This is a genomic window from Aquiflexum sp. TKW24L, from assembly GCF_023502205.1.
Taxonomy (GTDB): Bacteria; Bacteroidota; Bacteroidia; order Cytophagales; family Cyclobacteriaceae; genus Cognataquiflexum.
Genome location: NZ_JAMFLG010000007.1, coordinates 1 through 115,343 on the forward strand (window position 1 = coordinate 1; position 115,343 = coordinate 115,343).

Sequence of the window (115,343 nt, forward strand, 5' to 3'; positions counted from 1 at the left end):
TCTTCGTAATCCGGCATTATTAATTCATCATTCTTAATTCTGAATTTCCCCAAGTCTTCCTTCTTGGTACTTGGTACTTTGTACTTTGTACTTTTGTACTTTAATCAAGGAAATTGAACTTCAAACCAAAGCATGTCGTTAAATTTGGAAATATGATTAACCAAAATATGAAAAAGTTATTTGGCGCTTTGCTGATCACCCTATTCAGCTTCCAAATCGCAACTGCACAGGACAAAATCACTTGGCTGACATTTGAGGAAGCTGCTGCCAAAACTGCTGAAAACCCTAAGATGATTTTTGTGGATGTCTACACTGATTGGTGTGGATGGTGCAAAAAAATGGATAAGGACACCTTTACCAACCCTAAAGTCATCGGATTTATCAATGAGAATTTCTATGCCGTCAAAATGAATGCAGAGGACAGCAAACGAAAATTCAACTTCAAGGGCAAGGAATATACCGAAGCCACTATGGCTCGGGCGATGCGGGTAAGTTCCTACCCCAACTTTGTGATCATGGATGCCTTGATGGAAAATATCGCTCAATTTCCCGGCTACCGAGAACCGGCTCCCTTCCTTTCCGGAATGGATGATCTCCTCAATAAATTCGGGAAGTAACCATGTCCTTTTCCCTTCACGAAAAAAATGATACCATCGTTGCCCTTGCTACCCCGCAGGGTGTCGGTGCGATTGCGGTCATCCGGCTTTCAGGCAAAGAAGCCATCACCATAACCAATTCTGTTTTTAAAGGGAAAGACCTGGAAAAGCAGGCTTCCCACACCATCCATTTCGGAACCATCCGGGATGGGGAGAAGATCATAGATGAGGTTTTGGTTTCTATTTTTGTGGCCCCAAAATCCTTTACCAAGGAAAATGTCGTGGAAATCTCCACCCATGGTTCTTCATACATTGTCAATCAGGTCATCAAGCTATTGATCCGTCATGGAGCAAGGCCCGCAAAGCCTGGGGAATTTACTCAGCGTGCGTTTTTGAATGGGCAGTTTGACCTTGCTCAAGCAGAAGCTGTTGCAGATTTGATCCATTCAGATTCTGAGACCTCCCACCAAGCAGCCATCAGTCAGATGCGCGGTGGCTTTAGCAGTGAGATCCAAAAACTCCGCAATGAGCTGATCCATTTTGCTTCGATGATCGAGTTGGAGCTTGATTTTGGGGAGGAGGATGTGGAGTTTGCAAATAGGAATGACTTGAAGGTCTTGGTTGAAAAATTACTGCGTGCTGTCGAGCTACTGATTGCGAGTTTTGATTTGGGCAATGTGATCAAAAACGGAGTTCCCACGGTCATCGCCGGAAAACCCAATGCCGGAAAATCAACTTTGCTCAATGCGCTTTTGAATGAAGAAAAAGCTATTGTCTCTGAAATCGCGGGTACAACACGGGATTTTATCGAGGATGAAATCAATATCGGCGGGGTGATCTTCCGGTTTATCGATACGGCAGGGTTAAGAGAAACCACCGATATCATAGAAGCGATCGGAGTCAGCAGGACGCAGGAGAAAATGAAAACCGCTTCCCTGATTCTATACCTTTTTGACCTGACGGATACCGACATGGTTGAGATCAATCGGGATATCAACAAGTTGGAAAATCAGGGTGTTCCTTTTGTCAAGGTTGCCAATAAAATAGACAAAGCCTCTCCGGAGTTTGTCGGCGAACTGAAGGCAAAGTATCCTGATACCATTTTTATTTCTGCGGGTCAAAAGGAAAACCTCGAAGTGTTGAAAAGTAGGGTTTTGGAATTGGTCAATCTAGATAAGTTCAGGACAGGCAATACCATTGTCACCAATATCCGGCATTACGATTCCTTGGTTAAAACACGGCAGTCGTTATTGGATGTATTGGAAGGTTTGGACAGGCAGATCACCAATGATTTTTTGGCGATGGATATCCGTAGGTCACTCCACTACCTTGGAGAAATCACTGGAGAGATTACAACAGATGACCTTTTGGCCAACATTTTTTCAAAGTTCTGTATCGGTAAATAAGTTTGGTGTTGTCATGTTGTGCTGCGCGCCTGCCTGCCGTAGGAAGGTTGTCGGGTTGGGGAACAGTCATTCTGAACCGCAGCTTGTGGAGGTGGAGACTCTCTTTTTTTGTTGAAGTGGTTTTAATTGTTGTTGCTGCGAACTACATACCTTTTGAGGCACCATGCATCTGATTCGAGATATTCGTTAATATAATAGTCCCGAGGACGCATTATTTGCGGTCTCAGCACGTAAATTTTCCGCTTTTTATACAGATAATATTATAGGGGAAATAGTAAGGGTTCCGGCATCTTCCCCTACCCCTCCGGTATAGTCCCGCCCACCTTGTCTTATACTTCCCCTATCCATACTCCGTGTCCTAGCTAACCATACTCCGTGTCCTAGCTAACCATACTCCGTGTCTTAGCTACAGATACGCCGCCTCTGGGTTACCCTTGAGCTACTTCCCATCTACCCCAATCCTTAGATTCCCCTACTCCCATCCCATACCTATCCCCCTATCAGTCCTAATGTTCCCTTACCTCAAAGTAGAGTCAGTCCTGTAGTATCCTTAACCATTGACCAATCCTTGACCAATCCATAACCAAAGAAAGGCCATTCCTTCTTCAATACTTTTGTCACCCATGGGGTATAGGGAAGTCATAAAATTCCTTGGATATGCAGATACATTCAATCCCTTCAGGATTGGTGTAGCCTTAATAGATCGTTTTCTTTTCCCCGCATTGCAATGCGGGGTAACTAGATATTTGATCCCGTCGGGATCTTTCCTCAGTGCCTTATTTTGTCAAATCTATAATTCCCTTTGCAACCATTGGGATACCTTCCCGTTCTTTGCGGTTAAAAAATATCACCTCTCACAGAGCCTCTGAGAAAAAGGAGGTTTGGGGAGATACCAACATGTGCGGAGGAGTCATCTGCGTCAATCTGCGATATATGCGGGAGAAAATGAAGCCTCCTGTTCTGTGTGCTCAGTGGTAAATTAAAATACCCCCTACCCCATTTCCGTATTTAAGATTCTCCTCCTTAGAAGATACGTGACCTAAATACCAAACTTCCAAATTCTTTTCCATGGGTTACGGTGCAGAAAGATTTCAGAAAGTATGAAATTATGTATAGCACCTTACCCAGGGACAATGTTATTCAGCCCACTTCGGGGCTGTGTATCGTGATTGGAGAAATTCTCTAACCTTCTATTTTTTATCAATAATTCATTACACAATACCACTGAATGTCAGTATCTTAGTTGGCGATGTACCAAAGGGATAAGTAGGATTTACCCAAGATTCTTAAGCCAAGTTCCATTCGGTCACATTCCTCTTACTTTTCATTCAATTTTTAACCCAAAAACAACATACTATGGACCCTTTCCAAAAGAGAATTCAGAATCTTCAAAAAACCCTCCGTACACCAGAAACAGGGGTTTTTGATTTGGTAACCACCAATTCATTTTTGAAAAGCCTTGGCATTCAATTGCCCGTAACTGCGGACTTTACCGAAAGGAAGAAAGCTGTACAAAGGTTTTTGGGATTTAAAGGAAATGATGTTGACGGTATTATGGGCACCAATACCATATCTAGGTTGGAGATGCTTTACAGCCAAACCCTACCTCCGATCCCTTCGGGTGCAAGCTTGATTGCCTCCAAAAGGTCATTGGATGTCATCGTGGAGTTTGAGGTTTCCTCAAAAGCTATTTATGAAAGGAGATACAGGAACCCAATATTACCGGGTGAATACAGTGGCATCACCATCGGTATCGGATACGATTTGGGCTATGTAAATACTGCCACATTTACCCATGATTGGAAAGACTTTCTCAGCAGTTCTGATTTTAATACCCTTTTGGGCGTGGTAGGCAAAACAAAAGTCAATGCCAAAAACGCACTTACCGAAGCTGTAAAAAGGGTGAGCATTGATTGGGATTCTGCTATTGAGGTATTTTGCACCAAGTCCATGCCGATTTGGGCAAAGAAATCCCGAAGGATCTATCCCGGCTTAGAAAAACTTCCGCCTGATGTCCAAGGAGCTATTGTCTCCTTGGTGTACAACAGGGGTGACAGTTTGGCTTTGAATGACAGGAGGTTAGAGATGCGGAATCTTGTCCAACACATTGCTTCAGGCAAATTGCCCGCCATTGCCGCAGAGATCAGAAATATGAAAAGACTGTGGTCCGTGCAGCAAAGCGCCGGTCTTCATAGAAGGCGGGACAGTGAGGCTGCATTGGTAGAAAATGCCACGTTTGTCATCAAGCCGGAGGATTGTATTTTTATTTAGGATGATAGTCTACAAAGTCCACAGACGACAGTCGACAGTCGACATAGTCGATAGTACAAAGTCGATAGACCATAGACGATGGAAAAAAGACCACAGAAAGTGCACAAAATACAGATAAGACTGGCCTGCAGGAACCACATTTCCTATGCCAAGGACCATAGCCTATAAACTATGGACGACTTACCATCGACCATGGACTATAATCTATCTACAACCTAACATTGATCCTGCCTGAGATTATTCTATTCTTTTAATCGCAAGGCGAATCCAGAGGAAGTATTGACCTTAAAAAATCAATATCCCAAATAAGTCAGGTGGCTGTTCCTCGAGAAAATAAACCACTCAGCAAATAAAGCCTTCTTTGCCGAACCACCACTCCTTAAGTTTGTTCCTGTATAAGAAGTTTTTCGGGTAGTTACATCTACCTGAATTTTAAAAAGTTACAATCCAATCAATTCAATGAAGTACATATTTTCAGTTTTAATTTTTGGTTTATTCTCCATTCAGGGTTTTTCGCAGTCATTTAATATAAAAGGTGTGGTGGTTGTTCAGGGCAAACAAGAGGCTTTGCCTTTTGTGAATGTGCTTTTATTGTCCCCAAATGATTCTTCCCAAGTTACAGGTGCTGTTTCTGATATTGATGGCAATTTTGATCTGACCGGTATCAGACAGGGTGATTATATCCTCAAGGTACAATATATAGGATTTACAGATTATTTCAGGACCATAGAATTGACCAATAATGTCGACCTGGGAGTTATTGCAATCAGCGAAGTAGCTACTGACCTTAAAGAATTTGTGATTGAGGCTCGGAGGTCTACAGGCACCCAAAAAGGTGATACCACGATGTTCAATGCAGATGCTTTCAAAACGATGAAGGATGCAAGTGCACAGACATTGTTGGAAAAACTTCCCGGAGTGAGTTCAGAAGATGGTATTTTACAAGCTCAGGGAGAAGCCATTGCGCAGATCCTCGTTGATGGCAAGCCGTTTTTTGGAACAGATGTCAAAACTGCTCTTCAGAATATCCCTGCCGAAATGATTCAAAGCATTGAGGTGTTTGACCAAAAAAGTGAAAAATCACAGCTCAGTGGATTTGACGATGGTGAAAGGCTCAAAACCATCAATATCATTACCAAAGAAAGCAAGAGGAAGGGCGAATTTGGAAAAACTACCGCCGGCTATGGAACAGACGAGAGGTATTTGGTGGGTGCCAGTATCAATGCATTTGATGGAGAAAGAAGGTTGACCTTTACAGGGTTATCCAATAATGTCAATGTCCTTGATTACTCCAGCGATCCCAACGCACAGGACAATGCCAATCCACAGGAAGGAATCATCACTACCAATATTCTTGGATTGAATTATACCGATCTATGGATGGACAAAATCAAAGTTACCGGTAGTTATGTTTTTACCAAAAGAAGAAATGTAGGCGTAGTGGATATTTTCAGGGATTTTGTGACTACAGATGATACGGATAAGTTCTACAGTGAAAGGAGTACCGATGTCCGAATCAACAACCGGCACCAAGCTAACCTTAGATTGGATTACAACATAGACGAGAAAAATAGAATCCTTTACATTCCTCGATTTTCTGCAAGGTTTGAAACGGAAAATTCAGGTTTTAACGGACAAACTGACGATGGTCTGAATCTGATCAATTCGGTAAGAAACTTAAAAACAGGATCTTATCAGGATTTTGACCTTTACAACAGATTACTCTACAGCCATAAATTTGACAAACCGGGACGTACTGTCACCTTTAGAACCAATTTCTCGAAAGGATGGAATGAAGATGAGTCCGACCGAAAGGCAGAAAACACATTCTATGATCAAAATGGAAGCAGGGAAGAGGTCATTGACCAACGCACCACAAGGGAGCGAACCGGTGATTTTTGGCAAAGTCGTGTTTCCTATACCGAGCCCTTGGGAAAGCGAGGTCAGATGGAAGTGGAATACCAGATCGGCAATAGGCTCAATGACTCCGACAAGCTTACCTTCAATGTAGAAAACGGTGATTTTGATAACGGTTTACTTTCTTTGGATACAGCATTAAGTAATACTTTTCAAAGCAGATACCTGACCCAAGAACTGGAATTTGGTTACCAGTTTACTTCCGAAAAGTATAAAATACAGACTGAATTAGAATACCAGGATGCCAGACTCCAAAACGACCAGTTTTTTCCAAATCCTGATGTATTGAACAAAACTTTCAAAAACTTCACTCCTACAGTGAGGATGGAATACAAGTTTTCGACCAATACCAATTTACAGGTTGATTACGATACTTATACCAACGAACCTCAGATTTCACAACTTCAGGCTGTGATTGACAATACAAACCCACTTCAGTTGCGGTCAGGTAATCCCGATTTGGATCAATCCTATACCAATCAGATCCGGTTAAGATTTAGAAGTAACAATCCTGATACAGATAAAAACTGGAATATATTTGCCCAATCCAGGTTTGTAGACAATTTCATTTCCAACAGTACCCTGATTGCAAGCGAACCTACTGAGATCCAAGATGGAATTATATTAGAAACCGGTTCACAATTGAACAAACCGGTAAATCTTGATGGGTATAAGGATTTCAGGTCATGGTTTAGCTATGGGTTGCCGATAGGATTCATCAAATCAAACTTCAATATTAACGCTGGACTTGGCTTTACCCAAAGACCTGGACAGGTCAATGACCAAATCGGATTCAACAATTCCAGGAGGTTGAACACGGGTTTTTCGCTAAGCAGCAATATCAGTGACCAAATAGATTTCAATATCTGGTCAAGGTCTTCTTTTAACGAAGTCAACAACAGCCTCAATTCTAGCCTTGACAGTAAATTCTTCCAGCAGAGGTTCCGTGTCAATCTAAATTGGATCATTTGGGAAGGAATCATTTACCGATTGGATCTCAATCATCAGATCAATTCAGGTTTGTCAGAGGGATTTGATACCAATTTTTCCTTGGTCAATATGAGTGTGGGCAAAAAAATATTCAATAACCAGCGGGGTGAGATCAGCTTGATGGTTTATGACTTGTTTGGTGAAAATGCCAATGTCAGAAGGAATATCACAGAGACTTTTGTGGAAGATGTCCAGTCCAATGTACTTCAGACTTATGTGATGCTGAGTTTTACCTACAATCTCAGAAGGTTCAGCAAAGGCATGAGTGAGCAGGATTATACCGAAAGGTATCAGAATGGGGATAGTTCGAATTGATAATTTAAGTTGCTTTATCCCTGTTTTGTGATGTTGGCTTTTGTTCCTTTTGATGCAACATATATCCCGTACCTAAAGGCACGGAAATAACTAAATGCAAAATTTCCCTACCCATATCTTGTCCCTAAAGGGACATTAACTTCAACAGTATTTACCAGTATTTCATCTTATTCATTTTTCCTTCTTGAAAGGAACTCTCATACTCCTTATGGATAACTGCTTCAAACAAAATTTTCCCTACCATATCTTGTGCCTAAAGGGACATTAACTTCAACAGTATTTACCAGTATTTCATTTTCTTCATTCAACCTTTTTGAAAGGAACTGATAATCCTAATGCGTAACTGCTTCAAATTGAAGAATATTTACTTTTTTGACCTTATACCATTAATCTCCCATAAAAACCAGTTTGGAAAAAATTAGCAGAAAATTTATTCAAAATCGCAAAATTATAAACCAACTATTTACAATTGGATACTATTTTCGAATTGTATAGGTAGGTTATAACTCAAACCTGTTTTTTTCCTTTTATCCTTACCATATTCCAACTGCTATAATCATCGGGATTTTTTTACCCAAATGGAAGCCATGTTATTTTATTTAGACATATTTTTAATCAATCGATACCACAGAATATCCTGATTATTTCCATAGGCCAATGGAAATATGATGATTTGTTTTGCTATTTACCCCTATAACCTACTTTAAAGTAACCTTATCACCCAATTTTATTTGGGATGGTACAGGCATGTTATTTTCCATTTCTAATTTATTAAAGCTTATGAAAGAAACATTTACCAAAAACCGTATCCCAATTTTATCCTGGCGATACTTGATGATTTTCACCCTGATTTGCTTTTTCGGTATTCAAGGCAATGTTTTTGCCCAGCAAAAACTCGTCAAAGGGACAGTACTGGATGCGGCAGGTATGCCTATCCCCGGTGCAAATATTGTGATAAAAGGCACTACAAAAGGGTCAGTGTCTGATCTGGACGGGATCTTTACGATCCAAATGGAGGCAACCGAGAACATTCTCGTTATCTCTTACATCGGTTATGAAAAAACCGAAGTGAATGTATCCAATCAAAGTGAAATCACTGTAAGGCTAACAGAGAGTTTTCAACTCTCGGAGGTCGTAATCACTGCGGCAGGTATCGAAAGAAATACCAATACCTTGGGTTATTCGGTATCTTCCTTAGATAACGAGAAAATTAGCCAGAGGAATGAGCCTGATCCTGTGAGGGCATTGACAGGCAAAATAGCCGGAGTCAACATCCAAGGAGCAGGTGGTGTAGCCGGTGGTGCCACCAACATCACCATCCGAGGCAATTCCTCACTTGGCAATAACAACCAACCGCTTTTTGTTGTAGATGGTGTACCTTTTGACAATTCTTCTTTTGAATCAGCCGGAACCAACCAAACACAAAGCAGCCAATCTACATCCAGCAGGGCGTTTGATATTGATCCCAACAACATCGAAAGCCTCACGGTATTGAAAGGTGCTGCGGCCTCTGCACTTTATGGGTCTAGGGCAGCCAATGGCGCAATCATTATCACTACCAAAACAGGCTCCCGAAAAGGACGGAAAGGAATGGAGATTACCTACAACAGCTCCTATTCCAATGAAAGGCTCTCAGGTATCCCTGACTTTCAAGATAAATACGGTCAGGGAACCAATGGTGATTACAGGGCGGGTGTCTTCGGTTCATACGGCTCTCCATATTCCAGCCGCGCGACTATTCCCCACCCTTTGGCATTGACTACCAATCCTGCCTCTCAATTTCCTCAGTTTTACGAGGCTAATGGAATCACTCCTGTAGAAGTACCTTATAGGTCTTACATGAAAGAAAATGTTGAAAATTTCTTTAGGAGAGGAAATCTCTTTGAAAACTCCATCATGGTCAGTGGTGGCGGTGAAAAAACAAGTTTGATTGCAGGTTTTACGCGGACGAGCAATGATGGTGTAGTTCCCGGTAACAGTATCACTAGAACTTCCTTCAATGTCGGTGGAAACGCCAAACTTGACAATGGCTTCTTTGTAAGGGGAACATTGAATTATGTCAAAACCAATCAGACAAGTCCTCCGATTGGTGGGTCAGGATCTATTATGGGCAATTTGCTATTTATGCCGACGAGCTTTGACCTGACCGGCTATCCTTTTGAAAATCCCGTAACCGGGGCCAATGTGTATTATAGGGCATTGGACAATCCTTATTGGTCTGTTAAGAACAGTCCTGCCACAAGTGAAGTGGATAGAACTTTTGGAAGTTTTGTATTGGGCAAAGAAATCACCCCTTGGCTGACTGTCCAGAATACTTTTGGGTTCAACAGCTTTACGGACAACAGACTCAGTGTTTTGGGAAAAGGATCAAGTGTCTATGCCAACGGTACCATCAACACAGACAATATCTACCGGGAAGAATTGGACAACGTTCTTTTGGCTACCATCAATACCAAAATCAATGATGATCTGAAAGTCAGGGTAATTCTTGGAAACAATATCAACCAAAGATTGACTAGAAGAGCAGCTTTCTCAGGAGATGGGATTATTGTGGCAGGATTGAATGACATCAGAAATACTACCACGATCACACTTGGTAATATTCCAAACAACCAGACTTTGATCAAGCAAAGGTTTTACGCCTTTTTTGGTGATGTGACTTTTGATTATAAAAATTATGCTTCGCTCAATTTTGTGGGAAGAAATGATGTATCCTCTACCCTACCTGCCGAAAACAGAAGTTACCTGTATGGTGGTGTCAATGGGTCACTCGTATTTACCGAAGCATTGAAAATGAATAGCTCGGTTCTGAATTTTGGAACAATCAGGGCAGGTTATACCAAAGTCGGTAATGAAGCTTCTCCTTACCAGACTGTAAATGTATTCAACGCCAATGCTTCTTTCGGAGGAATTGACTCTCCATTTAGCAATGCTACCAACTCAGGCATCAGTACACAAACCATTTCCAACAGCTTTGCAAATAGTTCTTTAAAGCCGGAGTTCATCACAGAATTTGAAGTGGGAACAGAATTAAGGTTTTTCCAAAACCTGTTCACTTTAGATTTGACTTATTATGCCAAAGAAAGTACCTCCCAGATCTTTGTAGTAAATGCTGCCCCTTCTTCAGGGTTCCTAACCAGAATTATTAACCTTGGTGAAACCTCCAACAGGGGTATTGAAATAGGATTGACAGCCAATCCATTTGTGTCAGACAGGGGATTTAACTGGTCCATCAATGCCAACTTTACTAGAAACAGAAATAAAGTGGAGAACCTTGGTGGTTTTGCGCAGCTGACTTATGGAGGAAATGTCCATATAGAAGGCTTGCCTTACGGGATGATTTTCGGGACTAGATTTGCAAGAGATGATGAAGGAAGCATCCTTGTCAATCCTCAGACGGCAAAGCCGATCCTTGCAACGACAAGTGGTCCTATAGGAGATCCAAATCCAGATTTCTTTGCGGGTCTAAACAATACCTTCTCTTATCGGGGAATCACACTTGATGTGCTATTTGATATGAAAGCGGGTGGAGATATTCTCTCTACTACCATTGGTGAGACCTATGCAAGAGGTGTTTTGAGAGATACAGAAGACAGGGATTCCTTCAGAATTGGAAGCGGATACTTGGGAAATATCAATACCAGAACCCCACTATTGGATGAGGATGGAAATAAAATCCCTAATAATACTGCTTTAAATTACAATGATTATTTCTTCTCAAGTGGATTTGGTCCAAGTGGACCTTCCGCAGGATATGTCCAGGAAGCGGCAATCTTTGATGCTACTGTGGTGAGGTTGAGGGAAATTTCCTTAGGGTATATGTTCCCAAGAGAATTGTTGTCAAAAACCCCTTTTGGAAGTGCATTTATCTCCATGAGTGGAAGGAACCTTTGGTACAAAGCTCCAAATACACCTGCGGCTATGAGGTATGACCCTGAAGTAAGTACTGCAGGAGCCAATAACCTTGGTTATGACCAATTGGGAGTGCCACCCACCAAAAGGTATGGTGTGAACTTAAGATTCACTTTCTAAACCATTCAAAGAAAAACATCATGAAAAATATAAAATTAAAATTCCTTTCATTGCTGACAGTGACAGCCATGTTTTTGGGGGCTTGTGCGGATTTTGTGGATATCAACAATGATCCCAACAACCCTACCACCCCACAGCTTGCTTTATTACTACCAGCTACCCAACTCTCCATTGTGGGTAATTTCAACACCATCAACAGAGGTGCTTCCAATGTCATCCAGCACAGGGCTGCGGGAAATCTTAACAGGTGGGACCAGACTGGCGGCACCTTTCAAGCCTCATGGCTTGGCTATTACACACAGGCCATTCCTGATCTTGAAGCGATGATCAATGTAGGTACCGAACAGGGAAGCTGGGGATATGTAGCCATAGCCAAACTTCAGAAGGCTTTCCTATTTGGTCTGATGGTGGATGTTTGGGGAGATGTCCCTTATTTTGAAGCCGGAAAAGTATCCGATCCTAAGTTTGACAACGGGGAAGTCATATACGATGATTTACTTCGCTTGATAGATGAAGCATTGTTAGATATGGACAAAGGATTTACTGTACTTTCATCAGCAGATATTTTTTACCAAGGCTCAAAAGTCAAATGGACAAGGTTTGCCAATTCACTAAAATTTAAACTGCTCCTTCAAACCAGAAAATCCGATCCAACCAGGTCCATACAGGGAATCAATGCTTTACTTCAGACCAAAAATTTTATTGAAAGCAATGTCGATGACTTCTCTTTCCTTTTTGGAACCAACACCGCACCAAATGCAAGACATCCATGGTATACTACTGCATATTCCCCGGGCAGAGATGGCTATGTCAGTATGGTGGTGCATGACAGGTTGAAGGCTCAAGATGATCCAAGGCTTAGATATTACATATTCAGAATTAATGAAAGAGCAGGATTGGCCAATTCTCAAGTTGGAGAAGGCTATTATGGAAGGTATCCAGGAGATGGTGCGGCTTCACCTGCAGATCAAAATACGAGGGCAATCGTTGGAATCTATCCATCAGGAGGCGTCTATGACAATGGAAGAATCCCTTCATTGGGAAATACAACAGGATTTTTGAATAATGTGGGAGCGACTACGGGTAGCACTGCAAACTCATTTAGGTTGGTATTATTTGCAAATGGTGACGGAACTGGTGCCGGAAGGCAACCATTGCTGACCAACACCATGATGAGATTTTACAGAGCAGAGGCGGCTTTGACCTTGAATACCGGGGAAGATCCGGCTCTCCTATTGTCAACTGCTGTGGCAGCAAATATGCAGTCCATCAATTCACTTTCGCCGGCTTTCCCTATTCCGGCAGCTACAATCACTGGTTTTACGGATCGTTTGGTAACCCAGTTCAATGCTGCTACTCAAGAAGGAAAACTTGAAATCCTGATGATGCAAAAATGGATCGCTATGTATGGCAATGGTATAGAATCTTACAATGATTACCGAAGGACAGGTTTACCAGCTTTGGAGGATTTGATTGCTCCTTTGGATGTATTTCCTGAGCGGTTCTATTTTGCAGAAACCGAACTGACTTCCAATGAAACGGTAATCGAAAACAGAGACCAATTACAAAGAAACCAACAGATCGTCCCAGTATTTTGGAAGAAATAATTCTACCCAATTCACACTCATTAAATATCAATTATATGAAAAATAAAATATTCATAGCCTTTATAGTTTTTGTCTCATTTTCCTGCAAAACAGTGGATTATGAGTGGGAGAACTTTAAATATGCTGCTACACCAAAGGTAATTCTGAATTCGAGTGCTTCAGCTTTGCCAACCTTCGAAAGTGCAAGAGTTTCTTTCTTTAACCTTGCAGATCCAACCTTTGCCACCTCCCAAAAATTTGAATGGACACTGGATTATTACGATGCTGCAGGAAGGGCCGAAGTACAGGAAATAGAGGTTTACCTAAGTTTCAACAGACGGGAAGGTAATCCTCCTGTCTATCCGATTATTTTATCCTTAGCAAAGGTACATCCCAACGAAAGGCAGTTTCCTCTTCCAAGTACCGTGAGGGCTGCAGACAGATTGTATGAAAAGGTAACAAGCTTTCCAAAAACATATAGCCTGACTACTTCTGAGTTGGCGGCATTTACAGGAACCACGATTTCGACCATTGCAGCCAATGACTATTTCTTATTCAAATTCATCTTGGTCATGAAAGACGGAACCAGAATCGTCCAATACAATGACAATTCATGTGATGAATCCAGAGGGGAATTGTGTGCCTGCCGAGTTGGCGTAAGATTTAAAAACATACCATAATGATGATCAAACAAAAAATAACCAAAACCATCCAAGGGGGATTTTTCCTCCTTGGACTATTTATGTTGTGCATGGGCAGTTCCTTTGCACAAAAAATTCCTAGCCCTAAAGAACATTTCGGATTTGGAATGGGTGACGATTACCATATCAGTAATTACACTGCAACTGAGGCTTATTTCAAAAAAGTCGCCGAAGCCTCCGACAAAGCCAAACTTGTTTCGATCGGTAAAACAGAAGAAGGAAGAGATCAGTGGATGTTGATCGTCACTTCTCCTGCGAACCATGCTAACCTGGATAAATTCAAGGACATTTCTGTCAAATTGGCCAGGGCAGAGGGCATTACTGAAGCAGACGCAAGAAAACTTTCTGAAGAAGGAAAAGCCATTGTATGGATTGATGGTGGACTTCATTCTACAGAAACAGTGGGGATTCATCAGCTGACCGAAACCATCTACCAGGTTTTGACCAAAGAGGATTCAGAGACAAAAAGGATCCTTGACAATGTGGTCATATTATTTGTCCATGCCAATCCTGATGGACACGAGAAAATCGGTAACTGGTATATGAGAGAGTCAGAACCTGAGAAAAGAAGTCTTTCCAACCTTCCTGTCCTCTACCAAAAGTATATCGGCCATGACAACAACAGGGATTTCTATATCCAAAATATGAAGGAATCCATCAACCTTGGTCACCAACTATTCATAGAATGGATCCCCCAGGTGATGTACAACCACCATCAGAGAGGTCCGGCAGGCTCAGTTTTAGCTGGTCCGCCATACAGAGATCCTTTCAATTATGTATTTGACCCGATGATGGTGACAGGAATCGATGCAGTCGGTGCGGCGATGTACAACAGGCTGAATGCTGAAAACAAGCCGGGATTTACCAGAATGAATGGTTCATCCTTTTCCACTTGGTACAATGGCGGTCTGAGGACCACCACACATTACCACAACATGATCGGTATCCTCACTGAGATCATCGGAGGACCAAATCCTGAAGAAGTTCCTTTGGTGCCGGACAGGTTATTGCCAAATAGCAATACCCCATTTCCTGTCACGCCTCAGAAAGCATGGCATTTCCAACAATCCATTGACTATTCCGTATCGATGAACTTTGCTGTATTGGATTATGCTTCCAGGAACAGTGATCACTTATTGTACAATATATATTCTATGGGCAAAGGCTCCATCGAAAGAGGTAGCAAAGACTATTGGACTCCTTTCCCAAGAAAGATTGATGCCATCAAAACTGCCTATGAAAAAGTAAAGGACAAATATCCTACCCCGTCCAATCCATTTTCGGCTAGGGGTGGCGCCATTCCTTCCATATTCTATGACAGTCTGTATCAGGCCAAAGCTGAAAGAGACCCAAGAGGTTTTATCATCAGTGCTGACCAAAAAGATCCTGCCACTACAGTCAAATTTATCAATGCCTTGGTGAAAACCGGGATTAGGATCGAAAAAGCCACTTCGCAGTTTACCGTGGAGGGCAAGACCTATCCAAAGGGTTCTTATGTAGTGAAAACCGATCAGGCATTCCGACCCCATGTGATCGATATGTTTGAGCCGCAGGATTATCCAAATGACTTCCAATATCCGGGAGGTCCTCCGATCAGACCTTATGATGCAGCTGGTTGGACATTGGCTTACCAGATGGGAATTCAGTTTGACCGGGTTCTAGATGGGTTTTCAGGACCGTTTGAAACTTTGGCATATGGCAAACTCGAGGCTTTACCTTCAGTCATAGTACCTACTTCAAAAACGGGATTTTACTTAAGCAGCAAGCAAAATGATTCCTTTACGGTTGTCAATGAACTGTTGAAATCGGGAGTAAAAGTTTCTAGGATCAACAGCGAAGTCGAAGGATTGCCTGCGGGATCATTTTATATTCCGCAAAACGGACTCAAAGTATTGACTTCTAAGGCAACGGAATATGGCGTAAAAGTTTTTCCTGCCAAAGCCGTCCCAAGCAATACCACTCCTATCAAGCCTTCACGCATTGCTTTGTTTGATACTTATGGTGGATCGATGCCAAGCGGTTGGGTGAGATGGATGCTGGAGCAATACAATTTTGAGTTTCAGGTAATATTTGCCAAAGAAATCGATTCGGGTAACCTCAACAAAAAATATGATGCCATACTCTTTATCAGTGGAGGAATCCCTGCTGTTGGTAGAGGTGGCGAAAGTGGAGGTTGGGGTTCTCCTCCAGATGAGAAGACTACTCCTGAAGCCTACAAACACATGCTTGGAAGTATAACGGCTGACAAATCAATCCCCCAAATCAAATCTTTTCTTGAAAACGGTGGTAAAGTGATCGCCGTCGGAAGTGCTTCGGCATTGGCTTATCATCTGAAATTACCTGTGAAAAATGCATTGGTGGAAGTTGTCAGAGATGGTGCTGAAAGACCTTTGCCGGGTGAAAAATATTACGTCCCCGGCAGTGTCCTAGTCACAAGGGTAGATACATCATTACCTGCCAATTGGGGTTTGGAAAACCACGTAGATGTGTTGTTCAACAACAGTCCGGTATTTAAACTTAAGCCTGAAGCAAAATTAGATGGGTTCCAGGTTTTGGGATGGTTTGATTCCAACAAGCCTTTGAAGAGCGGTTGGGCTTGGGGACAATCTTATCTCGAAGATGGCATCACTTCTTTCTCAGCTCCGGTTGGAAAAGGAACTTTGTATGTCTATGGACCTGAGATTACTTACAGGGCGCAGTCACATGGTACATTCAAAATGTTGTTCAATAATCTTTACCAATAAAACAGCAGAACGCCTCAAATTTGATTTCAAAAAAAGAGCTTCCCAAAATCGGGAAGCTCTTTTTAATATTGGTTTTGCAGATAATCAGATAGTCAAATTTCCTAATTCCTTTTTTGCAGGAATACAAACACCCCCTTTTTGTTGGAAACAATGATGTCCTTTAAGCCATCTCCACTGATGTCTTCTGTCAAAACATGCACACCCACACCTGAATTGTCGTCTACTTGGTGGGGAATCCAAGTTGGATTGGAACCCGGTACAAATTCATACCAATACAAATAGGGAGTTTCAAACTCCCCGGGATCGGAACCCATGTGGGCAAAATATCTTTTGCCGGTCACAAAGTCAGGCAGTCCGTTGGAATTCATGTCTGTGAATGCTACTCCGTGGGTTTGGGTGTAGGTATCATCGATGAGGTTTGTGGTCCAAGTTGGTTTGCCGTCTTTGTCTCTCCCCTGCTCGTGCCACCAAATCCCCAAAGCATGCGCCGAGGAGGACAGCACATCTGTCAGCCCGTCCCCATTGAAGTCATAGGCATACATTTGGGCAGAAGCCTCTCCCAAATTCGATGGATGGAACTTCCAATCCGGAGTCCGCGGATCGGTGGGTGCTTCCCACCAACCTTCCCGGATAATCACATCTTTTCTGCCATCTCCATTGATATCTCCGAAGCCCAGTCCATGAGAGTAAGGCTCCGAACCACGTTTTTCATTTTGGCTGATGGTATATTCTGTCCATTCAATTCTTCCATTGGAACTCGATGGTTTGAGCCAGATCATCTGTCCTGTGGCGGAATTTCCACCTAAGATCTCCAGTTCTCCATCTCCATCTATGTCATAAAATCCTGCTGATTCATTTCCTAAGGTGGGATGAATAACATGCCTTTTCCAATGTCCGCTTTCGTTTTTGGGGTTTTCAAACCAAAATACTTCCTTTCCGGGAAAACCGATCCTGACAAAGTCCACCCATCCGTCCTTATTGACATCCATGCCGTGGCAAATGAAGGCATTGCTATAGCCTTTGTCATATTCAAATTTCTGTGGTTGGGTGATCTCATGTTTTTTCCAATCCGGCGCTTCAAACCAATAGCTGCCTGCCATGACATCCATAAATCCATCTTTGTTGACATCCCCTACTCCTACTCCTTCAGCAAGAAATTCAGAAGTCAAAACCTGTTTTTCAAATGAAATCTGACTTCCTTTTACAGGTGAAATGGTCTGTCCAATTAAAGGAAGGGACAATGAAAAAGAGCATATCGATGCCAAAAAACCGATTGAAACATATTGGAATATTGGTGTTCTGGATATTCGATTTTGGAAAGAAACAGGGTTTATATGGTGGGTTTTCATAGCTTTTTATTTAGTGTTCAATAGATAAACAAGAAGGGAATTGAATTCTTCTTTAGAAAGCGCAGTATTGAAATTGTCCGGCATGAGCGTGTATTTGGAAGGGGTCATTTCTTTGATTTCTGGTTTTGAAACCGAAAACTCCTTCCCTGTTTGGTCCGCCAAAACCACTGTCTGCCCTTCTTCCCTTCTATACAACCCCGAGACAGTTTGACCATTGTTCAGGGAAATATTGTAGGTTCTGAAATTCTCTGTAATGTTTCTATTAGGATCCAGGATTTTGGTTGCCAAAGCAGTTTGACCCCAATTGCCGACACCGTCCAATTGCGGCCCGATAAGACCGCCCTTATTGTCAATTTGATGGCAACTGCTGCAGTTTTTCTCAAAAATGGTAGCACCTGAGACAAGGTGATTAGGATCGGGTACGAATTCAGCCAACCTTTCGGCAATCAGCTTCAGTCGTTCTTCGGAGATCGGAACCAAGTTGGCGGTGAGTTCATGAAACTCTTTCAGTTGTTGTGGGGTAATGTTAGCGAGCAAATTCTCTTCCACTGTCCTTTGCTTCAACAATCTGGCAGGCGCATGGCCTTTTTTGATTGAAGTCATCAGTTTGGATTTTCCATCTGGATTTTTCACCAATTCCACACTGATGGTTTCCTGAAGTTCAGCAGGTGCATTTTTGAGTCCATCTCCTAGCAATTGCCTGGCAGAAGGGTTGTCCCACAATGCCAAGGCCGATGCCATTTTTCTCCTCATACTGATTTCTTCCTCAGTGTCATTCATTCTTTCAGACACCAAAATAGAGTTTGACTTAGGGTCAATCCTCATCAAAGCCGGCGCGCCAGCAGAACGGATATCTTCATCCAAGGCCTTTTTGGTCAGTAACCCTTTCAAATGTATGGAAACTGATGCCATCTCATATTTCCCTGCTGTTTCTGAAGCAAAAACCAATTGGGCTTTTTCTGTGTCTGTGTAGGCTTCCTTGGCTGGAATGGATTTTAGCATACTTTCCGCCAAGGTCTTGTACCAATATTGGTAGGAAGCAGGAACTGTCATTGTCCGTTGGTTCATTCCTTGGAGAGTTGCATTGGCCAACAAATGCGCTTCTGAGGGTTCATCCCCTGCTTTTTGTTTGACCCATTGCAGCAGTTTTTCCATTTTGGAGGGGTGAATGTTTTTCGCAATCGCTTCTGTAAAACCTATGGCGTTTTTATTCGACTCTTTGAATTTGCCAAGGTGGGCCAAAAGGAAATCACCGGTCTCCGGGACATTCAGGTCGGAAATTACAAGGGCTACCACTTTGGCCTGTTGGTCCTGCCAATTTTCTTTCAAGGCCATTTGGAGAATTTCCTTTTCCTGAAAATGATTAGAAAGTGACATCAGCATCGTATATGCCAAATGAGAATCGTAAATAGGAATCTTTGAATGGAGTTCAACAAGCTTTTTATAGGCTTTTGGATTCGGATGTCTGCTCAATAATTCCGCCGCTGCTCTTTGAACATGCGGATCGGTATCGGACAAATCTTCTATGGCTTTGGCATATTGCCTCTCAGAAAGTTGATCGTAATTCGAGAGGATTTTGTAGGCATGTACTTTAACCCTTCTATCAGGATGTTGGAGAGTGTTTTGAAGGGCATTTTCGGGTAAAGCATCAAGTCTATACAAAGCCCATAATCCTTGAATCAATTGTTCAGGCTCGGTATTTTTGCCCGCAACCATTGTTTTGAGAGAAGGAATAGCATCTTTTCCGATTCTGTCCACCAATTCATCTGTCGCCAACATCCGAAGTTGCAGGATGCTGTTTCCCATGGCTTGAATCAGTTCACCCTGACTAGCTTTTGACCAATCGGTTACCTTTCTGCTATTGCCCTTGTAGGTTATTTTCCAGATCCTGCCACTGACCCGGTCCCTTCCGGGATGGTCGAGGGGAACTTCATAATGACCGATAATCCTGTTATAAAAATCAGCGATATACATGGCCCCGTCAGGACCGATTTTGATGTCTACGGGTCTAAACCATGGGTCTTTGCTGACCAAAAAAGCTTCTTGGGCGATTGCTTTTGGTGTGCTGCCGTTAAATTCCATCGTATTTCGGCTGACCCTACAGGTCACGACATCACCGGAATAGAAACTGTTGCGGTATTCATCTGGAAACTGGTCATCTGTATAATAGACCAATCCTGACAAGGCGGTAGATTTGAGTCCATAGTCCATCATCGTCGGAGCAAATCCCATGTTGGGTTCTTTTTTTCCCCATTGGGTATAATTGCCTCCCCATATCAACTGGTAGATGGGCAAAGTATGGCAGTCAGCCGAATAGTGGTAGCCCATCTCATCGTAATCCGAGCCAAATGGATTGATCCTTCCATCGGTGGTTTTTTCGACCCGGCTTCCATCCGGTCTGAACCTGAAAGTATTGCCTGACACCATTTTGATAGAATCCCTGTCTTTGCCTGCCACTACCGAAATATTGGAAAATCCATGGGAAGCATGGATCCAACCATCAAAGCCCCGAAAAAGGTTATTGACCATCCCGTGGGTATCTTTGTGCTCAAAAGGGCCAAGCAAAACTTCTCTTTTATCAGCCTTGCCATCATTATCCGTGTCCAACATTTTGTAGACATTGGGAATGGAATAGGCGATTGCGCCGTTTTTGATCGGGATTATTCCGATCGGAATGTTGAGGTCATTGGCAAAGTCCTGGATTTTGTCTGCTTTGCCGTCTCCATCGGTATCCTCGAGAATAGTGATTCTGTCATTACCTTCCCCCTGACCTGCAGCAATGGGATATTCGGAAGATTGGGTAACCCAAAGTCTTCCCTTCTCATCAAAAGCCATATTGATGGGCTTGGTGATATCAGGTTCTGAGGCAAAAAGCGTCACCTCAAATCCTTCAGGTAGGACAAAATCCAAGCGTTCTTCCTCGGGAGTTTGGAACTTGGAAGTTCTTATATGCTCTGCATAAATATCCACGGCTGCTGATGTTGACTCGGATTGCTCCGGGGATGGCTGCCTGCAACTTGGAAACAAAGCAAAAAATAACAATAGGAAAATGATGGATCTATGGAAATACTTCATCGAATAGGTCAGATTGGGTTGGCGGATCAAATCCTATTAAACTTAATTTTAATCCATCAAAGAAGCAATAATTGAAATGGAATGTTGATAGATGGCATTTGAAAGAATGTGGAATGTGGAATGGGCTAAAGCCCCATTCCTATTGAATTGCCTCCTGCTTTAGCTGGAGGACAAAAATGAATTCAACATTCATATTGGCTTTAGCCAAAATTTAATCCATTCAGGATTTTCCTTAGAATTCGAATTTTTTGGCTAAAGCCTCTATCAATATTATCTATCCTTATTTAATGAATGGGCTAAAGCCACATTCCTATTCAAATGGTTATCCCAAATTGGATTCCCATTTGAATTGCCTCCGGTTTTAGCTGGAGGCCTAAAATGAATGCAACATTCATATTGGCTTTAGCCAATATTTCTTCCAATCATGGTTTTGGGTTGAATTCAAATATTTTGGCTAAAGCCTCTATCAATATTATCTATCCTAATTTAATGAATGGGCTAAAGCCACATTCCTATTCAATTCCTGTTGAATTGCCTCCTGCTTTAGCTGGAGGCTTAAAATGAATGCAACATTCATATTGGCTTTAGCCAAAATTTCATCCATTCCGGATTTTCCTTAGAATTCAAATTTTTTGGCTAAAGCCTCTATCAATATTATCTATCCTAATTTAATGAATGGGCTAAAGCCACATTCCTATTCAAATGGTTATCCCAAATTGGATTCCCATTTGAATTGCCTCCTGCTTTAGCTGGAGGCTTAAAATGAATGCAACATTCATATTGGCTTTAGCCAAAATTTCTTCCAATCATGGTTTTGGTTTGAATTCAAATATTTTGGCTAAAGCCTCTATCAATATTATCTATCCTAATTTAATGAATGGGCTAAAGCCACATTCCTATTCAAATGGTTATCCCAAATTGGATTCCCATTTGAATTGCCTCCGGTTTTAGCTGGAGGCTTAAAATGAATGCGATATTCACATTGGCTTTAGCCAAAATTTCATCCATTCCGGATTTTCTTAGAATTCAGATTTTCCTAATTGTTTTCAAGAAGATTTCTATGATACTCCATGGCAAGATCCAAGTACTTTTTACCCTTTGTCAGTTCTTGCGCTTTCTTTTCAGATATGGGTTCTGTCATGCTGTTCAATAAAAAAACCTTAGCCCTGACATTTGCTCTCAAGCATTTATAATAAAGGAAAATCGCTTCATCCTCATCTTTTTGAAAACTGGCCAAAATTATTTTTTTGTAAGCATCCAAAAATAAATTCGAGAGATCATTCCTTCCAAAAAACTCCAAATCCATACACATAAAGGCAATTTCGTAGAGGACATCAATCTGCCTGAATGCATCTTGAAATTCAATGCAGTCGAAAATAACAGGAGTTTTATACAAAAAAATATTTCCACAGTGTAGGTCACCATGAACATCTTTGGTTAAACCTTCTTTAATTCTTTCCTCAAATCTGATTGCATGTCTACTTAAAAAATCATCACTGAAAGAAATCAACTTTAAAATAGTATCCGAAAAAGCAGGTCCGAATTCTTTCAAAACAACTTTTTGAACCGAGTTCAGATCACTGAACAATTCCTTGGCTTTTTCTAGATTAAAAGCACCCTTTATGACTTCCGCATGTTGATGAAAGTGGGCGACTTGATTGGCCAGAAGGATAATGCGATCAGGATCGACGTCATGATGCTTTAGGAGCGTATCCAATCTTTTTGCACTTTCCATTCGTTTCATGCAAACCGCATAATCCATGATCTTTCCCGCTCCTTCTCCTATTTTCCAAACTCCTTGATCATATGTAATCGGCAGAATAGAAAGGTAAATGGACGAAAATCTTCTGTTTAATTCCAGTTCCTTTTGACAACATTCTTTTCTCAACTCAAGGGTAGAATAATCCAAAAAAGACAACCTAATCTCTTTTTTAATTTTAAAAGCATGATTTTCAGTCAGAATTACCCAAGAGATGTTTGTCTCTTCCAATTCCCCCTTGATCGGTTTGTCCTCAAATATTCCTTCGCTCATCAATTGCCTTACATCGTGCCTTTTCATGGGGTTGAATTGATGAATTTTAAAGCATTTTCCAAACTCTCTTCGAGGAAACCATCTTTGGACTGGATCAAAAGATGGTCTTCCCGGATGGGTTCAAACTCAGATTTAATCCTTTGATACACCTCCATGTCCGCTTCGCTGTCTTCTCTAGGTTTGGAGAGCCGTTTGGCAATCAACTCTTCATCGGCCTTGATATGAATGATCGACAGCTTCCATGACAATGACTTGGCCAAAAAAATAACTAAGTCCCGGACCTGTTGGAGAAAAAAAGTCCCATCTAAAACCACACTTTTGCCGAATTTATGAGTATTTTTTGCCCGCTTAAACATTTCTTCATACACTGTCAGCTTGTTATCGAGCTCATAATGCCCCATCAAACCCAATTCCTTTCGAATCTCATCACTTCCAAGATAGACGGCATCAATTTCTTTGGCTAATCTCTTGGCAAAATAACTTTTACCTGAACCCGGAAGTCCCATTACAATGATCAGTACTGACGTGGATTTCGAAACCTTTTCCATAAAGAAACATTCTTACTTATTGCAAAAAATACACATATCTTCCATTACGCGATTTATCCTGTGTCTTTCTTTTATTCATTAGTTCAATTTAATCCAAACAGACTGCTAATCATAGCCGATATTGAATTGATTTTTCAAAAATTATTATGAAGAAATTGAATGGTATTAGTAAAGAAAAATCTTTCTATAATTTCTTCAGCTTTAATCTCCCTATTTTCTTTAATTGATAAACTATTCTTTTTTAAAAAGCCATGAGCGAGTTTTTCCAATTCCTTAGACAATGGTTCTAGACCCTCAGCAGTCAATACACCAGGAAAAGGATAAATACTTCCGTCAAAATCAGTGCCCAAGCAAGTATTTCCCCAGGCAAACAACCCGTTTTTATCACAAACTTCCGCAAAATGCTGCAATTGGTTCCAAATCAGTAATGCTGACTTCTGTAAATCCTCATTAGGGTTTTTGAATTTGAAAAAACCCTTAAGTTTTTTGATATCTGCATGGATGTTTAGATCCATTTGAAAAGCAAAAAGCCCATCTCTCTCCACCAACTTGACTATTTCCTCATCATAAAAATTTAAATCACTTTCATTAAAAACATTTAAAAAAGGCGAGTCTGCTACATTTTCTCGAATTGATTTACCTATCAATGCCCCATGGCTAATTATCAAAGGGATGCATTCATTGTGGTATTCTTCATCCAATAACTGATAATAATCCATCCGGGTATTCAAACTCATATGCTTGAGATCAATTAAAATACGTCTTCCATTCTTTCTTGATAACAATTGCCTCACAACTTCCCTACCCAAATGAGTCAATCCGATACCAAGGTTTTTTTCTTGGTTTACCAGTTTTCCCAATCTTTGAAGGCTTCGGGCATGCCCACACAGGTCATTGTTGAAATTATGTGCCAAACCAATAAAAAGAGGAGGAAAATCCCAACTTTTCAAATCCCTGATATTGGCAAAGACCTCATCCCTATCCTGTTTAATTCCGTATTCTTCCAAACCCGTATTAAAAACATGGGCACCTTCAATACTGAAGATAACCCCAATTTCGTTTCCAGATTTTAAATTGATTGCCAGATCATTTTTATTATTTAGAGGTCTCCAAGTTCGAAGAACACTATCCACCAGATTTTCTTTTTTGGAATTAAGAAAAAATTGATACTCTTTTTTGAGGTCCTCAAAATAACTTGAATGTTTTTGGATATGTCTTATCCTTTTATATCCGATTTCAATTCCCCAATTTGCCAATTGGGCTGCCATAGCAGGCCATACATAGGGATTATGAAAAAAACCTTTTTCAAAAGGATAAAGAGAAACAAAAGCAACTTTTCCATTTGCCTTGCTCATTGTACTAAAATCTGTTTGAGAAAACTTAGTAATTCCGGTATTTTCATAAATTTTTTTTGAAAAAAAATCAGGCTTTTTGGTATACCAAACATCGGATTTTGGGTTTATAGTATTTGTAAAGGATTGTCCAAAAGTTTTGAGATTGGGATGGCAATGAAGATCAGTGTATTTAAAATCTGTCATAGAATTTGTGCTTACATATTCTCTTCCCAAATAGGAGTTTCTACCCTATTGCTTTTTATAAGTCGATAATGGTCTCTAAGAGATTTCCATATTGATATAGATTTATAACCTAGACCTTGTTCCAGGCAAAATTTCTCAATTTCAGCGGTCACTTCTTGGGCATAGAGATAACTTACATTAGGGAACAAGTGATGTGCAATGTGAAAATTAAAATTTGCCATTGCATACCTTGTAAACCAATTTTGCTCTAATAGATCATTGGTGGTTAGAAGCTGATGTTTTAGCCAACTGTTTGGCAAAGTATGTTTTATTCCTACCATAGGAAATTGATTATTGATATTGACATGAGGGGGCAACAAAACAAACAGTGCAAAAATCCCGGCGACTAAAAACATCATCAAGCCTGCTAAAATAACCTGAAAAATAGAAAAAGGAGTGTAATAAATAGGAATCACAAAGACATATCCAACAAATAGAATTTTGAAAGAGAGAAGTTTAATATATTCTCGGAAAGGTATTGGACCAAATTTCCCTTTTCCTGTGAATTGGATGAAATAATCTCTGAAATCCCGGACCAAAAACCAATTGAGAAGAAAAAAAGGGTACAAGAAAATAATAAAATGCTGGTATTTTGTAAGCCATTTTCCTTTTTCGTCGGGGTGTACCTTCAAAAATTTACTCTTTTCAATGTCGCTGTCCCAACCTGCCACATTGGGGAAATTATGATGGAATATGATATGCCTTTTTTGCCACATGTAGCTGTTTGCACCCATCATGTCAAAAATCATCATATACCAATGATTAAAGGATTTTTTTGGAAAAAGGTTTTCATGACAAACCTCATGAATAAGATTCAAAAAAATAATAACCAACATAAAGCCCATACAGGAATAACCAAATAAGAAAGTGACATAATTGGAACTTGTCATTGAAAAAAAATAAATACATAAATAAATCAACGGCAAAAGAACCGCCTTTAAAATCAATTCCTTTTCCCTTTTTTCAATTTGATTTAGTTTCGAATAAACCCTTTTTCTTAAGGCTGCAGTAAGATTACTATCCTTAAGGTTGGATTCAAATCTGGGAAATTTTTCTTGAGATTTAGACATATAATCCATCTTTCCATCATTTTGGTTAAGAAATAATTACCTTTAATTCATGCTTCCCCTACGGAAGTTCTCTCTCATAATGCACACTATTTTAATTCTTTAATCAAATGGATAATTTTCTCAGTGATATACTAATATTTCATTAACATTTAGTTGGTTTCATTTTATGAACCTCCATCCTTTATTAATATTTATCTTGTGTCCAAAACAGAAGTTTCAAAATTGCCAGACTTACTTTTTCCCATTCGATCCAGGCTTTTCCATTTTTCGGAACTGGGAGGTCCAAAAAGAAAATGGATTTTCGAATGGAAATTTGAAATCTGTGGCAATTGTCTGAAAATATCGATATACTCATGTAAGAGGATTTTTGCCGGATTGTGGGTGGAAATATTGTGAGTAATGCCATAAATCGGTTTCTCACTTTCCCTTTCGTAAGTACCAAAAAGGTGGTCGAAGAGGATTAAAATTCCACCCATATTTTTATCCAAATATTTAGGATTACTGCCATGATGAACTCTGTGGTTAGAGGGTGTATTGAAAATCAAATCAAGAATACCAAGTTTTCCAATCCGCTCGGTATGGACAAGGATATTCCAGATAGTAGAGATGGATTCGTTAAGTAAAATCATCCAGGGAGGAATTCCAAACAGACATAAAGGTGCCCAAAAAAGAAACCTATAAAAAGTATGGATAAAATTGACCCGGAATCCTACTGAAATATTATAATGCAAGGAAGAATGATGCGTAACATGTGCTGCCCAAAATATTCTTGATTTATGTCCCAATAAATGAAAAAGGTACATTATGAAATCGCAAGCAAAAAATCCCACAATCCATACCCATATGGTAATATCTGGCTTGAAAAATGCAAATCCATATACGATGCTGTATAACCCAAAGGCAACTCCTTTCATGAAAAGCCCTACGGACAGAATACACATTCCAACTGCAAAATTAGCCAGCATATCCTTTACTTCATTTTGAAAATGCTCTTGTTTCCAAGTGAGGTACAACTCACATATGAAAATCAAAATCATCAATGGTGCGCCGATTGCGTCAATGCTCAACATAAAAACCTTTCAAATTTTATGTAAAACTAATTTTCTATGAAAATACAAAAAAGAAATTAATTTGGAAACAACTATAATTTAAATATTTAACTTAGGTATGAGTGTTATTATGAACTTTATCTTAAATCAAGGTATCGTATGTCAGTCATTTTTTGCCTTTTTCTCTGCTTTCCGCAATTCCTTCTCCTGATTTTTGTAATACTTTCTAAATAAGAAGCTCCCCTTTAGCGCCTCCATATTTTCATTGAAATTATAAGTGCTTTGTTCGATATTGATCATGCTTTTCATAAGGGTTTCGCGCATCAGGTTGTCACTGATAATCAGACCTGCAGTACCTTGTCCCGATTGGATGCTTTCCAACATTTTTCTCGTTTCCGCCATCATCGAAGCTGCATCAGCACTTGTTTTGAGGATATTTTCAATGGATTCATTCAAGTTATCTGCCATGATAGAGTCTTTAAAAACCTGTTGTACAATCCCTTTCCCCTGCTCCAAATCCATCATGAATTCTTTTCCGGCCTTTGCCAAAGCCGAAGCGTTGGATCCGGCTATCCTGAATTCTCGGATTGTGTTTTTGATATCACTGGGCAATTGATCGTCCGAAAGCAAAGCCCAAAGGCTCTCGCTTTTGTTTAATTTCTCTGAAACTTCTGCAAGGTTGATCATCGTTATTTCCAGAAAATCACCTGTGGAGCTTAGTTTTTTCAACATTCCTTCTGTGTCTATAGCCTTTTGGGAATAGAGAATGTCACCTTCCTCAACCGGGTCTGCATTGCCTTCTTGGGGAAGAATATGGAGGATTTTATTTCCCATCAATCCATCTGTATTGATCGAGGTCATGGCATTTTTCCTAATGAAAGGCTGCATTTTCTTTTGGATATAGAGCGTGATATTGATAGAAGAATCATTGTCCATTTCAATAGTTTTGACTGTGCCGACGTCAATTCCCTGAAAACGCACGTTATTTCCCGGAACGAGGCCATTTACGTTTTCGACGACTGAAATGATCGTGATAGATGAACCGAAAATATTTTGGTTTTTTCCGATCATGTATAAAGTATAGACAAGGAAAAGGATCCCTGCCAGGACCATCAATCCTAATTTCGAGTTCTCAATTTTTTTCTTCTCTTTCATAATCAGTCGAAAAATTCCCTGATTTTGGGATCTTTAGATAAACAAAGATTGTCATAGGTATCATCCGCATAGCACTTGCCATCGATGAGCATGATCACTCTATTTGAAGTAATCCGGATACATTTCATATCATGGGAAATGATCACTGAAGTAGCATGATATTTCTTTTGCACCTCCACCATCAGTTCACTGATTTCTCTTGCCGTAATCGGATCCAAACCTGTAGTCGGTTCGTCATAGAGGATGACACTTGGTTTGAGAATCAATGCACGCGCTAACGCAATCCGCTTTCGCATCCCGCCCGAAAGCTCAGAAGGCATCATATTGACTGTATGTAAAAGACCAACATCTTCCAAAGCCTCGTTTACTGCGCTTTCTGCCCCTGTTGCCCTTTCTTCTTTGGTCCAATGAATCCTAAGTGGGAATTCAAGGTTTTCCCTTACGGTCATAGAATCATACAATGCGTTGCTTTGAAAAAGAAACCCGACTTTAGACCGTAACTTGTCCAGCTCATCCTGATCAAGTCCATGGATAATCTGATCGAGAACAACGATTTCACCCGAATCGGGCTGCAGCAGATTAATGATGCATTTGATCAAAACGGATTTTCCCGAACCTGATTTTCCTAGGATTACCAGATTTTCACCGGGGATCACATCCATTGAAAAATCCCGTAACACATGGTTTTCACCAAATGATTTATTGATATTTTTCACTTCAATGATCGGTTTCAAATCCGCTTCCATTTAAGTCAAACCTAATATATCCGTAATCTGCACAGCAATTAAATCAATTACAAAAACCAACAAAGAGGCCACTATCACCGCAGTCGTAGCTGATCTTCCAACCCCTTCAGTTCCTTTGGTGGAATTATAGCCTTTGTATGTCCCAATGATCCCTATTGCAAAACCAAAGAAGAATGTTTTGATCAAAGAAGGCAGCATATCGCTGAATTCCAAGACTCCAAATACCTGAAACCAATACAAATGCCAGCTGACCTGACCACGGATGTTTACACCCAAATAACCTCCATATAGCGAAACTGCATTGGCAAGACTTGAAAGCACCGGAACCATCAGGGTAGCTGCCATCACCCGGGTCACTACCAGGTATTTGAAAGGATTGGTACCAGAGACTTCCATGGCATCTATCTGCTCAGTCACACGCATAGACCCGAGTTCGGCCCCCATACCTGAACCAATTTTTCCAGCACAAATCAAAGCTGTTATTACCGGAGCAATCTCCCTTATCAAAGAAACAGACACCATGGAAGGCAGATAGGATTCCGCACCAAACTCTACCAAAGTCGGCCTTGATTGAATCGTAAGCACCAAGCCCATGATAAATGCCGTGACCCCGACCAAAGTCAAGGTCTTGTATCCAATCCAATAGCATTGGTTGATAAACTCATGGTATTCTTGCTTTGGTTTGGTAACTTCCCTGAAAAATCTGGCTGTAAAGCGGGAAATATCCCCCACTTCATTCAAAAATTGACTCTTGTCGATATTTGGAAGTTTTAACCTCATGTTTAATGTCCTATTCCAAAGATGCTAATAAGCATTCCAAAAATTAAGATTGATAATCAAATAATTACATGATGTTTGTCATGTTTTAATTTGAAATTTGTGATTACCCATATTTTCAATAAACTTGACTATAATTTAAAATCGGCCTTAGGATCGAAGTTGCCCCAAATGAAGTATTCCAAATAGATTTTTTGAATTAACTATCCACTTGCCGACTAGGACGATTTGATTCCCGGTAGACCGGAAAAGAACCCACTTTTACTAAGATTGATCGGATTCTGATTTTGATTGAACATATCACTATCACAATCCCAAAGTTTTTTTGGAAAATCAATCCTCCTATCTACCTTGGATTAAGGGTTTTAACAATAAATTTGGATTTTTTTACTTATTCTTATATCATTTCTTCATTTGAAAGGGCAAGTGGATTTTTTAACTTGCAGCCCGCTAAAACACACAGAATTTGAAAATACTCGTCATTGATATCGGAGGAACAAACATCAAGGTAAAGGCAGATAATGATCAGGAAAGACGGAAAATTCCATCTGGTGCTGATTTGACTCCACAGGCAATGGTCACCCAGGTTCTGGAAACTGCAAAGGATTGGGAATATGAAGCCATCTCTATCGGTTACCCTGGGGTGATTAAAAAAGGAAAAATCAAAACCGAACCCAAAAATCTTGGGCAAGGATGGACAACTTTTGACTACGAAAAAGCTTTTGGAAAACCCGTGAAAATCTTAAACGATGCTGCCATGCAGGCTTTGGGATCATATCAGGGTGGGGTATTGTTGTTTTTGGGATTAGGGACAGGTATGGGCTCGGCCATTGTAGCAGAAGGAAGTGTTGTACCCATGGAAATGGCACACCTTTCCTATAGAAAAGGAACTTTTGAAGATTATGTGGGATTGAGGGGCTTGGAAAGAATGGGACCGGAAAAGTGGCAAAGGCATGTTCAGGTTGTTGTTAAAAGGTTTCAAGCCGCATTTTTACCCGATGACATTGTGATAGGTGGTGGAAATTCGAAATTGTTGAGCGAACTTCCTTCAGGTTGCAGATTAGGAAATAACCACCTCGCATTTGATGGCGGATTCAGGATGTGGGATGACCATTATCATTGATTGGTTATTTGGTTAATGGGTTAATTGGTTATTTTTTAAGCAGTATAATTAGCTGACAAGTTAATGGTTTATTTTTTTCGTTTTGAGTAGTGGACCGTTGACTGTGGTCTGTTGATATTAACGAATTACTTCTTCACCGGACGCACCTTGTTTTCTTCTGTGCTATTGTGAATGGTGGAAGGGGAATCTGTTTTCTCAGCTATCTTCGATTCTACTCGTTCAGCCTCAACCACTGCCGGTCGGGATGGAAAGAAAAAGTGATGTGGGCGGGTGAAGAAACGTCGCATGATGATTCCAAAAAGCTTGCTGCTGTGGCTGAATGTAACTTTTCTTGATTTCATCACTACAAAAATGGCAAGGGAAAAACTCACCAAGAAATTCATCAATCCTATGCAAATGATTCCGCCAATAGTAATCAAGATTTGATAAGTACTTAATTGGTCACCTATAGAAGCATAAGCGAGACCGAAATTTCCTGATGCAAATGTGATGTGCTGGATATCTAAAGGCAGACCGAAAATGATCCCGATAGTTCCCATAGATCCAAGAAATATTCCTAGGAAAAAGTTACCTGCTAGACTCCCAAGATTATTTTCAATATAGGTACCAAACCGCAGGGCGATTTTCGAGCCGAAAATCTTGTTCAAATTTGGGTTGTTTTTGATCCGCTGGGGGATTTTATTGTAGATGTTTTTATTGTCATAATAACCCGAAATCATCCCTGAAAGAAATAGAAATACCCCTGCAATACCTGCATGCAAGAGGGCGAAACTGCTGATGGGATTGATTCCTTCGAGGAGGTACATTGCTTTATCACTTTCCGCAACATGACTGCCGGTAAGGTAATGGTATCCATAAGCAATGAGGAAAGCTACAGGAAAAGCAATCATAACGTTCCCCACAAATGCGATGAACTGTGACCGGGATATTTTGACGATCAGCTCGACGAGGTTATCGAGAGAAACTGCCTTCGGTTTATCTGATTCATCCAATGCAGCCGCCAATTTTGACGCTGTCATGGCCGGTTGCTTTGTGGCGAGAACAGAATGAGTAACGTGAATTCCGATAAATCCCAAGGAATAATTCATGCTGTACAAAAAGGCTTCTCCAAAAAGGGGAAGTCTCAAGTAATAGACCATGACTTTGATAATAGAAAGAAATCCAACTATGAGTCCTCCTCCCATGGAAGAAAATAACATTTTCCACCATTCTTTGGAGGTATTGGTGATGTAATGGTCGGCTGTTTTACCGGCATGTTCGGTAATCTGAAACGCCAATAAATTCACATTGTCCTCGATATGATCTGATAAGCTATTTTTACGATTGACTGCTCTTACCAATACTTGTAGCAATTCAATCTCTCCTTGAAAAGGAGTTTGGGAATCTGACTTGGTGACTAATTTGAGTAAAGACCTTAGTCTTCCTATATTTTGGTTGAGTCTATGGAGCAAATAGGTAAAATGGAGGTCTGTACCAAATTTGCTTTTGTTTTTTCGGATGAGAAGTGTGTAATCTTCACATTGGCTAAGCATGACCAGGATATGCTTGTAATCCGGATTTTGGTCTGTCCTATCAAAGTTTGGTTTCTCTTTGTAATGGTCTAGGTATTCGAATAGGGTTTTGTTTTGGATCAAAAAGGGTGAATCAAAATCCTCTAATTCAGGAAGTTTTGAAAGGATCTCCGGTTCCAGACCCAGTGCCGCAACCCTTTGGGAAATGACAATAATACTGTTGAGCGTTTGGGTCAGCATCCTATCTTCCATGCCCAATTCCTCGATTTCCCTTAAACCAAATAGCTGAAAAAGGGCCTCCCAGTATTCATTGGGGATTTCCTTGACCCACCAGAAATCCCATTTTCTGTGAAAGACGGTACCAAAAATTGCGATGGTGTCATTGTCATTCAGGTATTTTGGCAGCATCATGGAATTGATCCGATAAAAAGATTCCTGAAAAAAACCTCGTGTGGTTAATATTCCTGATTCGGTAAAAAGATGGACATACTGTTTTCCTTCAAAAATTCTTGATAGATAACTTTTAAGGAGATGAAGTTCGTCCGGGTTGTTTTTTAGCAACAGCAGCAGGTTATCAAAATTTACTTTTGCCTGGCTGAGGTTTTTTTTGGAGGGTCTGACATAATCAACAAAAACCACCAACAAATCAGGTGTCATCTCCTCATGCTGCTGTTTGATATAAAAAAGAATTTCAGAAATCGGTTTAATTTTCAAAAGTTAATAGTCTTAGGTCTTATTTATAACCCGGTATTTTGGAAAGCGTTCATTACCTGCGAAATTTGTAATTCATTTTACAGCCTGACTGTAGCCAAGGATTTTGTAATTGACTCACGGTTAAGTTTTAACGCCTCGTCATTCTCTAGGTCATTCAAGGCTTGGTTAAATGGCTCCGTGCGGACAGGTCCTGCATAGCCGATATCGATGATGCCTTGAAGGAAATCTTTTGTATTGATCACACCGGTAGCCATGGGCAATTCCCGTTTTCCATCTAGTTGGGTTTCTCTGGTAAATCCAAGTCGGGCATCGTTGAGGTCGACCACCACCACATCTTCGGGCTTCAAGGTTCGGATGTCTTCTAAAGTGTCATTGGCACAATACCAATGAAAAGTATCCAAAACAAACCCCACATTGCTTTCCCCGATTTCCCCGATCAATTCCTTCCCTTCCTTCATACTACCGATAAAGGGATAACGTCCCGATGTCATCATAGTTCGCATCCCAAGGTATTCCAAGCCAAACCGGATACCATGGTCCTTCATCACTTTGGCACACTCACCTAATCGGTAGGCATGCTGTTTCATATTTTCATTATAGGTCAATTGATCATGGGTTGAAATGATCCAGGTATTCATCAAGGTAGCACCTTGTTTTTCCATGGTTTGGCAAAATTTTCTCAAACCTTTGAAGTCTTCATTGAATTTGGTTTTGTCCCTGCGGTATTCGACGGGGATGTTAGTCGAATCATAGCTGATATTATTGGCCTTCATTTTAGCCAAAATATCGTTCAGCTGTCCATCGGAATAAGAATCCATCACTTCCTGGGTAAAAGGGCTGATGGCCTCATACTTATATTTGAGCGCATAATCCAAGGTCTGAGCAAAGTTGGCCTTCACACCGATGGTTCCGGGATTGAGCGCAATTTTGAATTTTCTTTCCTGCTTCTGCCCGGCAATGACACTTGGAATAGATCCTGCTAAAATGGCAGCTGATGCCAAGGCACTTGACTGTATAAATTTTCTCCTTACCATGATGCAGTTAATTTGGAACAAGATAGGCGATTAGTCGAAAGTTCAAAAGAAGAAAATGACCACAGGATTCTGTCAGTTACCGAAAACAGGGTATTTGTTTCTATCAATATTTCATTTTATTAGATTGTTGGCTGAGAATTTCCCGAGCTTTTATTAAAATTGATTTTTACCAAATAACCCAATTACCTATGACCAGAACCCTGATTATCTCACTGTCATTCATTTGTTTCTGTCTTTCATCTTTTGCCCAGGAAAGCAAAGTTTTTGATGAACTGACGATGAGCAGCAAAATCTTAAATATGGAGAGGAAATATGCAGTGTACCTTCCTCCTGGGTATGAATCCTCCCAACGCTCCTATCCAGTGCTCTACCTTCTTCATGGCGGTGGTGATGATCAGACCGGATGGGTTCAGTTCGGAGAAGTGCAGCACATAGCTGACAAAGCCATTCTGGAAGGAAAAGCTACGGCAATGATCATCGTCATGCCAGATGCAAATACAGCAAGACGGGGATATTTCAATGATGTCAATAATGAGTGGAGGTATGAGGATTTCTTTTTTGAGGAACTGATGCCTGAAGTGGAAAAGAAATATCGGATCAAATCCGAGAAAAGGTACCGGGCGATTGCCGGACTTTCTATGGGTGGAGGAGGAACGTTCTTCTACGCCATGCACAGACCGGAGCTTTTTTCCTCAGCTTGTCCTCTCAGCGCGGCTGTCAGAAACAATACTTTCGAGGAATTCAAAAAAGGCCTTGAAACCAACAAAGTGGTTGTAAAAAACGAATCTACTTTGCAGCCATATTTTGACAGACACAGTGCATTACAACAGATTGAACTCAATGATGTAGAAAAGATGAAATCCGTCAAGTGGTATTTTGACTGCGGGGATGATGATTTTCTCTATGAAGGAAATAGTCTCGTTCACATTGCGATGAAGAAAAAAGAAATTCCACATGAATTTAGGATCAGAGACGGGGCGCATAATTGGACCTATTGGAGAACTTCTCTGCCCGATGTGTTGGCATTTGTCTCGGACACTTTTCATCAAAAGTGACAGCAATGGATGAAGGATCGAAGGTATGTTTTAAAAGTAAGAAATTAGAGGTGGAAGGTGATAGGTAAAAAGGAGGTCTAAGATGAAAGGAAAGTTGTTAGGTGAAATATAATTATTGTCCGAATCGGTGTTCAATTTTGATACATAATATTATTAGTAAATACGCTTAATTGGCCATAAAGTAAGATTTCCCCATTTGGTATGGGTATTGTCAGATAAAAGGAAAAATTGTAAAATATGATAAGCTTTCTTCTTTGGTGCATTCTATTCATCTTGTGTTGGCCGATTGCCATTATCGCATTGATACTCTACCCTATTGTTTGGCTTCTCCTTTTGCCTTTTAGATTATTGGGGTTTGCCATCGATCTTTCTTTCTCTTTTGTCAAAAACTTATTCATGCTCCCCTTTACTTTGGTTGGAAAAAGATAATCCATTTAAAATGCTTTCAACAGTAGAGAATCCTAACAAAATCAGCTTTTTGGATCAATTTAAATTGGACTGATTTTTTACCTAAATTTGACATGGAATAAAAAAGATTCTTTAGAACAGCTAAATTCAATTTTCTCCTATTTTTCAATTTACTTTGTACCCATGAATTCAACGACCAAATCCGCATTATTGGCTAAGGCCCAAGAAATGCTAAGAGATCAGATAAAAGACATCCAACGTCAGCTTACCGAATTGCAGGAATCTTCCGAAGTAGAAGAAAAAAGCTCTGCGGGAGACAAATTTGAAACCCATCAGGAAATGTTGCATCAGACAAGAGATATTTTGGAAAAAAGACTTGCATCTTCAAGGGTGATGTTGGCCCAATTGAACGCTGTACCTGTCAAAGAAATGTCCAAGGTAGATGAAGGTGCATTATTACAAGTTCCGATGGGGAAAATATGGGTTTCTATCCCAATGGGAAAAGTTGTCCTTGATGGGGTCGATTACCAGTTGGTTTCAAGAGATTCACCTTTGATTTCAGCCTTGTGGGATTTGAAAAAAGGACAAAGTGCAGACTTTCGTGGCAAACAGATCGAAGTCAAGGACCTTGTTTAGAATACGCTTATACTATTTTCAATTACAAAATATTAAGTTTAAACCGCCGTTCTGAAAATTGGATGGCGGTTTTATTTTTATTTTTTCTTTTTTTATTTAAAGAATATATCAGTTGATGTGTAATTTCAAGATTAAATTTTCACGTAAATTTTTTCTATAGTCTGAACAGAATAATCGATTTCGGGTGCCTAACGTCGAATTTACTTTTTATTGTCAATTCTTTGTTTTTATAATAATATTCTATTTATTACTCTAAATCACCCGATTTAAAGTATTTCTTTTATGTATATATAAAATACATAGAATTTTATATCAAAAAACGAAATACGTTTTCTTTGAGTCATTCTTCAAAATCCAGCGAATAAAATTCGTGGAATAATTGGCAAAATGCTCAACAAGTTCTCATTCGAGACACTTTGAAATCCAAAATTGGGGCTGATTGATTAAAAAATTAAAAAACAGCGCAAGTCCTTAATGGAAGATCCATTTAAAGTTGAACGTAAATGAGAAAACTTTACTCTAAATCATATTTGTGGTTGGTGCTTTTTCTGACAGCAATCTTTCAGATCAACGAAAGCGTCGCAGCACCGATTATCAAGGACGTGTTTATTTTTTCCGAGTGTGAAAAAAAAGCAGAAATTCGAGTCAGAAACGGTGTAGCTCCATATACTTATGTATGGAGTTTTGGTGGTGAAGTTATTCAGACCAATGCAGGACTGACTGAAAGTCAGTTTAGTACCATTGAGCAGGCGAAGGCAGGTGATTACACACTTTTTGTAACTGATAACGTCGGAAATACATACACTGAAATCATCAATTTCAAAGGAAGTACAAATTTCATACTTAATATAATTTACGAGGAGAACCAGGCTTGTGAAGGCGAAACATTTGGTATTGTATATGGTACGATCGAAAACGGAATCCCTCCTTTCACAATCAATTTTTTTGATGAATCCAATTCCCTTGTCCGTACCAATGTTATCGCGGGGAGAAACATTGACCTCAGCGGTGTGCCTGCAGGAAAATACCTAGTGGAAGTAATTGATGCCACAGGTTGTAAGGAATTGACCGAAATTGAAATTGAGGAAATCGAACCTTTAGTAATCACTCCGGGAGCGGGTGTTGGTACTTTTCCGGAAACGTGTATTGCCAATGGTGGTATCACTTATAACGCAACCAATTATTCAGGTACTGTTCAGTTCAGAATCAGAAGGTCAAACGGCACCTATGTAACGGGTTGGTTGCCTGCTACGGGTGGACAGATAAATTACAACCAATTAACGCAAGGAGATTATGTCCTTGAAATCATCGACCAATACAGGTTGGAAGATTGTCCCGAGGAATTGGTTTTCAATATTGGAAACGAAATCCTTTTGGAAGCTATTCCTTCCTCAGAAGGCGTTACTTGTTTTGGTGGAACGGACGGAACCATCAAAATAGACATTAACCGACTTTTTATGGGATTTGCATTTCCCCCTGCAAATGTGATTGTAGAAATCAGAAGACCTGACGGAACAGTTGCTGTCACCGGCCAAAGTATTGCCATCGGTGCCACCAATGGAACAAGGACATTTACAGGGTTTGGAGCGGGCGTACATACCATCATCGTCAAACATGGTGGAGTAAATTATCCGGAGTGTACTTTGACTTATACAGTGAATGTCCCAGCACCTCCAACACCATTGACAGCTTCTGTGACCACTAAAACACTGACTTGCTTTGGCCAAAACAATGGCTCTGCCACTGTCAATCGGTCAGGTGGATGGGGAGGTTATAAATACTTATGGAGTGGAGGACAGACCACAAGGACCGTAAACAATCTTGCTCCTGGAAATTATACTGTTCGGGTATCTGATACTGAAGGTTGTTTTATTGACCTGAATGTTACAATCACAGGACCACCTGCACCTGTCACAGGACAGATTGAACTATTGAATGGATTGGCATGCGCCGGCGCAAACAATGGATCTGCACGCGTATACAATATGGCAGGAGGTTGGGGCGGCTTCACTTATTTATGGAGCAATGGTGAAACCACAGCTACAGCCTTCAATTTACCGGCTGGAACCAATACTGTCAAAGTCAGGGATTCCAAAGGTTGCGAAGTAGAATACAGCATCGTGGTGCCTGTTCCTGCTGCGCCGGTCGTCACTTATACTCCTGTGAATCCTATTTGTTTTGGAGGAAATGACGGTAGCATCCGGGTACAGATTGCTGACAACGTCACATCTTTTACAGTTACAGCCAATGGGGAAAATAAAAGCGGCAATGATGTAACCTTCAACAACCTGCCTGCCGGTCAATATGAAGTGGTGGTCTCCTACGGAGTCAATTGTAAGATTACCGAATTTGTAGATGTGGTAAATCCACCGGCGATCAACATCAACGAAAATAACCTGGTTATCAAAAACCTCCTTTGCTCCGGAGATGGGAATGGATCCATCACAGGTCTTTCAACAAGTGGCGGTACTGGAACTTTGACTTACCAATGGCAAAAAGCGGTCTTAGGCACCTTCACAGATTTACCCGGTCAGACTTCCCTTAACATTATCAACCTTGATGGCGGTATTTACAAAATAATTGTGACCGACCAAAACGGATGTACTGTTTCCAAGGAATATACTATCATTGAACCCCTTCCACTTCAGGTAAGTCCGCCTGTGGTTGTGGATGTGGCTTGTTTTGGTGAATTGTCAGGATCCGTGAGTTTCACGATTTCCGGAGGAACAGCGCCTTATTCTTATTCACTCAACGGCGGAGGCTTTACGACTACTTCGGTTGGGGCAGTCACCATCGGTGGCTTGGGAGCCTCAATCAATAATTTTGTTGCGATCAGGGACGCAAATGGATGTGTGGTTCCAAACCTGAATTTTGATGTTTTATCGCTTCCGGAGATCACCATCAGTAATGTGGTCATTTCTCCTGAAACTTGCTTTGGTCAAAATAACGGTGGTATTTCAATTGACATTGCCGGAGGTACAGGCAATCTTGGCGTCAACTGGTTTGTAGCGGGAAATTTTTCAACCATCATCTCTACCAACCAAAATTTAACCAATGTTGCCCCCGGCCAATACACTGTCAAAGTATTTGATCTAGGAAATAACACCTGTTTTGTCCAAAGGACTTTTACCATCCCTCCTACGCCAGAACTCGAACTTAATTTGGATGGTGTGTTGAGCATCCTATGTTTTGGTGAAAATACTGGTGGGGTCAATATCTTAGTAACCGGAGGAACAGGTGCATATACCTATGACTGGACCGGACCGGGAGGTTTTACTGCTTCTACTCAAAATATCAGTTCCATTCCGGCAGGTCTTTATAATGTGACTGTAACGGATGCCAATGGTTGTTTCAAAGTATTAACTGATATTTTGGTAAACCAACCTCCAAGCGGTATTGTGATCAACCTGCTCAATGTCGTGGAACCAAAATGCCATGATTCCACAGATGGAAGAATCGAAGTTCAGATCGGAGGCGGGAATCCTGCCTATACCATCAATTGGCTAAGAGAAACTTCACCAGGTTTGTTCACACCTATCGCCGGTACTACCCAGACTTTGTCCAATATCGGTGAGGGTACATATAAAGTGGTTGTAACTGATGCCAATTCATGTTCAAGGGAACTGGTAGTGGATGTAAATGCTCCAAATCCTTTGATGGTATCTTTGGTGAGCAAAGATGAAGTGTCATGTTTTGGAAGGAATGATGGTAGGATAACAATCAATGTAACAGGCGGTACAGGAGTTTATTTCTTTGCTTGGGACCATGGGTTTATAAACCAAAATCCAAACAACCTAGCTGCAGGATTATATTCTGTCACTGTAAGAGATGCCAATGGCTGTGAATTCAGACTTGAAGATATTGAAATCACCCAACCAGATCCATTAGAAATAAACCTAGTAGATATTAGTGCTCCTTCATGTGCTTACAATGACGCCTCCATTGAAGTGGCTTTTGTGGGATGGATTCCAGGCGTGAGTTACAGCAGGTGGATTGAATTGAACACCAATACGCAAATTGCGGAAAACACCCCAACTGTATCAGGTTTGACTCCAGGATTCTACAGGGTAGAATATAGTCTTGCCGGAGCATGTATGGTTTCTCAGACGTACAGTGTTCCTGGTCCAAAAAATCCATTGCAACTATCTACGAATCCTCAGGATGCAAGCTGTCCGGGAGAATCCGGGATTTTGTTCCTGTCGGCCTTCGGCGGTGTACCCTCATATACCTACTCGATTCTCTATACCGGTACTTGGCAAGTCATCACTAATGCTATTTTATCAGGTCTTCCTATTGGTACATACGATGTCAAAGTTACAGATGCGGCTGGTTGTGAAGTTGCCTCTACCATCACCATCGATGAACCAAATCCGCCTGTTTTTGATGCGGAAGTTGAAAAAAATGTAAGCTGCTATGGAGGTAATGATGGCGTCATCAGGTTTGAGATTTCCGGAAATACTATCGGCATCACTGTTCAGTGGTATAGGAGAACTCTTATCGGAGGTAAAATTCCAATTACAGAAGCAAGCTTGGGAGCTTTGATCGTAGGTACTTACTTTATGGAAATCACCTATGCAGGTGGTTGTATGATAGAATCTGATGATTACGTCATTACCCAACCTGATGAAATCCTAATCTCTGAAACGATAGTCCAACCTATTTGTAATGGTGAATTCGGGACCTTTAGCATCACCTTTACAGGCGGTTCTCCGGGGAAAAATCTGCTTCTTACCTCCCTCAACGGCTATTCAAAAACATTTAACAACGAGGATTCAGGCACATTTGATTTTGTAAACCTTCCTGCTGGTGATTACACTTGGACCCTTGTTGATTCAGGCTGTACTGACAATCTGGGTACTTTTACCATTATTGCTCCAGTCAAACCTGATTTCACTATCAATTTCCAAGATGCTTCCTGCTTCGGAATCAATGACGGAATCATTGAAATCTTGAGTCCAATAGTACAAGGAGGAAGGACATTTACAGTATTTATCAATGGAGTCAGTCAAGGTGTTCAGACCTCATTCTTCGGCCTTGCTCCGGGTAACTACCTGATCAAAATAGTCGATAACCTTGGCTGTGAGTCTGATCCAAAATTGGTGGTAATCAGCCAGCCAGACAGACCATTAGAAATCATCAATTTAGTAAAAACAGAGGCCAGTTGCTTTGGATCAAATACCGGGGCTATAAATTTTGAAATCTCAGGCGGTCGACCATTATACAGAGCTACTCTCACCCCTGTCATAGGTGCCATACAGACTTTGAATAGCCTTACAGAAAATACGGTCTATTCATTCATGGGTCTCGCAGCCGGAAATTATACATTAGAGGTTTGGGATTACAACAATGTCTGTCAGACAAGTACTTTATTCACCATCACCCAGCCAGGAACATTCACTGTAAGCTCAAATGCAGGTTCCATTTTATGTTTCGGTGGGACGACCTTTATTGAATTGACCCCGGTCGGAGGTACCGAGCCTTATACCTATGTGTGGGAAAAATTCAATACAGGTACAAGCACTTGGGAAATTTTACCGGAAACAACCAGAAGGCTAAACAATGCTGCCGCAGGTCAGTACAGGTACTCCGTGCAGGAAGTAAATGCTTGCTCGGTAGTTTCGGATACTGTTATCATTCCTGACGGAAGCGCGGTGACGCTGACCTTTGTTGCTGCAGATATTCTGTGTTATGGAGAATCTGCTTTGGTAACACTTCAGGCAGCATCCGGAGGCTCTACCAATTTCACCTACTTTGTCAATGGAAGCCAGATTTTTGGAAACACCTTCCTAGCCAGAGCAGGAAACTATCTGGTGTATGCCATTGACAATGTCAAAGGCTGTATTTCGTCGGATGTGAATATCAATATGATTCAACCGGCCGCTCCACTGAGTGTTTTGGATTACACCTCTACTGATTTGAGTTGCTTCGAGTCAGGCGATGGAAGTATTTCCCTTTCATTGACCGGAGGAACAGCTCCTTATACGATTACTTTCCAAGGAACTGATTATTTGGCAAATGAAAATCAGGTGGTGGTATTCAATAACCTGAATGCGCTGGTTGCGTACACCTTCGCAGCTGTTGACGCCAATGGATGTTCAGTAGCTATCCCGCCAAAAACCCTCAGCCAACCATTTGCATTGCAAGCGGCTGCCACTTATGTCGATATTCTTTGCTTTGGTGGGACCTCACAAATCAGCTTGCAAATCACAGGTGGAACCAAACCATATGGTATATCCTGGGCTTATTCGGTAGACAATACCATATTTGCTCCGGTCCCCGCATCCAATAACTTAACCACATTGACAGGATTGGTAGCGGGTTATTACAGATATACAGTTTCTGATGGAGGTTGTGCGGATGTGATTGAAACAATTTGGATTCGTGAACCTTCAAAAGTTATTCTTGATGCTGTCACCACAGATGTCTCCTGTTTTGGAGGAAGTGATGGAACAGTGGTATTTACACCTTCCGGAGGCGCTTTTGCTACGTATCGGATATTCTTCAACGGACTTGAAATATCCGGAAACACAGTAACAGGCCTGACAGCAGGAACATACAATGCCTTTACTTTGAATGGTACATGCAAGTCTGATGTCATCCCAATTGTAATCGGTCAACCTGCCCAACCACTATCCGTAACGGTAGATTATCTGGAGGAAGTACTTTGCTTCGGAGACTTATCGGACATTAACCTGAGCATTTCAGGAGGAAATGGATCCTATCTGGCATACCTGAACGGAATTGAATATACTGTTGACCCTAGTGGTAACATCAGTTTTGCTGACTTGTCACCTGCTACATATAACCTCAGAGTAATAGATGCGAAAGGTTGTGAATGGTTAGAATCTGTCACCATCATCGATACCACACCCATTGAGATCATTCAGGATGAAATCATCGATGTGAGCTGCTTTGGTTCTTCGGATGGGGAAATCAAAGTTTCCATTACAGGCGGAACAGGTAGCTACACATACCGTTGGTTGGATTCCACCAATACCCTTGTCGGAACAAATCAGGATTTGGCCGATGTACCTGCCGGGACTTATACCCTGATCGTGAAGGACGAAAACAATTGTGAAGCCACGAGAGATTTTATCATTGCAGACAGCACCCCGGTTGATTTTACTTCAACATTTACAAACATCACTTGTGCCGGATCTCAAAACGGGTCGATTTCTGTAGTAGGTTCAGGTGGAAAGCCTGGATATACTTTGGTAATTGATGGCATCCAGTTTCCTGGATTGACAGCTAGTGGTTTGAGACCAAAGACTTACAATGTCTTTGTTTTGGATGCCAATGGATGCGCCTCTCCTGTAAAACAAATAACCATCACAGAACCGACTCCTCTTACTCTTGTGGTCAACAAAGTCAATGTGAGCTGTTTTAACCTGAACAATGGAACTGCAGAAGCAGTGTTTTCCGGTGGTACTGCCCCATACAACGTCAGGTGGTCGGATGGAAATACCCAGCCTAACAGGACGGGATTGGCTCCCGGAAATTATGAAGTGGTGATAACTGATGCCAATGGTTGTATTGCAAGAAGCAATGTCATCATCACCCAGCCTGTCCCTATTTTAGTGGTAGAGACCATCAGTCCTGTCAGCTGTTTTGGTGGAAGTGACGGCAGCATATCTTTGGCCATTACGGGAGGCAACGGTGGATTCACCGTCGCTTGGACTGACAAAATTACCGGGACACCTGTCGGAACCGGAAACGTGGTCAACAATCTGCCTATGGGTATTTATGTTGCTACCATTAGGGATGCCTTGGGTTGTGTTGCTATCAGAGAATATGCCGTCACCCAGCCTGCAGAACCCTTGTCCGTACAGCCGATTATTTCCAATGTAAGATGTGCAGGCGAAAACAATGGAAGCATTGACCTGATTGTGTCGGGAGGCACAGCTCCTTATACTTACGCCTGGTCATCTGGCGAAACGACCAGAGCCATCAATGGAAAATCAGGTGGATCTTATACCGTTAATGTCCGTGACAGCAAAGGATGTATTATCAGCCAAACATTCCAGATTTTAGAACCACAAGCAATTGCTGTTACACTGGTATCAAGCCAAGATGTCACCTGTAAGTTTGGCAATGATGGAAGCATCCGTGTCAATATAACAGGTGGAACCGGAGCGTATAATATTCAATGGAGCAATGGAATGACAGGGACCAATCTTACCGGGTTACGAGCTGGTAATTATACCATCTTTGTCATTGATGAAAACTCTTGCCTCATCAGTGCGACCTACACGATCACCGAGCCGGCTGCCGAATTGGCCTTATCCGCAACGAGTTCAACGGAAATTTGCGCTTTTGACCAGCAAATAGAGTTGAATCTTACCGTGACAGGAGGAACTGCACCTTACACTTTTGCATGGTCAAATGGAGCAACTACTCAAAATCTGATAGGAATTCAGCCCGGAAACTATTCTGTTGTTGTAACAGATTCCAAAGGTTGTAGGGTACAGGGAGATTATAATGTCCCACCTCCTTCTCTTCCGATGGATCTTAAGATCGAAGGCAAATTTGCGGTATGTACCAGCGGAGAAAGAGGTGAAATCGTTTCAACAGTTACAGGAGGTCTTGCACCATACACCTATGCATGGTCAAATGGAGCTACTTCCTCTACCATCACTGATTTGCTTCCGGGTTCTTACACGCTGATTGTAACAGATGCAAAAGGTTGTTCTGTTTCTAAAACAACTGAAATTGCCAGACCATTGAACCTGAGGATTAGTCTTCAGAATATCAAAGCTGTCTCTTGCTTCAGCGGTTTGGATGGTCTGATAGAGATAGCAATAACCGGAGGAAGAGCACCCTACAAAATTAATTGGAGCAACGGGCTTCAAGGCCAATTGGCTGCGACCAACCTCGCTGCCGGAACTTATAATGTAACTGTAGAAGATGCCCTCGGCTGTATCGTAACGGGCACATACAATATCAGGGAACCTGAACTGCTCTTTTTTAGGGAAACAGTAGAAGACAGCAAATGTGCCGGAAGCAATAATGGATCCATCACCCTGAATGTCATCGGTGGCGCTGCGCCATATACCTACAAATGGTCTCATGGAGCAAACAGCAGAATTGTCAGGAATCTAGCTCCAAATACCTACAGTGTTTTGATTACCGATAGAAACGGTTGTACAACAGGGGGCAATTTCGTGGTATCTGAACCGGATCCAATTGTAATTGAAAGCACCCATTCAGAGATTTTGGATTGCTTTGGTGATGAAAATGGCTTTATAAACCTTGAAGTCCGAGGAGGAATTCAACCATACCGAATCAAATGGGCCGATACACCTATCGAGACCTTGAACCGGGCCAATCTCGCCGCAGGTACCTATAGAGTAAGTATCACGGATGACAACGGATGTATCACCAATAAGACATTTGAAATCAAGCAACCGGATCAATTAGAGGTAAGGCTCTTTACAAGGTTTGATGTGGATTGTGAAAACAGAGAATTGACAGGTGTGGCTTGGGTAGTCATCAAGGGTGGTACACCTGATTATCGAATTCAATGGAACACCGGCTCCACTAATGTAGAAGAAACCAATTTCTATGAAGATGGGGAAATCACCGCCATAGTCACAGATAGAAATGGCTGTTTGGTGGAAGTTTCAAAAGAAGTGATCATGCCGATCGCATTTACCGACGCCTCCTTCACTTATACCGTGATTTCAATAGGGGTTCAGGGTGAGATTTTGGTCAACGAACCTGTCCAGTTCAATGATGCCACGCTCGGTCAGGTGATTGCTTGGGAATGGGATTTTGGAGACGGGACCAAGAGCAATGAGCAGAACCCGGTCCATACCTTCACCAAAAAAGGAAAATACACTATTTCCCTGAAGACCTTCGACGAATTGGGCTGTGTGTCCGATACCAAAATGGAGATTGAGGTTTTTGCTTCTTACAGGATTTTGGTACCAAATGCATTCACGCCAAACGGGGATGGGCTCAACGATACCTTCATTCCCAAGATGCGTGGCATTGAGGACTTTGAGCTTCACATTTTCAACAAGTGGGGAGAATTGGTCTACTCCGCATTTAGCAAAGAGGATGCGGGATGGGACGGTACCCTCCGTGGGACGATGAGTCCTAATGGCAACTATGTGTATAAAATAATATTTAAAGCTGTCGACGGCGAAAAGGGCAGCCAAACAGGTGTCTTTACCCTTGTCCTGTAATCCTTAGAAACCCAAATGAATCCAAATAACATTTAAAATGAGGTCCTGAATAATATGAAAAAGATACTTTACCTTTTTATGATTCTCCTCCTGCCCCACAAAGTCAGCGCTCAGGATGTGCAGTTTTCGCAGTTTTATGCGGCTCCCTTGTTTCTAAATCCTGCATTTACAGGAGCTTCGGAACTCACCCGAGTTGGGGCCAATTATCGGAATCAATGGCCCGGTCTGGACCATTCCTTTAATTCTTACTCTGCCTATATCGATCACTACATGTTTGATATCAATAGCGGAATCGGATTGATTTTCAATGGAAACAGAGAAAGTATGGCAAAGCTAAGTACTAACGAAATCGGATTGACTTATTCCTATCGATTACAGTTGGGATACGAATCATTTCTTAGGTTTGGAGGTCAGGCAAGTTATATTTCAAGAGATGCATATTTTGGTGATTTGGTATTTGGGTCACAGTTGGATATCAACCGAGGGATTGTGGATGGTTTCAGCGGAGAATTGTTTTCTGATGATTATAGACATCAGTTTATGGATTTCAATTTTGGGATGCTCTTTCATACGGAGACATTATGGGTAGGTGTATCCGGCCATCACCTGACCCAGCCAAATACTTCATTCATAGATGGTAACATCAGCAAACTTCCCATGAAATTATCAGCCCATGGTGGATTGAAAATTGACCTTGGTGAAGGGTTTATTAATAATTATTTCAACAATTCCCGTCAAGAAAGATCCGCTTTCCTTGCTTTCAATTACAAGCACCAAGACCCTTTCAACCAACTGGATGTCGGAGCTCAATTCTTTATTCAGCCATTGGTATTAGGAGTTTGGTATAGGGGATTTCCGGTCAAATATTCTTTGCCAAACAATGAAGCCTTCATCGCATTGATCGGAATGACCTTGGAAAGCGGCCTTGATATTGGTTATAGCTTCGATTTTACTACCTCAAAACTAGCACTCAGCAGCTCGGGTGGAGCTCATGAAATATCAATCAGGTATTCATTTCTCTATGGAGATCCAAACCAACGAAACAGAAGAAGTACCATAATTCCATGCTTCAGATTCTAATATCAAAAGTTGAAAAATGAATTTATGATAAGCCCTTGATTATTTTGAAAGTAATTTTTTCCATCGACAAGCCTGCCAAATTGCAAAATTTGATTGAGGTAGCCACCTTCTATCCGGACAGATCCTGAAAACCGATATCCTGCCAAGATTCCCAAGCGGTTTTGGTCAAAAACATTTTGATTCACATTCTTGCCGAAGCCAATCATAATCTCATCAAAGACTGCAAAATATGGCTCCTTGTCATCCAAAGTAGGTCCTACTAATGGAATGTCCAACCGTAACAAATAACGGATCCTATTTAGATAAACAAATTCATCAGCTTCGGTGGCTTTGGGATCAAGGCTTCTTCCCACCCACCTTTGTTCAAGCATAAATCTGTGTGTAACGTTGACCATTCCGATTGGATTGTTTATCAATGCCATTTGATAGGTTCGGTGTTCAGGAAATCTGATTCCATTACCTGCAATTGGCTGATCTCCATAATTATAGGTGTCTGCAAATGCGTATCCCACCCTAAAAATCACTTGCGGATGAACCTTGTAATTAATTCCTGCCCGATACAGATTCTGTTGCGGATTGGCTATCCATTCTGTCCTCCGTAATTGGAATTCCCCATGGACACTCCATTTATCGTCTATTTTATAATTGGCAAAAAAGGCAAACCAACCGATCGAATTGTTTTCAGTTTGCCTATTGTTTTGGCTAAAAGCAGTGCTTGCTATGGTAAAAAAAATAAGGGTCAATATAAAGGGTGTACTACTTCGTTTCATTTGCATTTAAAAATTAGATGGCAAAACATTCAAGGGGGATTTTAATCAAATGTACTTTGGGTTACCCGAAATATAAAATCTCCTCTGCCATCACAACCTTTGCTCCTGCTTTAAACATTTCATCTACTGCCTGTAAATAATCGTCTTCCCTGATATTCACTGCCCTTGTTGCATCCGCAATCAGGGTTGTTTTAAACCCTTCCGATATCGCATCCAAAACAGTAAACTTCACACAATAATCCGTCGCCAGGCCGCAGGCATAAACTTCTTCGATTCCATTTTGCTTCAGAAAAACACTCAATCCTGTATCCCCCATCCTATTGTTATCAAAGAACCCACTATAAGAATCAACTTTTGGATTGGTCCCCTTTTTAAATACAGCCTTCCACTTTTCGGTCCTGAGATCCGGGTGAAATTCTGCCCCTTTTGTATCCCGAACACAATGTACAGGCCAAAGAATCTGGTTAACTCCATTTAAGTCTATGAAATCGCCAACATTTTTATTTGGGTGATTTGCAGCAAAGCTCCCGTGGTCCGCAGGATGCCAATCTTGAGTTGCAACGATAAAGTCAAACTTTCCCTGAAGTTCGTTGATAATCGGAACTACATGATCACCTTCCTTCACCGCCAATGCTCCGCCGGGAATAAAATCATTTTGGACATCGACAATTATAAGTGCTTTCATTTGATTGTGGTTAATGGTTATTTGTTATTGGATTATTGGGTTATTGGATTATTTGGTTAATGGTTAATTGGATTGGGATTTAAATCAATTGCTCAAGGATTAGGGGTGCAATGGATTTGATTTGTAAAAAGTCGGATTTGTTTACAAAACTATTTGGGTGGCTGTTGGTCGATACGACTTTTTCGATCACTCCTGATTCCTGGATTTTTTTCAACGCATCGTTGCTAAATAATCCATGGGTGGTGATGGTAAATATTTTTTTTGCACCTGCCGTCTTATATGCCTTGGCTGCACTGATCAAAGATCCACCTGTCCTGACCATGTCATCATAAATCACCACGTCTCTACCTTCCACGTCAGCTGAAATACTGGTGACTTCAGTTTTGTCACCCGAAATTCTTCTTTTGAAAACAAAAGCAGCATTCACTCCCATCTCATTGGCCAATGATTCAACCCATTTGGCCCTACCCGCGTCAGTACAGGCCATCACAAATCCATCGTCGGCAAGCTCCAAAGCTGCTTTGATGATAATGGGTTTACAATACACATGATTGATCAGGGCCTGACCTTCAAAATAATGCGGTATACCTTCAGAATGTAGGTCAAAGAAAACAAAATGATTTCCCAAACTCGTCCTTGGCAAAGAAGAAAACATCACTGCTCGGGATTTGGCAGTGACCACCTCCCCTATTTTTACCGCCCTTTCCATGGTGCTATACCCAAAGTAAGGAAAAAATAAATGGATGGATCTTGCCCCATATTTGATCAAGGCATAAGCCAGATCGTAAATTTCAAGCGTATCTGAATCTGAAATTGTCCCACCGATCAGGACAACATCCCTGCCATTGACAGGAGTCATGATACGCTGATACCGCTCTCCGTCCGGAAACAATTTGACTTCAATGATTCCTCTTTCGAAGTCACCAAGCTGTAATACTTCTTCCTGTAGATATTTGTAATCCGGAATGCTAAATATTATTTTCTTCTCCATCATAATTTTTCATTTTGAAAACCAACTCATTTCGAAGCTGGTACAAGTTCTCCTCCAATCCAACCGGATAAATATGTGGATTGACCAGACGCTTTAAGGCTTTATCAAACTGAGCAAGGTTCCGGGCAGCACTGGCTTTTAATTGGTGGATATCAGGCAGGGTGTAGACTTTTTGTCCTTTTACAAAAATTTGCTTTAGCAATACCTCTTGCTCCAGTCCTTTAGCTTTGATCTTTTTTCTTTTGGTTGGATCTATAGGATCGATGATGACAAACTCTTCAGAACCCAAATCTTTGGATTCCAAATAAATCATATCGGCCACCGCTTTTCCATTTTTTGTAAATCTCACCACATTATGATTTCCAGGAATATTGATTTTGATGGATTGCTGGGAAACTTTCACTTTGGGTTCCCAATGTCCATCTTTGGTTTTGAGGGCAGATAATTTATAAACCGCCCCAAGCGCCGGTTGGTCAAAAGCCGTTACGAGTTTGGTCCCTACGCCCCAGATATCGATGGAGGCTTCCTGGATTTTTAGTGAAGTAATGATGTGCTCGTCAAGGTCATTGGAAGCGACTACTTTTGCGTCCGGAAAACCGGCTTCATCCATCATCTCCCTTGCAATATTGCTGTAATATGCCAAATCTCCCGAATCAATGCGGACACCGATCCATTCTTTTCCTTTTTCACGAAGCAATTTTCCGACTTCAATGGCATTGCGAATCCCGTTGATCGTATCGTAGGTATCCACCAAAAACACACATTTGTCAGGAAAAGCATCTGCATAAGCTTTGAAAGCTTCCAACTCAGTATCAAATGACATAATCCAGCTGTGTGCATGTGTTCCTGAAACAGGTATTCCGAATAATTTCCCGGCCAATACATTGCTAGTCGAAGCGCATCCACCTATATAAGATGCCCTGCTTGCGGCCAATGCACCGTCAATACCCTGCGCTCTACGTAATCCAAACTCCATCACAGGATCACCTTGAGCTGCAAATGAAATCCTTGCAGCCTTAGTAGCTATCAAGGTTTGAAAGTTGACAATGTTCAACAAGGGCGTTTCCAACAACTGACACTGAAGCAAAGGGCCTGTCACCTTGACCAAGGGAATATGTGGAAAAACTACAGTTCCTTCTTCAACCGCTTCAATGCTACATTTGAATTCCATCTGCTTCAGGTAGGAAATAAATGAAGGTTCAAAAGTGGGAGAACCATCAGCGTTTTTCATTTCCAAAAGAAAGGTCAAATCATCCTCATCAAAATGGAAATTTCGGCAAAAGTCAATGACATATTCCAAACCAGCCGCAAGGGTAAAACCACTTTGAAAAGGATGTTTTCTAAAGAAAAGATTGAATACAGCCTCTTGCTCAGCTTTTCCGGATTTCCAATAACCGTAAGCCATGGTCAGTTGGTAAAAATCGGTCAACAACGCCAATGACCCTTGATATAAATCCTTCGTAATTTTCATGAGAAAAATTTCTTTGGTAAAACTATTTTGTATTCTTTCAATTTGCAATATATGACTTGGCAAAAACAGAAACATATTAAAAAGACTCAATTAACAATCTTTTTAGATATGGGAAACAAGTTTAAAAAAACTTTACTTCAAAATATTCATCGCAACTCCGAGCAAAACCAAAGCCATACCGAAAAACACCATCAGACTGTATGTTTCTCCAAATATCAGGAATCCAAAACTCAGGGCATATATGATCCCAATATAGCTTAAGCTTGCCACTTTGGATAGGTTGGCATTTTGATAAGCCAATGTCATGAAGTATTGGGCAAATTGGGTCAATAGGCCAACTGCCAATAAAATACCCCAGTCCCATCCCACAGGTATGACCCACACGAAATAGCTGATCAAAGCTGCAATTGGAATGGTGATAAAAGGAAAATAAAACATGATGACCAAAGGATGTTCTGAGTTTTTGATTTTCCTGATAATATTATATGCCAAGCCCATGGCCAGTGCAGATACCAAACCAATCGACATATCCAAAAATGTGATCCTAGGATCAAAACCCTGAATGATCACGACACCTGCAAAGGATACTCCAAAATACAGGAATTGCTTCGCCCTCACGTTTTCCTTCACAATGAAAATTCCCAAAATGGTTGTAAAAATTGGTGCCAGATAATTGATGGTCACGGCACTTGCCAAAGGGATACTCTGTAAAGTATAAAAAAAAGTCATCAACCCGATCGAGCCTGCTATTCCTCTCAGAATCAGCAGTTTTTTGTTGTTACCAAAAACTGGAACAGCTTCTTTTTTGAGCAGGATGTATGTCAAGATCAAGCTAAAAACAGAGCGGAAAAGAATAACTTCAATAGCAGGAATGTGAGGAATCAGCTTAACTGAAACATTCATCAGGGAAAAAAGAAACCCCGCCAATAGCATGTGCTGAACACTTTTTTTATTCAATGTGAAATGGTTTTTTCAAATCTAATGGAATAAGAAAAATCAAAAGTGATTGTTTAAAATTAATTTTGAATTTTGATGACCTTTTGAACAAACAGGGATGATCTGAGTAATACCAATCTAATATTCTTTCAAAAAAAGCAAAAATATGGCACTCAAGATTGGACAAAAGTCCCCTGACTTCACATTACCTTCGACCTCAGGAGAAAAATTTACATTATCAATCCATGCTGCAGGAAAGCCATGTGTCATATATTTCTACCCAAAGGATTTTACCAAAGTCTGCACTGCAGAAGCCTGTGATTTTAGGGATCAATTTTCTGCTTTCAGAGATTTGGATGTCCCAGTAGTCGGAATAAGCAGAGACACAATCACTACCCACCTAAAATTCAAAAAAGAGAACAATCTCCCCTTCGAACTTTTGAGTGATGGAACCGGAAATGTTTGCAAACTTTATGATGCGCTAATACCACTTGTAAAAATGCCAAAACGAGTGACCTATTTTCTTGATAGCAATCACGTGATACGGGGTGCTTATTCTGATATGTTTGAATCAAAAAAACATGTGGATGAAATGATTAAGTTGTTGAAGAAGTGATTTACTGACCGATAATCTTACCATCCTGCATGACGAGGGTTCGGTCAGCCATTTGAGCAAGTTCTTGATTATGAGTCACAATCACGAAAGACTGGCCGAATTCTTTTCTTAATTCAAAAAATAGCTTGTGCAATGCCTCTGCACTTTTGGAGTCTAGGTTTCCACTTGGTTCATCCGCAAAAATTATTTTTGGATCATTGACTAAAGCCCTTGCCACCGCGACCCTCTGCTGTTCACCACCGGAAAGTTCTGAAGGTTTATGACCAAGTCTACTGCTTATCCCCAACCTCTCTGCCAATTGGCCTGCTCTTTTTCGGACATCATTCATGGTCTTGTTTGCAATAAGACCCGGAATCATGATATTTTCCTCAGCGGTAAATTCAGGTAGAAGATTGTGAAACTGGAAAATAAATCCAATTTCTCGGTTTCTGAATTCTGCTAACTTATCACCTCTCAGCCCTGTTATTAAGGTTTTACCAATATTGACTTCACCTTGGTCTGCCTGATCCAAAGTCCCCAAGATATGCAATAAGGTACTTTTTCCAGCACCGGAGGATCCCACGATGGATACTACTTCACCCGAATTGATATTTACATCCACCCCCTTGAGGACATGTAAGTCTCCATAGTTTTTATGGATTCCCTTTGCAACCAGCATATATTGTAATTTTAGTCACCAAATATAAATATTACATATTCCTATGGTACCATTGAAGGGATTTATTTACCAAAAGAGCGGATGTTAATTTGATAAATAAACATGTAGCGCTTAACTTCGGGCAAAAATTTTCATAAGGATGAACATACACGAATATCAAGCTAAAGAACTTTTGAAGAGCTATGGCGTCAGAATTCAGGAAGGGTTAGTTGCAGACAGCCCTGAAGGAGCTTTGGAAGCCGCCAAGAAACTTAACGCTACAACCGGAACTTCCTGGTATGTAATCAAAGCCCAGATCCATGCAGGTGGAAGAGGTAAAGGATTGGTGAATGAAACAGGTTCCCGCGGAGTTATTTTGGCAAAGAGTCTCGAAGATGTTCCTGTAAAAGCAGCGGGTATCCTTGGTGGAACTTTGGTTACCATTCAAACTGGTGCTGAAGGCAAAAAAGTAAACAAAGTTTTGGTAGCAGAGGATGTTTATTATCCAGGAGCTTCTGAACCTAAAGAATATTATTTGTCCATCTTGTTGGACAGAGGAAAAGGTTGCAATGTCATCATGGCTTCTACAGAAGGTGGAATGGACATTGAGGAAGTAGCCGAAAAACACCCTGAAAAAATCATTAAAGAATGGATTGACCCTAGATTAGGTCTTCAAGGCTTTCAAGCCAGAAAAGTTGCTTTCAAATTAGGGTTGGAAGGAGTTGCCTTCAAGGAAATGGTAAAATTCATCACCTCCCTTTACAATGCCTATATCGGTTCAGATGCAGCCCAGTTCGAAATCAACCCAGTTTTAAAGACCTCAGACGATAAAATTTTGGCAGTTGACGCCAAAGTAAATCTTGATGACAATGCACTTTACAGACAAAAAGACCTTGCCGAGTTGAGAGACATTGCGGAAGAAGATCCTTTGGAAGTGGAAGCAGGCAAATCAGGTTTGAATTATGTGAAATTGGATGGAAATGTGGGATGTATGGTCAATGGCGCCGGACTTGCAATGGCTACCATGGACATGATCAAGCTTTCAGGTGGTGAACCTGCCAACTTCCTCGATGTGGGAGGAGGAGCCAATGCTGTCACTGTGGAAGCAGGATTTAGGATAATCCTTCAAGACCCAAATGTTAAAGCCATTCTTATCAATGTTTTTGGAGGAATTGTAAGGTGTGACAGAATCGCCAATGGCGTCGTGGAAGCATACAAATCTATTGGAGACATCCCAGTTCCAATTATTGTAAGACTCCAAGGAACCAATGCAGAAGAAGGTGCTAGAATAATAGATGAATCGGGGCTGAAAGTTTCCTCCGCCATTACATTGAAAGATGCTGCTGAAAAAGTAAAAGCTGCTATATCTTAATAAGAGTTGTTATTAAAGCGTGCGTAGTTCAATTGGATAGAATATCGGATTTCGGCTCCGAGGGTTGAGGGTTCGAATCCTTCCGCGCGCACAAAGCCTCAGGTTTGACCTGGGGCTTTTGTTTTTCTAAATGATTTTTATCATATGACTATCTGATTTAGAATAGTATAATTTGGTTTTTGCTTGGGTATTTTTATGTCATACAGAAGAAATAAACCCTTAGAGCCATGAAAAAGATACTTGTTCCTACCGATTTTTCAGACTGTGCCAAAAATGCTGAAAAATACGCCTTCTTCTTAGCCCAAAAAATTGACGCTGAGCTGGTTTTCCTCCATGTCATCAATACCCCTGTTGATTGGTCAAAATTAACAAAAGAGCAGGAAAACCTTTTCCCTGATGCCAAAGAGGAAATCGCCCAATCCAAACAAAAACTTAATGACTTGGTAAAACAGGCCGGAGCTCTAGGTATAAAGTCACGAAAAATACTCATTTTCAATAATTCCAATGAAAAAATCCACCGTTATGTTGAGGCTGAACACATAGACATGGTTGTAATGGGTTCGCATGGAGTCTACGGTTTCAAGGATTATATCCTTGGGACCAATACATACAGCATGTTGAGAAATTCTAAAGTCCCTGTCATTGTGGTCAAAAATCTTCCTGAAAAACTTAAACTCGAAAAATTGGTCCTTGCTACCAATTTTAAAGAGGAAACCGGTCCAACTTTTAAGATGGTGGAAAATCTCGCTGAAATCCTTCAGGTCAAACTCAAAGTAGTTTATATCAATACACCTACCTATTTTCTTGAAACAAACGACATATTAAATTTCGGAAAAGAATTTCTCAATGAATTTGCAATTTATGCGCATGAAATCAACATCATCGATTCATTCAAAGAAGAAAGAGGAATATTACAATTTGCAGAAAAAATAAATTCAGACGGCATAGCCATAATTACTTATGGAAAGTCTGATTTAAAACAATATTTCTCTCCTAGTATAACCGAAAATCTCATTGGACTTACCGAACTACCGGTAATAAGTATCAAAGCGGTCAAAAAGTAAAAAAGCAGGAGAATTTCTCCTGCCCTTTTTATGAAAACTAAACCAACTATTATTTAACTACCACAATTGAAACAAAAATAATACATAAATGTAATAATCAAAATTTTTTAAAGAAAAGCTCAGCAAAAACCTACTTTTTATTACTCACTTTGTACAAAATACCCAAAGCAAGGGCTTGGCTAAATTGAATGCCTTCTACCATATCAATATCGTATACATTGATACTCGTAAATGTGACATCGACATATCTGGTTATTTTGGCTATCAATGTAAAATCCAATCTGTGATCTATGGTGCGGAACTCCAAAGTTTCCAAATTGGCAAAAATTTGATATCGGGAATTTAAAGTCAGGTTTTCACTGAATTTCTTATTGTAGGTCATGAATATCTGGAAAGCAAGCCACTCTGCTCTCATTGTTTGACCTGCCGGGACACCATAATTAAGCGGAACAGTATTGATTAGTTCTGTGTCAGTCACAAATGTAAATCTTGGCGAGAAGGGTGCCAATCGTAATGCAAAGTCCTCGTTTGGCTTATACTCTAACCCGAAACCTGTAGTCAGAAAAGCAGGCGCAAAAAACCTTGAAATCAAAACCGGATCATCAGCAGTATAGTCAAATCCGTCTGTAAATTGGGTAATAAAGTTCAATGAAGTAAAATAACCCCACTTTTCATTGATTTTATATCCCACTTTTGAATCCATAAAAATTCTGTCATTAGATTTCCTCAGACCTTGGTCATCATTTTTTACAACCCCATAGATGAGTTCTAATTGGTTGTCCCAACTCCACTTTTCCTTGGCATAGTTGGCTTTGCCACTTAGAATTGATCCCAAAGCAAAAGAATTGACACCCCCTGCCTTCCAATTTCCTGAAAATGAAGCCTGATTTAGATTGAAACCTACACTTAATTCTTTATCCCAATAAGTGGTATCTTTTAAAGTATTTACTGCACTGTCGGACAGCTGTAATATATCTTGAGAAAATCCGATTTGGCTTAAAAAGGAAATTAAACAAATGGTAAATAGTTTTTTCATAATTATTGAGTTAAGTAAAATAAAAGCAAATTAAATAAGAAAATAAATAAGGTTATGGATATAACTAGTTGGATTTTAATGTAAATAAAAAAATTTCTCTTAAATATTTCTATGTACTTATATCCTTTTTTAGAATATTGGAGTTGAATATTTAGAGATAATCAACCTGAGTTGCCAAACAATGATAACCCAATATAAAAGAACCATATTATTACCTTTTTTGTACTTTATTCTGGTTTCCTGTAATTCCATTGAGATATTTAAGGAGAACACAGAATTCGCTCCTTACAAGGAGTATAAGAGTTTTGTAATAACAAATAAAGAACTCGGTCATAAGGGTTTCAGTGATGTCTATTTGGATGCCATAGTAGCAGATCACATCCAATCACAACTAGAAGATCAAGGTCTTATTTATGAAAGAGACAATCCGGAACTAGTCATCAGGTACACTTCAAATGAAGATTCAAGGCAAAAAGAAGTTTATAATAATCGGTACCCGATGTGGGGTGGCCGCGTATGGGATCCTTGGATGTATGATCCCCGATTTATGGACCAACAAAACCTTGTTTCCACAAAAAACTATCAACTGATGCAAATCATGGTAGACTTTATAGATCCAAAAAATGACAAAATTCTCATGCAGCTCACTGCAGTTTCAGAAGTCACCAGTCCAAAGGACAAGAAAAATAAAGCGATAAAATCTATTGAAAAAATCGTCCAGACTTACAATAGTCATGTTAAAATCCCCAGAAACTAAAGTACCATGAAAAACCAGCAAGAAAAATTTACTAGTCTGAAGGATTTTTATCCATATTATCTCGCTGAGCATCAAAATCCCACTAGCAGAAAGCTCCACTTTATTGGAACTGCTCTTTTGTTTTTCATTTTGGGAGCGGCCATTTACTTTTCTTTTTATTACCTGTTATTCGCTATTCCTGTTGTTGGATATGGCTTCGCATGGGTGGGTCATTTCTTCTTTGAAAAGAATAAACCCGCAACTTTCCAATATCCATTTTACAGTCTTGCATCAGACTTTTTACTGTTTTTTCATCTCCTATTTGGAAAAGAGCACTTTAATCCTCAAAAAATAAAAAATTAACATATTTTTTGTTCAGGGAATGTTGTAATTACGAACATTAGAAGTAATTTTGTAATAAGCATATTGTATTTCAGATTCAATATTTTGTATTATATGGTAAGAATAGTTCTCATAGACGATGATCCGATCAGTACATTTGTAACTGAAAAGTTGATCAGTAAAAATATAAAAGTCCCTCATAAGATTTTTAAGTTCCAGAGTGCAACCAAAGCGCTACAGGATATATATCTTATTGATCCAAATTACTTGTTTTTGGATCTTAATATGCCGGAAATGACCGGTTGGGATTTTCTTGAAGAATTCAGGACAGAGGGTATCAATCCCGAGATCTATATCCTGAGCAGTTCAGTGGATGAGAGAGACATTGTAAAAGCCACCAACTATGCCATTGTCAAAAAATATCTATCTAAACCTCTGGTAAAAAAATACATCAAAAATATATTCAATTAAATAGATCTTATTTTTTTAAAAAAATTACTTTTTGGTAAACCTGATAGGTTTTTTATAGTTAACTTTTTAAAAAAATTCCTTCCATGTCTACAAATTTTGAACTGATCGCTGCGATAAGAAGTACGATCAAAAAACTAAAAAAAGGATCTCCCTATCAATGGGGTCACATGGGTGCTTGCAATTGCGGTAACCTAGCCCAAGAACTTATCCACCTCACAAAAGAAGATATCCATAGATTTGCTATGGAAAAACACGGTGATTGGAATGACCAATTGTTAGACTATTGTCCGGAAAGTGGTTTTCCAATGGACTTGATGATAAGCAAAATGCTTGAAAAAGGGCTTAAAATCAGTGAACTCAGGCAACTTGAAAAACTATCTGACCCGAAAATTTTGAGTAATATTCCTCTCCCTAAGAGAAATCAAATGGAAAAAAATAACAGGGCAGATGTAATTCTTTATTTTGAAACTTGGTTGGAAATGCTAGAAAATCAGTGGATTGAAGAAGAAGGTAGTCTAGATGCCAGTTTGTTGCAAAAAAATAACCTTGATAAGGTATTTGCTTAAATATTTATTTTGATTTAATTAGCACCCGTCAATTCATTTGATATTTAAACCATTAACCTTATTAATACTATGGACGACTTTGAAGATGATTTAGAAGAAATCGAAGATTTCGAGGATGACGATGAGTTTGCTGAAGAATTTAAAGACGAGGTGTACGATCTTGAGGAAGACAGCGAACTGCTAGACGAGGATTTCGACGATTTGGAAGACGATGATTTCGATGATGATGATTTTGATGAGGAACTTGACGACGAAATTGATTGATAGAGCAAAAAAGCAGGAAGTTTCAATTTTATTCCTGCTTTTTTTTTAATTCAAATTTTGTCTAAAATCCATTGTACACTATCTTTCGAAAATAAGTCTCAAGAAACCTTTTACATATATGCTATTCCAAATATTCAGTTCCCCTATTGCATCCGGTGCACAATTATTTTTGCTGATTGTTTGCATCCTGATTGGACTAGGTGCAGGTCTTTCAGCCATTGATTTCAGAAGCACGAAGGCTCCGAAAGAAGTTAAAAGAAAATAAAAAGGGTCAATTTTTGACCCTTTTTATTTTCTCCTCATTTTTATTTTTTAATGGACATTACCCATCAATTTTCTGATCGGTTTGCTCAATAGCAATAATAACAACCCTGCTCCTACCGCGGTAAATACAATTATCATATACTGACCCGGCATCTGGGCAAGAGCTTCATCAGTACCTCCACTGGCTTCACCGGCAATCAAACCTGCGAATAAATTGCCAAGCGATACTGAAAGAAACCAGATCCCCATCATTTGACCTCCATATTTGGCCGGTGCTAATTTTGTAACCAAACTCAATCCGACAGGACTTAAGCTTAGCTCTCCGAAAGTGTGAAGCAAATAGGTGAAAATCAACCAAGTTGGTGCGGCCAAATTTCCTGAAGCGGCAATTTTAGCTGCAAAGTACATTACCAAAAATCCCATCCCCAGTAAAATTAATCCCATCGCAAACTTCAATGGTGAGCTTGGTTCAAGGTTTCTCCTTCCTAGCCAGACCCATAGTGCACCAAAAAACGGTGCGAAAATGATGATAAACATGGAATTTACAGATTGGAAATAGCCGGCAGGTATTTCCCATCCAAGAAAGTTCCTATCTGTAAACCTTTCTGCAAATAGATTCAAAGTAGAACCAGCCTGCTCAAATCCTGACCAAAACAGCGCAGAAAACAAAAACAGAATGGCAATTACGCCTACTTTATTTCGGTCATCTTGACTTAAACCGCCAAACAAAATGACATATCCCAGGTAAACAAAAGCCACAATTGCTATTATGGTCCCTGAAGCCCCCGCCAATGCCAAAACATTTATCGGTATTAGGCCCAAAAACAAAAGAGTCAATACAAACAAAACAAGGGATCCAATTATAAGAAGTATTCTGATTAACTTCTTTCTTTCTAATACATCCTTTTCTGTTGCAATTACGATCTCGTCACCATAACCCACCAAATTTGAGCTAGTCAATCTGTATTGAATCAAACCAAATACCATTCCTAAACCTGCCAAACCAAATCCTAAATGCCAATCATAGATCGCCAATGTACTGCATGCAATAGGAGCAATAAATGCCCCAAGATTGATCCCCATGTAAAAGATTGAAAAACCAGCATCTCTTTTTGAACTGCCCACAGGATAAAGCTGTCCTACGATCGAACTGATATTTGGCTTCAAAAGTCCTGTACCTATCACAATCAAAATCAATCCCATATAGAATGAGTTTGTATCCAATAAGGAAAGTGATTCCTTTACAACCGAATCTCCACCCACCAAATTAAAAAAACCAGGCAAAGCCATTGTAAAGTGACCCAATGCTATAATAATCCCCCCATACCAAACTGATTTTTTTAATCCAAAAAGCCTGTCCGCAAACCAACCTCCCGGCAGTGCAAGTAGGTAAACTCCCATTGTATAAAGGCCATAAATTGCCCCAGAAGTTTTGTCATCAAATCCCAAGCCTCCATCAATGATCGCAGTGGTCATAAACAATATCAAAAGTGCACGCATACCATAAAAACTGAAACGTTCCCACATCTCAGTAAAGAAAAGTGTCATCAATCCTTTTGGATGACCAAATATGGTTGGACCCGGATACAGATCAACCTGGACAGGACTTTGGTTATTCTCAAATTTATTTTCCAAAATTTCTAATTTGTTAAAGGTGATTACTTAATAAACATGAATGACAAATGAATTGCCCAAATTCTACTTTTCCTGATTCAAAACCAAATTTATATTCTAATTGAAAAACCCATTCATTTACCCCCTCTCCATGCCAAATAATCTGTTAGTTTGTAATTCTATCCATCTCAAAAAAATAATGCTCGTAATCGATTGTTTATCCAAAAAATGAGGGTTTTTTATTATTCTATGTTCCATTATTTATTTATATTTGAAACAGCAATCAATAATTCATAGAATTATTGAGGAAAAGAAACCGTTTTAGTCAATTGATTGTAACCAGAGAATAAACCCAACCCAAAGGAGTGCGTTGCACTCCTTTTTATTTTTTCAAAATAGAAATTTTGCCTCATATTATTTTCTATTTTTGCCAAAATAAAATTTATGAAAACAGCAGAAATACTTACTGAAAAAGGCCTAATGAAGGTGGAATTTTTTGAAAAAGATGCACCAAAGGCAGTTGATAACTTTATCGCACTTTCAAAAAAAGGATTTTACGATGGGTTGACTTTCCATAGGGTAATACCAAATTTCATGATTCAAGGAGGCTGCCCCAATGGAACGGGCACAGGTGGTCCCGGTTACAAAATCGACTGTGAGTTGACAGGTGATAACCAATACCATGACAGAGGCGTTCTTTCAATGGCACATGCAGGCAGAAACACAGGGGGTTCCCAGTTTTTTATCTGCCATAGCCGAGACAATACCAAGCACTTGGACAGAAACCACACCTGCTTTGGAAAAGTTGTAGATGGACTAGAAGTTATTGACGCGATCCGTCAAGGAGATAAAATTGAAAAAATTACCATTCTCGAAGATTAAGTACAAAGGCCTGAAGTGATTCAGGCCTTTCTTTTTTAGAATAAAGCTCCCGCTATGGTGGCTGTCATCAGACAGGCCAATGTTGCCGCCATCAACGCTCTCATTCCTAATTTTGATAAATTTCCCTGTTGGTTAGGAGCTATACTGCCTATCCCTCCAACCTGAATGGCAATAGAACTGAAGTTAGAAAAACCACATAATGCATAGGTCGCAATTACGATGGATTTGGAGGAAAGTGTACCTGCATTTTTCATGTCCGCCAAACTTAAATAAGCGACAAATTCATTGATCACGGTTTTTTGGCCTACAGAGATCCTACCTGTAAGGTTTGACTCCATTCAATGCCTATCACCCATGCAAATACCCTAAAAATCTGACCCAATATATATTCTAAGGAAAATCCGGAGAACTGACCATTGGTCGAAGATACAATGACCTCATTCAAGCCTGTATAATTTCCAATGAGCCCGGAAAGAATATAATTAAGGGCCGCAATCACAGCAATAAAAGCCAACAGCATTCCTCCTACATTCAGTGCCAATTTTAACCCCTCAGAAGCGCCAATAGACATGGCGTCAATCAGGTTGACGCCCATACTTTCCTCATTTACTTCCAGCTTACTATTGATGGCTTCGCGGTCTGTTTCCGGAATCATGATTTTGGACATGACGATGGCAGCAGGTGCGTTCATGATACTCGCACCCAAGAGATACGCAGCAAACTTTGTCTGTTCTGCAGGACTGTCACCACCCAAAAATGCTACATAACCAGCCAATACACCTCCCGCAATAGTCGCCATACCGCCTGTCATTAAACACATCAATTCTGATTTTGACATGGTAGGGATAAAAGGCCGTACCAAAAGAGGTGCTTCTGTTTGTCCCAAAAATATATTTCCTGCAGCTGAGAGACTCTCTGGTCCCGATAGCCTCATCGTTCGGGCCATGACCCAAGCTATCCCAAAGACCACTTTTTGTAAAATTCCTAGATAATAAAGTCCCGCAGACACTGTCGAAAAAAAGATAATGGTGGGTAAAACCTGAAATGCAAATATGAATCCAAAAGTATTAGTCGCTAAATCACCGAAAATAAATGTCGCACCATCAGCAGAAAAGCTCAAAAATTTAACAAAAGCACGGCTAACTAAAGCGAAAATCTGAGCTACTGTCTCAACCTTCGTAATCAAAAATCCAAATAATGCCTGAAGAGCAACCCCGATCCCTACAAGTCTCCAATCAACTCTTCTTTTATTAGATGAAAAAATAAACGCAACAGATAGCAAAACCAAAATACCTAACAAACCTCTAAAATAATCCATGCAATAGTTTAGATTAAATTTTATTCATTTATTCAAATTTTAAAGGGCGTGATGGTTTCAAAAAAATCCCCTCTCTCCAGAAAAAAGTAAACCTGGCTTTGACCAGGCTTACAACTCAGTTTCTCCTGTTTATTTCATCTCTTATTCTTGCTGCCTTTTCATAATCCTCGTTAATGATGGCTTTATCGAGCATTTGATTGAGCTTATCTAGGCTAAAATCCTTTAAGGAATCCGTGCTTCTTGGAGTAGTGGCAGAAGTCTTACCGGATTTGATCTGCTTTTGTGGATCTTTCTTTTCTTCCTCTTCATTGAATTCAATGGCCGCCTCGGACATGACCTTTGAAACACAATAGATCGGAGCATCAAATCTTACTGCAATTGCTATTGCATCCGAAGGCCTTGTATCTATTTCCACAGTTTTGGAGACATTTTTACATACTAATTTTGCATAAAACACCCCTTCTCGCATATCTGAAATTAAAATATGGTCAATGGAAAAGTTGAAGTTTGAAGAAAAAGATTTGAACAGGTCATGCGTCATAGGCCTATTTGGAATGATTTTCTCTATTTCAATGGCAATGGCCTGGGCTTCAAACATTCCGATAACTATAGGAAGTCTCCTACTCCCACCTATTTCTCCCATTACCAAAGTAAAAGAGCCTGACTGAGAGTGGTTTGATGATAATCCTAAAATTTCGAGTTCAATAGTTTGATCCACAGTTATTTATTTTTGGGCTTTAACGGCTTCAGTTAGTTTTGGAAGAATTTCAAATGCATCTCCGACAATGCCATAGTCTGCGGCTTTGAAGAACGGAGCTTCAGGATCTTTATTGATAACCACAATGTATTTTGATGAATTTACGCCCGCAAGATGTTGAATAGCACCCGAAATTCCAACAGCTATATATAAAGTCGGGGCAACTTTTACACCTGTCTGTCCCACGTGCTCATGATGTGGTCTCCAGCCAATGTCAGATACTGGTTTGGAACAACCTGTAGCAGCACCAAGTTCATGAGCCAATTCCTCTATCATTCCCCAATTCTCGGGACCCTTCATTCCTCTACCTCCAGAAACAACAATATCTGCCTCCGGAAGTAAAATTTCACCGGTAGCCTTATCTGTAGAAGTGATTTTTGTCGCGAAATTTTCTGGAGCTATATCAAGTAAAACTTCCTCAACTGCTGCACTACCACCGTCCGTTTTCAGATCTACAGCATTCTTTCTTACTGCCAGGATCTTATGCTCTGTATTTACCTGGGTTTCAGCAAAAGCCTTTCCTGTGTAAATACTTCTTTTCACTTTGTATCCGGAAGAGGTATCGGGAAGTTCCACAACATTAGAAACCAATCCGGCATCCAATTTTATAGCTAATCTAGAGGCCACAGCATCTCCCAAGGAGGATTTAGCCAAGACCAAAGTAGTAGCGTTTACTTTCTTATACACTTGAGCTACTGCCTCCGCATGTGCTTGAATGATCCCTTCTGTCAATTTTGAATCATTTACATGGAGGACTTTTGAAGCTCCTGCTGTTCCTGCTTTTGCCAATTCATCAGAGGAAATAGACCCTAATGCTACTGCAATAACATCTCCCGATGAAAGCTTTTCAGACAAAGCTTTGGCATAAGAAATGGCTTCTAAACTTGTTTTTTTTACGGAACCTTCCGCATGCTCTATATATACTAAAACTGACATATCAATTTGTTTTTCAGATGCTTATTAAATAATTATTAAAGTACTTTTGCTTCGTTTTTGAGCAATCTCACCAATTCACCCACATTGTCTTTGTCGACTAACTTTACCGCTCCTTTAGCTGGAGGCAATACAAAAGAAAAGACATCGGTGGCGACATTATCGGAAGTTGGTTCTACTACTACCAGCGGTTTTGTTCTTGCAGACATGATGCCTCTCATATTGGGGATTTTCCATTCTGCTATCGGTTCTTGGCATCCGGCAATCAATGGAAGAGTGGCTTCCACATCTTCTTTTCCTCCTTCTATTTCTCTTGCCATTTTTACTTTTTCACCTTCAATTTCTAACTTCATTACCGGAGAGACAGAAGGCAGACCAAGCAATTCCCCAACCATCCCATGAACCATCCCGCCATTAAAGTCTATGGACTCTCTGCCCATTAAGATCAGGTCATAATTATTTTGCCTCGCAATAGCGGCAATCTGTTTTGCTACAAACAAAGAATCTTTAGGAAATGAATTGACTCGGATGGCATCGTCTGCCCCAATCGCCAATGCTTTTCTCAAAGTTGGTTCAGTTTCAGCCTCACCGACATTCAAAACCGTTAAGCTGGCTCCCAACTGTTCTTTAAGCTCTACCGCCCTCGCCAAAGCATAATCATCATAAGGTCCAATGATGAACTGTACTCCGTTTTTATCAAACTTGGTATTATTATCTGTAAACTGGATTTTGGATGTAGTATCCGGTACGTGGGTAATGCAAACAAGAATTTTCATCTATAAATTTTTAGGTTATTTATTTTTAAATTGCGTGAATTTAGTAATTAGGCTATAATATAAAAAAGAATTCATGTCCAAAGTGGCACGTATTGCAATGTTAAAATCATTTGTCGAACAGGAACCTGAAAATCCTTTCAATTACTATGCCTTGGCTCTTGAACACCTTGACTTTGATTTAAATTCCGCCACTGATTATTTCAAAAAACTTTTGGAGGAATATCCCGAATACCTACCGACCTATTTTCATGCTGCTTCATTTTTTGCCGATCAAGGAGAAGTAACTTCTTCCAAAAATATTTATGAGAAGGGAATCCAATTGGCTGAATTTCAAAAAGATGAAAAAGCCATCAAGGAACTGAAAAACAGTTACCAAAATTTTTTATTCGAAAACGATCTTTATTAAGAAATTTTGATGACAATTTTGCCCATTTGCTTTCCTTCCTTCATTCTGTCGAAAGCTTGAACTGCACCTTCAAAATCAAAAACTCTGTCAATCAGTGGGACAATCTTATTTTCCTTGACAAAGTTTAGCATATTTTCAAAATCTGAATCATTTCCCATTGTGCTGCCTATCAGCTTGACCTGGTTCCAAAAGACTCTCCTGCTTTCAAATCCAGTTGAATTTCCTCTTGTAGCTCCATAAAAAACGATCCTCCCAGCTGGTTTTGTGACTTTAATGAGATTATTCAAAGTATCTCCCATGGCGCTGTCCATAATCAGGTCAAAGCCACCACATTCGGACATAGCCTTTTCAGTCCATTTTTCATTGGTGTAATTGAATCCACCGGAGCAACCTAACTCCAAGGCCTTCTGAATTTTATCATCATTGCTACTGCTTACGAATACTTTTGCTCCAAGACTTAAAGCAAACTGGACCCCAAATTGAGCCACTCCACCTCCAAAACCTGTAACCAATACTTGATCCTTGGCTTGGATATTTCCTTGCTGAAACAAAGCCCGATAAGCTGTCACTCCTCCCAAAGGTAGCGCTGCTGCTTCGTCCCAATCCAAATGGTCAGGCTTAGAATGTAATCTATTTGATTTCACTTGGACAAACTCCGCCAATGTACCATGCTCAGGCATGCCCATGATTTTGAATTCTTTTGACTGCACATCAGGGTTAGCTCCCCAATCGGATGCAGGATTGATGATCACTTCTTTTCCGATCCATTTTGGATCGACATCCTGACCAACCTCAACCACAATTCCTGAAGCATCCGAACCCAAAATAATTCCATCTTTCAGATTTGCATATTTTCCCTGACGGCACCATTCATCTCGGTGGTTTAGGGAAGCCGACTTAACCTCGATCCTAACTTCATCTGAAGGCAAAACAGGCAAAGAAATATCAACCGATTCAATGCCTTCAGCAAGTTTTCTATTGAGAACGATAGCCTTCATAAGGGAAGAAATAAGTTGATAAATGAAATTGAGTAATATGTGATCCGATTAAAACGGCGCAGGTTTGTTGCTTCCAAGTCCACCTGGAAAAGTATCATCCAAATCTCCACCATTGGCTTTGCTGGAAAGCCTGATGGTATTTCCTGATTCAAAAGCCTGTCCAGAAGATCCGCTTGGGAATTTGTGACCATAAAGCGGTTCTTGGGATTTGTAGGGAGTGTTCATTTCGAGGTCAGTAAACTTGGTGTATTTACCGATGAATCTCAGCTTGACAGTATCCAGGGAACCATTTCTGTGCTTGGCAATGATCACCTCTCCTACTCCGGCCGTGGAATTTCCATCCTCATCCTCGGTTATACCATAATATTCAGGTCGGTAAAGGAACATGACCATATCAGCATCTTGCTCGATGGCTCCTGATTCCCTCAAATCCGACAATTGAGGACGCTTGTCACCGCCTCTGGTTTCTACCGCTCTTGACAATTGGGAAAGGGCAATCACCGGCACACTCAATTCTTTGGCGATCTTCTTTAGAGCCCTTGAAATACTTGCAATTTCCTGTTCCCTGTTTCCTCCCATTCCACCATTCTTATTATCTCCTGACATCAGTTGAAGGTAATCAACTACTATCATCTGGATGTCATGTTGGGCTTTGAGTTTCCGGCATTTTGCCCTCAGTTCCAAAATCGAAAGTGCAGGAGTATCATCTACGAAAAGGGGGGCTTTGGAAAGTTTCCCAGTTTTGTGTACCAATTGCTCCCATTCATATTCTGCAAGGTTTCCTTTTTTGATCTTTTCAGAATCCAGTTCAGCCTCTGATGAAATCAGACGGTTGACTAACTGAATTGAAGACATCTCTAATGAAAATATCGCTACAGGTCGGTTATGATCAACAGCTGCATTTCTTAAAACTGATAATACAAAAGCTGTTTTTCCCATAGCGGGTCTTGCTGCGATGATGACCAAGTCGGATTTTTGCCATCCCGAGGTAACCCTATCCAAAGCAGTAAATCCACTTGGAACCCCAGTTAGGCCGTCTTTTTGGCCCTTTTTGGATTCCAGTTCTGTGATAGCTTCTTTGAGGATCGAGCGCATATCCGAATAGTTCTTTCGGATATTTTGTTCAGAAATCTGAAAAAGTGACTGCTCCATTTTATCTAACAACTCAAAAACATCCGTAGTGTCTTCGAAGGCTTCCCGCTGAACTTCCGAGGCAATGCTTATAATATCCCTTTTCATGGACTGCTCAGTGACAATCCTTGCGTGGTATTCAATATTGGCAGCAGAAGAAACCCTAGACGTTAATTCGGTGATGAAAAAAGCACCTCCAGCCATTTCCAATTGTCCTTTTTTACGAAGTTGGTTGGTAACGGTCAGTAAGTCGATCGGTTGACTATCTGAAAACAAATCCAGGATGGCAGAAAAAATTACTTTATGGGATTCTTTATAAAAACTTTCGGGTTTCAAAATATCCACGACAGCGGTCAAAGCATCCTTCTCCAACATCAATGCACCCAACACAGCCTCTTCCAAATCAGTAGCCTGTGGTGGTAATTTCCCCATGCCTGATGTAAGCCCCAAATCCGGTTTCCTTCTGTTGGTAATCCTATCTTTTCCTGTAGGTTTATTGTCTGCCATAGTAACAAAAGTAGCCCGTTTGGTGGTATATTTTTAAACAAGTTATACACCCTGTTATCAACAAAAATGCTAACCTTTAGATTATCAAATCCTTAAGATGTTAACGACTTGAGACTAGCTTAAATTATTTTTTTTCTCTTCTAATCAACTTTAATTCTGCAAATGAATTGGAGGTTTCAAAATCCCAAAATTAATCCACAATCATTCTTTTCAGATTGCCTTGATTGATTACTTTTGGTCATTGCTGAAAACATTATGTCAAAAAAATATCACTTTATCGCCATTGGTGGCGCGGTCATGCATAACCTGGCACTTTCAATGGTGGCCAAAGGGTATGAAGTCACCGGTTCAGATGATGAAATCTATGAACCATCGAGAACCAGATTGGAAAAAGCAGGAATATTACCTAAGGCAAAAGGTTGGTTTGCAGAGAAAATAAGTGAAAATCTTGATGGTATTATTCTTGGAATGCATGCCAGAATTGATAATCCTGAACTACAAAAAGCAAAAGAGCTGAAGATACCTGTTTTCTCCTTTCCGGAATTTATATACGAACAAAGCCAGGATAAAAAAAGAGTGGTCATTTCAGGTAGTCATGGCAAAACGACTATCACTTCCATGATTTTGCATGTTCTGCAATACCACGGATTGGACTTTGATTACCTTGTTGGTGCTCAGATAGAGGGGTTTGATTTGATGGTCAAACTTTCGGATGCACCCATCATCATCATCGAAGGAGACGAGTATTTGACTTCACCTTTGGATAGAAGACCTAAGTTTTTCCATTACCACCATGATATCCTGCTCATGAGTGGAATTGCTTGGGATCATTTCAATGTCTTCCCAACTTTTGAGAATTACAAGGAACAATTTGAGATTTTGGTCAATATGACTCCTGATGGAGGAACGTTCATTTATTGTCAGGAAGATGAGCATGTCAATGCATTGGGTATGAAATGTGATCCAAATAAACTTAACCTGATTCCTTACAAGGCACATCCCTATGAAATTCGGGAAGGCAAAACCTTTTTGATATCTGACAATAAGGAAGTGGAAATCAATATTTTTGGGGAACATAACCTTCAAAATCTCCAAGGCGCACTTTACATCTGTGAATCTCTTGGCCTGACAAAAGACCAGTTTTACGTTGCCATTCCGGAATTTAAGGGAGCTGCAAAAAGGCAGGAAATACTGGCAAAATCGGAGACGGCCATCCTGTATAGGGATTTTGCGCATGCTCCATCCAAGCTGAAAGCTACTGTCAATGCGGTCAAAAATCAGTTTCCGGAAAGAAAACTGATAGCCGTTCAGGAATTGCATACTTACAGCTCGTTGAATAAGGATTTTGTGGACAACTATGCGCACACCTTTGACATGGCTGATATTGCGGTTATCTATTTAAACCCAAAAGCCGTATCTTTGAAGAAACTTGAATTGATGGATGAAGAAACTCTTCAACATGCTTTCAAGAGAAAAGACCTTATACTTTTCACGGAAATCGATAAACTGAAAGATTTTCTAGAAACACAAAATTATCTATCTACCAATTTGTTATTGATGAGCTCGGGTAATTATGATGACATGGACTTATCTATTCTCAAATCAAAAATCAATCAAATCCAATCCTAATGAATCTTAATCTGAAAACACCTATTGCATTTTTTGACCTTGAATCTACCGGCATCAATATTTCGACAGACCGGATCGTAGAAATTTCCATCCTAAAAGTCCATCCTAATGGAAGGCAGGAAACCAAAACTTCATTGGTCAATCCAACCATCGCAATACCCGCAGAGAGTTCAGCCATCCATGGCATTTTTGATAAGGATGTCAAAGAATCTCCAACATTCAAAACACTTTCCAGAGAGTTGTTCCAATTTCTAGAAGGAGCTGATTTGGCAGGTTTCAATGTAATCAAGTTTGATATTCCCCTGTTGGTGGAAGAATTTTTGAGAGCAGGAATTGATTTTGACATCGAAAAAAGAAATATCCTTGACTCGCAGAAAATTTTCCATATGATGGAAAAAAGGAATCTTTCCGCAGCCTATAAGTTTTACTGCGGCAAAACCCTTGAAAATGCGCATAGTGCTGAAGCGGACACGGTTGCTTCTTATGAAGTCTTCAAGGCCCAAATGGAAAAATACGATGGTGATGAAGCGGAAGATTTGCAAGGTAACAAGCTTGGGGTTTTCCAAAATGACATGAAAAAAATCCATACCCTGCTCAATGAAAAAATGGTCGATCTTGCAGGTAGGTTTATTTTCAATGAAAGTGGAGAGGAATGCTTTAATTTTGGAAAGCACAAAGGGAAAACCATCGAAAATGTCCTGAAAGAGGAGCCTTCCTATTATGATTGGATGATGAAAGGAGATTTTCCATTGGATACCAAAAGGAAATTCACACAAGTCAAATTGAGAAGTTTCAATCAGAGGTAATTTGGGTTAATGATTAGGTTAATTGGTTAGTGATTAATTGATTAATTCTAAAAACAAAATGCAGCCTGATTTTTCAGACTGCATTTTTTTTTAGGCATTCCATTAATTAGACGTGCCAAATTGTTTTCAATATTTTCACCATCTGCTAACTGAGACTGTGAACTGAATACGATTCAATTAACGTCCAATTTATTTTTTGCTCTGCTCATAATATTCCATAGCTATTACCATTTGCTTGTTCAGCTCTGCTGCACGTCTTTTTGGACCTGGGTGAGTGGAAAGAAATTCAGGAGGTGCTCCGCCAGAGCCTGCTGCTTCCATTCTTTCCCAAAATGCCGGAGCTACCCTTGGATCGTATCCTGCCAATGCCATAAAATTCAAACCTAACTGATCAGCTTCCAATTCGTGTTTACGGCTGAAGCTCAACATTCCCAGTTGTCCCCCTACACCGAATGCCTGAAGAAATAAATTCTGCATCAAAGTTGGGTTTTGGCCCATGGCCACTTGGGCAGAACCCAAGACACCATTCATTAACATTCCGTTGGACATTCTTTCCCTTCCGTGGTTGGCAAGAGCATGAGCTACCTCATGTCCCATTACAACGGCAATTCCAGCTTCATCCTGACATACAGGAATAATTCCTGTGTAGAAAGCAACTTTCCCACCGGGCATACACCAAGCATTGACAACTGCTTCTTCGATCAAGTTAAATTCCCAACTAAATCCCTGAAGCTCACTTTCCAAGCCATTGGCTTTCATGTACTTTTCAACAGCTGCTGAAACCCGCTTGCCTACCTTTACAACCATTTGCCCATCAGCTGTATTGGTAACAACCTTTCCTTCTTTCAAGACTTTTTCATATTCGACAAAAGCCAAAGGAAGCAACTCTGCATTGTCAATCAGTGCAAGTTGGTTTCTTCCACTCATAGGAACTTTGGCACAGGAATAAACTAAGATCCCGAAAGCCATCAAAAACATTATCTTCTTGAACATATCATTTGATTTTGATTCAAAATTGCCCAAAAAAGATGCCATACCAAAACAGCTTTGATATATTTGTTTAATTTGAAGTATTATAAAACTTTCTATCATGACTCCTGAAGCAAAAAAACACATAGACCGGATGAGCAATCCTTTTATTTTTTGGTGGGCAATGTTGTTCAAACTACCCTCAGCAGTCTTTTGGAGGTTAAAAATCAAATATTTGTCTTTAGAAAAATGCGAAGTTACAATTCCATATTTCTGGAGAAGTCAAAATCCTTTTAAATCAATTTATTTTGCTGCAATGGCCGGAGCGGCGGAATTGAGTACTGGGGCTTTATGCCAAGTGCGCATGGCGGGCAAAGGAAGTTACAGTATGTTGGTGGTTGATTTCAAAGCAGAATACCATAAAAAAGCAAATCAAAAAATAACCTTTGTCTGCGATCAGGGCATTGAGCTCGGAAAATTGGTCGATGGGCTTAATCCTGGGGAAAACAATTCACTAACAATGGTATCCACAGGAACCAACCCAAGTGGAGAAATAGTTGCCAGATTTTTTGTCACTTGGTCGATCAAAAGGAAATCATAAAAAATATTTGGGATAGGCATCAAAAGATTCAATGTTCAAATTACTCAAAAAAGCAACTGATATTTAAATTTTGAGTTTAAATTGATAAACAAAAAGCCTATTGAAAAATTTTACAATTAAGTCCTGGTTCTAAGAAAAAAGCAAACTCTCATAAGTATAAATTCACGATTTGTAATCAGGAATCCAGGCACCAATTTCTAAGTTTATTTGAATGAAGTTTGGCGAAATCCAAGGTTTACTAATTATTTGGTTTAAGTTCTTAAAGACCGCTTCCCCAGGGAGCGGTTTTTTTTAAAACTCTTCCTTCCTCCTAAATCCTGCCCTACTATCCAAAAAATCTATTAGTAATTTTTGGACCCTTTCCCATTCCATACCTACAAATTGATGGTCAATGTTTTGAAGGTTAAACTCAATAATCAAGCCGTCCAAGTCCTCATCGGTCAAGTTGTATTCATATTTCAAAGCAGCCATAACAGAATCAGACTGGATCAGTCTCAGGTAGTCTTCTTGGCTTGCCAAAAAAGCCAATTTACGGGCATATTGTCGCTTCTGCCTTTCACTTTTCATGAAATAAGAAATTGGACCATCTAAAGTCAGTCCAGGTTGAAGGCCGGGATTATTGGCCAATCCAGTATAGATTTTTCCCGGTCCCGCGGGTCTATCTGTCAATCCCCTCATGGTAGATTGATTTCCTACTTTGAAAGGAATAACATATTTATCTCCATACAGATCAAATCGAGGCAGTGTCCTGGCATCGAGGTAAATATCTGTCAGAATATGTTTTTCTTTTCCTGCGATAAGGACTTTGGGGATGTAATAATTTTTGGAAATTAAAATGGAGTCTCCTTCTGTGGCACGAACCCTGAAATAACCCCTTTCATTGGTGAGGCTGCTATCCCGGTTTTGCAGATTGATTACCCATACGTTGTCCAAAAATCCTCTATCAAGACCATCAAGCACATTTCCTGTCAAGACTTGAGAGAAAGCGTCGTTTCGGGCTGCAGCAAAAAAAACCAAAAGAACAAGTAGGATTTTATTCACAGTCCGAATTTAGCTCTGACCAATGAGTTAGAAAAATTTCAATGGTTAAAAGATATTAAACTAGATTTTCCTTTGTATGAAAATCTTGAAAAACAATATTGAAATACGTCTTTCCAAATGGTGGCTGTTTTCTAATTGATTTTTGAATTACCTTTCTTCTGGTTAGTTTTGATCCTCATTGATAATTTAAAAACTTTACATGTCCGAATATAAACTGGCAAGATTTGCTCCCACTCCGAGTGGATTTCTTCACATAGGAAATATTTATTCATTTATCATTACCCATCATTTAGCCAATAAGTATGGTGCAAAAGTGTTGCTCCGGATTGATGACCTTGACCGTGAAAGGTACAAACCGAGATTTGTACAGGATATTTTTGATACACTCAATTTTTTGGAAATCCCATACGATCAAGGACCTAGAGACCTTTCTGATTTTGAACAGAATCATTCTCAAATTCACCGATTGCCATTATATCAACGAGCATTAGAGGATTTAAAGAATAAAAAAGTGCTCTTTGCCTGTGACTGTAGCCGGAAGAAAATCGAAAAACTAAACCCCAAAGGATACTACTCTGGATTTTGCCTTAGAAGGAACCTTTCTTTTGACCAAGCTGAAATTACATGGAGAATCAAAGCCAAAATGCATATAGATGTGCCATTCAAAGAACTAAACCTGGGAATTGTAAACGGTAAACTTCCAGGGATAATGACGGATTTTGTGGTCAGAAAAAAAGATGCCATGCCCTCCTATCAATTGACATCTCTGGTCGATGACCTTCACTTTGGGGTAGACCTAATTGTCAGAGGTAAGGATCTTTGGGGATCTACCATTGCCCAAGTTTATCTTTCCAAATTCCTGTCTGAAAACAATTTTGCAGAGAATACTTTTCACCACCACCAACTGATCCACGGCTCAAATAATCAAAAACTCTCCAAATCATCAGATGTAAGCTCGATTCAATTGCTTAGGAAAACCGGGAAAAAGAAAGAAGATATCTACCAAATAATCGCTGAGGCCGCAGGTTTGAAAGATAGGCCGAAAAGTTTGGGGGAATTTGGGGGTTTGGTTATTTGAGAAGGTGATTTTCGATAAATATTTTTTTGAGGATGTTGGATATCAGTTAATTTTCAATTCTATCATTAGCCTCAACTTGTCATTTCGACCAGAGGGAGAAATCCATCACACCAAATCTTCAAAAAGACTTCTCCGACGTCGAAGTGAAAAGGAGAATTTTTTATCAATTAAGGCTACGGATTTTAGAAACAGTCGAATTTCAACTTGAGCGTCTCCTTGTCATTTTGAACGCAGAGAGAAATCTATCAAATCAATTTTTAAAAATATTCACCTTCACCAAATTGACTAGGAGAAATTTTTAATATTTTTAAAACTTTTGTTAGTTTCAAAAAATATGAAAAGGCATGAGTATTTTGTTTACATCTTGACAAATTATAACAAAACAGTCCTGTACATCGGGATGACAAATGATTTAATGAGAAGACTTTTTGAACATTCTAAAAATTATAATCCTAACGGTTTTTCTGCGAAATATAAATGTAAATATCTACTGCATTGGGAATCTTATCAATATGTCAGAGATGCAATCTCTCGTGAGAAGGAAATCAAAAAATGGAGGAGGGAAAAGAAGAATAATTTGATTAGTGAATTGAATCCTGAATGGAGGTTTTTAAATGAAGATGTTTTAGGTAATGATTAAGAAGAGAGTTTGATTTAATAGACTTCTCCTCCCTGGAAGTGACAAGGCAAAGTTTAAATTTGAAGGTAGCGGATTTTAGATTCAGTCGAATTTCAATTTTAGCATCCCTTTATCATTTCAAACAAAGGGAGAAATCTAAACCCTCATTTCAAAAAAAGACTTCTCCTACGTCGAAGTGACAAGGAGAAGTTTTTATCTCATTTTTACACAAACTAAACTTCCACTGTTTTCCCAGTTATCGCTTGTAAATCAATACTTCGCCGGAACTCCTTTTCCAGGCAAAGATTTTTGGATAAACTGTCTGATATCTTCATTGGATGTTGCCAGATCTTCAGCTCGGAGATACATCATGTGGCCACTTCTATACCCTTTAAAAGATAGTCTGTCTTGCATTTTTCCGGCAGGATCCATTTGCCACATATTGTACTTGGCATTGAAATAATCCGTTCCGCCATCAAAATATCCCGATTGGGTCATGACATGTAGATAAGGATTCTGCAACATGGCCTGCGCCAATTGGTTTCCCGTATTTTCATTGGTTCTATCCCAAGGATTCACCGGACCAAATAAGTTGTAGGTCAAATCTGTGTTGTATTTGAGCACATTCTTGGCATAATAATTCATAGCTGGAGAAAATGCATGATTCCAAGCAGTCAACGCCGGATCATAGTCAAATCTCTCTCCGGCGTCTGTTTGGTCGATACCTCTGTACCTGCTGTCCAACCTGCCAACGGTCAATCCTTTGTCCCTCAACAGTTCTTTCCAGAAATAACTCGTCGGTACAGCTAAAGCATGTTGAAGAAACACCTGCTCGCTCAATCCAGAGTAATAGGCCATTTTTTTAGCCACTTCTGCCCTCACAGCCGGTTCTAATGAACCCCCTTTTGAAATCGCCGGAATCACCACATCCAAGGTGTATTTTTCAACCTCCGCCAAAATGCTGTCCAAGCCCCTGCTTTGGAGGTCGGCAGGAAGTGCTTTGTGATACCAAGCCGTTGCGGCAAAGTAAGGGAGGTAGTTGGCTTTGGCCACAGGTCCGCTTCTATCCAATCCCATCGGAGTTGGCGATACCAATACCACACCATTGAAATACATCCAATGGGCATTTTGCAGTTCGTGTACCAATCCTGCCACGCGGGTAGTTCCATAACTTTCACCGATCAGATATTTTGGTGATTGCCACCTGTTTTGTCTTGTTACAAAAGTTTTGACCCAATCTGCCAAGTATTTGATATCAGAATTTATCCCAAAAAAAGTAGAACGGGGAACTTCCTTGTCTAAAATCCTGGAGTAACCGGTATTTACAGGATCGATATACACGATGTCAGCCACGTCTAGGATTGAGTGAGGGTTTTGGTTGACACCATAGGGCTGCAGCGGATACCCTTCGTCGTCAATATTCAATTTGTAGGGACCTGTGTAGGCCAAGTGCATCCAAAGAGACCCTGAACCCGGGCCTCCGTTGAAAGAAAAAACCAATGGACGGGTGGCTTTGTCAGAGATATCCGTTCTCTCGTAGTAGGTATAGAATAGCGTGGCAATAGGCTTTCCGTCCTCATTCCAAACAGGCATCGTTCCTGCTGTGGTTTTGTAGGGAACGCGCTTTCCCTTAATGGTCACTTCACCATTGGTGACAGAGGATGATTCCACCTTTATTTCTCTGGTTTCCTGTGCCATTGCAAAAGAGAAAGAAATCAGAAGCATAAATGCCGTAAGTATTTGTTTTTTCATTGTAGAGTGAGGCTATATTCCCTCCCAATATAAGGGAAATCAAAAAACCTTTCTTGGTATTTATATCAAGGTATTTTTGGGCAGGATAAGTGGGGTTGGGGAGGAAAGAATTTTTTGGGGAAAATTTTGAATCCCTTACCTTCGCAGCATAAACCGATTCCATTTGGAAAATCTAGAATTAGAAATCTTATTTCAGGATGAATTTTTTATTGCTGTCAATAAACCGGCAGGTATGCTGGTTCACCGGACAAATATCGCTTTTGAAGAAAATGTATTGATAGCAGAAAGGCTTCTCAAAGAACAGATTGGCCAAAAAGTTTACCCACTCCACAGGATTGATCGGCCGACCTCCGGGGTTTTAGTTTTTGGATTATCCTCAGAAGCAGCCTCGCTTGTTCAGCCTTTATTTCCCACTGATGATGTCAAAAAATATTATTTGACTATTGTTAGAGGATATATGTCTGAAAATCATGGAATTATTGAACATCCGCTTAAAAAAAAATTGTGTGGTGATTTGCAGGATGCAAAGTCTGAATTTTGGTCACTTTCACAAAATGAAATTCCCATTGCCTCTACCAACCGGTATCCTACTAGCCGATATTCACTGCTGAAAGTCTATCCACATACCGGCCGGATGCATCAAATCAGGCGACATTTGGCACATGACCGGCATTATGTAATTGGCGACAGTACTCATGGAGACAACCGACAAAACCATTTTTTCAGGGATACTTTTGGGATGGAACAACTCCTCTTACATGCCTGGAAGTTTGAATTTATCCATCCGATAACCAAAGAAGCCATCAAGGTTGAAGCAGATCTCCCCGATTATTTTATTAATATCAGCGAGAAATTGGGACTTATACTCCCTCCAAAGGAAGGAGAAAACTAGTTTTCCTAGGAGGCTTTTGATTTCTTATTGGTAAGGATAATTATAATTGCTGAGGTCATAAACATAATCAGGCTGTAAATGGCTACAGGGATAGTCATTTCAGAATTTTTCAGCAAAGTGGCTGCAATCATAATTCCCAAAGTCCCATTTTGAATCCCTGATTCGATAGCAATGGTAATACTTTGTCTCTTGGACAAAAGAAAAACCCGAGCCAAGAAAAAACCTACCGTCAAAGTCAACAGGTTTAGCATTAAAGTAATTGGTCCTGACTGAATAAAAAATTCTATCAGATTCGCCCTTTCTTTCAAAATGGCAGCAAATAAGATCAGTGCAAAGAAAACCGCTGAGGCAATACGGACAGGCCTGTCGGCTTTTTGGGAGAGTTTGGGGAATTTTTTATGGAGAAATATTCCGATAGATACAGGCACAACTGTAACTCCTGCAATCTGGATAATAGTTTCCATGACGGGCAAAGTAATGCTTCCCTCCTCTCCAAAATGGGAAATAGCAAAATTGACAATGAGGGGAATGGTCACGATGGTAACCAAAGAACTCACGGCTGTCAGACTGATCGAAAGAGCAGTATCTCCCTTGGAAAGATGTGAAATCAGATTGGATGTCGCCCCACCGGGACATGCCGCCAAAATCATCACACCCACAGCCATAGCCCCTGTCAACCCAAAAAGCTGCACGAGTGCATATCCAAAAATTGGCAAAAGAATAAGCTGATTGGTAAGACCCAAAATCATTGCCTTGGGGTAAACAAAGATGTTTTTGAAATCTTTCAATGTCAGCGACAATCCCATCCCTAGCATAATGAAGGCCAAAGCCAAGGGTAAAAAAACTGCAGTTAAAATACTGTCTTGCATGGTGATTTTTGGTTAAGGTGGAGGCTTGGGATTTGGTATAAAAATATAGGGATTAAAAATGAATTTAGGTAACCACGTAACAAAAAATCATAATTCACAAGGTTGAACCCACAGAAATGAACCTTGCTCAATAATTAAAAAGCAACTCAATCCAAAATGCCCTGTGCTTCACTACCAAATAATTTAATGTATAAGTATTGGAGTCTGATTGGACATGGATTGGACATGGATTGGTCAATGGGTAAGGTATCTGTAGCTTGGAGTGTACTATGGTGTAAGTGGGACTTAGGACTGGTATGGCTTTGAGCCTAGGACACGATAGTCAAACTGTATATTATGTTTTAATGATCTAAAAATAAATAGGCGTTCTAGTCTTTTGATTAGTCCCAATAAAGGCTTACCGGAAAAAGATATTTTGATTACGTTACCTTGAAGGTGGAATAACTACCTGATTCCCTTTTCGGGATACTTTCCTTTGACTGTTCTCCCAAAAACTTTCATTTCCTCGATCTGTTCATCCATATTACCATTTGGATAGATGACCGGACCGATGCCTGCTTCTTTCTTTTTGTAGTCAAGGTAACCGATCACAACAGGAACATCTGCACCCAAAGCAATATGGTAAAATCCTGATTTCCATTTTGGCGCATAGCTTCGGGTTCCTTCGGGAGTCACCATAATCACAAGTTCTTCTGACACTTTGAGCATGGTGGTCATCGCCTCGGTGTAGGTCTGTTTTCTCCCTCCCGGGACCCGTTTTCTATCTATTGCGATTCCACCCAAAACTTTGATCAACCAACCCAAGGGCCCGACCATTACTTCTTTCTTAATTGTAAATTTTACCGGGATGTCCATCAAAAAAAATGCAGCCCTAGCGTACAACAAATCCCAATTGCTCGTATGGGGAATGGCTATTAACACAGCTTTTTTGACGTTAAGTGGCCAGTTATTATTCAATGACCAGCCACTTACCCAAAAAACGATTTTTGACAAAAACTTCATCATGCCTTTACCTGTTTTTTCTTTTTCTTACTTAACTCAAGAATACCCTCATTTTCAGAAATAAATTCGATGGTAGTCTGATATCCTGCATCGAAGATTTCTTTTGCCTTTTTGATATCAAATACCCCATATCGGGCAAGTCCCGGAGGCTCTATAAAAAAGTCACATTTATTCTTACGACTATAAACATTATAATTCATCGACATGATGACTGTTCTCTCAATCAGGCTCTTGATATTTTTAATGTTATACTCCACCTGAAGGCAATTACAGTTTACCCCGATGATGGCATCACAAATACCATCCAGCGGTTCCACAGGTAAGTTGTTCAATACCCCTCCATCTACATAATGGTTTTTTCCGATTTCGATGGGGTCAAACATCCCGGGAATACAGGAAGAAGCCATGATTGGTTTAATCAAAGAGCCTTCAGAAAAATAGACAGCCTTGGCTTTTTTCACATCGGTAGCCGTTACAGTCAATGGGATTTTAAGTTTTGAAAAATCATTTTCAGGAAAATACTTTAAATACAATTCTTCAATTGAATCCATTTTTAAAATCCCTGTCCAGCTTATCGCAGGTCTTAGAAATTTGAAATAATTCGTTTTGACAATGATTTCAAAAATTTCATCTGGAGAATTTCCTGCACAATATAATGCTCCTGCAATGGCTCCCGCACTAGTGCCACTCACCCTGTTGGGAAATATATTGTGTTCGTTGAGTCCCTTTAATACCCCCAAATGGGCAACTCCACGGACTCCGCCGCCCGAAAGGGCAATGCCTATTTTTTTTTCAAAGCTCATCAAGAGAGAATTTTTGATCTAATTTTACGCCTTTTTCTGTCATTTTCACAGTGCAACATTCATGAACGGGGTCATGCTCCAAGAAAAGGATATAATCGTTTTTGGCAGCTTCCTCCAAAAACAATTTTTTTTCTTCCAATGTCAATAAAGGCCTTGTATCATATCCCATCACATAGGGCAAGGGAATATGGCCCACAGAAGGCAGCAAGTCGGCCACAAAGACAACAGTCCTGCCTTTGTATTGGATTTTTGGAAGCATCTGCTTGTCTGTGTGGCCATCTGCGGTCATAAAAGAAAATCCTTCAAACAATTCCTTTTTCTCCAATTCAAGAAATTCCAGCTGTCCGCTTTCTTGCATGGGGAATAGGTTTTCTTTGAGAAAAGAGGCCTTTTCCCGAGCATTGGGGTGTATCGCCCAATCCCAATGAGAATCATTTGACCAATACTTCGCATTGGGAAAAGTCATCTCTATACGGTTTGGATCACCGCTATGATAGCTCACTCCTCCTCCACAATGATCGAAATGCAAATGGGTCAGGAAATTATCTGTGATGTCAGCAAAGTCAAATCCTGTGGAACGGAGGGATTTCTCCAAGCTGTCATTTCCATGTAGATAATAGTGGGAGAAAAATTTTGCATCTTGCTTTTCACCGATGCCATTATCAATCAGTACTAGCCTATTTCCCTCCTCTACCAAAAGACAACGCATTGCCCAAGTACAAAGGTTATTTTCATCTGCCGGATTGGTTTTGGACCAAAGCGACTTTGGAACCACTCCAAACATTGCCCCGCCGTCAAGTTTGAAAAATCCGGTATTGATGACATGTAATTTCATAGTTTACAGGATATAAAAATCCCACAAAAATAAAAGCCATCATCTTTTGGAAGAAAAGCTCATTCTTTTTGTGGGATTTTAAGGTTAATTCTATTCTTCAACGACCCCCATTGAGCAGAATTTTTCAATTCTCTGTTCAATCCGCTCCTCAGGATTTAAATTATCAAGTTCTTTCAAAGCTTCCAAAATGGTTGCTTTGATGGTTTTTGCCATAGTCTGCATGTCTTTGTGTGCACCACCAAGTGGCTCAGCAATGATACCATCGATCAGACCGTTATTTTTCATATCAGGCGCTGTCAGCTTCAAAGCTTCAGCAGCTTGTTCTTTGTAATCCCAACTTCTCCACAGAATTGAAGAACACGACTCAGGTGATATCACCGAATACCAAGTATTCTCGAGCATATAAACTTTATCTCCGATCGCAATGCCAAGTGCCCCACCTGAGGCACCTTCGCCAATGATGATACAAATCACGGGCACTTTGAGCATAAACATTTCTTTCAAGTTTCTTGCTATCGCCTCTCCCTGACCTCTTTCTTCTGCTTCCAAACCTGGAAAAGCACCCGGAGTGTCAATCAAAGTGATGATAGGCTTTCCAAATTTCTCAGCCATTTTCATTAGTCTGAGGGCTTTTCGGTATCCTTCTGGATTTGCCATACCAAAATTACGTTCTTGCCGCTGCTTAGTATTGCGGCCTTTTTGTTGACCGATAAACATCACCGTTCGGCCATCAATATCCCCCATACCACCTATCATCGCCTTGTCGTCCTTTACAGTTCGGTCGCCGTGCAATTCTATAAAGCTGTTTGTAATTTCGTAGATGTAATCCAAAGAATAGGGCCGATCAGCATGACGAGAAAGCTGAACTCGTTGCCAACGGGTGAGGTTCTGGAAGGTTTCTTTTTTCAAAGTCTGAATTTTATCTTCCAATGACTGAATATCAGGCGTCAAATTTATATTCCTTCCTTTGGCCAAATCCTTCATTTCCTGAAGTTTGGACTCCAAATCAGCAATTGGTTTTTCGAATTCTAATAGCATAATCGGTTTTTTTGACTTGGGCAAAGATAAAAAGATTATTGCGAAGAAAAATTATTTGTATTTGAAGATCATTGTTTGTGGTTTGAGCTAAATATTCGCGTGAACCTAATTGATTTTCTTGAATCTATTTTTACTTTAAATACAAAAAGCCCCAGATACATCTGAGGCTTTTGCGGAATGGACAACCTGTCCCGATAATCGGGAGGACATTAACCCGCGACCTTCCCGATACTCGGGACAAGCATTCTATCCTACCGTACTACCTGATATCAGCCCAATAATATATTGCCTACTTTTTTGTCTTTTTATGAAAGATTCTCTTTTGATGGCATCTGATTTTGTTAGGAACTTTTCTACATATACAAATTCCCAAGGTTGCTTTTTACCTGTATATCCTTTGTGAGGAGAATTATGTTTTTTCAATCTCTCAGCAGGATCAGAGGTGGATCCAACATAAAATGATCCGTCTGAATATGATTTCAGGATGTAAAGGAAATATTCCATAAATACAAAAAGCCACAGATACATCTGAGGCTTTTGCGGAATGGACAGCCTGTCCCGAAAATCGGGAGGACTCGAACCCGCGACCTTCCCGATACTCGGGACAAGCATTCTATCCTACCGTACTACCTGATATCAGCCCAATAATATTGCTTACTTTTTTGTCTTTTTATGAAAGATTCTCTTTTGATGGCATCTGATTTTGTTAGGAACTTTTCTACATATACAAATTCCCAAGGATGCTTTTTACCTGTATATCCTTTGTGAGGAGAATTATGTTTTTTCAATCTCTCAGCAGGATCAGAGGTGGATCCAACATAAAATGATCCGTCTGAATATGATTTCAGGATGTAAACGAAATATTCCATAAATACAAAAAGCCCCAGATACATCTGAGGCTTTTGCGGAATGGACAGCCTGTCCCGAAAATCGGGAGGACTCGAACCCGCGACCTTCCCGATACTCGGGACAAGCATTCTATCCTACCGTACTACCTGATATCAGCCCAATAATATATTGCCTACTTTTTTGTCTTTTTATGAAAGATTCTCTTTTGATGGCATCTGATTTTGTTAGGAACTTTTCTACATATACAAATTCCCAAGGTTGCTTTTTACCTGTATATCCTTTGTGAGGAGAATTATGTTTTTTCAATCTCTCAGCAGGATCAGAGGTGGATCCAACATAAAATGATCCGTCTGAATATGATTTCAGGATGTAAAGGAAATATTCCATAAATACAAAAAGCCCCAGATACATCTGAGGCTTTTGCGGAATGGACGGGACTCGAACCCGCGACCTCCTGCGTGACAGGCAGGCATTCTAACCAGCTGAACTACCACTCCAAGTTAGATTAAATTAAGAAATTATGCGGAATGGACGGGACTCGAACCCGCGACCTCCTGCGTGACAGGCAGGCATTCTAACCAGCTGAACTACCACTCCGTTTATTTACTCCTCGTTTAGAGTGTGGCAAAGGTAATTATTTGAAGCTTTTTTGCAAAAAATGATTTTGGAAATTTGCTCAAGCAATACCTATTCGATTCTATTTCAAACATATAAATTTTAAAATAGACATGAATTTTTAATTTTTACCCAACTTCACCTGCCAATTCCATGAATCTCTCATCGAATCTTCCAAAGAAAGCTTGGCTTCCCAACCCAATACTTTATTGATTTTGTCGGTATTGGCCCATACTTTTTCGATATCACCGGATCTTCTTGGACCAATCTCGTAATTTAACTTTTGACCTGTTACTTTTTCAAATGCCTGAATGACTTCCAAAACCGTATTGCCATTTCCTGTCCCGACATTGAAGATGTCATAAAAGCTATCTTTTTGCTCAGAAAGGTATTTTAAAGCTTTTACATGCGCATCTGCCAAATCCATCACATGGATATAATCCCGGACGCAAGTACCATCGGCAGTATCATAATCATTGCCGAAAACCGTGATCTTCTCCCTAATTCCTGCGGCCGTTTGGGTGACAAATGGAATCAGGTTGGCAGGAACACCGATAGGCAACTCCCCTATCGCCGAACTCGGATGCGCTCCTACCGGATTGAAATAACGCAAAGCAACAATTCTAGAACCAACTCCACTTAATATCAAATCCCTCAAAATGTCTTCACAAATCTTCTTGGTGTTGCCATAGGGACTTTCTGCGTCCTGTCTTGGAGTAGCTTCGGTAACAGGCAAGACTTTTGGTTGTCCATAGACTGTGCATGAGGAGGAGAAAACGAGGTCCTTGACTTTAAATTTGGACATTAATTCCAAAAGGATGATCAACGAATCAATGTTGTTGGAATAATATTTCATGGGCAATCTTGTGCTCTCTCCCACTGCTTTGTAAGCGGCAAAGTGGATGACACCGGAAAAATTATTTTCCTGAAAGACTTTTTCCATGCCCGCCTTATCCAAGCAATCGACTTCATAATATTTTACTTCCCTTCCAAGAATCGATTTGATTCCTTCCAAAGCTGACTTTTCTGAGTTAGAAAAATTGTCAACGATGACAGGTTCATAACCCGAATTGACAAGTGCAACTGCTGTATGGGAACCGATGTATCCAGCACCGCCTGTGATTAAAATGTTTTTCATGATTGAATTAAAAAGGTATATAAAAATCTTTTGAAGTGATAAAATTAATTAAACTCGTGATACTGCCAACCAAAAATCTTAAAAGCCTTTCTTATTCTACTTCAACAATGTAAATGCACCACGTTGCTGCAGTGTTTGTTTTTGACCTTCTACATTGAAAAAGTACTCAATCATATAGGTATAAGTTCCTATCATAGCATCCTGATCTCCTATTTTTCCATCCCATCCTTTTTCCCCTGCGTAGACTAAGCTTCCCCATTTGTCATACACCCACAGGTTGAACTGGAGGTCACAATTGCTGACACCCTGAAAAAGACCATCCTTTGGTAAAAATCCAGTCGGCATCCTGAGAATGGGAACACCTTCCTCCATTGTTCCAAAAACCTTCTTTTGGCAGCCATTTGCATCTTCGACTGTCAATCCATATTCTCCTGAAGGAATATCTATGATATTAGGAGCTGTACTGTTTTCCCAATCCCAAAGGAACAAAAACGGTGCAACTCCACCTTGGGGAATGGCCAAAAGAGAGCCGTTTGCCAATCCTGAACAGGCAAACTTTTGAATCTGAAAATCAACCGAAATAGCCGGAGGAGAATCGATGGTCACCTCTAAAATAAATTCACAACCAATAACATCTTTTACCACCAAGCGGTGTTCCCCTCTCGGTAATCCAAAAACCTCCAATTGATTTTCATTTGCTACAAAATCAAATCCTTCTACCCTATATGGCTTTGTCCCACCTTGGAGCTCAAAATCAACCTTTCCATCTGCTAAGTCAAAACAACTTGCATTTGTGATAGTTGGCGTTCCTATCAATTCAAATGCTTGAGATGATGATATTTCAAGGTTCTCAAAGAAAATTTCGCAGCCACCCGAATCCTTGACCAAAACTGAATAAACCCCAGTTCCCAACCCTTCTGCCAACGAACCTTTCAATATTGGATCATGTGACCATTCGAAAGTAAAATCGCCTGTCCCCCCAATGGCTAAAATTTCTATTCTTCCCAACTTGGAACCTTCACATATTTCTTCAGTAAAAGTAATCAAACTGGCTTCCATTGGCGGATTGACTTTAACCTTGAGCCTTTTGGATTCCCCTCCACAGGAGGTATTGATTTGACTGTATTCCTCAAACCAGATTTCACCTTGAGATCCAACTCCCTGCCATTGCACGTTTACCTCGGTGGCATTTTCACCTGAAATGATGGTACCACCGGTAACGAACCATTGGTATTTTCGGTCAGGAATCAGGTTTTTCACTTTGTAAGTGAAATTATCGCTTTCACCAAAACAAATCTGACTTCGTCCTTCCGGAAAATCAGGTTCAATGGCCTCATTGATCAAAATCTGCAACTCGACGGGAGAACCTTGACATCCTTGGTTTGTCATAGGAATAGCAATCACTTTAGCAGCGGGATCAAAATCACCCCACCGGATTTTTGCGGAATAATTATCCGAGTCAATGATTTCACCGCCTGTGACTTCCCAAATGACTTTTTCAGTGTTTTGATAATTCTCAAAAACATAAATCACCTCATCGATCAAAGGACAGACATTGTCGGCACCTGAAATTTCGCCTGAAGATTCGACTACCTCAACATCAAAAAAAGCCTCTTCAATCTGATCGCATGCACGGTCTCCGGTGAATGCCACGATTTTAATCTGATAAATCCCCGGTTTTTCAAACAAATGATCAACTACCTGACCTTCCTGCATGTCTGTTCCATCTCCAAAAGTCCACTCAAAAATCTCAAATTTAGGGTTTGAAGGAATGATTTTCCAGGCACCTGTTTCACCCAGACAAGCAACTTTATCCCCTTCTACCTCAAAATCGTACTTAACTTCCGTTTCGAAATTTAAGTTGGAAAGGCTTGCACCTGCAGAATAGCCATATGATTCAATAAATCCGGATCCATATACATAGGCAATTACACCATCCGGATTGGTCATGGTATGTACTCCTTCCGATACATCAACTTGTGCGTAAACATAACCTGGATTGCCGGGAACAGGTAAAAATTGATTTCCTACATTAACTCCATCTAGAATAGTTTTCCCCTGAGATCCTGTTTTGGTAATGATATTGACGTAATGGTTGATAATACCTACCACTTTTACTGCTGAAAAAGCAACACTTTTTATCAATTGAGGATTGGGACTAAGGGTGATCATAGTCGGGTCACCATTGCTGGCAGTTGGCCCATTCTGAACATTGCACCATTGGCTTTTAGCAAAAACAGTCACTGCAATCGGTTTTGTGGCGGTAATGTTTGCCAATTCTTCAGGCCCAAAAAAGTACACTGAAAACTTTCCTGAATTTAAATTCCCTTGAGAAACCCCGTTAAGAAATACCTGCGTGTTGTTTTCAGATGCAAGGATTTTGACCATTTCACCTGAAGTCCTTCCCTTCAAGGGAACATGGATATATTCCTTTCCCCAAGAAAAAAGCGGATAGGCTTGTTGGTATAAATGATCACCTGTGGTTCCTTCACAGTCCGTACCCACAGAAGTCATCTTATTTCCCCCAAAGACTGCGACATTTTTACAATCCCCATCCTGACCTCCAATGACCCTAACCCTTGTTCCTGTCAAATCTCCAATCGCTTTGATCTGGTAGGTTTCCCCTTTCTTTAATTTAATATTGATAGGTGCTCCAGCCGGAATGGTATTGACAGTTGCTGTGGTTGTAGTTATTTCCACATCGGTATCATCTTCAACTGCCACGACCAAAAGTGTACTTTCATAATTGATATTATTTCCACCAGATACACCAGGTGGAAATTTTTCAGCATGGGCAGTTACCAGATAATCCTTGCCCAAAGAAGAAAGCGGTAAAACAACCGTGCCGTCCGCACTCCTTTGTCTGAAATTGAAAGCATGGACAGCTATATTTCCATCTGCGATAATTGATACTGCGAGGTTTTCTATCTTTCCGGATGTTCGGTGGATAATGTCTATTCCATCCTGGGGAAAATCATAAACAAACTGCTCCCCTGATTTAATTGAAAATGGTATGGTATTATTTGTGTATTGGATGATACCATTTGCATCTTCGCTAGCAGAGATAATGATAGAAGCTTGGTCAATTCTATTTGGGACTATACGGTTGTTTTCCATAAAGCCCAAATAGAATTCCCTGCCAATGGTGGAAAGCTGGCCAAATCCGGGGTTAACACAGCCGAAAATCAGCATCAAAAAGAACACATAAGTAAAGAATTTACCCTTGAACCCCATTCTCAATTATACTTATTTCAGCATGTAATTTATCAATAAAATCATTGTTAATCAGTGTAGGATCCTTCTAAAGAAGTATTTTGGAGTCATATTGTTGTCAATAATCTGAAAAACTTTTTACAGGACTTTCACATTAATCTTCACTGTCTTTGAACTTTCCAATAAATTGGCTTGTAAATTATTCTTAAAAAGCCAAAACAGGATAAGTTTTGATTTTTTGGTTCAAATAAATCAAACCGGAAAAGGAGATTTTGCTTATGAGTGACAAATCCAAACCCCTCTATTTCAACAAGGTAAATACTCCTTTATATTCCTCTTTCAATAGTTCGCCATTTACATTTGCTGTGAACAAAAACAAGTACGTATAGGCCCCTACTGGGGCATCTTCGCCGTTTACTTTTCCATCCCATCCCGTATCACCTGAATAAACCAAACTCCCCCACCTATTAAATATTTTCAGCATAAATGGCACCTCGCAGTTTGAAACAGGACCGAATGGACCATCTGAGGGAATAAAACCCGTAGGCATCCTCAATTTTGGCATTTCTTCTTTTATTTCACCCCGGCCTTGACTGATGCAACCCCTGCTATCTTGGATATTTACAGAATATATACCTTTTGGTAGGTCGGCTAAAGTGGTTCCCTGATTGCCATTATAATCCCAGTTGTATGAGAATGGTGGTGTTCCTTTGTTGGAAAAAACATACAATTCTCCATTGGATTGACCAGGACAGCTGGCTTTTTGGACACGGACATCAACTGCTTCCTGTAAAGGTGAGTCTATAATAAAAGAAACAGGTACTATACAGCCATTGGCATCTGTAATAGTGTAAGTGTGGCTTCTGCCTTCAAGATTTGATAATACAAATTCATTCTCTAAAATTGAAGCAGATTCAAAATCGATAGAATAGGGACTTACCCCACCTTGAACTTTGACCACGACAGCGCCATCTGCCCTTCCAAAACAAGAAGTCGCAGTAGTTACCGTGCTGGTTATACCAAGAATATCCGGCTGCTTAATAAGCAAATTATCAATCATGACAAAACAGCCGAAAGCATCTGTTACCTTCACAGAATAGCTGCCTGCAGCAAGATCAGGAGCATTAGGTGAATTTAATGAAGGCAAATGAGACCATTGAAAAGTATATGGAGCTTTTCCTCCTGTAACGGCTAAGCGCAACTGACCAGTAGATTCTCCAAAACATAATACATCAATTTTTTCCGATACCGATGCTTCAAGCAGTGGATTGACCACAATATCCAAGAAAGGTGAAGTCCCTTCGCAAAAATCATCCAACAGGCTGTATTCTCTATACCATATTTTTCCGGTGATACCTGGAATTTTCCAATTGACCTTAACAGTTCCTCCGCTATTTCCGTTGACAAATTCTCCCCCTTCAATAAACCATTCATACGCGCGGTTGGAAGATTCGGAATCCACCTTATATTCATCTTCCCTTTGAGGATCAAAACAAATGTCAGAAGCTCCTATGGGTACTTCGGCTTCAATCAAAGGGTTGATCACAACAGCCAAGCTCATTTCTTCACCGATACAACCTTCCGTGGTATATGGAAGAGCAATGATTTTTGCATTGGAATTGGCCGCTCCCCAGCGGACCGTTACTTGAAGGTTCTCTTCATCAATATTTATGATTTCACCACCTTCGGCTTTCCAATCAATTTTTCCAAAGTCGAATTCTGATATAATTCCATAGGTTATTTCTTCCACTAAAGGACAAACCTTCGAAATGCCCCTGATTATGCCTTCCGTTTTGATGACGGTTACATTGAATTTGACTTCCTGCTGCTCATCGCAAGAATTCTCACTGATCGATGCGATTACTTTGATTTCATATTCCCCTACCTCAGTGTAAGTATGAGGAACCTCTTGGCCGACCACCGGGTCGGAACCATCACCAAAATCCCAAACAAAATAAGTGAATAGCTTATTTTCCGGAGTAATTTCCCACAATGCTTCATTATTGTAGCATGCCACTTTATCACCAATCACTTCAAAACCATATTTGCTTTTGGTTTCAAAATTCAAATTGTCCAGGTTAGCCCCAACTGCAAACCCATAAGATTCGATATATCCAAATCCATACACATAGCCAATGAGCCCATCAGGATTGCTCAAGGTGTGAGAACCCTGAAAAATAGAAATTCTTGCATAAGAATATTCAGTACTTCCGAGAATCGGGGAAAATTGGTTGCCTACATTGTTGCCATCAAGTCTAGTCTGGTCTTTGGATGCCGTTTTTACTATAATATTCACATAATGACTAGTAATAGATGGAAGTTGAAGCGCATTGAAAGTGATGTTTTTTAGCAATTGCTGATTGGGACTGTAGGTGATCATAAATGGATCGCCATCATTGAAAAACGATTGGTTGGCATCGTTACAACCCTGACTTTTTGCAAATACAGTTACGGATGACGGTTTGTCGGTCTTGATATTTGCAAGTTCATTGGAATTAAAATTAAGAGTAATAAATTTTCCTGCATTGATGACGCCCCTGTTTACCCCATTTACAATTACAGAGGTATTGTCCTCGGATCCCAAAACCTTAACCAATTCCCCGGAAGACCTACCTGCCAATGGTATGTGAAAAAATTCTGTTCCCCATGTATTTACAGGATAAGCCTGCTGAAATAAATTGTCATTTGCCTGACCACAATCTCCAACACTTGTCCATTTATTTCCACCAAAGACTGCCAAATTTTTACATTCTTCGACATTTTCCCCTATAACCCTAACTCTTGTTCCTGTCAGGTCTCCCCTTGCTTTAATCTGGTAACTTTGCCCTCTATTGAGGGAAATTAAAAAAGGGATCAATGCCAAATTCCCAGACAGGGTTTCGACAGATGGTGTGATTTCAACGCGGGTATTGTTTTCCACCCCAACGATCAATAAAGTGCTTTCATTATTGACATTTGCGTTATAATTAACTATTGTAGTCATTACCTCAAAATGCGAAGTGATATAGTAATCCTTTCCCAAGGTCGTAATCGGCAAAATCACTGTACCATCAGCAGACCGAAATCTTTCATTGAAGGCATAAACTGATACTTTGCCTGTGGAGTTGATATATACACTCTTTGATTCTATTACCCCGGTTGTCCTATGGAGGATGTCAAAATCATTGATCTGGTGAAAAAATTGCTGACCGGCAGCTAAGGAAAATGGATAGGTTCGCCCTGCATATTCCAAAACACCCTGTGAAGGTTCACTCGCTGTAATCACCACAACACCCCTGTCAGGCGCATCCGGAGGAACCCCATGGTTTTCCATAAACCCAAATAAGAACTCCTTTCCTAAAGTCGTTACCTGAGAATAGCCATCTACAGCAAAAACAATTTGCAGGACTGCAATGACAAAGAAGATGGCCGAAAACTGTTTTACTCTCATTACTCCGAAATTCAAGCGAAAATATAAAATAAACTTATGGGTATAAAAATTATTTTTTGAACGAAATGCAATTTTCTTTTTATAACATGTAATTTTTTACGAACCAAACCCATTTTTCACAATTCTTCTCTTTTGGAATAGAAGATTCAAAATTCCTTATTAATGATTTTTCTCATGCCGAAAATATTTTATCCAAAAACATTAATGGTCCTAATTTTAAAAGGATTAGGACTCTGATAGTGGAATTTACTCGATTGAAATGATTTTTTTTCAAGTTATTGAACTTCATAATTTGAAACCCAAAAAAATTAATTTAGTTTGGACAACCCAAACTTAAATACATCTATGGAAAATTTTAACGAGCTGGATTCTTTGCTCAGGATCTTCTGGTACTTGGCAATACCTTCAACATTGATATTTTTGATACAAACCATCATGACGTTTGTTGGTGTAGATGCCTCAGATGGCCTGCAGGCGGATTTTGACAGTAATCTAGAGGGAACTACAGGTCCGTTTCAGATTTTCTCCTTTCGCAACCTGATACATTTTATGTTGGGTTTCGGATGGACAGGGATTTCGTTTTATTCAATTATAGAAAATAAGACATTGTTGATCGCATTGGCATTTTTGGTGGGATTAGGGTTTGTAGCCATGTTTTTTTTCATCATTGGACAGATCAGAAAACTTGCTGAAGACAATACATTCAAAATTTCGGATACTATCGGAAAAACCGGTGAGGTTTACCTTACCATACCTGAAAGAAAATCAGGAATAGGCAAAGTTCAGATCAGCACCAAAGGTTCCTTCAAGGAATTACGGGCGATCACAGAATCAGAAACACTCAATTCCGGAACATTGGTAAAGATCAAATCCATTGATTCTGATAATATTCTTCTTGTAGAAAAACTTTAACAATTCACTTATATGGAAATAATTTATATTTTAGTAGCAGCGGTAGTTGTATTTTTTGTCATGATTTCCGCTTTGGTATCAAGGTACAAAAGGTGCCCTTCAGATAAAATATTGGTGGTATACGGACGCACAGGTGGAACTTCTGCCAAATGTATCCATGGAGGGGGCGCATTTATATGGCCTGTGATCCAGGATTATGCATACTTAGATCTCAAACCGATTTCTATTGAAGCCAACCTGACCAATGCCTTAAGCCGCCAAAACATCCGGGTTGATGTTCCCTGCCGGTTTACAATTGCGATTTCTACTGAAACTGACAGTATGGGCAATGCTGCAGAAAGGCTTTTGGGATTAACTCCCGATCAAATCCAAGAATTGTCAAAAGATATCCTCTTTGGCCAATTGAGATTGGTTATCGCAACCATGACAATAGAAGAAATCAATTCAGACAGGGATAAATTTTTGGACAACATTTCCAAAAATGTCGATACAGAATTGAAAAAAATCGGACTAAAGCTGATCAACGTCAACGTAACAGATATCAAAGATGAGTCAGGATATATCGAGGCGTTGGGAAAAGAAGCTGCTGCAAAAGCCATCAATGAAGCCAAAATCTCTGTTGCCGAACAAGAGAAAATAGGTGAAACAGGGAAAGCAATGGCTGACCGAGAGCGGGATGTACAAATTGCAGAAACCCACAGGGATCGCGATGTCAAAATAGCCATTACCCATAAATCCCGGGAAGTAAGTATCGCTGAGGCATTTAAAGATGAATCCATTGGTAAGGCTGAAGCAGAAAGAGATACAAGGGTCAAAACTTCTGAGGCAAACGCTTTGGCAGTAAAAGGTGAAAATGAGGCCAAAATCTCCATCGCCCAATCGGATTCAAATAGAAGAGAAAGAGAGGCTGAGGCCCAGAGGACAGCACTCGCTGCAGAAAAAGTACAGCAAGCACGTGCGTTAGAGGAATCATACCTTGCAGAGCAAAAAGCCGAGACAGCCCGTTCTGAAAGGGAAAGGTCGACCCAGATCGCCAATGTGGTGGTTCCTTCTGAAATCGCCAAACAAAAAGCAATCATCGAAGCCCAAGCCGAGGCCGAGAGAATCAGAGAACAGGCCAAAGGTGAAGCTGATGCGATTTTTGCTAAAATGGATGCTGAGGCAAGAGGGCTATATGAAATATTAACCAAGCAGGCGGAGGGTTACAGGCAGGTAGTAGATGCGGCCGGTGGGGATCCAAACAAAGCGTTCCAATTACTATTGATCGAAAAACTTCCTGAACTCGTCAAGACTCAGGTAGAAGCTGTCAAAAATATTAAAATCGATAAAGTCACTGTTTGGGATTCAGGCGCAAATGGTGACAATGGAAATGGATCAACCGCCAATTTTGTGTCCGGTTTAATGAAAAGTGTCCCTCCCTTAAATGACCTTTTCAACATGGCAGGATTAAATCTCCCTAGTTATCTGAAAGGAGCTGAAGAAGCCAATGTGGTTAAAGAAGAAAAAGATTCAAAGAAAAAAGAATCTAACCCAGAATAATAATCGTACAAATGCTTTCGGTGATTTGGTTAAAATCAACCGGAAGCATTTTTTATTTTGAGACTATGAACCGACGGTTTTGCTTAACCCTTGATTTAATAAATGATCCACAACTCATTGAGGAATATGAGGTTTATCACCAATCTGTCAAACCTGAAATCCTCCAAAGTTTTAGGGATGCAGGGATACTTTCCATGGAATTATACCGTTGGGAAAATAGGTTATGCATGATTATTGAAGTGGATTCAAGCTTTTCATTTGAAAGGAAAGCAGAATTGGATGCCAATAACCCAAAAGTGCAAGAGTGGGAAAACCTCATGTCAACTTACCAACAAAAGTTGCCTAACAGTAAAGTGAATGAAAAATGGCAATTGATGAAAAGAATATTTGAGAGTTGAAAATTAATTATTTTTCCTATTTTTGGTTAAAGTAATGCTTTAAAGCCCGTGCCGTACAAAGAAAAAGAAATCGAAAAAAAATACTACTCCATCGGAGAAGTTGCCAGCATGTTCAAAGTTGCCCCATCCCTGATTCGGTATTGGGAAGGGGAGTTTGATATCATCAAACCCAAAAAAGACAAAAAAGGAAACCGTAGGTTTACCAAAGATGATATCGAAAAAATCAGGTATATCTATCAATTGGTAAAAATCAAAGGATACACGCTTCAAGGTGCCCAAGAAGTAATCCGAGGGGACCACCACACTGTATTTGATAAAGCAGCTATGGTTGACAGACTTCATCAAATCAAACGATTTTTAATAGAAATACGGGACACAATGCATGTCGAATCCAAATAATGAAGATTTGATTTTTGAGCTGTCGCTTAATCTAATTCCTAAAATCGGTCCCTCCTTATATAGAAACATCCTAGCTTATACAGGGTCTGCTAAGGAGTTTTTTGACATGCCCGCAGGAAAAATTTCAAAGATCCCCCGGGTAAATAAAAAGTTTGCCGAAATCCGAAAAGACAAAGACCAATACTTTAGAGAGGCTTCTGATATAATTTCAAACTGCCGCAAAAAAGGAATAAACATTTTGACTTTTTCTGACCCCAAATTTCCTTCACGATTGAAAGTGATGGACGATTGTCCGATGGTTTTATACACCAAAGGCGAAATCAATCTCAACCCAAACAGATCGTTAGCTATAGTCGGTACAAGAAATGTCACCGAATATGGAAAAAACATCACCAAAAAGATCATTGAGGATATTGTTCCTTACCATGCCACTATCGTCAGTGGCCTAGCCTATGGCGTTGACATTGAAGCCCATAAAACTTCTTTGGCCAACAACCTTCCAACAATCGGAATTTTGGGATCTTCAGTAGATCAGATTTACCCAGCTCTCCATAAAAATACTGCTGACCAAATGATCGAAAGTGGAGGTGGGCTTGTAAGCGAATATCCACCCGGAACAGTCATGCATCCAAGCAATTTTCCAAGAAGGAACCGGATCATTTCAGGATTATCAGATGCAGTCATCGTGGTAGAAGCAGCCCAAAAAGGAGGAGCCTTGATCACTGCTGAGATCGCATTCAGCTATAACAAGGAAGTTTTTGCTGTACCTGGAAACTTACTTTCCACCTACAGCGAGGGTTGCAATAACCTCATCCGGTCCATGAAAGCCACTATTTACACCGGACCCAAGGACTTAGAAGAAGCCTTATCTTGGTCAAAAGAAAATCTGTCTTCCTCCAATACCAAGACTAAAATGCTTGACCTTTCGAAGTATAATGACGAGGAAAAGGATATTTTAAATTTATTGATGGAAAAGAAAGAATTGGAAATCGATCAGATCGCCATCCTGCTCAATGTTTCTATTTCAAGTTTAGCTTCTAATCTTTTAAACCTTGAATTTGAAGGACTTATAAAATCCCTACCGGGCAAAAAATACAAGCTTACACAATAAAATTGGAGATTATTTAAGGCCAAGGTAAAAACCAGAATTCAATTATCCCAAATTTGAAATTTGAAAAAAAGATTAGATCTAAGGTCAAATTTTAACCTTTCGTTAATAATTTATTGTTGAAGCAATCAATTAAAAATCCCCTTCTGAATATTTCAAAAGGGGATTTTGTTTTTTACTAAAATTGAAACTAGACTTACCTCCTGCCCTGCTTTGGCATAAATCCGCCAAGAGCCTTTTGGGCACCACCCATTTTATTCATCTGCTTCATCATTTTCCTCATATCGCCAAATTGCTTCATCAGGTTATTGACTTCAGTGATGCTTCTCCCACTACCATTGGCAAGTCTTTTTCTTCGATTGCCATCAATAATATCCGGATTCTCTCTTTCTTTTGGAGTCATGCTTCGGATAATAGCTTCAATAGGTTTGAAGGAATCATCATCTATATCGAGACCGTTCATGGCTTTGCCCATACCCGGAATCATGCCCATCAAGTCTTTGATATTTCCCATCTTTTTGATCTGTTCCAATTGGGAAAGAAAATCATCAAAATTGAATTGGTTTTTTCTGATTTTGGCATTGATTCGCTTGGCTTCATCTTCGTCGAAAGACTGTTGCGCTCTCTCCACCAATGAAATCACATCACCCATGCCCAAAATCCTTTGGGCCATACGGTCAGGGTGGAAAACATCGATGTTCTCCATTTTTTCCCCAGTTGAAATGAATTTGATGGGCTTATTGACAACGTGTCTAATGGAAATGGCAGCACCACCCCTCGTATCACCGTCCAATTTGGTCAAGACCACCCCATCGAAATTCAGCCTTTCATCAAATGTCTTGGCTGTATTAACAGCATCCTGACCGGTCATGGAATCCACGACAAACAATGTTTCTGAAGGATTGAGGGCTTTTTTCAGTGCCTCAATTTCTTTCATCATCACATCGTCTACTGCCAAACGGCCGGCGGTATCGACGATGACTATTTTCTTACCATTCTTTTTGGCGTATTCAATTGCACGGCTTGCAATCTCAAGGGCATTTTTATTTTCCGGTTCAGCATAGACCTCTACTCCAATCTGCTCGCCCAATACTTTCAATTGGTCAATCGCAGCCGGTCTGTAAATATCACAAGCTACCAAAAGAACTTGTCTGCCCTGCTTTTTGAGCATACTGGCAAACTTTCCTGAAAAAGTTGTCTTACCCGAACCCTGAAGACCGGAGATCAAAATCACAGCGGGATCACCTTTGATGTTGATATCCACTTTTGATCCACCCATCAGTTTGGTCAGTTCCTCTTGCGTGATTTTGACCAACAATTGACCTGGGGAAACAGCGATCAACACATCTCGGCCAAGTGCCTGTTCTTTGATCGTATCAGTTACTTCTTTGGCTACTTTATAATTGACATCGGCATCAATCAGAGCCCTACGGATTTCCTTTACGGTGGTAGCAACGTTGATTTCGGTGATTTTGCCGGTACCCTTTAGGGTTTTAAAAGCTCTATCTAACTTGGAACTAAGATTATCGAACATGCTTCATTATCTATTTGAGGCAAAAATAGGAATTTATTTGTGAAAGGGAGAATGGAATGTGGGATTAAGGGAAATGGATTTGAAAAAATTGGTTATTGGTTAATAGTTATTGAGTTATTGGTTATTTGTAATAAATGTCAGCACCCTTGCCCATAGTATGCATCTTTTCCATGCTTCCGCTCAAAATGCTTTTTGATCAGGGCTTCTTTTAACCTCGGAGCATTGGGATTGATCTGTAAAGTAAGGAATGCCATTTTGGCTATTTCTTCCATCACTTTGCTGTTGTAAACAGCTTTGGCTGCATTCTTTCCCCAAGCAAAAGGACCGTGATTTCCTATAAGCACCATTTCAACTTCCTCGGAATTTAATCCTTTGGATGAAAAGGCATCTAAAATCTGTTGGCCTGTGTTGTGCTCATAATCTCCTTGGATCAAGTTGTCCGACATCGGAGGTGCACAGGGAATATCCACCGTAAGATGATCAGCATGTGTCGTCCCAAAAATCGGGATATCCATCTGCGCCTGTGCCCAACCAACTGCATACGTCGAATGGGTGTGACATATTCCCCCTATATTTTTCCAATGTTTGTAAAGGAATGCATGCGTCTTGGTATCTGAAGAAGGCCGCATGTTTCCTTCAATGATATTATTGTCAAAGTCCACAATTACAATATCCTCGACTTTAAGCTCCTCATAGGGAACACCGCTTGGCTTGATGGCAAAAACACCTTTTTCCCTATCCACCGCACTGACATTCCCAAAAGTATAGACAACGAGATCCAATTTTGGCAGCTGCATATTGGCTGTATAGCATTCTAGTTTGAGGCTTTTGTAAATAGACATAAATTTTAAATGAGAATAGCTCAGAAACCTAACAAATTGACAAATTCTGATTTGTCTACTTTAATGGTTTTTCCGGAATTATACTGTGAAATACCTTCATTGATCACCTCTAAAACAGAGGGGTCCAAAAAAAATTTATCCTTATCCGAAATAGGACCCAGTGCGTAGGCTTTTCCCTTTTTTCTTTTAACCATAAACTTCACTTTTAACTTATATAAACTAGACAGGTTGTTCTTTCTTAATGGATTAATTTAATATATTTTATAATTTGAAGATTTCCAATTCTAATAATGAATTTGAATTTACAATTCATTTTCGACATATATAGCCAAGCTGTAAGTGCATTTTTCAGTTTCACAATTTCGCATAATTACTTTAGCATTATTACTTCCTGAGTATTTGGGCTTGAAAACCTCATACGCTCTGTCTAATATTTCAATACCAAGATCGTTTAAATCAAAATGGACATTCCCTTCATAAACTTCTCCAAAATTATCTTCAATAACCAAACTTAAGTTGTGACAATTTTTATCACAAGCAGCAAACAATAAATACGTTTCATTTGCTGAAAATGGTATTTCTAAAGTTGAGACAATGTTAGAGTTTAATTCATCAAGTATAGGTTTGAATTTTAATTTATAACCTTTTTTAATTATATGATTATAGGATTCGATCATTCTAACATCAAGAACTCCTTGACTAAATCCAAAAAGAAAGACGTTTAAAAACGCAATCGTCAAAATTAATTTTTTCATTTTGAAAGATATACGTTTTTGAAAAATTAGATTCGATTTAGGTAATTATTTATTTTAATAGTTTTAAATTAATCCTTTTATTTTATCTTGATTTTCCTTCTAAGAACTCCCCAAACCTCCCATATTCCTTATAAAGCTTTTTATAATGGTTTACATTTCCTGGTATGGGATGATAAACTTCATCAAAACCATTGCTCATGACCTTGATTGCTACTTGTGTATCGGGATGGATTCCTGCTACAACTGCTGCATATATGGCTGCACCTAAAGCTGGTGCCTGGTCTGAAGTGGCCACTTTAATTGGCATATCAAGTACATCTGCTAATGTCTGCATGACAAGTTTGGACTTTTTGGCCACTCCGCCCATGCCTATTACAGTTTCGATTTTTACACCCTCCTCTTCAAACCTTTCCACAATTTTTTTGGAACCAAAACTGATGGCTTCCACCAAGGATTTGAAAACCCTCGCGGCATCCGAACCCATATTCAAACCCATGATCGCTCCTTTCAAAGCTTGATTGGCGTCAGGAGTCCTTCGTCCATTGATCCAATCAAGTGCCACTATTTTTGATTCACTAACAGGAATTTTGAGGGCTTCTGCAGAAAGTTGGCCTATGATGTTTTCTTGAATTTCTTGAATCAAATTGAATTTCTGCAATTCATCCAAATGATCACTTTTTTCTATCAATTCTATACTTGGCTTGGAAATCAAATCCCTGAACCAAGCCAATACATCTCCAAACCCAGATTGTCCGGCTTCCAAACCGATCATTCCCGGAATAACAGATCCATCAACCTGTCCACAAATTCCTTGAATCAAATTGCTTCCAATATTCTCCTTAGAAGTAATCATGATGTCACAGGTGGAAGTTCCCATCACTTTGATCAGGGTATTTTCTGATATCTCACCGCCAACAGCACCTGCATGCGCATCAAAAGTCCCAACTGCCACAACTGTATTTGGAGACAAACCCAATCTATTGGCCCAATCGCTGCTTAGATTTCCAGCCTGATTGTCTGAGGTATAGGTTTCGGTATAAAGACGATCCCTTAATGAAGCTAAGTAGGGATGAAACAAACCCAAAAACTCTTTTGGTGGCAATCCGTCCCAGCTTTCATGCCAAAGGGCCTTATGTCCAGCCGCACACCTGCTTCGCTTTAGTGTCAAAGGATCTTCATTGCCAATGAGTTGGGCTGTGATATAATCACAATGCTCCATCCAGGAAAAGGCAGCGTCTGCTACTTTTTGATCCTCCCTTACGACATGTAAAATTTTAGACCAAAACCATTCTGATGAATAGATTCCACCTTCATATTTGGTGTAATCCTCCCCTCCCCAAGTCCGGGCGATATGGTTGATTTCATCGGCTTCATTGATGGCAGTATGGTCTTTCCAAAGAACCATCATCGCATTTGGATTCTCGGCAAATGCAGGATTCATGGCCAGGGATTGACCTTTTTCATCCACAGGCAAAGGGGAAGAACCTGTGGTATCCACACAGATGGCTTTGACTTGTGAAGCAGGGATTTTGGATTTCTCTAAAACTCCTTTGACGCTTGCTTCCAAACCTTCCAAATGATCCAATGGATGTTGCCTGAATTGGTTTTCCACCGGATTACAGTACTTTCCTGCTTTCCACCTTGGGTATAAAACAACGTGGCTTGCCACGCAGTCACCGTTTTTGGTATTCACCAAAATCGCCCTGACAGAATCAGTCCCATAATCCAAGCCGATTACATATTTATCCTCCATACTATGAATATCAGTTTTTTTTCGAACCAAATTAGTACTTAAAAAATATTATTTAACCCTTACCATCAAGACTGAATTGGCGGGAACAGCAATTTTCAGGTTGTCTTTATCCAATTTGAAATCTTTGAAAGCTGCTTTTTTGACTACCTCCTTTTTTTCAAAAGTATTGTAAGAATCGATGGACGGAGCAGTCACATATTCCGCTGTTACGGTCTTGGCTGAAATCCCTCTCAACACTACATCAAGGTCTATTTTCTTGTCAGGATGAATATTGGCAATGCTGATGTTCACTGTCCCGTCAGGAGATTTGGAAGTAGATACATTCAATGCTTCCAACTTTTCTTTGCCAAAAGCAACTTCCTCAGTCACGAGATGATGAGGTAATAAAATTGCGTCTTTATGAGGCTTATACAGATCAAAAACATGGTAAGTTGGAGTAAGAATCATGTCAGTATCATTGGTAAGAATGATGGCCTGAAGCACATTGACAGTTTGTGCCAAATTGGCCATATGGACCCGGTCTGCATGTTTATTGAAAATATTCAAAGAAATTGCCGCTACCTGTGCATCGCGCATAGTATTTTGTTGGTAAAGGAAACCAGGATTGGTTCCTGGCTCGACCTGATACCAAGTACCCCATTCGTCGATGATCATTCCTATTCTTTTCTCGGGATCATATTGGTCCATGATGGCCCCATGACGGACGATCAATTCCTCAATCCCTGCCGCTTTTCTCAAAGTCTCCAAGTAAGTTTCCTTGTCAAAGACAGTGGCCGATTTCTTATCAGTCCAAGAACCTGTCATGGTATAATAATGTACTGAAAGCCCATCCATCATATTAAGCGGAATATTTTTCATCAAAACTTCCGTCCAATTGTAGTCATCACTATTGGCACCACCGGCGATTTTATACAAGGTATTTCCACCATAATTTCTGGCGTAAGTGGCATATCTTCTGTATTCATTGGCATAATATTCCGCAGTCATATTGCCACCACATCCCCAGTTTTCATTTCCTACACCCCAATATTTGATATTCCAAGGTGCGTCTTGCCCATTCTTCTTTCTCAAATTTGACATGGGACTGACTCCGTCAAAATTGATATATTCTATCCATTTGGACATCTCATCGACCGAACCGCTTCCGACATTTCCGGTGATATATGGTTCAGCTCCGATTTTCTTGGCAAAATTCATGAATTCATGCGTTCCAAAGGAATTGTCCTCTACCACGCCGCCCCAATGTGTATTAATCATCGTAGGACGGTCTTTTAGATTTCCAATCCCATCTGTCCAATGGTATTCATCCGCAAAGCAACCGCCTGGCCACCGGAGGTTTGGAATCTCCAATTTTTGAATTGCTTTCATGACATCCAATCGATATCCTTCTATATTAGGGATTTTGGAATCCGGACCTACCCAGATTCCACCATAGATATTTCTCCCAAGGTGCTCCGCAAAATGCCCATAGATATGTTTGTTGATAACAACACTACCCTGATCTGCATTGACGATCAATCGGCTAGTTTGGGCTGGGGAAAGAGATGAAATCAGCATGGCTGCCAAGATCATCATTCCTTTAATTCTTATTGTCTTCATATCTACATATTTTATGTTTTTTTAATCCTTTTTGGAATTCCATTTTTAAACAAATGATGGATTTTTTTAAAAAATCACAGCGATAAACACCACCGAATATTAGAAAAATAACCTGAAGCGACAAATATTAATTGTAAATAATACACTAATAATTTTTCAATGGCCTAGACGGTTAATTTTTGAAACTTTCTTTTATTCCTGTAAGCTACTTCGTGTCTCTATTTTGAAATTTCGCCATTTTAACTTTAAGTGTGTACTTTGCATTAATTCTGAATATTTATATATCTTATCTAATCTGTAAACCAAACAACCAATACCGCAAAATTCTAATGAAATACTCCAACCAAACTAGGATCCTTGTAGCTGTAGATAGCATTGTTTTTGGATTTGATGGAACAGAGTACAAGTTGCTTTTGATCCAACGCGGTTTTGCACCAGAAAAAGAAAAGTGGTCATTGATGGGAGGCTTTGTCCAACCTGAGGAATCGTTGGATGAAGCAGCTGCCCGGATTTTGAAATCACTCACCGGTCTTCAGAACCTTTATTTGGAAGAAATGGGGGCATTTAGCCGACCGGAGAGAGATCCGATCGAAAGGGTTATAGCCGTCACGTATGTCGCTTTGATCGATATTGAAAAATACCAACAACAGATCAATGACGATTTTCATGCTCGGTGGTTTCCCATGAAAGAACTTCCCAAACTGATTTTTGACCATCAGGCAATGGTCGATATAGCTTTAAATAAATTGCGCTACAAAGCTACTTTCCACCCAATACTTTTTGAATTGCTTCCAGATAAATTCACCCTTCCCCAACTTCAGAATATGTATGAAGGGCTATACAATACCAAATTTGACAAAAGGAATTTCACCAGAAAAGTACTCTCTACTAACCTCTTAAAAAAGGAGAATGAAAAGGAAAAACTCAGTTCAAAAAAAGGGGCTTTTTATTATTCTTTGGACGAGGAAAAATACCAACAAGCAATTTTGACTATTCAAAACTTTATTCCACTTAATGAAATTTCCGGTACCCGCGATTAAATTTCATTCTTCTATTTTTTAATTGTTCTTTTATGTGTATTTATGACACTTAATTAATATGTATAAGTTTTCTGATTGCATTTGCGACCCTGTTTTAATTCGGAATTATTATGAAAAATATAACACAAAATGAAGTTTGGTTTATCACCGGTAGCCAACATTTATATGGAGAGGAAACTTTAGCAAAGGTGGCTGAGCATTCCGAAGTCATAGCCCATGAGCTCAACCAAACCAAAAATATATCAGTCAATATAATATTCAAACCTATTGTAAAAACTACCGAGGAGATCTTCCAAATATGCCAGGAAGCCAATCAGGTAAAAAATTGCATCGGGATTATCACTTGGATGCATACTTTTTCTCCTGCCAAAATGTGGATCAATGGCCTGAAAATCCTGAACAAACCCCTTCTTCATTTACATACCCAATTTAACCGAGATATTCCTTGGAATTCGATAGACATGGATTTCATGAATCTCAATCAAAGCGCGCATGGTGACCGGGAATTTGGATTTTTGACAAGCCGTATGCGGATCAATAGAAAAGTGGTCGTGGGCTTTTGGAAAGACAAGGAGGTACACCATGAAATAGACGGTTGGTGTCGTGCCGCCAGCGGGTGGCATGATTGGCAAGGTATGAAAATCGCCAGATTCGGGGATAACATGCGGAATGTCGCCGTGACTGAGGGCGACAAGGTGGAAGCTGAAATGAGATTTGGATTTGCAGTCAACACCTTTCCTGTTGGTGATTTGGTCCAAAAAATCAATGCTGTAACTGATTCGGAAATTAAGAACTTGATCAATACATATGAGGACTCCTATATTTTGTCCGAAAACCTGAAAGCAGGTGGCGCAAAAAGAGGATCCCTGGTCGAAGCCGCAAGAATTGAAATTGGATTGGAGAAATTTCTTTTAGAGGGAGGTTTCAAAGCTTTCTCAAATACATTCGAGGATTTACATGGCATGCGTCAACTACCGGGAATCGCAGTTCAAAGATTGATGAACAAAGGTTTCGGATATGCAGGTGAAGGAGATTGGAAAACAGCGGCTTTGGTCAGGGCGATGAAAGTAATGGGGACAGGATTAGAAGGCGGCAATGCCTTTATGGAAGATTACACCTATCATTTTGATCCCGCAAATACCCTCGTGTTAGGATCCCACATGCTTGAAGTGGATGAATGCCTGGCATCCGGCAAACCTTCCTGTGAAGTTCATCCATTAGGTATCGGAGGTAAAGAAGATCCTGTGAGGTTGGTATTTAATGTGAAAGCAGGCAAAGGACTGAATGCTTCTCTGGTAGATATGGGAAATAGATTCCGGATGATAGTCAATGAAGTCGAGGCTGTTGATGCACCACATGATTTGCCAAAATTACCTGTTGCACGGGTCATGTGGAAGCCATTGCCTGATATGAAGACAGGTTGTGGAGCTTGGATTTTAGCCGGAGGTTCACACCACACCTGCTTTAGCCAAAACCTTTCCACGACAATTCTCAATGACTTCGCCAATATCGCAGGTATCGAATCTGTCAATATCGATGGACAAACTACCATCAGAAACCTTCAGAATGAATTGAAATGGAGTGAGGTTTATTATAAGGTGTTTGATAAATGATTTTACGATTTTCCGCCACTTGGCGCCCAACTCAAATTTAAGATTACAACTGCGGAAAATTTGTCCATAGTCAACAGTCGACAGTCAATAGCCACTTGATTGCACTTCAGTCTGAGCTTGGTATGGTTTAGGCAATAAAACTTATATATAATTTAAATTGAGTACAAGGTGAATAGACTTGAGTGCTTTAATTTGGACGTTCAGATGTCCTAAAATTCGATTTAGATAATAATTTAAGTGGCTGGAAACATTGGGTTAAGGGCCCGCTTCTTCAGGCTCTTTTATGTGGGACCACTTCTTTGGTCCGGCTTGCTAAGGGATATTTAAGTGAATTTGGAAATTGAAAAGGGGGCGGATAATCCTATTTATTTTTTAATTTGCGCCATTCTTTTAAAAAGAACTGAACAGATAATGCAGATCAACTTCAAAAATGACATTTTGCCCCATCTCGTCGGAGTTGCGGTTTTTTACCTCATTGTGTTATTTTATTTCGGCCCGGCTGTTTTTGATGGCAAAATCATTTTCCAATATGATATCTTACAGTGGGAAGGTGCAGCCAAGGAAGTTATGGATTACCGTGCAGAGACCGGCGAGGAAGCACTTTGGACCAACAGTATGTTTGGCGGTATGCCGGCATACTTGGTGAGTTTTGAGATTCCCGGCGACATCACCAATTTTTTGATTAAAGTCGTCACTTTAGGACTCCCCCATCCCGTAAATTCTTTGTTTTTTGGAATGGTGGCAATGTATATTCTCCTGCTGAGTTTTAAAGTTAGACCCGAATTTTCTGTTGCAGGAGCAGTAGCTTTTGCATTCAACACATTCCATGTGATAAGTTTAGATGCCGGACACAATGCCAAAATATGGGCTATTTGCCTGATTCCTTTGATTTTGGCGGGGATTCATTTGGCTTTCTCAGGGAAAAAGATTTTGGGGCTAGCGCTATTTGCTTTTGGTTTGATGCTCCAACTCAAGTTCAACCACCTTCAGATTACCTATTACACAGTTTTGATCGTATTGATTTATGGAATCGGACAGATTGTTGACGCCTATCAATCCAAGACACTTCCTGCCTTTGGCAAAACCATGCTTATTCTGATTTTGGGAGCAAGCTTAGCTATTGGATCGAATTTGAGCCGTTTTATGACCGTCCTCGAATATGGCGCTTTTTCTACCAGAGGACAATCCAACATCAGCTCCCCAAATACCTCAGATGGAGGATTGGACAGAGATTACGCATTCAATTGGTCACAGGGAAAAATGGAAACCTTGACCCTGTTGGTACCTTTTATTTATGGAGGAGGAAGTGGTGAAGCTTTACCCAAGGATTCCAATTCCGAACAGGCTTTACGAAGCAATGCTGTTGAAAGTGCCCAAGCAACAGGGTTTATTGAAAAAGCTCCCACTTATTGGGGAGAGCAACCGGGAACTGGCGGACCTATTTATGGCGGGGCAATTATGCTTTTTATGTTTGTTTTGGGTTTGATTTATGCTCCAAAGACGTATAAATACATCTTCCTTTCAATAACCATTTTATCCATTTTCCTTGCTTTTGGAAAAAATCTGGCCTGGTTCAATGATTTGATTTTTGATTTTCTTCCGGGATATAACAAATTCAGGGCGGTTACGATGGCCCTTTCCATTGCTCTTTTTTCAATTCCTGTATTGGGAAGTTTGGGTTTGGAATACCTATTCAGAAGCGGAGATCATAAATCCATGGTCAAAAATCTTTCCATCGCGCTAGGAAGTACTGCAGGACTGGCTTTGGTATTTGTGCTATTTGCGGGAATGTTTGGATTTAGGGCACCTGTAGATGCCAACTTGCCGGAATGGCTTGTCGACGCTATCCAGCAGGACAGAAAATCAATGCTTCAAAGCAGTGCCTTTAAAAGTTTTATTTTCATTTTGCTTGCTGCAGGTTTGATTTGGGCAAGCCTTAAAAAGAAAATATCTAGTCAAGTTGCGGGATTAACCATTGCTTTATTGATTGCTGTGGATCTTTGGACTATCAACAAAAGATATTTGAATGAAAGCTCATTTCAATCAAGTCCTTCTGCTCAGTTTTTTGCCAAGTCTCCTGCAGATCTAAAAATCTTGAATGATGATGGATATTTTAGGGTAATCAACTTAGAAAATCCCTTCAATGATGCCCGACCAAGTTACTTCTTCAATAGCATAGGCGGCTACCATGGCGCCAAAATGAAACGTTACCAGGAATTAACTGAAAATGTATTGGGTGCAGAAATTCAGTCTTTTATCCAAAAAGCCCAAGAAGGGAATTTTGAATGGGAAGGATTGAAAGCACTGAACATGCTCAATACCAAGTATGTGGTGGCCGGTCAGGCTGAAAATGCTGTGTTTACCAATCCTGAGGCAAATGGCCCGGCATGGTTTCCTGCAACGATCCGCAATGTCACCTCCAACGAAGATGAAGTCAAACTCATTTCTCAGATGGATACTAAAAATGAAGCAACTGTGAATGAGTCGGAATTTGGTAAAGTCCAATCAGGATCTGGATCGGTGTCTGTGACTTCCCAAAAACCAAATGAGTTGAAATATTCAATAGATGCTGCCAAAGCCGGTTTGGTTGTCTTTTCTGAGATATTCTATCCAAAAGGCTGGAAAGCTTTGGTCAATGGACAGGAAACCGACATTATCCGAACCAATTACCTGCTTCGTGGCATATCTGTGCCGGAGGGAATTTCTGAAGTTGTGATGAAATTTGAACCTGATAGTTATTACAAAACCAAAACTGTGACTATCATATTTCAATACCTAATCCTTTTGATTTTGATTGCGGGTATATATTTATCGATCAAACCTTTTCTAAAACCATGAGCAAAAAAGAAGAAGTAAAGGTATTTTACGATGAATATGTGCTCAAACAGGAAAAGATCGGTATCAATTCCCGTCATATTTCCATCATTGACAAACTCGTCCAATCGGGTCTGAAGTCAAATCACAAAGTATTAGAAGTGGGCTGCGGGATTGGAACAGTCAGTCAGTTAATTGCCAAAAAAACATCGAAAGGAAAAATCCTTGCTGTTGATATCAGCGAGAAAAGTATCGAAAAAGCAAAGATTCTCTGGAAGCAATTTTCCAATCTAAGTTTCGAGGTTTCTGACATGAGTGATTTTACCAAATCCGGTCAGACTTTTGATTATTTTGTGTTTCCGGATGTTCTAGAACATATTCCAGTGGATCAGCACCCCAACCTATTTGAAAGAATCAATGCCCATTCACACAAAGATTCTGTGGTGTTTATCCATATTCCTGCTCCAAGATTTTTGCAGTACAACATCAACAATGAACCTGATAAACTTCAGATCATTGACCAACCTTTGGATACAGCTACTTTGGTTGGTGTCTTGAGGGACAATAGATACTATCTTGACAAAATGGAAACTTATGCTGTCTTTTTCGAAGAAAAGGATTATCAGTATTTCGTGTTCAGAAGAAATAACAAGATTACCAAAAACACGCTGAGAGGAAAATGGCCCGTTTTTATGGAACGAACTTTTCTTAAAATCAAAAACAGTATCTTTCTGTAGCCAATTTCTCAACCAACAAATTCAGTCAAACTTCCCATGATTATTTACACCTATCCTGTACGGACAGCTTTTACGGATAGAGATGTCGAAATGATCGAGACGGAATTTGGCATCAAACAACTTCCTTTTACCCAAAATCCTGTTGCCCTTCCATTTTACTATATTCTCCAATTTTTTCAATTGGTAATTTTATTGCCAAAAACTACTTTTTATCTCTGTTTTTTTGGAGGCTACCATTCGGTCTTACCCACCCTATTTGGGAGGATTTTCGGGAAAAAAGTATTTATCCAATGCGGTGGCACCGATGCTGTGAATATGCCTGAGATCAATTATGGAAATTTCCGAAAGAAATGGCTGAGATTGGCTACTATTTACAGTTTCAAAAACTGCACAAAAATCCTTCCTGTCGCAGATTCGCTTATCCAGTCTAAATATAAGTACGATCCAACCATTTCATCCAAACAAGGTTTGAAAAACCTGATTCCTGATTTGAAAACTCCGATCCAAACCATTTACAATGGATTCGATACTGACTTTTGGATGGACTTTGGAAAAGAAAGGAAGCCGATGACATTCATCACAGTGGCAAAAGGAATTTCCAATCCAGTCAGAGCTAGGATCAAAGGTATTGACATGATCGAATTGATTGCCTTGAGATTTCCAGAAGCAACATTTACCTTGGTCGGTGATTTTGACTATGTCCCAATGGCGAAAAATATTACCACCACAGGACCACAAGACAAAGCTGGATTGAGGGAAATGTTCAATTCTCACCGCTATTATTTGCAATTATCGACCTCGGAAGGATTCCCAAACGCCTTGGCGGAAGCCATGCTGTGTGGTTGCGTTCCGATTGGTTCTGCTGTAGGCGACATTCCAATGATTATAGGAGATACCGGTTTTATTTTAAAGCAAAAAGATCCTGATCATTTGGAAAAAATAATCGCGAAGGCTTTTCTAATCGATTTTGATACCCAAAGAACAAAATCAAGAGATAAAATTTTAAAAGATTATCCTTATTCCAAAAGGAAAAAGGAATTATTGGAATTGTTTAACTGATTTACGAATTGGAAAAATTTGCCCGCCAAAGTATCCTAACCACCCTCTCCCATTACTTGGGAGTTGTAATTGGGTATTTCAATGTGCTTTGGCTTTTTCCCTATTCTTTGGCACCTGAGCAAATCGGTATATTCAGAACGGTCCAGGACATGGCAATGCTACTGGTTCCTTTTGCACAGTTAGGACTTGGAAACGCCATCACCCGGTTTTTTCCTCAATTGAAATCCAAACAGGGATCTTTTCTCACATTTAGTGTTTTGGTAACCTTATTTGGGTTTATTTCTGTTTCCCTGCTGTTTTTTATTTTCAAAGATCAGATTATTTCCGCCTTCGCCGTAAATTCACCACAAGTCATTGACTTTTTTATAGTCGTGTTGCTGATCACCCTTTTTGCGGTAGTCAATACTGTTTTGGATGCATTTAGCAGGTCATATATGAAAATCGCCATCCCAACTTTACTTAGGGAGGTTTTGCTGCGATTGCTTTCAACCATACTTGTTTCCCTATATCTAATTGGATGGATTGAATTTGACCAAATGGTTTGGGGATTGGCATTGAATTATTTGATCGTGCTCATGACTCTAATGGTCTATATGTTCCGGATTGGAATATTTGACCTCAAATTAGATTTTGATTTTGGGAGAAAAGGATTCAAATCTGAGTTTTTGATTTACAGCTTCATCACTTTACTCGGAACTGCGGGTGGAATTTTGATCATGAAAATTGACAGCCTCATGGTGAGTTCCATGATCGGTTTGGAAGCCAATGCGATTTACAACATTGCTTTTTCTATTGCCATAGTGATGGAAATGCCTCGAAGGGCCATATCACAAGTCAGTATGCCGGTGGTGGCTGATTATTTTTCCCGTCAAGAATTTTCAAAAATCAACCAGCTTTACAAAGACATTGCTGTGAATCAAACCTTGATATGCATTTTGCTGTTTCTTGGAATTTGGTCAAATATTGATAATCTATATCATTTTGTTCCCAACAAATCCATATATGAAGCGGGAAAATGGGTAGTCCTTTGGATCGGATTTGGAAAAATGTGTGATGTGGTTTTTTCTATTAACGGCGAAATTATCGTTTTTTCAAAGTACTATATCTTCAACATTACAGCGACAGTTATCATGAGTGTTGCTGTGGTTATGTTTAATCTTTTGCTTATTCCAACTTATGGGATCGAAGGTGCCGCTTTTGCTTCATTTTTGGCTATGTTCCTTTATAATTTTATCAAATACATTTATATCAAAATCCAGCTTTCGTTTGAACCATTTTCTTGGGATGTATTGAAAATCATAGTTTTGGGGATGGCGATTTACTTTGTCCAAGCCTACATTTTCAAAGATTTTGAAACCGGTATAGCGGATTTACTCATCAGGTCAATTGCCATAACAATCATGTATTTCTTTGGAATATTTGTTTTGGGAATAGCTAAAGAGCATCAGAAAAAAGTAATTCAAAAAATAAAAGGGCTCAGGCCTTAGAGTGTTACCAAACCTCTTTACTGACAGGATTTGAGCTGCCTGGAGATCCGCAAACTTCCACTGTTATCCTGCATCCTGAGATGCGAGGTCCTTTATTGCTAAAAGATGAGGCCTGTTTTTGGAAAGGGCTTCACTCGGGATTGTTTTATAATTGTGAAGTCGGAACATGTCGGCGACCCGAGCCATTTGTGCAAATATACAAATTATGATAGAAACAATAGCCCTGATTTGCTCAATATTGCCAAATTCCGTCACCCACCAAGCAGAATTTCCGCACAAAGGAAGAATACCCCGAAATGACCAAAAATCATTTTGTTCAGAACATATAATATGTATTTTTATTGGGTAAAAATTTAAAAAAACTTGACCTTCAAGAGATATAACATTAGATCCAAACGATTCAAATCAATATTTAAAAATAACAGTACAATAATTCGAATAACATTTTGAATTAATAAATTGACAAAATTTTATTCTCCAATCCATTATTTTTCATCATCGGATTCGCTTAACTTTGTGGTTCGAAAAGGCTAAAAAAAATGTATCAGATAAAAAAGCTCATCGTCTGCCTTGACCAAAGTGATTTGGATTATACCCTTGTTAGGTTTGCCTCATTTGTTGCAAAGGTGAATCAGACTAAAAAAATCTATTTTGCAAATGTCATAAGAAACCTACAGATTCCTAAAGAGGTCTTAGAGGAGTTTCCCAATCTCATAGATAATATGGTAGAGGAAAGGAAGCGGCAGATGAAGGAAGTCGTTGATAGTAACTTTGGAAAAAGGGAGGACATTGAATTCTCATTTGTAGTGAAGGAAGGTCAATTGAGCAAGAAAATCTTAAAACTTGCCCACGAAAAATCTGCTGACATGATCATTGTAGGCAGAAAAGTAACCCTTCCCGGTACCGGAGTCATTTCCCAAAGACTTGCCAGAAGGGCGAGTTGTTCTCTATTGATCATACCAGAAAAATCCGAACCAAAAATAGACAAACTCCTTGTACCATCAGATTTTTCAGATTATTCCAAAGATGCATTGGAAGAAGCGGTAATAATTGTAGAAAAATACGGTGGGAAAGCTGAAATTATTTGTCAAAATGTTTTCACCGTTCCATCGGGATATCATTTTACAGGCAAAAGCTATGAAGAATTTACCTCCATTATGCTCATGCATGCAGAGATAAATTTCAAGAAATTCATCAGAAACATTGATACCAAAAACATCAAGATCACCCCCATCTATACGCAGGATGACGACGATGATCCCGTGGAAGAGATAATCGCCAAAGCAAAAGAAATAAGTGCTGACGCAATTATTATTGGGGCAAAAGGGAGAACCGCAGCTACAGCATTATTTATCGGAAGCATGGCAGAGCGATTGATCCAGCTTAACGAATCCTTTCCGCTTTTGGTCACAAGACCAAAAGGAAAAAATGCCGGAATTTTAGATTATATCTTGGAAATTTAGGTAGCTATTGAATAGAATTGAATCTTAATCCGGTTTTTGGGCTTCATCCTAAAGACCGGATTTTTTTTTAATCCTACCTTTAAGAAACAGCTAGAAGACAGTAACTTCAAAAACAAATTTGCAGGAATTAAACCTCTTGTCAAAATTCATGTCAAACAGCCCGATGATATCAATCAGTGACCTAGAACTTTTAGAATTGATCCGAAATCCCAAATCAAAGGAAAGAGGGTTTAGGTTGCTTGTTGAGATGTATCAAAAAAAGGTGTACAACATAATCCGAAAAATGCTGATTATCCACGAAGATGCTGATGATGTCACCCAAAATACTTTCATCAAAGCCTTTAGGAACATTGAAAATTTTCATGGAAACTCTACCCTCTTCACATGGTTGTATAGGATAGCTACAAATGAAAGCCTCAATTTTCTGGAAAAAAAAAAAAGAAGGTATTTCTTCCCCATTGAGGACCACATGGAGGCCATGTCCGGATATCTGGACCAATCAGCATTAATCACCGGAGAAGAGATTGAAATCCGCTTGCAAAAAGCCTTGCTAAAACTTCCCGACAAACAGCGTCTCGTCTTCAATATGAGGTATTATGACGACCTGAGCTATGACCAAATCAGTCAGATTACAGAAACTTCAGTGGGAGCTTTGAAAGCTAGCTACCATCACGCTGTCAAAAAAATAGAAAATGAACTTCATGCTGAGTAAACCTCTGTAAATTAATGATGTCTAAAGGATTGAATTATGGAAAACCTATCTAATATCAATATTTTCAAAACACCCGAAGGATATTTCGAAAGTCTGCCCGACCGAGTCTTGGAGAAAAATGAAAAAAGAAAAACTCGGACCATGTCTTTTGTTCAGATGACTGCAGCAGCAGCTGTGGTTGTGATCGGGGTTTTCTTCTTTGTGATCAAAAATGAGATTTCTATTGACCAGAGCATTGAGGCAAATTTGGAACAGGAAATTGATTTATATATCAATTCAGGTCAATGGGAGGCAGAAGATATCCTGTCCTTTTCAGATAATCCCAATTTGATCCTGGATGAAATAATAAAGGAAGAATGGGGAACTGTAGAAAATAACCAACCGGGTTTTGAAATAGATGAGTGGTGGTAAACCTAAAAAAGATGAAAAAAATATTGATGATAATAGCTGTCATGATGTTCTTTGGCAATACGGCTTTTGCCCAAAAACCAACTACAGAGTATGACAAAGAGAAACTGGAAGCTGCAAGAGTAGCGTTCATTACAAACAGGCTGGATCTGAAGCCCGAACAGGCCGAGAAATTCTGGCCGCTTTTCAACCAATATAATGATGAGCGCACCCAGATGATGAACAATGTTTCATCCCTTAACCGGGAATCAATGCAGGATTTGACAGAAGCTAGGGCAAAAGAAATAATTCAGAAGCGGTTTTCTATCCAACAACAGTTACTGGATAGAGAAAAAGTTTTTACGGAAGAAATAACTAAGGTTATTTCCCCCCAACAGGCAATTAAACTTGGAGGAGTAAACCGGGAATTTACCCGTCAGGTGTATCAGAGACACCGGGGTGGTAGAGACGGTGGACCAAAGAACCAATAAAAAAAAGCAGCCTTACAGCTGCTTTTTTTTATTTATTTTTTAGTAAATCTCTAATTTCCTCGAGAAGAAGCTCAGATTTAGGTGGTGCGGGTGGCGGTGCAGGTGCTTCGACCTCTTTCTTTTTGAAAGAGTTCATTCCCTTGATTGCCATAAAGATTACAAATGCGATAATCAGAAAATCGACTACATTCTGAATAAAATTACCATAACTCAGAACTACTGCAGGCAATTCTCCTTCTGCTTCTTTGATGACTATACTGAGATCTTTGAAATCAACACCGCCCAACATTACCCC

Annotated in this window: 91 protein-coding genes, 3 tRNA genes and 1 pseudogene (1 of these 95 running past the window's edge); 46 read left to right on the top strand and 49 right to left on the bottom strand. The window is 40.0% G+C overall.

From position 1 onward, the window contains the following. Window positions 1-167 precede the first annotated feature (167 nt). The 8 genes from M3O96_RS06350 (at window position 168) to M3O96_RS06385 (ending at window position 16,558) form a co-directional block, all read left to right on the top strand. Entirely contained in the window at window positions 168-617 is a 450-nt protein-coding gene (locus M3O96_RS06350; RefSeq protein WP_241126448.1) for a thioredoxin family protein, read from the top strand. A gap of 2 nt (window positions 618-619) precedes the next feature. Then, complete coding sequence (mnmE, locus tag M3O96_RS06355; RefSeq protein WP_249719493.1) at window positions 620-2,002, top strand: tRNA uridine-5-carboxymethylaminomethyl(34) synthesis GTPase MnmE; 1,383 nt, start codon at window positions 620-622, stop codon at window positions 2,000-2,002. A gap of 1,356 nt (window positions 2,003-3,358) precedes the next feature. Further along, the gene (locus tag M3O96_RS06360; protein WP_249719494.1) at window positions 3,359-4,273 is read left to right on the top strand and encodes a hypothetical protein; all 915 of its coding nucleotides are present in this window, start codon (window positions 3,359-3,361) and stop codon (window positions 4,271-4,273) included. A gap of 459 nt (window positions 4,274-4,732) precedes the next feature. Continuing rightward, entirely contained in the window at window positions 4,733-7,495 is a 2,763-nt protein-coding gene (locus M3O96_RS06365; protein WP_249719495.1) for an outer membrane beta-barrel protein, read from the top strand. Window positions 7,496-8,275: 780 nt separating this feature from the next. Further along, window positions 8,276-11,527, top strand: coding sequence for a SusC/RagA family TonB-linked outer membrane protein (locus tag M3O96_RS06370; protein WP_249719496.1), 3,252 nt, complete (start codon window positions 8,276-8,278; stop codon window positions 11,525-11,527). A gap of 20 nt (window positions 11,528-11,547) precedes the next feature. Further along, the gene (locus M3O96_RS06375) at window positions 11,548-13,134 is read left to right on the top strand and encodes a SusD/RagB family nutrient-binding outer membrane lipoprotein (protein WP_249719497.1); all 1,587 of its coding nucleotides are present in this window, start codon (window positions 11,548-11,550) and stop codon (window positions 13,132-13,134) included. 35 nt (window positions 13,135-13,169) lie between these two features. Next, window positions 13,170-13,793, top strand: coding sequence for a hypothetical protein (locus M3O96_RS06380; RefSeq protein ID WP_249719498.1), 624 nt, complete (start codon window positions 13,170-13,172; stop codon window positions 13,791-13,793). 2 nt (window positions 13,794-13,795) lie between these two features. Next, window positions 13,796-16,558 carry a M14 family metallopeptidase gene (locus M3O96_RS06385; protein WP_249719649.1) on the top strand — a complete coding sequence of 921 codons (2,763 nt, stop codon included), beginning with the start codon at window positions 13,796-13,798 and terminating at the stop codon, window positions 16,556-16,558. 101 nt (window positions 16,559-16,659) lie between these two features. Here M3O96_RS06385 and M3O96_RS06390 read toward each other — a convergent pair whose 3' ends face one another. The 10 genes from M3O96_RS06390 to M3O96_RS06435 all read right to left on the bottom strand — a co-directional run bounded on the left by M3O96_RS06390 (window position 16,660) and on the right by M3O96_RS06435 (window position 29,939). Next, the gene (locus M3O96_RS06390) at window positions 16,660-17,907 is read right to left on the bottom strand and encodes an FG-GAP repeat domain-containing protein (protein WP_249719499.1); all 1,248 of its coding nucleotides are present in this window, start codon (window positions 17,905-17,907) and stop codon (window positions 16,660-16,662) included. Between the two features lie 6 nt (window positions 17,908-17,913). Next, entirely contained in the window at window positions 17,914-20,982 is a 3,069-nt protein-coding gene (locus tag M3O96_RS06395) for a PVC-type heme-binding CxxCH protein (RefSeq protein ID WP_249719500.1), read from the bottom strand. Window positions 20,983-22,018: 1,036 nt separating this feature from the next. Continuing rightward, entirely contained in the window at window positions 22,019-23,041 is a 1,023-nt protein-coding gene (locus M3O96_RS06400; RefSeq protein WP_249719501.1) for a hypothetical protein, read from the bottom strand. Next, window positions 23,038-23,562 carry a P-loop nucleotide/nucleoside kinase family protein gene (locus tag M3O96_RS06405; protein WP_249719502.1) on the bottom strand — a complete coding sequence of 175 codons (525 nt, stop codon included), beginning with the start codon at window positions 23,560-23,562 and terminating at the stop codon, window positions 23,038-23,040. The genes M3O96_RS06400 and M3O96_RS06405 overlap by 4 nt, the downstream gene beginning before the upstream one ends. A gap of 134 nt (window positions 23,563-23,696) precedes the next feature. Next, window positions 23,697-24,917 carry an amidohydrolase family protein gene (locus M3O96_RS06410; protein ID WP_249719503.1) on the bottom strand — a complete coding sequence of 407 codons (1,221 nt, stop codon included), beginning with the start codon at window positions 24,915-24,917 and terminating at the stop codon, window positions 23,697-23,699. Window positions 24,918-25,111: 194 nt separating this feature from the next. Further along, window positions 25,112-26,218 (bottom strand): fatty acid desaturase family protein, encoded by a 1,107-nt coding sequence (locus tag M3O96_RS06415; RefSeq protein WP_349630835.1) that lies wholly within the window; start codon window positions 26,216-26,218, stop codon window positions 25,112-25,114. A gap of 182 nt (window positions 26,219-26,400) precedes the next feature. Then, window positions 26,401-27,279 carry a sterol desaturase family protein gene (locus M3O96_RS06420; RefSeq protein ID WP_249719504.1) on the bottom strand — a complete coding sequence of 293 codons (879 nt, stop codon included), beginning with the start codon at window positions 27,277-27,279 and terminating at the stop codon, window positions 26,401-26,403. Between the two features lie 141 nt (window positions 27,280-27,420). Beyond that, the gene (locus M3O96_RS06425; protein WP_249719505.1) at window positions 27,421-28,413 is read right to left on the bottom strand and encodes an MlaD family protein; all 993 of its coding nucleotides are present in this window, start codon (window positions 28,411-28,413) and stop codon (window positions 27,421-27,423) included. A 2-nt stretch (window positions 28,414-28,415) separates the two neighbouring features. Next, window positions 28,416-29,159: an ABC transporter ATP-binding protein gene (locus M3O96_RS06430; RefSeq protein ID WP_249719506.1), complete on the bottom strand. Its 744-nt coding sequence runs from the start codon at window positions 29,157-29,159 to the stop codon at window positions 28,416-28,418. After that, window positions 29,160-29,939 carry an MlaE family ABC transporter permease gene (locus tag M3O96_RS06435; RefSeq protein ID WP_249719507.1) on the bottom strand — a complete coding sequence of 260 codons (780 nt, stop codon included), beginning with the start codon at window positions 29,937-29,939 and terminating at the stop codon, window positions 29,160-29,162. It lies immediately after the preceding gene. A 463-nt stretch (window positions 29,940-30,402) separates the two neighbouring features. On the opposite strand from M3O96_RS06435, the gene M3O96_RS06440 reads away from it, so the two are divergent. Continuing rightward, window positions 30,403-31,059, top strand: coding sequence for an ROK family protein (locus tag M3O96_RS06440; RefSeq protein ID WP_249719508.1), 657 nt, complete (start codon window positions 30,403-30,405; stop codon window positions 31,057-31,059). 125 nt (window positions 31,060-31,184) lie between these two features. Here the strand turns inward: M3O96_RS06440 and M3O96_RS06445 are convergent, their stop codons facing one another. Beyond that, window positions 31,185-33,284, bottom strand: coding sequence for a site-specific recombinase (locus tag M3O96_RS06445; protein ID WP_249719509.1), 2,100 nt, complete (start codon window positions 33,282-33,284; stop codon window positions 31,185-31,187). A gap of 77 nt (window positions 33,285-33,361) precedes the next feature. Next, window positions 33,362-34,318: a sugar phosphate isomerase/epimerase family protein gene (locus tag M3O96_RS06450; protein WP_249719510.1), complete on the bottom strand. Its 957-nt coding sequence runs from the start codon at window positions 34,316-34,318 to the stop codon at window positions 33,362-33,364. A gap of 188 nt (window positions 34,319-34,506) precedes the next feature. On the opposite strand from M3O96_RS06450, the gene M3O96_RS06455 reads away from it, so the two are divergent. The 4 genes from M3O96_RS06455 to M3O96_RS06470 all read left to right on the top strand — a co-directional run bounded on the left by M3O96_RS06455 (window position 34,507) and on the right by M3O96_RS06470 (window position 47,684). Beyond that, window positions 34,507-35,373, top strand: coding sequence for an alpha/beta hydrolase (locus M3O96_RS06455; protein WP_249719511.1), 867 nt, complete (start codon window positions 34,507-34,509; stop codon window positions 35,371-35,373). Window positions 35,374-35,964: 591 nt separating this feature from the next. Continuing rightward, window positions 35,965-36,417, top strand: a complete 453-nt coding sequence (locus tag M3O96_RS06460; RefSeq protein WP_249719512.1) for a hypothetical protein — start codon at window positions 35,965-35,967, stop codon at window positions 36,415-36,417. A gap of 503 nt (window positions 36,418-36,920) precedes the next feature. Next, on the top strand, window positions 36,921-46,604 hold the full coding sequence (locus M3O96_RS06465; RefSeq protein ID WP_249719513.1) for a T9SS type B sorting domain-containing protein: 9,684 nt from the start codon (window positions 36,921-36,923) through the stop codon (window positions 46,602-46,604). 54 nt (window positions 46,605-46,658) lie between these two features. After that, complete coding sequence (locus M3O96_RS06470) at window positions 46,659-47,684, top strand: PorP/SprF family type IX secretion system membrane protein (protein ID WP_249719514.1); 1,026 nt, start codon at window positions 46,659-46,661, stop codon at window positions 47,682-47,684. A 2-nt stretch (window positions 47,685-47,686) separates the two neighbouring features. Here M3O96_RS06470 and M3O96_RS06475 read toward each other — a convergent pair whose 3' ends face one another. From M3O96_RS06475 to M3O96_RS06495, 5 genes are all read right to left on the bottom strand, one after another. After that, entirely contained in the window at window positions 47,687-48,454 is a 768-nt protein-coding gene (locus M3O96_RS06475) for a DUF2490 domain-containing protein (RefSeq protein ID WP_249719515.1), read from the bottom strand. Between the two features lie 61 nt (window positions 48,455-48,515). Then, complete coding sequence (gene pncA, locus M3O96_RS06480) at window positions 48,516-49,139, bottom strand: bifunctional nicotinamidase/pyrazinamidase (RefSeq protein WP_249719516.1); 624 nt, start codon at window positions 49,137-49,139, stop codon at window positions 48,516-48,518. A 79-nt stretch (window positions 49,140-49,218) separates the two neighbouring features. Continuing rightward, the gene (prs, locus tag M3O96_RS06485) at window positions 49,219-50,133 is read right to left on the bottom strand and encodes a ribose-phosphate diphosphokinase (RefSeq protein WP_249719517.1); all 915 of its coding nucleotides are present in this window, start codon (window positions 50,131-50,133) and stop codon (window positions 49,219-49,221) included. After that, window positions 50,108-51,601 carry a nicotinate phosphoribosyltransferase gene (locus tag M3O96_RS06490; protein ID WP_249719518.1) on the bottom strand — a complete coding sequence of 498 codons (1,494 nt, stop codon included), beginning with the start codon at window positions 51,599-51,601 and terminating at the stop codon, window positions 50,108-50,110. Before M3O96_RS06490 ends, prs begins: the two co-directional genes overlap by 26 nt. Window positions 51,602-51,733: 132 nt before the next feature. After that, window positions 51,734-52,534 carry a DMT family transporter gene (locus tag M3O96_RS06495; RefSeq protein WP_249719651.1) on the bottom strand — a complete coding sequence of 267 codons (801 nt, stop codon included), beginning with the start codon at window positions 52,532-52,534 and terminating at the stop codon, window positions 51,734-51,736. 169 nt (window positions 52,535-52,703) lie between these two features. On the opposite strand from M3O96_RS06495, the gene M3O96_RS06500 reads away from it, so the two are divergent. Continuing rightward, window positions 52,704-53,153: a peroxiredoxin gene (locus M3O96_RS06500; RefSeq protein WP_249719519.1), complete on the top strand. Its 450-nt coding sequence runs from the start codon at window positions 52,704-52,706 to the stop codon at window positions 53,151-53,153. A gap of 1 nt (window position 53,154) precedes the next feature. On the opposite strand, the gene M3O96_RS06505 is transcribed toward M3O96_RS06500, so the two are convergent. Beyond that, window positions 53,155-53,811: an ABC transporter ATP-binding protein gene (locus M3O96_RS06505; RefSeq protein WP_249719520.1), complete on the bottom strand. Its 657-nt coding sequence runs from the start codon at window positions 53,809-53,811 to the stop codon at window positions 53,155-53,157. A 139-nt stretch (window positions 53,812-53,950) separates the two neighbouring features. On the opposite strand from M3O96_RS06505, the gene sucC reads away from it, so the two are divergent. The 3 genes from sucC (at window position 53,951) to M3O96_RS06520 (ending at window position 56,226) form a co-directional block, all read left to right on the top strand. Further along, window positions 53,951-55,162 carry an ADP-forming succinate--CoA ligase subunit beta gene (gene sucC, locus M3O96_RS06510; protein WP_249719521.1) on the top strand — a complete coding sequence of 404 codons (1,212 nt, stop codon included), beginning with the start codon at window positions 53,951-53,953 and terminating at the stop codon, window positions 55,160-55,162. A 17-nt stretch (window positions 55,163-55,179) separates the two neighbouring features. Continuing rightward, window positions 55,180-55,253: transfer RNA gene (locus tag M3O96_RS06515), tRNA-Arg, on the top strand. A 136-nt stretch (window positions 55,254-55,389) separates the two neighbouring features. Further along, entirely contained in the window at window positions 55,390-56,226 is an 837-nt protein-coding gene (locus M3O96_RS06520) for a universal stress protein (RefSeq protein WP_249719522.1), read from the top strand. A gap of 130 nt (window positions 56,227-56,356) precedes the next feature. Here the strand turns inward: M3O96_RS06520 and M3O96_RS06525 are convergent, their stop codons facing one another. Further along, window positions 56,357-57,262 carry a DUF3078 domain-containing protein gene (locus M3O96_RS06525; RefSeq protein ID WP_249719523.1) on the bottom strand — a complete coding sequence of 302 codons (906 nt, stop codon included), beginning with the start codon at window positions 57,260-57,262 and terminating at the stop codon, window positions 56,357-56,359. Between the two features lie 181 nt (window positions 57,263-57,443). On the opposite strand from M3O96_RS06525, the gene M3O96_RS06530 reads away from it, so the two are divergent. From M3O96_RS06530 to M3O96_RS06555, 6 genes are all read left to right on the top strand, one after another. Further along, complete coding sequence (locus M3O96_RS06530) at window positions 57,444-58,019, top strand: DUF4136 domain-containing protein (RefSeq protein WP_249719524.1); 576 nt, start codon at window positions 57,444-57,446, stop codon at window positions 58,017-58,019. Between the two features lie 6 nt (window positions 58,020-58,025). Then, on the top strand, window positions 58,026-58,361 hold the full coding sequence (locus tag M3O96_RS06535) for an Mpo1-like protein (protein WP_249719525.1): 336 nt from the start codon (window positions 58,026-58,028) through the stop codon (window positions 58,359-58,361). Window positions 58,362-58,454: 93 nt separating this feature from the next. Continuing rightward, entirely contained in the window at window positions 58,455-58,811 is a 357-nt protein-coding gene (locus M3O96_RS06540) for a response regulator (protein WP_249719526.1), read from the top strand. A gap of 83 nt (window positions 58,812-58,894) precedes the next feature. Next, the gene (locus M3O96_RS06545; RefSeq protein WP_249719527.1) at window positions 58,895-59,377 is read left to right on the top strand and encodes a hypothetical protein; all 483 of its coding nucleotides are present in this window, start codon (window positions 58,895-58,897) and stop codon (window positions 59,375-59,377) included. A 69-nt stretch (window positions 59,378-59,446) separates the two neighbouring features. Beyond that, window positions 59,447-59,641, top strand: a complete 195-nt coding sequence (locus tag M3O96_RS06550) for a hypothetical protein (RefSeq protein WP_249719528.1) — start codon at window positions 59,447-59,449, stop codon at window positions 59,639-59,641. A gap of 118 nt (window positions 59,642-59,759) precedes the next feature. Continuing rightward, window positions 59,760-59,906: a hypothetical protein gene (locus M3O96_RS06555; protein ID WP_249719529.1), complete on the top strand. Its 147-nt coding sequence runs from the start codon at window positions 59,760-59,762 to the stop codon at window positions 59,904-59,906. Between the two features lie 47 nt (window positions 59,907-59,953). Here M3O96_RS06555 and M3O96_RS06560 read toward each other — a convergent pair whose 3' ends face one another. Further along, window positions 59,954-61,453, bottom strand: coding sequence for a peptide MFS transporter (locus M3O96_RS06560; protein WP_249719652.1), 1,500 nt, complete (start codon window positions 61,451-61,453; stop codon window positions 59,954-59,956). Window positions 61,454-61,963: 510 nt separating this feature from the next. Here M3O96_RS06560 and M3O96_RS06565 point away from each other — a divergent pair. After that, window positions 61,964-62,401: a peptidylprolyl isomerase gene (locus tag M3O96_RS06565; RefSeq protein ID WP_249719530.1), complete on the top strand. Its 438-nt coding sequence runs from the start codon at window positions 61,964-61,966 to the stop codon at window positions 62,399-62,401. A 35-nt stretch (window positions 62,402-62,436) separates the two neighbouring features. Here the strand turns inward: M3O96_RS06565 and M3O96_RS06570 are convergent. The 4 genes and pseudogenes from M3O96_RS06570 to M3O96_RS06585 form a co-directional block, all read right to left on the bottom strand. Then, window positions 62,437-63,719, bottom strand: a pseudogene (locus M3O96_RS06570) (NupC/NupG family nucleoside CNT transporter). 115 nt (window positions 63,720-63,834) lie between these two features. Next, the gene (locus M3O96_RS06575) at window positions 63,835-64,437 is read right to left on the bottom strand and encodes a bifunctional nuclease domain-containing protein (protein WP_249719531.1); all 603 of its coding nucleotides are present in this window, start codon (window positions 64,435-64,437) and stop codon (window positions 63,835-63,837) included. A 6-nt stretch (window positions 64,438-64,443) separates the two neighbouring features. Continuing rightward, complete coding sequence (locus M3O96_RS06580) at window positions 64,444-65,412, bottom strand: electron transfer flavoprotein subunit alpha/FixB family protein (protein ID WP_249719532.1); 969 nt, start codon at window positions 65,410-65,412, stop codon at window positions 64,444-64,446. Between the two features lie 35 nt (window positions 65,413-65,447). Beyond that, window positions 65,448-66,185 carry an electron transfer flavoprotein subunit beta/FixA family protein gene (locus tag M3O96_RS06585; protein ID WP_249719533.1) on the bottom strand — a complete coding sequence of 246 codons (738 nt, stop codon included), beginning with the start codon at window positions 66,183-66,185 and terminating at the stop codon, window positions 65,448-65,450. Between the two features lie 73 nt (window positions 66,186-66,258). On the opposite strand from M3O96_RS06585, the gene M3O96_RS06590 reads away from it, so the two are divergent. Further along, the gene (locus tag M3O96_RS06590) at window positions 66,259-66,591 is read left to right on the top strand and encodes a tetratricopeptide repeat protein (RefSeq protein WP_249719534.1); all 333 of its coding nucleotides are present in this window, start codon (window positions 66,259-66,261) and stop codon (window positions 66,589-66,591) included. Here M3O96_RS06590 and M3O96_RS06595 read toward each other — a convergent pair. Beyond that, the gene (locus tag M3O96_RS06595) at window positions 66,588-67,589 is read right to left on the bottom strand and encodes a quinone oxidoreductase family protein (protein WP_249719535.1); all 1,002 of its coding nucleotides are present in this window, start codon (window positions 67,587-67,589) and stop codon (window positions 66,588-66,590) included. The genes M3O96_RS06590 and M3O96_RS06595 overlap by 4 nt on opposite strands. A 48-nt stretch (window positions 67,590-67,637) precedes the next feature. Beyond that, complete coding sequence (gene dnaB, locus M3O96_RS06600; protein ID WP_249719536.1) at window positions 67,638-69,227, bottom strand: replicative DNA helicase; 1,590 nt, start codon at window positions 69,225-69,227, stop codon at window positions 67,638-67,640. Window positions 69,228-69,482: 255 nt separating this feature from the next. Between dnaB and M3O96_RS06605 the strand changes: the two genes are divergently transcribed. Both M3O96_RS06605 and M3O96_RS06610 read left to right on the top strand, forming a co-directional pair. Continuing rightward, window positions 69,483-70,856, top strand: coding sequence for a UDP-N-acetylmuramate--L-alanine ligase (locus M3O96_RS06605; RefSeq protein WP_249719537.1), 1,374 nt, complete (start codon window positions 69,483-69,485; stop codon window positions 70,854-70,856). Further along, entirely contained in the window at window positions 70,856-71,662 is an 807-nt protein-coding gene (locus tag M3O96_RS06610) for a 3'-5' exonuclease (RefSeq protein ID WP_249719538.1), read from the top strand. Before M3O96_RS06605 ends, M3O96_RS06610 begins: the two co-directional genes overlap by 1 nt. A 189-nt stretch (window positions 71,663-71,851) precedes the next feature. Here the strand turns inward: M3O96_RS06610 and M3O96_RS06615 are convergent, their stop codons facing one another. Further along, window positions 71,852-72,655 carry a M48 family metallopeptidase gene (locus M3O96_RS06615; protein WP_249719539.1) on the bottom strand — a complete coding sequence of 268 codons (804 nt, stop codon included), beginning with the start codon at window positions 72,653-72,655 and terminating at the stop codon, window positions 71,852-71,854. A 97-nt stretch (window positions 72,656-72,752) separates the two neighbouring features. Between M3O96_RS06615 and M3O96_RS06620 the strand changes: the two genes are divergently transcribed. Continuing rightward, window positions 72,753-73,232 (top strand): DUF4442 domain-containing protein, encoded by a 480-nt coding sequence (locus tag M3O96_RS06620; RefSeq protein ID WP_249719540.1) that lies wholly within the window; start codon window positions 72,753-72,755, stop codon window positions 73,230-73,232. A 291-nt stretch (window positions 73,233-73,523) separates the two neighbouring features. Here the strand turns inward: M3O96_RS06620 and M3O96_RS06625 are convergent, their stop codons facing one another. Further along, window positions 73,524-74,273, bottom strand: coding sequence for a hypothetical protein (locus M3O96_RS06625; RefSeq protein ID WP_249719541.1), 750 nt, complete (start codon window positions 74,271-74,273; stop codon window positions 73,524-73,526). Window positions 74,274-74,472: 199 nt separating this feature from the next. Between M3O96_RS06625 and M3O96_RS06630 the strand changes: the two genes are divergently transcribed. Both M3O96_RS06630 and M3O96_RS06635 read left to right on the top strand, forming a co-directional pair. Next, a complete protein-coding gene (locus M3O96_RS06630; RefSeq protein ID WP_249719542.1) occupies window positions 74,473-75,351 on the top strand; it encodes a glutamate--tRNA ligase family protein in 879 nt (292 codons plus the stop codon). Window positions 75,352-75,685: 334 nt separating this feature from the next. Then, window positions 75,686-75,991: a GIY-YIG nuclease family protein gene (locus tag M3O96_RS06635; protein WP_249719543.1), complete on the top strand. Its 306-nt coding sequence runs from the start codon at window positions 75,686-75,688 to the stop codon at window positions 75,989-75,991. A 249-nt stretch (window positions 75,992-76,240) separates the two neighbouring features. Here M3O96_RS06635 and M3O96_RS06640 read toward each other — a convergent pair whose 3' ends face one another. Beyond that, window positions 76,241-77,722, bottom strand: a complete 1,482-nt coding sequence (locus M3O96_RS06640) for a S10 family peptidase (protein ID WP_249719544.1) — start codon at window positions 77,720-77,722, stop codon at window positions 76,241-76,243. Between the two features lie 163 nt (window positions 77,723-77,885). Here M3O96_RS06640 and M3O96_RS06645 point away from each other — a divergent pair, with 163 nt between their 5' ends. Continuing rightward, a complete protein-coding gene (locus tag M3O96_RS06645) occupies window positions 77,886-78,614 on the top strand; it encodes a pseudouridine synthase (RefSeq protein WP_249719545.1) in 729 nt (242 codons plus the stop codon). 5 nt (window positions 78,615-78,619) lie between these two features. Here M3O96_RS06645 and M3O96_RS06650 read toward each other — a convergent pair whose 3' ends face one another. The 13 genes from M3O96_RS06650 to M3O96_RS06710 form a co-directional block, all read right to left on the bottom strand. Beyond that, window positions 78,620-79,483, bottom strand: coding sequence for a bile acid:sodium symporter family protein (locus M3O96_RS06650; RefSeq protein ID WP_249719546.1), 864 nt, complete (start codon window positions 79,481-79,483; stop codon window positions 78,620-78,622). A 444-nt stretch (window positions 79,484-79,927) separates the two neighbouring features. Next, window positions 79,928-80,488, bottom strand: coding sequence for a 1-acyl-sn-glycerol-3-phosphate acyltransferase (locus M3O96_RS06655; RefSeq protein ID WP_249719547.1), 561 nt, complete (start codon window positions 80,486-80,488; stop codon window positions 79,928-79,930). After that, window positions 80,485-81,288, bottom strand: coding sequence for a patatin-like phospholipase family protein (locus M3O96_RS06660; protein WP_249719548.1), 804 nt, complete (start codon window positions 81,286-81,288; stop codon window positions 80,485-80,487). The genes M3O96_RS06655 and M3O96_RS06660 overlap by 4 nt, the downstream gene beginning before the upstream one ends. After that, on the bottom strand, window positions 81,278-82,123 hold the full coding sequence (locus tag M3O96_RS06665) for an MBL fold metallo-hydrolase (RefSeq protein ID WP_249719549.1): 846 nt from the start codon (window positions 82,121-82,123) through the stop codon (window positions 81,278-81,280). Before M3O96_RS06665 ends, M3O96_RS06660 begins: the two co-directional genes overlap by 11 nt. 90 nt (window positions 82,124-82,213) lie before the next feature. Continuing rightward, the gene (locus M3O96_RS06670) at window positions 82,214-83,161 is read right to left on the bottom strand and encodes an acetyl-CoA carboxylase carboxyltransferase subunit alpha (protein WP_249719550.1); all 948 of its coding nucleotides are present in this window, start codon (window positions 83,159-83,161) and stop codon (window positions 82,214-82,216) included. 246 nt (window positions 83,162-83,407) lie between these two features. Beyond that, on the bottom strand, window positions 83,408-83,773 hold the full coding sequence (locus M3O96_RS06675; protein WP_249719551.1) for a GIY-YIG nuclease family protein: 366 nt from the start codon (window positions 83,771-83,773) through the stop codon (window positions 83,408-83,410). A 14-nt stretch (window positions 83,774-83,787) separates the two neighbouring features. After that, window positions 83,788-84,138, bottom strand: a complete 351-nt coding sequence (locus tag M3O96_RS06680) for a GIY-YIG nuclease family protein (RefSeq protein ID WP_249719552.1) — start codon at window positions 84,136-84,138, stop codon at window positions 83,788-83,790. Between the two features lies 1 nt (window position 84,139). Further along, window positions 84,140-84,421, bottom strand: coding sequence for a GIY-YIG nuclease family protein (locus tag M3O96_RS06685; protein ID WP_249719553.1), 282 nt, complete (start codon window positions 84,419-84,421; stop codon window positions 84,140-84,142). A 12-nt stretch (window positions 84,422-84,433) separates the two neighbouring features. Continuing rightward, window positions 84,434-84,507: transfer RNA gene (locus M3O96_RS06690), tRNA-Asp, on the bottom strand. A 26-nt stretch (window positions 84,508-84,533) separates the two neighbouring features. Beyond that, window positions 84,534-84,607: transfer RNA gene (locus M3O96_RS06695), tRNA-Asp, on the bottom strand. A gap of 139 nt (window positions 84,608-84,746) precedes the next feature. Continuing rightward, a complete protein-coding gene (gene galE, locus M3O96_RS06700) occupies window positions 84,747-85,763 on the bottom strand; it encodes a UDP-glucose 4-epimerase GalE (protein WP_249719554.1) in 1,017 nt (338 codons plus the stop codon). A 96-nt stretch (window positions 85,764-85,859) separates the two neighbouring features. Then, entirely contained in the window at window positions 85,860-88,997 is a 3,138-nt protein-coding gene (locus M3O96_RS06705) for a PKD-like domain-containing protein (protein ID WP_249719555.1), read from the bottom strand. A gap of 280 nt (window positions 88,998-89,277) precedes the next feature. After that, a complete protein-coding gene (locus M3O96_RS06710; protein WP_249719556.1) occupies window positions 89,278-92,406 on the bottom strand; it encodes a PKD domain-containing protein in 3,129 nt (1,042 codons plus the stop codon). Window positions 92,407-92,751: 345 nt separating this feature from the next. Here M3O96_RS06710 and M3O96_RS06715 point away from each other — a divergent pair, with 345 nt between their 5' ends. The 5 genes from M3O96_RS06715 to dprA all read left to right on the top strand — a co-directional run bounded on the left by M3O96_RS06715 (window position 92,752) and on the right by dprA (window position 96,765). Continuing rightward, complete coding sequence (locus M3O96_RS06715) at window positions 92,752-93,318, top strand: serine protease (RefSeq protein ID WP_249719557.1); 567 nt, start codon at window positions 92,752-92,754, stop codon at window positions 93,316-93,318. 12 nt (window positions 93,319-93,330) lie between these two features. After that, window positions 93,331-94,857 carry a flotillin family protein gene (locus M3O96_RS06720; protein ID WP_249719558.1) on the top strand — a complete coding sequence of 509 codons (1,527 nt, stop codon included), beginning with the start codon at window positions 93,331-93,333 and terminating at the stop codon, window positions 94,855-94,857. A 65-nt stretch (window positions 94,858-94,922) separates the two neighbouring features. Continuing rightward, entirely contained in the window at window positions 94,923-95,255 is a 333-nt protein-coding gene (locus tag M3O96_RS06725) for an L-rhamnose mutarotase (RefSeq protein ID WP_249719559.1), read from the top strand. A 48-nt stretch (window positions 95,256-95,303) separates the two neighbouring features. Next, window positions 95,304-95,654 (top strand): MerR family transcriptional regulator, encoded by a 351-nt coding sequence (locus M3O96_RS06730; RefSeq protein ID WP_249719560.1) that lies wholly within the window; start codon window positions 95,304-95,306, stop codon window positions 95,652-95,654. Then, a complete protein-coding gene (dprA, locus tag M3O96_RS06735) occupies window positions 95,638-96,765 on the top strand; it encodes a DNA-processing protein DprA (protein ID WP_249719561.1) in 1,128 nt (375 codons plus the stop codon). Before M3O96_RS06730 ends, dprA begins: the two co-directional genes overlap by 17 nt. A 193-nt stretch (window positions 96,766-96,958) precedes the next feature. On the opposite strand, the gene ffh is transcribed toward dprA, so the two are convergent. The 6 genes from ffh to M3O96_RS06765 form a co-directional block, all read right to left on the bottom strand. Then, on the bottom strand, window positions 96,959-98,296 hold the full coding sequence (gene ffh / locus M3O96_RS06740; protein WP_249719562.1) for a signal recognition particle protein: 1,338 nt from the start codon (window positions 98,294-98,296) through the stop codon (window positions 96,959-96,961). Window positions 98,297-98,433: 137 nt separating this feature from the next. Continuing rightward, the gene (locus tag M3O96_RS06745) at window positions 98,434-99,138 is read right to left on the bottom strand and encodes an L-ribulose-5-phosphate 4-epimerase (RefSeq protein WP_249719563.1); all 705 of its coding nucleotides are present in this window, start codon (window positions 99,136-99,138) and stop codon (window positions 98,434-98,436) included. A 20-nt stretch (window positions 99,139-99,158) separates the two neighbouring features. Further along, window positions 99,159-99,332 (bottom strand): hypothetical protein, encoded by a 174-nt coding sequence (locus M3O96_RS06750; protein WP_249719564.1) that lies wholly within the window; start codon window positions 99,330-99,332, stop codon window positions 99,159-99,161. A gap of 108 nt (window positions 99,333-99,440) precedes the next feature. Next, window positions 99,441-99,893 (bottom strand): hypothetical protein, encoded by a 453-nt coding sequence (locus M3O96_RS06755; RefSeq protein ID WP_249719565.1) that lies wholly within the window; start codon window positions 99,891-99,893, stop codon window positions 99,441-99,443. An 82-nt stretch (window positions 99,894-99,975) separates the two neighbouring features. Next, complete coding sequence (locus M3O96_RS06760) at window positions 99,976-101,646, bottom strand: ribulokinase (RefSeq protein WP_249719566.1); 1,671 nt, start codon at window positions 101,644-101,646, stop codon at window positions 99,976-99,978. A gap of 48 nt (window positions 101,647-101,694) precedes the next feature. After that, window positions 101,695-103,245: an alpha-N-arabinofuranosidase gene (locus M3O96_RS06765; protein WP_249719567.1), complete on the bottom strand. Its 1,551-nt coding sequence runs from the start codon at window positions 103,243-103,245 to the stop codon at window positions 101,695-101,697. Window positions 103,246-103,574: 329 nt separating this feature from the next. On the opposite strand from M3O96_RS06765, the gene M3O96_RS06770 reads away from it, so the two are divergent. The 10 genes from M3O96_RS06770 to M3O96_RS06815 all read left to right on the top strand — a co-directional run bounded on the left by M3O96_RS06770 (window position 103,575) and on the right by M3O96_RS06815 (window position 115,048). Further along, entirely contained in the window at window positions 103,575-104,285 is a 711-nt protein-coding gene (locus M3O96_RS06770; protein WP_249719568.1) for an NUDIX hydrolase, read from the top strand. A gap of 110 nt (window positions 104,286-104,395) precedes the next feature. Then, window positions 104,396-105,898 carry an L-arabinose isomerase gene (gene araA, locus M3O96_RS06775; RefSeq protein WP_249719569.1) on the top strand — a complete coding sequence of 501 codons (1,503 nt, stop codon included), beginning with the start codon at window positions 104,396-104,398 and terminating at the stop codon, window positions 105,896-105,898. A 411-nt stretch (window positions 105,899-106,309) separates the two neighbouring features. Then, window positions 106,310-108,736, top strand: a complete 2,427-nt coding sequence (locus M3O96_RS06780; RefSeq protein ID WP_249719570.1) for a YfhO family protein — start codon at window positions 106,310-106,312, stop codon at window positions 108,734-108,736. Beyond that, window positions 108,733-109,449, top strand: a complete 717-nt coding sequence (locus M3O96_RS06785; RefSeq protein ID WP_249719571.1) for a class I SAM-dependent methyltransferase — start codon at window positions 108,733-108,735, stop codon at window positions 109,447-109,449. The genes M3O96_RS06780 and M3O96_RS06785 overlap by 4 nt, the downstream gene beginning before the upstream one ends. Before the next feature lie 36 nt (window positions 109,450-109,485). Further along, entirely contained in the window at window positions 109,486-110,508 is a 1,023-nt protein-coding gene (locus M3O96_RS06790; protein WP_249719572.1) for a glycosyltransferase family 4 protein, read from the top strand. Between the two features lie 8 nt (window positions 110,509-110,516). Beyond that, the gene (locus M3O96_RS06795; RefSeq protein ID WP_249719573.1) at window positions 110,517-111,995 is read left to right on the top strand and encodes an oligosaccharide flippase family protein; all 1,479 of its coding nucleotides are present in this window, start codon (window positions 110,517-110,519) and stop codon (window positions 111,993-111,995) included. 539 nt (window positions 111,996-112,534) lie between these two features. Continuing rightward, on the top strand, window positions 112,535-113,458 hold the full coding sequence (locus tag M3O96_RS06800) for a universal stress protein (RefSeq protein WP_249719574.1): 924 nt from the start codon (window positions 112,535-112,537) through the stop codon (window positions 113,456-113,458). A gap of 163 nt (window positions 113,459-113,621) precedes the next feature. After that, window positions 113,622-114,170 (top strand): RNA polymerase sigma factor, encoded by a 549-nt coding sequence (locus M3O96_RS06805; RefSeq protein ID WP_249719653.1) that lies wholly within the window; start codon window positions 113,622-113,624, stop codon window positions 114,168-114,170. Window positions 114,171-114,206: 36 nt separating this feature from the next. Next, window positions 114,207-114,581, top strand: a complete 375-nt coding sequence (locus M3O96_RS06810; RefSeq protein WP_249719575.1) for a hypothetical protein — start codon at window positions 114,207-114,209, stop codon at window positions 114,579-114,581. An 11-nt stretch (window positions 114,582-114,592) separates the two neighbouring features. After that, window positions 114,593-115,048, top strand: a complete 456-nt coding sequence (locus tag M3O96_RS06815) for a type 2 periplasmic-binding domain-containing protein (protein ID WP_249719576.1) — start codon at window positions 114,593-114,595, stop codon at window positions 115,046-115,048. 28 nt (window positions 115,049-115,076) lie between these two features. Here the strand turns inward: M3O96_RS06815 and mscL are convergent, their stop codons facing one another. After that, window positions 115,077-115,343, bottom strand: partial view of a large-conductance mechanosensitive channel protein MscL gene (mscL, locus tag M3O96_RS06820; protein WP_249719577.1) — the 3' portion only. It continues 135 nt past the right edge of the window; the window shows 267 of its 402 coding nt (coding positions 136-402); the start codon falls outside the window, past its right edge; the stop codon is at window positions 115,077-115,079.

What these genes read in the sequence shown, in the direction of transcription:
- M3O96_RS06360 (WP_249719494.1), top strand. Translation starts at nt 3,359, where the DNA reads ATGGACCCTTTCCAAAAGAGAATTCAGAATCTTCAAAAAACCCTCCGT.
- M3O96_RS06720 (WP_249719558.1), top strand. Translation starts at nt 93,331, where the DNA reads ATGGAAATAATTTATATTTTAGTAGCAGCGGTAGTTGTATTTTTTGTC.
- M3O96_RS06725 (WP_249719559.1), top strand. Translation starts at nt 94,923, where the DNA reads ATGAACCGACGGTTTTGCTTAACCCTTGATTTAATAAATGATCCACAA.
- galE (WP_249719554.1), bottom strand. Translation starts at nt 85,763, where the DNA reads ATGAAAAACATTTTAATCACAGGCGGTGCTGGATACATCGGTTCCCAT.
- M3O96_RS06660 (WP_249719548.1), bottom strand. Translation starts at nt 81,288, where the DNA reads ATGAGCTTTGAAAAAAAAATAGGCATTGCCCTTTCGGGCGGCGGAGTC.
- M3O96_RS06640 (WP_249719544.1), bottom strand. Translation starts at nt 77,722, where the DNA reads ATGAAAAAACAAATACTTACGGCATTTATGCTTCTGATTTCTTTCTCT.
- M3O96_RS06490 (WP_249719518.1), bottom strand. Translation starts at nt 51,601, where the DNA reads ATGAAAATTACGAAGGATTTATATCAAGGGTCATTGGCGTTGTTGACC.
- M3O96_RS06610 (WP_249719538.1), top strand. Translation starts at nt 70,856, where the DNA reads ATGAATCTTAATCTGAAAACACCTATTGCATTTTTTGACCTTGAATCT.
- M3O96_RS06400 (WP_249719501.1), bottom strand. Translation starts at nt 23,041, where the DNA reads ATGAAAAGGCACGATGTAAGGCAATTGATGAGCGAAGGAATATTTGAG.
- M3O96_RS06545 (WP_249719527.1), top strand. Translation starts at nt 58,895, where the DNA reads ATGTCTACAAATTTTGAACTGATCGCTGCGATAAGAAGTACGATCAAA.
- M3O96_RS06750 (WP_249719564.1), bottom strand. Translation starts at nt 99,332, where the DNA reads ATGGTTAAAAGAAAAAAGGGAAAAGCCTACGCACTGGGTCCTATTTCG.
- M3O96_RS06560 (WP_249719652.1), bottom strand. Translation starts at nt 61,453, where the DNA reads ATGACACTTTTCTTTACTGAGATGTGGGAACGTTTCAGTTTTTATGGT.
- M3O96_RS06550 (WP_249719528.1), top strand. Translation starts at nt 59,447, where the DNA reads ATGGACGACTTTGAAGATGATTTAGAAGAAATCGAAGATTTCGAGGAT.
- M3O96_RS06415 (WP_349630835.1), bottom strand. Translation starts at nt 26,218, where the DNA reads ATGGATTATATGTCTAAATCTCAAGAAAAATTTCCCAGATTTGAATCC.
- M3O96_RS06710 (WP_249719556.1), bottom strand. Translation starts at nt 92,406, where the DNA reads ATGAGAGTAAAACAGTTTTCGGCCATCTTCTTTGTCATTGCAGTCCTG.
- M3O96_RS06450 (WP_249719510.1), bottom strand. Translation starts at nt 34,318, where the DNA reads ATGGTAAGGAGAAAATTTATACAGTCAAGTGCCTTGGCATCAGCTGCC.
- M3O96_RS06605 (WP_249719537.1), top strand. Translation starts at nt 69,483, where the DNA reads ATGTCAAAAAAATATCACTTTATCGCCATTGGTGGCGCGGTCATGCAT.
- M3O96_RS06540 (WP_249719526.1), top strand. Translation starts at nt 58,455, where the DNA reads ATGGTAAGAATAGTTCTCATAGACGATGATCCGATCAGTACATTTGTA.
- M3O96_RS06580 (WP_249719532.1), bottom strand. Translation starts at nt 65,412, where the DNA reads ATGTCAGTTTTAGTATATATAGAGCATGCGGAAGGTTCCGTAAAAAAA.
- sucC (WP_249719521.1), top strand. Translation starts at nt 53,951, where the DNA reads ATGAACATACACGAATATCAAGCTAAAGAACTTTTGAAGAGCTATGGC.
- M3O96_RS06430 (WP_249719506.1), bottom strand. Translation starts at nt 29,159, where the DNA reads ATGGAAGCGGATTTGAAACCGATCATTGAAGTGAAAAATATCAATAAA.
- ffh (WP_249719562.1), bottom strand. Translation starts at nt 98,296, where the DNA reads ATGTTCGATAATCTTAGTTCCAAGTTAGATAGAGCTTTTAAAACCCTA.
- M3O96_RS06425 (WP_249719505.1), bottom strand. Translation starts at nt 28,413, where the DNA reads ATGAAAGAGAAGAAAAAAATTGAGAACTCGAAATTAGGATTGATGGTC.
- M3O96_RS06810 (WP_249719575.1), top strand. Translation starts at nt 114,207, where the DNA reads ATGGAAAACCTATCTAATATCAATATTTTCAAAACACCCGAAGGATAT.
- M3O96_RS06410 (WP_249719503.1), bottom strand. Translation starts at nt 24,917, where the DNA reads ATGAGCAAGGCAAATGGAAAAGTTGCTTTTGTTTCTCTTTATCCTTTT.
- M3O96_RS06780 (WP_249719570.1), top strand. Translation starts at nt 106,310, where the DNA reads ATGCAGATCAACTTCAAAAATGACATTTTGCCCCATCTCGTCGGAGTT.
- M3O96_RS06405 (WP_249719502.1), bottom strand. Translation starts at nt 23,562, where the DNA reads ATGGAAAAGGTTTCGAAATCCACGTCAGTACTGATCATTGTAATGGGA.
- dprA (WP_249719561.1), top strand. Translation starts at nt 95,638, where the DNA reads ATGTCGAATCCAAATAATGAAGATTTGATTTTTGAGCTGTCGCTTAAT.
- M3O96_RS06670 (WP_249719550.1), bottom strand. Translation starts at nt 83,161, where the DNA reads ATGCTATTAGAATTCGAAAAACCAATTGCTGATTTGGAGTCCAAACTT.
- M3O96_RS06460 (WP_249719512.1), top strand. Translation starts at nt 35,965, where the DNA reads ATGAATTCAACGACCAAATCCGCATTATTGGCTAAGGCCCAAGAAATG.
- M3O96_RS06375 (WP_249719497.1), top strand. Translation starts at nt 11,548, where the DNA reads ATGAAAAATATAAAATTAAAATTCCTTTCATTGCTGACAGTGACAGCC.
- prs (WP_249719517.1), bottom strand. Translation starts at nt 50,133, where the DNA reads ATGATGGAGAAGAAAATAATATTTAGCATTCCGGATTACAAATATCTA.
- M3O96_RS06705 (WP_249719555.1), bottom strand. Translation starts at nt 88,997, where the DNA reads ATGGGGTTCAAGGGTAAATTCTTTACTTATGTGTTCTTTTTGATGCTG.
- M3O96_RS06755 (WP_249719565.1), bottom strand. Translation starts at nt 99,893, where the DNA reads ATGAAAAAATTAATTTTGACGATTGCGTTTTTAAACGTCTTTCTTTTT.
- M3O96_RS06470 (WP_249719514.1), top strand. Translation starts at nt 46,659, where the DNA reads ATGAAAAAGATACTTTACCTTTTTATGATTCTCCTCCTGCCCCACAAA.
- M3O96_RS06385 (WP_249719649.1), top strand. Translation starts at nt 13,796, where the DNA reads ATGATCAAACAAAAAATAACCAAAACCATCCAAGGGGGATTTTTCCTC.
- M3O96_RS06715 (WP_249719557.1), top strand. Translation starts at nt 92,752, where the DNA reads ATGGAAAATTTTAACGAGCTGGATTCTTTGCTCAGGATCTTCTGGTAC.
- M3O96_RS06745 (WP_249719563.1), bottom strand. Translation starts at nt 99,138, where the DNA reads ATGTCTATTTACAAAAGCCTCAAACTAGAATGCTATACAGCCAATATG.
- M3O96_RS06685 (WP_249719553.1), bottom strand. Translation starts at nt 84,421, where the DNA reads ATGTATCTGGGGCTTTTTGTATTTATGGAATATTTCCTTTACATCCTG.
- M3O96_RS06680 (WP_249719552.1), bottom strand. Translation starts at nt 84,138, where the DNA reads ATGCTTGTCCCGAGTATCGGGAAGGTCGCGGGTTCGAGTCCTCCCGAT.
- M3O96_RS06435 (WP_249719507.1), bottom strand. Translation starts at nt 29,939, where the DNA reads ATGAGGTTAAAACTTCCAAATATCGACAAGAGTCAATTTTTGAATGAA.
- mnmE (WP_249719493.1), top strand. Translation starts at nt 620, where the DNA reads ATGTCCTTTTCCCTTCACGAAAAAAATGATACCATCGTTGCCCTTGCT.
- M3O96_RS06785 (WP_249719571.1), top strand. Translation starts at nt 108,733, where the DNA reads ATGAGCAAAAAAGAAGAAGTAAAGGTATTTTACGATGAATATGTGCTC.
- M3O96_RS06565 (WP_249719530.1), top strand. Translation starts at nt 61,964, where the DNA reads ATGAAAACAGCAGAAATACTTACTGAAAAAGGCCTAATGAAGGTGGAA.
- M3O96_RS06475 (WP_249719515.1), bottom strand. Translation starts at nt 48,454, where the DNA reads ATGAAACGAAGTAGTACACCCTTTATATTGACCCTTATTTTTTTTACC.
- M3O96_RS06765 (WP_249719567.1), bottom strand. Translation starts at nt 103,245, where the DNA reads ATGAAGACAATAAGAATTAAAGGAATGATGATCTTGGCAGCCATGCTG.
- M3O96_RS06620 (WP_249719540.1), top strand. Translation starts at nt 72,753, where the DNA reads ATGACTCCTGAAGCAAAAAAACACATAGACCGGATGAGCAATCCTTTT.
- M3O96_RS06790 (WP_249719572.1), top strand. Translation starts at nt 109,486, where the DNA reads ATGATTATTTACACCTATCCTGTACGGACAGCTTTTACGGATAGAGAT.
- M3O96_RS06390 (WP_249719499.1), bottom strand. Translation starts at nt 17,907, where the DNA reads ATGAAAACCCACCATATAAACCCTGTTTCTTTCCAAAATCGAATATCC.
- M3O96_RS06635 (WP_249719543.1), top strand. Translation starts at nt 75,686, where the DNA reads ATGAAAAGGCATGAGTATTTTGTTTACATCTTGACAAATTATAACAAA.
- M3O96_RS06465 (WP_249719513.1), top strand. Translation starts at nt 36,921, where the DNA reads ATGAGAAAACTTTACTCTAAATCATATTTGTGGTTGGTGCTTTTTCTG.
- dnaB (WP_249719536.1), bottom strand. Translation starts at nt 69,227, where the DNA reads ATGGCAGACAATAAACCTACAGGAAAAGATAGGATTACCAACAGAAGG.
- pncA (WP_249719516.1), bottom strand. Translation starts at nt 49,139, where the DNA reads ATGAAAGCACTTATAATTGTCGATGTCCAAAATGATTTTATTCCCGGC.
- M3O96_RS06530 (WP_249719524.1), top strand. Translation starts at nt 57,444, where the DNA reads ATGATAACCCAATATAAAAGAACCATATTATTACCTTTTTTGTACTTT.
- M3O96_RS06420 (WP_249719504.1), bottom strand. Translation starts at nt 27,279, where the DNA reads ATGTTGAGCATTGACGCAATCGGCGCACCATTGATGATTTTGATTTTC.
- M3O96_RS06520 (WP_249719522.1), top strand. Translation starts at nt 55,390, where the DNA reads ATGAAAAAGATACTTGTTCCTACCGATTTTTCAGACTGTGCCAAAAAT.
- M3O96_RS06655 (WP_249719547.1), bottom strand. Translation starts at nt 80,488, where the DNA reads ATGATGAAGTTTTTGTCAAAAATCGTTTTTTGGGTAAGTGGCTGGTCA.
- M3O96_RS06535 (WP_249719525.1), top strand. Translation starts at nt 58,026, where the DNA reads ATGAAAAACCAGCAAGAAAAATTTACTAGTCTGAAGGATTTTTATCCA.
- araA (WP_249719569.1), top strand. Translation starts at nt 104,396, where the DNA reads ATGAAAAATATAACACAAAATGAAGTTTGGTTTATCACCGGTAGCCAA.
- M3O96_RS06630 (WP_249719542.1), top strand. Translation starts at nt 74,473, where the DNA reads ATGTCCGAATATAAACTGGCAAGATTTGCTCCCACTCCGAGTGGATTT.
- M3O96_RS06525 (WP_249719523.1), bottom strand. Translation starts at nt 57,262, where the DNA reads ATGAAAAAACTATTTACCATTTGTTTAATTTCCTTTTTAAGCCAAATC.
- M3O96_RS06615 (WP_249719539.1), bottom strand. Translation starts at nt 72,655, where the DNA reads ATGTTCAAGAAGATAATGTTTTTGATGGCTTTCGGGATCTTAGTTTAT.
- M3O96_RS06665 (WP_249719549.1), bottom strand. Translation starts at nt 82,123, where the DNA reads ATGAAATTACATGTCATCAATACCGGATTTTTCAAACTTGACGGCGGG.
- M3O96_RS06590 (WP_249719534.1), top strand. Translation starts at nt 66,259, where the DNA reads ATGTCCAAAGTGGCACGTATTGCAATGTTAAAATCATTTGTCGAACAG.
- M3O96_RS06650 (WP_249719546.1), bottom strand. Translation starts at nt 79,483, where the DNA reads ATGCAAGACAGTATTTTAACTGCAGTTTTTTTACCCTTGGCTTTGGCC.
- M3O96_RS06815 (WP_249719576.1), top strand. Translation starts at nt 114,593, where the DNA reads ATGAAAAAAATATTGATGATAATAGCTGTCATGATGTTCTTTGGCAAT.
- M3O96_RS06555 (WP_249719529.1), top strand. Translation starts at nt 59,760, where the DNA reads ATGCTATTCCAAATATTCAGTTCCCCTATTGCATCCGGTGCACAATTA.
- M3O96_RS06805 (WP_249719653.1), top strand. Translation starts at nt 113,622, where the DNA reads ATGATATCAATCAGTGACCTAGAACTTTTAGAATTGATCCGAAATCCC.
- M3O96_RS06595 (WP_249719535.1), bottom strand. Translation starts at nt 67,589, where the DNA reads ATGAAGGCTATCGTTCTCAATAGAAAACTTGCTGAAGGCATTGAATCG.
- M3O96_RS06455 (WP_249719511.1), top strand. Translation starts at nt 34,507, where the DNA reads ATGACCAGAACCCTGATTATCTCACTGTCATTCATTTGTTTCTGTCTT.
- M3O96_RS06800 (WP_249719574.1), top strand. Translation starts at nt 112,535, where the DNA reads ATGTATCAGATAAAAAAGCTCATCGTCTGCCTTGACCAAAGTGATTTG.
- M3O96_RS06395 (WP_249719500.1), bottom strand. Translation starts at nt 20,982, where the DNA reads ATGAAGTATTTCCATAGATCCATCATTTTCCTATTGTTATTTTTTGCT.
- M3O96_RS06770 (WP_249719568.1), top strand. Translation starts at nt 103,575, where the DNA reads ATGAAATACTCCAACCAAACTAGGATCCTTGTAGCTGTAGATAGCATT.
- M3O96_RS06380 (WP_249719498.1), top strand. Translation starts at nt 13,170, where the DNA reads ATGAAAAATAAAATATTCATAGCCTTTATAGTTTTTGTCTCATTTTCC.
- M3O96_RS06505 (WP_249719520.1), bottom strand. Translation starts at nt 53,811, where the DNA reads ATGCTGGTTGCAAAGGGAATCCATAAAAACTATGGAGACTTACATGTC.
- M3O96_RS06370 (WP_249719496.1), top strand. Translation starts at nt 8,276, where the DNA reads ATGAAAGAAACATTTACCAAAAACCGTATCCCAATTTTATCCTGGCGA.
- M3O96_RS06350 (WP_241126448.1), top strand. Translation starts at nt 168, where the DNA reads ATGAAAAAGTTATTTGGCGCTTTGCTGATCACCCTATTCAGCTTCCAA.
- M3O96_RS06675 (WP_249719551.1), bottom strand. Translation starts at nt 83,773, where the DNA reads ATGCTTGTCCCGAGTATCGGGAAGGTCGCGGGTTCGAGTCCTCCCGAT.
- M3O96_RS06365 (WP_249719495.1), top strand. Translation starts at nt 4,733, where the DNA reads ATGAAGTACATATTTTCAGTTTTAATTTTTGGTTTATTCTCCATTCAG.
- M3O96_RS06500 (WP_249719519.1), top strand. Translation starts at nt 52,704, where the DNA reads ATGGCACTCAAGATTGGACAAAAGTCCCCTGACTTCACATTACCTTCG.
- M3O96_RS06585 (WP_249719533.1), bottom strand. Translation starts at nt 66,185, where the DNA reads ATGAAAATTCTTGTTTGCATTACCCACGTACCGGATACTACATCCAAA.
- M3O96_RS06760 (WP_249719566.1), bottom strand. Translation starts at nt 101,646, where the DNA reads ATGGAGGATAAATATGTAATCGGCTTGGATTATGGGACTGATTCTGTC.
- M3O96_RS06495 (WP_249719651.1), bottom strand. Translation starts at nt 52,534, where the DNA reads ATGCTATTGGCGGGGTTTCTTTTTTCCCTGATGAATGTTTCAGTTAAG.